The organism is Agrobacterium sp. NPDC089420 (assembly GCF_044900305.1).
In the GTDB taxonomy this organism is placed as follows: domain Bacteria; phylum Pseudomonadota; class Alphaproteobacteria; order Rhizobiales; family Rhizobiaceae; genus Agrobacterium.
In genome coordinates this window covers 113,654-207,708 of sequence record NZ_JBJDMY010000010.1, presented here as the reverse complement: position 1 = coordinate 207,708, position 94,055 = coordinate 113,654, and the positions used below count along the sequence as shown (strand labels likewise).

Sequence of the window (94,055 nt, the reverse complement as noted above, 5' to 3'; positions counted from 1 at the left end):
CCAGCGGCTGGAACTGCTTGGGCAGCTGGTCACGCGAAACAGGCCACAAACGGGAACCGGCACCGCCGGCCAACAGAACCGGTGTGATCTTTCGAGCGTATGTGTTCAAAGTGGAACCTTTCAAATTTTCTATCGCCCCCTTGTTTTCTTGATATCGGACGTGGCGTGAGGCTTCAAATGCCGGCGGGAGCCTTTCCACAGTGAAAGAACCCGTTCATTGCATGCCCCGGCGGGATTTTGCCGAAGTTTTCACGGGTGACGAGCGCATTTGACAAGGATTGAGGACCACCTGTATAAGCCGCCCATCTCTCCGCCGCTCCCTTGAAAGTTAAGGGTTTAAAGCGGAGCGTGTCCCCCGATGTGGGTGATTTGATAACGCTGCATCGGCGTCAACTGCCATTTGGTGGGGCATGAAGGTATGTCTGCAAGGATGACTGAAGTTTTTTTCGATCTTTCAGAGCTTTTTCTGAATTCCGGCGTCAAATTCAAGTATTACGGCATTTCCCGGACGGTGATGGAAGTCGCTTACGAGCTGACCAAGTTGGATCCTGCCGTCCGCTACGTGATATATTCGCCGTATCATGGTCGGTTTTTCGAGGTCTTTCCGAGGGTTGGAGAAGCGTCCCCAACCGGGGTGCTGGATCACAATCTTCCGCCTTCTGCGACCCCCCTTCGCCTCCGCCAAAGTCTCTTCAATAATAATCCCGTTAAATCTTCGGTTTATTGGGCAATTCGAAAGATCGTCGATTTCAGAAACCGGCGACGTTGGGCGACTGTTCCGGATGGCGCAGCGAAAGACGTCGATCTTTCCGGTCAGGTGCTGGTTTCGCTAGGCAGGCCCAAGATCATGTCCGACTATCTGACGGCCCTTGAAGCCAGTGGAACGAAGGTGACGTTTGTTCCACTTTTGCATGACATGATACCGCTGCACGATTTCACGCACAGGAACCAGTTCTCTTTTCCGAAGAACTTTCTGCATGACAACCAGGTAGCCATCAAGGCATCGTCTCTCATTCTCACGAATTCGGAATTTACGGCGCGGGAAGTGCTGCATTTTTCGCAGAAAGACATATTGCCGCCGGTGCCGAAGGTTGTTGCCGTGCCGCTTTGCAACGAGTTGCGTCCGACGTCGGAGCCGGTGGAGAAGCGCGGGCCGGCGGGGCGTTATCTATTGTGCGTGGGAATCTATAACGGCAGGAAAAATCTGGAATGTGTGGTTGAAGCCATGATGTCCCTCCACGAAAGGGGGCTCGACGTGCCCAATCTCGTGCTGGCGGGCGCAAGACGCAAGCGGGTGGAAAAATTTCTAAGGAACAAGAGATTTCTGCCCCTGGCCGCAAAATTTCATTTCGTACTCAACCCCAACCAGGCCGAACTCGCCGAATTATACAGGAACGCTTTCGCGCTTGTTCTCCCCAGCCGGATGGAGGGATGGGGCCTGCCCATCAGCGAAGCCCTGTGGTGTGGAACCCCGGCATTGGCGGCGGACGTTCCGGCTCTAAGAGAGGCCGGTGGCGATCTGGCTCGCTATTTTGATCCGGAAAAGCCGGAAGAATTGGCGGATATTCTCGGCGAGTTGTTGGGGAACCAAGAGGAATACCTAGCTATGCGCCGCAAGATTGCTGAAAGCAAACCTTCCATGCGAACATGGCGTAATGTTGCCTCTGAAATACTTTCAGGGGTGAAAAATACGCTTTTAGCGGCCTGAGGCGTTTCAGGTATCATTTTGGATGTCTGTACGTTTACAGAAAATGATTCGGTAAATACCGGCGAATATCATAGAAGAGATTGCTGTCTGCGCATTTTTTGGAATTCGTGTCGGCATACAACGCAAGATGACCAGAAAATCTGGGTTGATTAAAGTACAGGTGGAATATGAAAAAGGCGTTGATAACCGGGTTAACTGGTCAAGATGGAGCCTATCTCTCGCAATTCTTGCTGGAGAAGGGGTATGAAGTCTATGGCTTGGTGCGCCGGTCCAGCACTGCAGATGTCAACGATACGCGCCTGAAATGGTTGAATATCGATAGAGATGTTCGTTTTATCGATGGAAATCTCACTGATCTCTCCAGCATAATTCGTATCATGCGTGACGTGCAGCCCGACGAGATATACAATCTTGGAGCGCAGTCATTCGTGAAGTCCTCGTGGAACCAGCCACTGCTTACGGGGCAGGTTACCGGCATCGGTTGTGCAAACGTGCTGGAGGCAATGCGGCTTGAGGCGTCGGGTGCACGTTTTTATCAAGCATCTTCTTCCGAAATGTACGGCCTAATTCAAGAAGCGATGCAAAACGAGACAACGCCGTTTTACCCGCGTTCTCCTTATGCCGTCGCAAAGCTTTATGCGCACTGGATGACGGTCAATTATCGTGAGAGTTTCGGTCTGCACGCCTCCAGCGGTATTCTGTTTAACCACGAATCGCCACTGCGCGGAATTGAGTTCGTGACCCGAAAAGTCACCGATGGTGTGGCCAGAATCAAGTTGGGGCTTCGTGACGAGCTTCGTCTCGGTAACATTGACGCAAAGCGTGACTGGGGTCACTCCAAGGACTATGTGCGCGCAATGTGGCTGATGCTGCAGCAGGAGATTCCGGACGATTATGTCGTCGCAACAGGACGCACGGTTACTGTTCGGGATATGTGCAAAATCGCTTTTGGCCACGTGGGTTTGAATGTCGATGACTATCTCGTCATCGATCCAGAGCTGTTCCGCCCGGCAGAGGTTGATATTCTTCTTGGCAATCCGAAGAAAGCGAAAGAAAAGCTGGGCTGGGAAGCCACGATCACGCTTGAAGAAATGATTTGCGAAATGGTTGACGCGGATATCAGTCGGCTTTCAAAGTGAATATGGCACAGCAGAATTCTGTCTCCAATCCCTGTATCTTGATAACGGGAGCGAATGGATTTGTCGGACGTTGGCTGCGGGAGGAGCTGCAGAACGCCCTTCCGCCGTCCGCTCGAATTATTTCCACTTTCAAAGGAGGTGGGAACAGCGACATTACTCGATCGCAAAGGACTGAAGTTGCGATTGAGCTGGACATCGAAGATGAGCAGGCTGTCGACGAAGTGATAGAAACATGGCGGCCAAATGTGGTTATACATTTGGCTGCGGTTTCTCACGTGTTGGAAGCCTCCGCTTCTCCGAAGCAGACATTTGCCGTCAATCTTAACGGTACAATTGCGCTAGCATGCAGTGTGCGAAAGTTTTGCCCCACGGCTTTATTCATCAATATCGGATCTTCCGAGGTCTACGGGAGCAGCTTTATCGGTGCGAATGCCCCGCTGGACGAAGAGACCCTGCTTGCTCCGACAAACGTATACGCGACATCCAAGGCGGCCGCTGATCTCTTTATTGGTCAGATGGCGAAGAGCGGGCTGCAGTCTGTCAGGTTTCGACCTTTCAATCACACGGGGCCAGGACAAGCCGAGAATTTCGTGGTTTCGGGTTTTGCGGCCCAGATCGCGCGGATCGAAAAGGGTTTGCAACCACCGACTATAAAAGTGGGCAATCTGGAAGCACGCCGTGATTTTACCGACGTGCGGGATATTGTTTCAGCCTATGTTACTGCGGCCCTTTCTCCTCCTGAGAGATTTGCGGGCGGCGTAATATTGAATTTGTCGTCCGGAACAGCGCGTCGAATTGGAGATATTCTTGAGAGTCTGCTTGCGATGTCTCAAGTGAAAATTCAGATCGTCGAGGATCCCGCTAGAATGCGGGCCAGTGAGGTGAGTTACGTTGCGGGAAGTTCGGCAAAGGCTGGTCGTCTTCTGCAATGGTCACCACAAATCCCTTGGGAAACAACGCTGCGTTCAGTTTTGGATTATTGGCGCGCAAGCGTCTGAATTCATGCTGATGACGAGATCGGTTTGATCGAGATCCGCTCCATTTGCCTGTGTTTCGAATGGGAGTGTTGTCATCGTCGATAACGGAATCTGTCTGGATGGTGGGTTCTGTGTTCTATTTAATTTACCGGGAAAGACAGGATTGAGCTTTCCCTAAGAAAAGCGCGGAAGCGACAAAGGGTAAACTTGCCATATGTGCAAATTTACTTTGATTCCAATATGATTTTGGGGACATTATGTCTAGTGGCAATGAAAAAATGCGCGTGTTTTTCGACATATCCAGTTTAGTGGCTTATGTCTCGAAAATAGATCGATACTCCGGAATTCAGCGTGTTCTCGTAAATATAATAACCGAGCTCGGGCATAGGGCTTCAGATGCCGAATTTTATTTATGTTTTCATGAGGGCGTAAGTAAAAAATATGTATGCATATCTTTCAGTGACTTTGATATAGCGAACTTTGATGACCCTCGATCGCTTCGAGGTGCGCTGAAGATCGGGAAAGCACGAAATTCTGCCGAGATTAATGTAATCTCAAAATATAATTCGAGTGTAGCGAAATATTATTTCCATAGGACGAGGCTGGATGTTCTGGCTTTCCTCGGCTCGAAAAGTTCGTTCTTACGCTACAACATAACGCCTGAGCGTTGGCTGGAGATGCGGTTTCCGAAAGACAAAAGAGTTCGAAAGGAGACGGCAAGAAAGAGTTTTCTGGCGATGTGTCGCCCGGGGGATGCGTTGGTCAATCTCGATAGCTCGTGGTTACCTCTGCATGAGAGAACATTTTCCGCTGCTAAGGAAAAAGGCGTCATTTGTTATACGCTCGTCTATGATCTTATTCCCATCCTGCTGCCGCAGACGACACATGGAATGATGCCTCTTATTTTCCATAAGTGGCTCGCAAACAGCGTGGAATACACCTCGAAATACCTTTGTATCAGCAATGCTACCAAGAGGGATCTTCAGGTTTTTTTGGCGAAATACGGTTACGAGCGCGAGGTAGAAGTCTTATCGCTGGTGCAGCAAGGCATAGATAAAAAAATCTCCGCCGAGGCGCTTGGGCCGATGTCCACCCGCGTCAACAAGGATGCATATCCGTGGTTATACGAGGTGGCCGAGATTTCCGACGATGTACGCAATGTGGCGACTGTTCCCTATGTCTTATGTGCCGGAACGATTGAAGCGCGGAAGAATGTGTGGCGTATTGCTCAGAGTTGGCAGCGCTTGCTTCAAGACGGAAACTATGACCTGCCACGGCTTGTATTCGCTGGTAGAAAAGGGTGGCACATTGAGGCGTTTGAAAATTTCCTGAAAGGTACGGGGAATCTCAACGGGTGGATTCAAGTGGTCGAGGCGCCGAGCGATAGCGAATTGGCGTTCCTGTACAGAAACTGCAAGTTTTCGATCATGGCGAGCCTTTACGAGGGTTGGGGGTTGCCGGTCGGGGAGGCGCTTTCCTACGGGAAAACCGCCGTTGTCGCCAATAATAGCTCCCTGCCGGAGGTGGGAGGGGAGTATGTCGAATATTGCGACGCGACTTCGATAGAGAGTATCGCTGCTGCTTGTGGTCGTCTTATCAATGACCCGCAGCGCCTCCATGAATTAGAAAAGAGTATCTCCACCGCTAAAATGCGTAATTGGGAGGAGGTATGCAGCGATTTGCTCCATATTCTTGGCCTTACCGATAAGGTCACGAGCTGAAAAGAGTTGTGCCCTCTTTCAATTTTGCGTTGGCAGTTCGATTTGCATCGGAGGTTTCTGTGGATCTGAGTTCTTATGTAACGGCCTTATATCATGGACTGCTCGGCCGAGCACCGGATGCAGCCGGCCTTGAACATTTTACCGCTGTTGCTCAACAGGAAGGATTGTCTGAAGTCGTTACTGCGTTGGTTGGAAGTGCGGAGTATCAGCATCGCCAAGCGCAGCAGATGCGGCCGAGCCCTATAGAGATGCCGATCGTGGATCGCGAACTCGTAATCGTCGATGTGGGCGCCCAGAAGCTGGTGAGTGAGGACCATATCTATACTCCTCTGCGAAAATCGGGAGTGTCGCATAGATGTATCGGTTTCGAGCCGCTGGAGCATAGACGCGCTGAGATGATGGCGGACGACCCTGATTTGCAGCTTTTCCCTGACTTTATCGGGGATGGAAGCTTGCAGACATTCTACGTCAACAATGATGATGCAACTTCGTCATTATTGCCCCTCAACAGAAACCTCAATGCCCATCTGGAGCACTTGGAAACACTTGAAACGGTCGATACCCAGCCTGTTTCCACTTCAACACTGGACAATGTTTTATCCGATGTCCCCGTTGTCGATTTTCTGAAATTGGATATTCAGGGGATGGAATTGAAGGCCCTGAAGGGCGGTGTGGACGTTTTGAAGCGCACGAATGTCATTCACTGTGAAGTGGAGTTTGCTCCGATCTACGATGGCCAGCCTCTCTTTTCTGATGTTGAGCTCTTCCTAAGGGAGCATGGCTTCATATTTGTGGACTTTACAGCCGAGTGCCGATACGCCTACGTGGGACACGGTTTTAAGGAGCGTCTCGGTTGGGGGGATGCTGTTTTCTTCCGAAGCAATGCAAATGGTAGCGACAAGATTGCGCAGGCCGTGATCGCAACATATGTTTACGGAAAAAATGGCCTGGCGGAGCGTCTTCTCGCCAACCAATTTTTGTAATTATGGCCTTTGTCTTCGGGCAATATATTTTTGGTTTTGTTCTGCTTGTGCGCGACCGGCGTCCTTCGATCTTGGCCGGATTTTTCTGATTCTGTTCGTGATGACGGAGGGGCATCAAGGGGCAGTCGGGATTGTGGTATGCTATGGCCGAATGAGGACTATTGTGTTGACGACAAGTGAGCAGATTGATGTCGTCGTCTTGCCTCTGAAACAATGCTTTCCGCACATCGCCAGACTTTGATGACATCAGCCCTTGGTCGGTTTCCGGCGAGGAAATCAACCCTCAAAATTTCAGCTATCAAAGGTTCAGTTTTAACGGGTCGGAGCAGCGGGACGTGATGCAAACGCCGTTGCATCGGAGCCTCTTACCGGACCGTCGCTGCCTCCACTCCAGTCGTGACGCAAAGTGCATGATGCTGGATTAGTCGCTCAGTTTGGCTGGCAGGATGTTTGAAAGCATTGTTTACGCCGTTCTTGTTCGCCTAGCAGACACAAAATTCACTCCGTCTTTGCGAACGCTTTCAATTGTTTTAAGAACACAGTTGTTCAGGCCATCCAAGGCGATGTCGGCGCTGACTTGCCAATCTTCCCTCCTGCACGAGGAGGGAAGATGATGAATGAAATCAGCCTGGCCAGCGTTTTATATGATTTCGACTTCCGGGAACGGAAAGATGAATTTTCCGCCGTCGGTTAGATACTGTTTCTCACGGCGAAGAATACCGTCTTTGAAATGCCAAGGCAAAACGAGGAAATAATCAGGTTTCATCGCTCTCGCTTCCGCTTCGGAGATGATCGGTATATGGGTTCCAGGGGTGAACTTACCGAATTTCTCCTTGTTCACCTCGGCAATCGCTGGAATTTCCTTGGAAGTGAGGCCGCAGAACTGAAGTACTACGTTTCCTTTCGTGGAGGCTCCGTACCCCAAGACTGTTTTCCCATCGGCGACCAGACTGCGAACAAGACGGCTCAAATCATCCCGATGGCGGAATACACGCTCCTCGAAATCACGATATGGACGTGGTGTAGACAGACCCATCCTGTCTTCTTGTTCAAGCAGCCAATTAATAACCGCATCGTTTCGCTTTAGACTCTGGTTGGAAATCTTGCCAGCTGTCACGGCGAAGCTACCACCGTTTACGCTGTTCATGACGACGTCGATCACTCGAAGACCAGCGGCTGACAGAATCTTTTCAACAACCTGAAGGGAATAATATTCAATATGCTCGTGGCAGATGGTGTCATATGAATTCAACCGCAGCATAGACGGCATATAACTCTGTTCGAAATGCCAGATCCCGTCGTCTGCCAGAACCTGTTCGATTTCACGAGCGAATTTTATGGGGTCTTCCAGATCGTAAAACATCGCGATGGAAGTAATGATCTTGGCCGGACGATCCGTGAGGGTTTTATAAGCTTGCGCGCTAAAAAACTCTGGAACAAAACGGATTTCTTCCGGGTAGAAAGATGCAAATTTGGCTGCGGTTGGATCAATGCCGAAGCGCTTTAGGCCAGGAGTTGAATAGGCTTTCAACGTTGTGCAGTCGTTGCTGCCGATGTCCAGAATTACCTCCCCCGGCGCTGGCGACGCCAGACGTTCAAGATAGGCGACCTTTGCACTCAGATGGTCCACCATCGATTGGTTCAGACCCGAACGATAACCATAATTGTCACCGTACATTTCCGAGGAGTCGTAGGAGTGCTTTAATTGAAGCAGTCCGCTGGAAGGGCTCCACACCAGCTCCAAGGGGCCTTTGGTTACTTCTTCTTCTTTCGTTGCTGGAAAGACGCCTGTCAGAGCTTGCTCGCCGAGGTTTAATACGGATACGAGATCCTTTTGTCCCCCCACTCGGCATTTGTCGATTTCACTATACGCTGTCATTCTAAGCTCCTTCATGCATTTCTGATATTGCGTGCAAATACCGCAGAAACCGGCTTGGATGCACATGGTACATTGTTCAAAGATGCGGTTGTATAGGTTTCGACCAATTCTTCGCGCATTCGTTGGAATTCTTGTAAGTGCTTGAAGCGTCTAATAAAGCGCTGTGGATCGAAATATGCGCCATTGTCAAGCGGATCGTTGGTGAGAATTTCCGTAAAGAAGTGTTTTGCCCCCGGTAGCGTGTGGATTCTCCAACGATCCATTTCGCTGCGGTCAGCGCCTCTCCATTCCGCCACCTCGTAGACTTCCGGAATGCGTTCAAGAATCCACAGGGGCGCGTATTTCATCCAGGAAACGTTAAGGTTGACCACGAGCGCCGGGTTTCCCAACCACACACCCTTGGCTTCCATCATGTGATTGAGGACGTAAAAAGTAGTGGGAATGGCTGTCAGCATGGTTGAAAATGGTCTGCCGTCGGTGTTTTGCGAGTAAGCATTGATCGCGTGATCCCGTCGGAAAACCAGGGTATAGATGGCGGTGAAGAAGTTTTCGTTACGTGTACAGATGTCCTTGATCAGGCCGATCCTGTCTTCCTCTGGTGGGACGATTGGTGTTGAGTTCTGGAAGAACTCCTCAAAATCCGTAATTTTTCGCGCATCTTCGAGATGCGTATAAGCATAGTTCAAATAAACGAGCCCGATATCTGGCTCTTTATCGATTGCTGCGAGAACGCGCTCGACGGCGTCGGGATATATGAGATCGTCGTCGCCGAGAATCCAGATATAGTCGCCATTTGCGTGGTTTGCCGTAACGCGGAGATTGCCAAGCATCCCCACGTTTTCGGGGTTACGGCGATAGGTGAAATCAGTTCGCGACAAATAGGGCTGTACGACCTCGGGTGTATGATCGGTCGAGGTATTGTCGCAGACAAAAAATTCAACGCCCTTGAGAGGTTCAGGGTAAAGTCTTGCCCAGTTTTTCAGGTTGACCGCGAGCCACTCCGCCCGATTATAAGTACTGATGCAAATTGAAAGCTTGGGACGCGGCTTCAAAAGCATAGGGCTGGTGCGCTCTGAAATTTCGTGTGCATCGGGTACGTCGTTCAGGGACGGCGGTGCGCATATGCTCGCGAGCTGGTTTGCGACGTTGAAGGCATAATCTCTCCAACTCGTCACAGGTGAAGAAATTGCTTCGGCCGCAAGTTCGTTCCTCGTCCCCGTGGCACACATCCTAAGGATTGCGTCGGCCATTTTTTGCGGGTCGTTGACATCAACAGTCAAGCATCCTGCATTTGCGACCTCGGCCATTGCACCGGAATTGGCGCATATGCAGGGTTTTCCCAGCCAAAGACTTTCAACGATAGGCAGGCCATAGCCTTCCTCGATCGAGGGATACACTGTGAAGTCACACTCTTTGAAAAGTTGATGCAACTTTTCGTCGTTCGCATCTTCATCCCAGATAATGTCCGCCTGGCCGTTGATGGCGGCTTTAAACTTGTCTCCATAAGCGCTCGTATCCTCTCGTCCGACAATGACAAGTCGAAGAGGGCAAGGGGCATTTGCCCGTGCCAATTTAAAGGCTTCAACAAGTTTGAGATGGTTCTTCCGCGGCTCCACGGTTCCGACACTCAATATGGTCAGACGTCCATCGACGGAGGCTTGGGTGGGCTCAATCTGTTTGACGCGAGGCGTTTCCGTGAACTCGTTTGGCAACAATATTGGACGCACTCGGAAATCTATCCCCGAAGGGCGCTCCATGTCGGTCCCTAAAAATGACAGAAAATCCTGCGCGCTGTGATTTGAAATCGGAAGGATAGCATCATATGCCGCCAGGACCCTCATATAGGCGGCGTGCGCCTGAGCATAATGCTCGGGATAAATCTCGGTCATCTTCCAGGGGATCGCATCATAAAAAATTGCAGCCGCTTTCAGTCCTCCGTCCTGCGCTGCTTTCAGAATCGCCATCTGATCGTCGGGTGAAAAGTTTAAGGGCAGTTCAGGCATGATGAACCAGCCGTATTCTATTCCCTGTGGCTCTTCCCATTCGCCCCAGTCACTGGCCTTGGGACCGTTCCATTCGGCCAGATGTGCAAGATCGTCAGTATTTGCCGGCACAAATTTTCGCGCGGCGACGTCCCATTTGACCGGCACGACATCCGCGCCATTTTCGCAAAGAGCACGCGCAAGCTGTCGGGTAACACGTTGTATCCCGGTGTTCTTGGGAAATGATGCTGTTGAATCGACCCAGAAAAAGACCTTGCCTCTCTGAGACCAGGGCACGGCGAAGCGCGAGATATTCTGAAGAATGCGCGCTGCGTACTGGTCCCAGTTGGAGATTTCCCGGCTAATGGCCTCGTCGATGAGTTTCTGTCGAAGCTCGCGATCGTTAATGAGCTTCGACAGGGCAGCGCCTATCTCCTTGGGATTTGTCACGTCCAGGGTAAGGCAGCCTCCCCCTTGCGCCACCTCGGCCATGGCGCCGAAATCGGCACATATGCAGGGTTTCGCATACCAGAGACTTTCCAGAATAGGCAGGCCGAAACCTTCCTCTTTAGAGGGGAATACTGTGAAAGCGCACTTTGAATAGAGTTCCGAAAGAGCGTCTTCCGATACATGTCCGTGGTGCTCGATGATCCCGTCCTTCACAGCCGCGTTGATCTGTTCGGCGCATAGAGGATGCAGATTACCCACGAGAACAAGCTTCCAGTCACTTTCCGGATGCTGATCTTTGTAGGTGCGAAACGCGTCTACGAGTGCGAGCTGGTTCTTTCTAGGTTCGATCGTGCCAATACATGCAATCAGTTGCTCGTCCGAAGGCGTCCGGTCGGATACACGGAGGTGACTTGAAGACGATCCCGGCAAGTCCAGGGGCTCACATACTGGAATCGTATCGGCGTCTGCCTTGTCGTAGCTGTGCCAGAACGCGACGAGATCCTTTCCGGACCAGTTTGAAATCGGCCAAACGGCGTCGGATAAACGCAGGTGCGACATGTATCTTTGATGCGCCGGCGCAATATGTGCCCACTCCGGACTTTTCAACGGTATCGCATCATAGAAGATTGAGCCGACCTTCAGGTTGTTGCGATGCGCCCAGAATGTGACGTTCAGTGCTAAGTCGTCACGCGCATCTAAATGCATCACCTCAGGTATGATGAGCCACCCTTGCTGAAACTCCGTTTTATTCAGGAGCACAATCGACTGGCTGTCGCTTTCATAAAATGTTTCTTCCGAGGGCGTGATTGGCGGCCCTTCCCAGAGCGCAAGGACTTCCCGCTCCTGGCGATCGATGAGGATACATTGCGCTGTTGATTCATCCCACTTGATGAAGCGAACGGTTTTTCCTGATCTGATAAGACCGGACGCAAGGCCGCGAACAACTCGCTGAACGCCCGTATTAATGTTGCAATTTACTGTTTGGCCCACAAACAGGAAGATGACCGGGTCATTTCCTTTTGCCACTGATCGGAGTGTTCTCGAGCGACGGACAGGTGCCACTGGCGTCGATTTTTCGACAATCGGCTTTCGCAGGGACGTCTTGATCGGATCCCATGTGGCGTGGAAGGCACGCTTGACTGGCTTAGGCCAAATTCGGCGGGCGGCAACGAGCATTTCATGCAGCGGCCCCTCGCGCACGAAATCTCTTGCCGGGTCCCACGTTGCGTGGAACGCACGCTTTATTGGGCGTGGCCAGATTTTGCGACTTGAGACGAGAAGGCGGTTGTATTGTCCGTAGCGGATGAAATCCCTTGCAGGATCCCAGGTGGCGTGAAAAGCTTTTTTGAGTGAGGCTGGCCAGATTTTACGGCTGGGAATGATTGTTCCCTTGCGGACGAAATCTCGCAGGGGGTCCCATGTCGCATGAACCGCACGTTTAACAGATTTCGGCCAGATATCGCGAAGCTTGAATTTTATTGGCTCGACACCAACTATGCCGCTCTCCCTATGCACGGTGAGATAAAGCTTGGTTTCCCTCTCTCCCTCCATGTCGGGGATCGCTACTTTGAGGCGGATAGTTTTGTCCGGAGCATCGCTTGCGAAATCTTTTCTATGGCTGGAAATCAACCCGTTTAACTGTTCGGATTTTTGGGACAGCCAAGAAATTTGAGTGTTCTGGGCATCCACGCGCGAAATCAGGTCGGCAATTTGATCATTTTTCGATTGCGCGTTCAAAAGCGACTTGCGCAGGGAATTTATCTGGTAATTGTCAAGAACATTTGCCGGCGTCGAGAGAAACCGTTCCAGGTCTGAATGATCTTCGTGTAAATAATAATTATTGAGACCGTCGAAGAAGACTTTCTTATAGCCGCAGGAAAGGACGTTTTCTTCCCATCCCTCGGTTCTCGGGAGATTGTCGATAGGGTCCAGTGCTTCCACGACCAATATCCACGGTTTGAAGCGCTTGAGATCGAGGCCTCGCAGAACCTCGCCTTCGGCTCCTTCCACGTCGATTTTCAGGAAATGAATGTCGCGATCGCCATGGTCCGACAGGATGGAATTCAGCGACTTTTGCGGCAGCGTGATCCGCTCCGCCAGACCCTGCTCGACATATTTTTCGCCAACGTCACTGGCTGAGGTGCCCCAGCCTCTTGTTGTTGTTTCATAAAAGGTCTGCTCACGATCCTCTGCGCCGACGAGACATCGCAGATTGATGTCACGCGGCCGAGCTGAATTCAGGTGGCCGAAAACCTCGGAGGAGGGTTCGATATTTATTCCCGTCCAGCCTTTGTCATAAAAAAGCTTTGTAACGGAATCCTCTTCAGGGTCGTTTGCTCCAACGTCGACATAGAAGCCTGCGGCAATTTGGTTCAATGCTCTCCACAATAGAATATCTTCACCATTTTGCGCATAAGATATCAGCACTAGCCACTCCTTCTAGACTTCACATTCATTCTACTTCGCGTTGAAACGCGTGGGAGCAAGGAAGATTGATCCCCTTGGCCAGGAAACATGCCCCTGTTCTTTTTTCAAAAGAAGCGCCAGCAGCGAATATTTCCATGCGGAAAAACCGCCTTAACATGCTTTCATGTGTTTGGATGTATCTGCTATTTTATCGGTGATTTTTCCCTCAATTTTTCCACAAGCCGTTTGACGTCTTGAGCCTTGTCCTTTGATACCACCAATACCTCGTCTGGCGTTGAAATGGTAATTATGTTCTCAAGGCCTATTATTGCAGTGTGTATTCCCTGTGAATGGACAAGACACCCTGCTGATTCATGTATTGTCGCATTTCCCATTGCCACGTTTCCGCTGTCGTCTTTTGGGGACGCGGCCCAAATTGTGTCCCAGGATCCAATATCAGACCAACGGAATTTGCCGGTAACCACAACGACAGCATTTGAGCGCTCGATCAAAGCAACGTCCAGTGATTTCTTCGGTGATTTCTCAAATTCTACTTTATCCAGCTGGATGAAGGCGCCGTCTAAGTTGGATTTTTGCAAGGAATTCCTGGCGGCGCTCAGGATGTCGGGCGCGTAAATACCGAATTCGGATATTATGATGTCCGACCTGAACATGTAATTGCCGGAATTCCACAAATAGCCCTTCTGCATGTATTCCAAGGCAAGTTCTAAGTTAGGTTTTTCGACAAAAGTCTCTACGGTTGCAATGTCAGGAAACTCTTTGAGTGGCTGTCCGGCTCTTATATACGCATAGCTTGTGCGTGGTTCGGTCGGCTCAAGTCCGAAAACAACGATTTTCCCCGATCTCGCGACCTCGATCCCGGCGCCGACACAATTGGAAAACCCCTCTTCATCCCAGATGATGTGATCCGTCGCCAGCACCAGTGCAATGGAACCGGGGCAGCGATCTTCGGCCACCAATGCTGCAATCGCGACCGCTGCGGCGCTGTCTCTTTGCGAAGGTTCGAGTAGAATGCTGACTTTTTGCTCTAACGCCTCGGCCTGTGTTTCGGCCAGCCTTGCTTGGTTTCCATTGGTGATAACAATCGGCAAGCGATATGTTGTTGGATCGGCCACGAGTTTGAGTGTTTCCTGGTAGGTCGAATGTGACCCGATGAGACGTTGGAATTGTTTAGGCAAATTGTCTCTGGATGCCGGCCAGAGACGAGAGCCAACGCCACCCGCGAGGAGAATGGGAACAACCTTATCTTTCATATAAGCCCTTGATGTATTCCTGGCGCAGAACTCTATGGTTGCTCGGTGATCTCTAACTTATAAGAACGCGGCAAACAGATATCCACGTCTGCACCATTGAAGCAACTGTGCAGACGTCAAATGGTTGCAGGACCTAAGCGCACCGGGGCTGAATATTTCCAGACGTTATTGAATGTTTCCGAACTAGGTCCGCTTATGCGGCCTGATCGACGTTCTCAGTTCCACCAGCCGTTCCAGCGTCTCCAGGCTTCGGTCCGGGCGGGCGCCGGAGAGGGCGAGTGCGAGGGTTTCCATCGCGATCAGGGAAGGGGCGTGCAGCGCCACGCCTTCCGTTTTGGCGCGGGGCAGGAAGAGGCAGGCATTGGCGTGTTTTCTGAGTACGCTGTCTTCCTGGCCGAGCAGCATGATGATGGGGATGTCGAGGCGGCCTGCCTCGGTGATGGCGGTCTGGGCTTCGCGGTGGGCGCGGCCGTGCAGCAGCATGATGAGGACATGGCCGTTTTCAAGGTCGAGCAGCTGTTCGGCGAGGGCGATGCCGGTGGCGTTCAGCGCATAGGAGCGGACGCCGGAACGCTGGAACAGCCGGGCCGCATAGGTGGCGATGATGCCGGAAGCGCCGATGCCGAGCACGCCGATGCCGCGCGCTTGCGAAAGAAGCCGCACGGCGGCGGCCATGGCTTCGCGGTTCTCGGCGTTGGCAAGCATTTCCAGCGTGTTCTTCTGGTTTTCGAGGACGAAATCGATGGCGGCATCCGAATTGCCGGACATCGATTTGGTCGTGGCCGCCATTTTTTCCACCGGTGAGTCGGTCACGCCGAGATAGGCTTCCAGCGTTTCCTTCAGATCGACCAGCCCCTGAAAACCGAGCGCCTGGATGGCGCGGATGACGGTTGCATCGGAGGTTTTGGTCTCGAAACCGATTTCCAGCGCCGATTTGCCGAGAACGGCATGGCGATGGCCGTCAATATATTCGGCAACGGCAAGCAGACCGGGTGACAGCCGGTCGCGGCGCTTGCGCAGCTGATCGCCGAACCGGTCGATGCGCCGAAGCCTTGATGTCTGCGTTTCGCCAGCCGCCATGGATGTATCCGTGAAGATGAGTTTCATACTCTTCTTCACCGATTAGCAGCGCGCCGCGCCCGCAGGCAAGCGCTTTTGTCGGCGCAGGTCGCATCCCCTATTTTTCCGCTGCCGGTCTGGCGGTGAGATGTGACTGGACGGCGGCGATCATGAGGCTGAGTGCGGCATAGGAGTTGGAGATCGCTTCCTCGCGCGGCAGGAGAACGTAACGACCCCTGCGGCAGGCCTCGAGGAAATTGCAAAAGCCTGGCATTACCGCTTCCATCATGTCGATTTCCGCCTGTGGCGACGCGCCTGTATCGGAACGGTAGGGATCGAAGATGATATCGGCGTCGAGTTCCGGCAGCCGTTCCGCGCTGATCTCGATGCGATCGCCTTCCGGTATGGCGTCGATGATGGCCGGGAACCTGAACCCCGCATCGCGCAGCACCCGCCCGAGCGCCCGATAGGTGTGGTAGACGCTGATCTTGCCGTTGAGCGGCTGAAATACCGAAACCGTCGTCGCGCCGGTATCGACCGACGCTTTCAGCGCCTCGATCTGCGCCCGGTAGCGCCGGTCCAGAATGGCAAGGCGCCGTTGCGTGCCGGTGAGGTCGGCAAGCACCTTGTAAATATGCGGCGCGCCGTCCTTGGTATTGTCGATGGCGACGGTCGGGGCGATCTGCTCCAGTTTTGCGATGGGGGTGGGGCGGTCCGGTTCGGTGAGGATCAGGTCGGGCTTGAGGGCGACGATCGCCTCGAGATCGGCATTGATGGAGCCGATATAGGTGATGTCGCTATTGTCGAAGTCGATCCCAGTCAGGATGGCGCTGGAGCGCAGATAGGCCTTGCCATCCGCCCCCATGCGGCCGTGGCTGCCCACCGGCATCACGCCGAGTTCGATCAGCGGTATGGTGAGGTCGATGTCGTGCAGCGTTACGATGCGTTTCGGTTTTGCGGGAATGGAAACATTGCGGCCGAGATCGTCGGTAAAGCTGCGGCGGGCTTCGTCCGCATGGGCCGTGGTTGCGCCGATGAAAAGCCCGGCGGCGGAAAGAAGGGCGAGAAGCGGTTTGCGCATGGAGGACCTATAGGCGATGCCGGTGAAACCAGAGGAGGGCGAGAAGGGTGGGGGCGCCGACGGCGGAAAGAACGATACCGGTCGGCAGCTCCAGCGGTGAAAAGGCGGTGCGGGCAATGGTGTCGGCCGATGCCACAAGCGTTGCTCCCGCCAGGCCCGCGCCGGCGATCCTTCCGAGATGGGAGCCGCCGGGTAACAGAAGCCGGGCGATATGCGGGCCGATCAGGCCGACAAAACCGATACTGCCGGTGAAGGAAATGCAGGATGCGGTGAGAATGACCGCAAGCGCGACATGCAGGGCCGAAAGCCGGCGGTTATGGACGCCCAGCGCCGCCGCGGCACGGTCGCCGAGCGCCTGCGCATCGGCGGCGCGGGAGGTCAGGACGAGAAGACCGATGGCGATGGCGAGGATGACGGAAAGAACGACAACGGCGCTCCAGCTTGCCGCCTGCAGGTTTCCCGCCATCCAGATCATCGCCGTCTGCAGGTTGCGAATATCGAGCGATGCCATCAGGATAAGCAGCAAAGCTGACAGAAACCATGAAAAGCCGATGCCGGTCAGCACGAAACGCAGGCGCGAGGTCGGGCCGGAAAGGCTCAGAATCATCGCAGCGCTTGCCATTCCCCCTGCGATACCGGCGGCGGGACGCAACATCACCGGCAGGGAAGGCAGCAGGAACAGGCAGCCCAGCACGGCAAGCGATGCGCCTTCCCGCACGCCGAGCAGGCCGGGATCGGCAAGGCCGTTGCGGGTTGTGGCCTGCATGATGGCGCCGGCAATGCCGAGCATGGCGCCGGCCACCACCGCAAGCGCGAGACGCGACAGCCGGAAGTCGAGAACCACGGCGGCGTCTGCCAAGGCGGGATCGGCGCCGGCCCCGGTTGCGAGAGACCAAAACGCGGCAGCTGGGATATGCTGGCTGCCGGCGGTCAGCGATCCCACGGCGACAAGCGCGAGGCAGAGGAACAGCGCCAGCAGAATGGCGAGCCGCAACGGCACGAAACGGATGGAGAAATGCGCCAGCCGGACAACGCGGTAACGGTTCATTTCAGCACCCTGCGCACCAGCCAGAGAAAGACCGGCGCGCCGACAAGTCCGGTCATCGCACCTGTCGGCAGTTCCTTCGGCGAAAGGATCAGCCGGGCGGCAAGGTCGGCGGCGATGAGCAGCGCAGCACCGCCAAGCGCCGCGAGCGGAAGCGCCAGCAGAAGCCGTCCTGTCCTCAGGCGCGCGACAAGCGGCGGCACCACAAGCCCGACAAAACCGATCGGGCCGACGATGGCGATGGACGCGCCGCAAAACAGCGAGATCGAGACGAGCGCCAGGACCCGGGTTGCGCCGACGGATACGCCAAGCGTCGCGGCGATGTTGTCGCCCAGCGCCAGAAGATCGAGCCGCGGCGCAACGGCAACGGCGACGATGAGCGCAATGCCGGCTGCCGGCAGGGCGGCGGCCACGGCCGTCATCGAAACGCCGGCAGTGTCGCCCACCAGCCAGAAGCGCATCTGCTGCAATGTTTCTTCGTTGAGAATGAGGATGGCGGAGGTCAGCGTTCCCGCAAGTGTGGAAAGCGCGATGCCGCAAAAGATGAGTTTCGCCGCTGTCAGCCCCTGCCGCCCGGACGAGGCGAGCAGAAGAACGAGCGAAAAGCTGATGCCCGCTCCCGTGGCCGCCAGCAACGGCCGCAGCGCCGGCGTGGCAATCAGCCCGAGCGGCGTGACCGTCGCCGCGACGACGGCCAGGCTCGCGCCGGCATTCAGGCCGAGAATATGCGGTTCGCCGAGCGGGTTTCGCAGCAGCGTCTGCAAAAGAAGCCCGGCCATGCCAAGGCAGGCGCCAGCCTGCAGCGCCGCCAGCAGGCGGGGAAGCCGCAGCCGCAGCAGGACCTGCTGGTCGAAACTGCGGGCATCGTAGGAAAATATCAGCTCATGCAGGACATGGGGTGCGACCGGGCGCGGGCCGGTGGCAATATGCGCCAGTGTCAAAAGCAGGATCGCGAGCAGCAGCAAGAGCGCTGCGGCAGCCGCCCGGCCACAGGCCTGCATCCGCAGGGTCGGCAGGGTATTGCTGGTGGTGCCGGGCATCATGCCGCGCCGGTCCGTCCGGGCAGGGGAAGAAACACCGGCCGGGCCGTGACCGGATGGGTGAGCTGGGCGACAGGCATATCGAACACATCCGCGATAATGCCGGCATCGCAGGCCGCGGCCGTTTCCAGCCGGTGCCGCAGTCGCCCATCCTTCAGGAAGATCAGCTGATCGGCATATTGCAGGGCAAGGTTGATGTCATGCAGCACCGCCACGATCGTGCGGTCATGGTGCGTGACGAGATCGGCCAGCATGTCCAGCACCTCTATCTGATGGTGCAGATCCAGATAGGTGGTGGGTTCGTCCAGCAGAATGATATCGGTCTGCTGCGCCAGCGCCATGGCGATCCAGGCACGCTGGCGCTGGCCGCCGGAAAGACTGTCGACGGCTCTTTCCGCCAGCCCTGACATGCCCGTTACCGACAGCGCCTGCTCCACTGCGCGGGCGTCGTCTTCGCTCCATTGTTTCAGAAAACCCTGATGGGGATAACGGCCGCGGGAGACGAGATCGACAACCGAAAGCCCTTCCGGCGTGTGGTTCTGCTGCGCCAGCATGCCGAGCCTGCGCGCCACGTCCCGTGTCGGATGGCGAAAGATGTCGCGGCCATCGAGAAGGACGTGGCCACGGTTCGGCCGGTGCAGGCGGGCGAGCGCGGAAAGCAGCGTGGATTTTCCCGAGCCGTTCGGGCCGAGCAGAACGGTGAAGCGGTTCGGCGCGATATCGATCGACGTCTCGGCCAGCGCAGGCCGGTCGCCATAGGCAAGCTCGATCGCCTGTGCCGCAAGCCTCGTGTCCGCGCTTATGGATTTGTCGCCGATGCTCAAGATCGTCCCCGTTCGTATGAACCGCCACCAGAATTATTGATGACTGTAGTAGTCAAGTATATGGGCTGCGAAAAAGCGTCTTTGACGTGCAGATTTGCGCCGGAAGCGGCCGCCAGGCACCAGATAGGCGGCGGCAATACATGATTATACGCCCGTGGGCGGCGGCATTTTCCTCACTTTGGCGGAAATAAAAGTTGACTACTACATTCATCAATTGAAAGAGCGGTGCATCGTCGCGATGACGATTTGGGACAGTCGGGGACAAACAGGATGCATGACGGTTCGATGATCATTCGGGTGGGCTCGCGGGCGCTGCTGGCATTTCTTCTGGCGGGCGTCGCCCTGCCGGCCTTTGCGCAGGAGAGCGGATCGCTAAAGAAAAATGCCGACGGAACGACCGTGCTCGAGACCATAACCGTCAATGCCGAGGTCAAGAAAGGCGCGCGCGGTTACCAGCCGGTGACGACGGGCACGGCGACGCGCACCGAAACGCCGATCCTCGATATTCCGCAATCGGTCAATGTGGTGACGAACGAGGTGCTGCGCGACCAGCAGGCCCGCTCGCTGGATGAGGCTCTGGCCAATGTCAGCGGCGTCACGCAGGCAAATACGCTGGGCGGCACGCAGGATGCCGTCATTCGCCGTGGTTTCGGCGATAATCGCGACGGTTCCATTCTCGTCAACGGGCTGAAGACGGCGCTCCCGCATTCCTTCAACGACACGGTCGAAAGGGTGGAAGTGCTGAAGGGGCCGGCCTCGACGCTTTACGGTATTCTCGATCCCGGCGGCATGGTGAATGTTGTGACGAAGAAGCCGGAAGATACCTTTACCGCCGAGGCCTATTCGCGCTTTTCCGCCTATGGGGCGGGCAAATATGGCACGTCCGGCGGTTTTGATGTCACCGGCCCGATTGCCGGAACGGATTTCTCCTATCGCCTGATCGGCGAGGGGGAGAATAGCGATTACTGGCGCAATTTCGGGGAGAAGAAGAACTGGCTGATCGCGCCTTCGCTGAAATGGAGCGGCGAAGACACAGACATCACCGTGTCCTACATGCACGAGGACTACAGCGTGCCCTTCGATCGCGGCACGATCTTCGACCCTGCGACCGGCAGGGCCATCAATGTCAGCCGGCGGCTGAGGCTGGACGAAGCCTATAATATCACCGACGGCAAATCCGATCTGGCGAGCATCGACATCGACCGGCAATTGTCCGATGACTGGAAACTGTCGCTGAATTACGCCTATAGCCGCAACGAATATTCGGATAATCAGGCGCGCGTGATGGGATACAATTCCAGCACGGGGCAGGTGACGCGCCGGGCGGATGCCACACAATATTCCACCATCTACAATCACGCGGTCCGCGCGGATCTGACGGGCGAGGCCGAAATTGGCGGCCTGCGCAACGATCTGCTGTTCGGCGCCTCTTACGACTACAGCGACACGCTGCGCACGGACATGCTGCGCTGCGCGAATTCAACCAATTTCAACATCAACAATCCCGTCTATGGCCGGTTGCCGGCCTGCACCACGGTCCGGGCCGTCGACAGCGACCAGACGGAAGAACTCTCCACCGCCTCGATCTACATGCAGGACGCGTTGCATCTCAACGACCAGTGGATCGTCGTCGGCGGTTTGCGTTACCAGTATTATGACATCTATGCCGGCAAGGGCCGTCCCTTCGTCGTCAATACAGAGAAGCATGGCGGCGAACTCATCCCCAATGCCGGCCTTGTCTACAAGCTGACGCCGGATGCCTCGCTTTACGCCAATGTGGCCAAGACCTTCCGTCCGCAATCCTCGATCGGCGCCTATTATGGCGGGCTTGATCCGGAGGAGGGCATTTCTTACGAGGTCGGCGCGAAGTTCGATCTCTTTGCCGGGCTGAACGCCAATATCGCGCTGTTCAACGCCCGCAAGCGCAATGTCGCCTATTCGGACGATGCTGGCGGCGTCTCGACGGTGAAGGCTGCCGGCCTTGTCCGTTCGCGCGGCGTGGAAGTGGATATTGCCGGCAGCCTTACCGACGATCTCGACCTGATCGCGAGCTATGCCTATACCGATGCGCTCGTGCTCGAGGACTCTCTTTATGCCGGCAAGCGCCTGCCGAACGTGGCCCGCCACACCGGTTCGCTCTTTCTTGCCTATGATGTCGGCGAGGTCGGTCCGAATGGCAATACGCTGCGCATCGGCGGCGGCATCCGCGCGGTGGGGGAGCGCGCCGGCATCAACGACAATTCCTATAATCTGCCGGGTTACGCGGTCTTCGACGCCTTCGCCACCTATACGCTGCAGCTGGAAAAACCTGTGACGCTGCAGCTCAATCTGAAGAACATCTTCGACAAGACCTATTATACCTCGTCGATCGGCTCCACCAGCTATGCCAATGCCGTGGGCGAGCCCTTCAACGTCAGCCTGACGGCCAGCATCAAGTTCTAACGGCAGCGGCAAAGGCCGGGCGTCGTGACGAGGCCTTCACGGGCGCGGGGGGAGCCCCGCTCTCACTTCCACATCGCCCGCATCCGCGCACCCACGTCGATACGGATCTGCTGCGCGCTGCGTTCCGAGGCGGCGGCCGAAACGATCGGCCAGGTGGCGGCTTCGAAAAATTGCAGCAGGGTTGCCGGGATGAAGCGGGTTCTTGCCGCGTAGACGTGCCGGTCGCCCTGCTGGTTCTGGCCGCCGGTGAAGAAACGTTGCGGCGTGATCAGCGACAGGCTGTCCTTGGCGCGCGTCATGGCGACATAAAGCAGCCGGCGCTCCTCCTCGAGTTCCTGGGTGGTGCCGACCCCGAGATCGGAGGGGATGCAGCCGTCCACCACATTCAGGATGAAGACGGCTCGCCATTCCTGACCCTTTGCCGAATGAATGGTCGACAGGCTGAGATAATCCTCGTCAAGAAGCGGCACGCCGGCCTGATCGCTGGTGGCATCGGGCGGATCGAGCGTCAGCTCGGTCAGAAACCGTTCGCGTGAGGCATAACCGCCAGCGATCTGCTCGAGTTGCAGCAAATCCGCCTTGCGGGCATCGGCGTCTTCATGGAGGCGTTCGAGATGGGGCTCGTACCACAGCCGCGCCTGCCCGATCTCGCCCGGCCAGCCGTTTTGCCCCTGCCGCAGCCGCACCAGCAATTGCGTGAAAGCCGTCCAGTCGTCGCCGGTCTTCGGCGGCGGCGGAATTTCGGCAAGGGCAAGCAGCGGCTCCGGATCTGTCGCGATCACATCGAGAAGATTGCCGGCTTTCTTCGGGCCGATGCCGGGCAGCATCTGCAGCAGCCGGAAACCGGCGACGCGGTCGCGCGGGTTCTGCGCGAAGCGCAGCACGGCCAGCATGCCCTTCACATGGGCGCTGTCGAGGAATTTCAGGCCGCCGAATTTGACGAAGGGAATGTTGCGGCGGGTCAGCTCCACCTCAAGCGGGCCGCTGTGGCTGGAGGTGCGGAACAGCACGGCCTGCTGCTTCAGGGTCATGCCCGTCTCGCGATTGGCAAGGATCTGGTCGATGATGAAGTTCGCCTGTTCGGTTTCGTCCTTCACCGTCACGAGTTTCGGGCGCTCCAGCGACTGCCGCTCGGTCCAGAGGTTCTTGGTGAACCGCTCGCGCGCCAGATCGATGACGCCGTTGGCGGCCGCCAGGATCGGCTGCGTCGAGCGATAGTTGCGATCCAGCGTGATGATATCGGCGGCCGGGCTGAAGGAAGCCGGAAAATCGAGGATGTTTCGCACCGTCGCCGCGCGGAACGAATAGATCGACTGCGCATCGTCGCCCACCACGGTCAGGCCGCGGCCGCCGGGCTTGAGCGCCATCAGCACCGAGGCCTGCAGCCGGTTGGTATCCTGATATTCGTCGACCATCACATGGTCGAAACGGTTGCCGATATCCTCCGCCAGGACGGGATCGCTCACCATTTGCGCCCAGTAGAGCAAAAGATCGTCGTAATCGAGCACGTTCTGGACCTGTTTGGCCTCGACATAGGCCGCAAACAGCGCCTTGAGTTCGCTCTCCCAGCTGGCGACCCATGGATAGTGCTGGCGCAGGATGTCCTTCAACGCCGTCTGGGAATTCACCGCGCGCGAATAGATCGCAAGGCATGTTCCCTTCGTCGGAAAGCGGCTTTCGGTCTTGGAGAAACCGAGTTCGTGCCGGGCCAGATTCATCAGGTCGGCGCTGTCTTCGCGGTCGTGGATGGTAAAATCGATATTGAGGCCGATCTGTTCGGCATAGATGCGCAAAAGGCGTGCGCCGATGCCGTGAAATGTGCCGGACCAGGAAAGCGTATCGGCAAGCGCTCCCGAATTGCCGCCGATGACCTGCTTGCAGATCCGCTCGACACGCCGCGCCATTTCCGAGGCGGCACGTCTTGAAAAGGTCATCAGCAGGATGCGGCGGGGATCGGCGCCATTCACGATCAGATGCGCGACGCGATGGGCAAGCGTGTTGGTCTTGCCGGAACCGGCGCCGGCGATGATCAATAACGGCCCGGCCGTCTGCCCTTCCGTCAGCCCGACGCCGTGTTCCACCGCCCTGCGCTGCTGTTCGTTCAACTTGTCCAGATAGGCAACCGCCATGCCTGCAATCCTTGATATGTGGTTGTCCGTCCGACGGGGCCTCGGCAAAAAGGCCGGCGGGCCGTGCTGCGGCTCGCCATGTCTGCCCCGTTGTTGCAATGATTAGCAAAGACTCAAACAGCAATCCAGAACAAATGCCGAACGCATTCTTCGCCCGTCAAAGTACGGGGTGTCGCCCCGGCACATGAGGCGGTGGGGACGCCATCCGGCGCGATTGTCCTCGCGCCAGGTCCTAAGGGGTCACGAGGCGCAATACGCGGCCCACCGCGTCCTAAGACCCGTATCACCAAGTTTTTGCGGGGCGGCGAGGAATGACGGGGCCATCGGGACGCGGTTGCGGGTGCAGACGCTGGCGAGGGGCAAGGCGTCCTCGCCTTTCCGGGTGCAAGGGGATGGCCGTTGCCATCCGCCCAGGCATGTCAGGTTCAGCCTGTGCGTGACAGGCCGGCGCCAAATCATCTTTCCGGCGTTATCACCGTCGCATCGAACAGCATCTGCGAATAGGGGTGATGGGTTTTTCCCTGTTGCAGGTCGTCCTTCGTCAACTCGTCGACGAAGCTGCCATTCTGCATCACCAGCACGCGGTCGCACATATGGGCGATCACCGAAAGATCGTGGCTGACGAGGACATAGGTAAGCCCGCGCTGATCGCGCAGGTCGCACAGAAGGTTGAGAACCTCGGCCTGTACCGAGACATCCAGCGCTGATGTCGGTTCGTCCAGCAGCAGGATTTCCGGTTCAAGCATCAGCGCGCGCGCAATGGCCACACGCTGGCGCTGTCCGCCCGACAGCTGGTGCGGAAAACGCTCGGCGAAACCCGTCGGCAACCCCACCTGCTGCAGCGCGGGGGCGACGCGATCCCAGCCTTCGCCCTTCTTCATCGCCCTCACGGGCTCGGCAAGCACGCGCTCGATACGGTGGCGCGGATGGATGGAGCTGTAGGGATCCTGAAAGACCATCTGCGCCAGCAGCAGTTGCTCCTTGGTGCGCTCGGGATCGACCGGATTGCCGTTGAGCGAGATCGTCCCCTGCCAATGGCGGTCCAGCCCGGCAAGCGAACGCAGGACGGTGGATTTGCCGCAGCCGGATTCGCCGACGATGCCAAGCGTCTCGCCTTTACCGACCGAGAAGGAAACGGATTTGACGACCTGCTTGCGGCCTTCTCCCTGACCGAAGGAAACGGACAGTTCCTTGACGTCGATCATGACAGGCTCCCTGCTTCGTTGATGGCTTTGCGGTCCAGCACCTGCAGCCGGCGGACCGGGTTTTTCGGATCCGGCATCGCCGCGATCAGTCCGCGCGTATAGGGATGTTTGGCCTCATCAAGACGGTTGAGCGTTTCAACGACGCGGCCCTGATACATGACAAGAATTCTTTCGCAAAAGGACGCGACCATGCGGATATCGTGGCTGATGAGCAGAAGGGCCGAGTTGTTTTCGCGAACAAGCTCGTCGAGCAGCCGCAGCACATCGCCCCGCACGCTGACATCAAGGGCCGATGTCGGTTCGTCGGCGATCACGAGGCGCGGTTTTGCCAGAAGCATCATGGCGATCATCACGCGCTGGCCCATGCCGCCCGATATCTGGTGCGGATAAAGCTGCATCGTTCTTTCGACATCGGCGATACGCACCCGCCCGAGCATTTCCGCTGCAAGTTCGAGCGCGCGCGCCTTGCTGATCTTCTGGTGGAGAAGTGCGGCTTCGGCAACCTGCTTGCCAACGGGCAGGACAGGGTTGAGGGAGTAGCGCGGGTCCTGCATGATGAGCGCCAGGCGGTTGCCGCGAAGGCTGCGCATGGCTTTTTCGCTGCGGGTGAGAAGCGGCGCGCCCTCGAAATCGAGTGTCGATGCGTCGACCCGCGCCGAGGGCGGCAGAAGCCGCATGACGGCGCGCCCGAGCGTCGACTTGCCCGAACCGGATTCGCCGACGATGCCAACCCTTTCCGCCCCGAGATCGAGGTTGACATTGTTGACGGCGGGAATGCTGGCGCGGCCGAAACGCACCGAGAGATCCCGTATCTTGAGAATGGGTTCATTACCGGGCATGGCGTGGATCCAGAATATCGCGAAGCGTATCGCCGACGAGGTTGAACGCAAGGCTGGTGACGAGGATGGCGATGCCGGGCATGACGGCGACCCACCAGTTGTCGAGCATGAACTTGCGGCCGTTGGAGATCATGGCGCCCCATTCCGGCGCCGGCGGCTGGGCGCCGAGGCCGAGAAATCCGAGCGCTGCGGCGGTGAGGATGATGCCGGCCATGCTGAGCGTCAGCCGCACGACGACGGAAGGGATGCACATGGGCGCTATGTAGAGAAACAGAAGCCGGGTTTTCGAGGCGCCGTAAAGCCTGGCGGCGGCCACATAATCCGTATTGCGCACGATCAGCGTTTCGGCGCGGGCAAGGCGGGCGATCGGCGGCCAGCCCGTCAGCGAAATGGCGATGATGGCGGTGTTGAGCCCGGCGCCGAGCGCGGCTGCGAAGGCCAGCGCCAGGATGAGCGAGGGAAAGCTGAGCACGATATCGGTGGCGCGCATCAGCAGCGCGTCCGTGCGTCCGCCGACGAAGCCCGCGACGATGCCGATGATCAGGCCGAGGGGGCCGATGATCAGCGACACGGAGAGCACGGTCTGGATCGTTATTCTTGTGCCGTAGATCAGACGCGAAAGAATATCGCGGCCGAATTCGTCCGTGCCCGCCCAATGGGCGGCGCTCGGCGCCTGCAGGGCTTCGGCGAGGTTCTGGCTTGTCGGATCATAGGGTGCGATCCAGGGCGCGAGGATCGCGACGATAACCAGCAGGAGCAGGACGGCGAAGCCGAACATGCCGAGCGGCTCGTCGGCGAGTTTCGCCAAGAAGCTCCTGGAGCTGCCCGCGAAGCGGTGGAGGAAAGAGAGTTTTGCCGACGTTGCGGAGAGGGTTTCTGTGCTCATGTCGTTGCCTCTCTCGTGCGGGGATCGAACACCAGATAGGCGAGATCGGAAAGGAAGTTCAGGATCATGAAGATCAATCCAATGATGAGGGTGCCCGCCAGAACGGCGTTCATGTCGCCTGTCATCAGGGCGTTGGTCATATATTGACCGATGCCGGGCCAGGAAAAGACGATTTCCGTCACCACCGCACCTTCGAGCAGGCCGCCATAGGAGATCGCCAGCACGGTGATGAGCTGCACGGCGATGTTGGGAAGAAGATGGCGGATGACGATGCGCATGCTGGAGGCGCCCTTGGCGCGCGCGGCCGTTACATAGTCCTGATTGAGCTGTTCCAGGGTGAAACTGCGGGTCATGCGGGTAATGTAGGCCATGGCCGAATAGGCGAGGATGCAGGCCGGCAGGATGATGTGGGACACGGCATTCCAGAAAACTTCGGTATCGCCCGCCAAAAGGCTGTCGACGAGAAGAAGCCCGGTGCGCGGTTCGACCAGCCCCTCCAGATAGACGTCGACGCGGCCGGGGCTGCCGACCCACTGAAGGCCGGCGTAAAATATCACCAGGCCGACAATGCCGAACCAGAATACGGGAATGGAATGGCCGACCAGCGAGATGACGCGCGTAAATTTGTCGAACCAGCTGTCGCGGAAGAAGGCCGCGGTCATGCCGAGAGGCACGCCGAGAAGCGTCGAGATGATGACCGCCAGGGTGGCCAGCTCCAGGGTGGCCGGAAAGGCCTGTCCGAGATCCTGCAGGACGGGATTGCCCGTCAGGATCGCATTGCCCAGGTCGCCATGCAGGAGCGAGGTGAGATATAGCCAAAACTGGTGGTAGATCGGCAGGTCGAGGCCAAGCCGCGCGCGCATGGCCGCATAGGCAGCGGGATCGGCAAGTTCACCGACGATCGCGCCAACCGGATCCGTCGGCAGGATGCGACCGATCACGAAGGTGACGACGAGCAGGACGAAGAGGCTGACCAGCAGCTGGCCAAGCCGTTTCCCGAGCTCGATGAGCGTAAACTCTTTCATTGCAATTCGCCTGGGCTGGAGCATCGGGCGGGAAAGCCGTCATGCGATTTCCGGATGTCCGATGCTCGAACAAAAACTGGAGCGGCGTTGACCGCTCCATTTCTTTCCGCCACGTCAGGGGGCATCGGTTTTCGTGACGGCTTCGATGCGCGTCAGGGACCAGGGATGCCCGCTGTAACCCTTGACCCGGCCGCTGACGACGATCGGCTCGAAACGTTCGAACATGGGCAGTACCGCCGGTTTCTGGGCGATGAACTTTTCCTGGATTTCCTTGACGAGTTCCAGACGCTTGGCGTCGTCGCGCTCCTTGTTCGCCTGATCGCGCAGCGCGTTGAGTTCGGGAATGTCCCAGGCCGAGCGCCAGACAAAATTGCCGGCATTGTTGGCTTCTTTCGCATTGTTGGGGTTGGATGCGAAATTGTCGAGCGAGCCGAGCGCGGTCGGCATGAACGAGCCGGTCTGCGGAATGAGCAGGTCGAAATCACGCGCGCGGTGGGCCGCGACGATATCGGCGCCATTGCCCTGCTGGATGTTGACGGTGATGCCGATCTGGGCGAGGTTCGCCTGGATGGCGGTTGCCATATCCACGCGCGGCGTTTGCGAAATGGTTTTCAGCGTCAGCGAGAAACCGTTCGGATAACCGGCATCGGCCAGCAGCTTCTTGGCCTTTTCCGGTTGCAGCGACCAGTCGGGATTGGCGATGGCGCCTGTCCAGTCCTCGGGCACGGGAACGTTGCGGACGCGGCCATAGGAACCGAGAATGGTGTTGGCGATACCCTTGTAGTCGATGCCATAGGCAATCGCCTCGCGCACTTCCGGCTTCGACAGCGGCTCCTTGCCCGCATTCATGGCAAGCACGTAATAACCGCCGGTCTTGACCTGATCGATGACGAAACCGGCCTTGCTTTCGAAGGTCCTGACATCCGCGGCCGTCAGCGCGTTGGCGACGTCGATGTCGCCGCGCTCGAGCATCAGCCGCGCCGCCTGGCTTTCGGGAACATGGCGCATGACGATGCGGCGAATGGTGGGCGCGCCGTCGCGATAATCTTTGTTGGCCTCAAGGAGGACGATGTCGTTCGGTGTCCAGCGGCGCAGCACATAGGGGCCGGAACCGGCCGTGTTGGTGCGCAGCCATTCATTGCCGTAATCACCGTTCTTGACGTGTTTTTCCACTTCCGTGCTGTCCACGACGCTCGAAACGCCCATGGCGAGGCGGTAGAGCAGCACTTCGGGAATGACCTTGTCGGTCAGTTCGATCCGGAAGGTCTTGTCGTCCACCGCAGAGACGTGGGCTTCGATGTTGTCGGCGGTGTAGCCGGCCGTCTTATAGTTGGTGGCGGCGGACTGATCCAGCTTGAGAAGCCGGACGATCGAAAAGACGACGTCCTTGGCCGTCACGGGATTGCCGGAGGCGAATTTCGCGTCGCGCAGCTTGAAGGTGATGCCCTTGTCATCGACGCTCCAGCTTTCCGCAAGCTGCGGCTTGACCTTGTTGCCGTCGTTCTGGTCCGCAAAAACCAGGCGATCATAGGTGTTTGCGAGGATTTCCTGGGTCTTGACTTCCGTTCCCTGTTGCGGATCCAGCGAAAGGACCTGGGCGAGGGAGGTGCCGATGACGAGCTGATCGTTCGGCGTTGCCGCGAAAACGGCGGTCGCACTGGCAAGGGCAATGGAAAACGCCCCAGCCATGATGGTTGAGCAAGTAAATTTCATTGAATTTCCTCCACAAACGCAATGTCAACCTGTCCGAAGGTTGTATGTCGTATTATGATTATGGTCTTTTTGTGGGGATTGCAATAGGGTAATATGATGTATCATGGCCACGATGACAGGGCAGGGTGACGGATGATGAAGATTGCAACGAAACGAAGGCCGCGATTGGCGCAGGTGCTGGTCGATGATTTGCGCGGGCAGATCGAAACGGGCATGTTGGCCGTGGGGGCGCAATTGCCGACCGAGCCGCAGCTGGAAGAGCGGTTTTCGGTCAGCCGCACCGTGGTTCGCGAAGCGATTGCCGAGCTGCGGGCGGCCGGCCTCGTGACGCCCATTCAGGGCAAGGGCATGTTCGTGACCGATCTTCTCGATCTGCCGGCGGTGACGCTGACCCCGGTCGAGTTGCAGAGCGTTCCGCAAACGCTGGAGCTCATCGAGTTTCGCATCGGAGTCGAGGTGGAAGCCGCCGGGATTGCGGCCTACAGGCGGTCCGCCTCGCAGGAAGAGGCTATTCGTATGGCCAATCACGAGATGGCGCTGAAGATCGAGCGCGGCGAGCAGACAGTGGAGGTCGACTTTCTGTTTCATATGGCGATCGCGATGGCCACCAATAACCGCTATTTTTCCGAGGCTCTCAACCGGTTCGGACAGCGCTCCATTCCGCGTGGCCAGTTCCCGACGCTGCCGGATGCAAATGGCCGGCAATATCTGTCCGGCGTCCTGGCCGAGCACGAACGCATTCTCGATGCCATTGCCGATCAGGACCCGGAAGCGGCCCGTATCGCGATGCGCGAGCATCTTGTGGCAAGTCAGAAGCGCTATCGTCGTCTGGCGCGCTGAGAGGTTTGTCTGGTGCGTTTTCCCTGTCCGTAACGGGTGATTGATTCTCCCGATTCCGTCACCTTGCATGCGACTTCCTCGCGCGAAACCGTCGTCAGAGGCTCGACAACCGAAAAAATACATATTATGTCATACGTCATTCAGGAGGACTGACATGTATGTAGGAACGCAACTCGCCGCCCGTGAAGATGACGATTACCGGGTGTGGTCGCAGCTTGGTTTGGAGCATATCTGCGCCGATCCGGCCGGGCCGAAGGACAAATGGGGGCTCGACGATCTCAAGCGCCTGCGGGAAAAAGTGGAAAGTTTCGGCCTCATTCTGGATATGATCCAGCTGCCGCTACCCTCGAGCCCGATAGAATCCGCGACCTATCCGGATATTCTGCTGGCGGGTCCGAACCGGGACCGGCAGATCGACGCGATCTGCAAGCTTATCGAAAATCTGGCTGCGGCGGGCATACCGGCCGCCAAATACAACCTCAATCTCATCGGCATTCCGCGCACGCCCGACGAACGGGGACGCGGCGGCTCGCTCAATGCCTCCTTCCGCTGGGATAAAACCGACCAGAATGCGGCGCCCGGTTTGGCCGGCGTGCTGTCCGAAGAGGAAAACTGGGAGCGTATCGACTATTTCCTCGAGCGTGTGGTGCCGGTGGCCGAATCCAACCGCATTCGCCTTGCCTGCCATCCGCACGATCCCTATACGCCGCCGGGTTACAAGGGCGTCACCCGTGTGCTCGGCACCGTCGAGGGATTGAAGAAATTCGTGACGATGCGCGAAAGCCCCTATCACGGCCTGAATTTCTGCCAGGGGACGGTCGGCGAGATGCTCGACAATCCGCGCGAGGAAATCGAGGATGTCATCCGCTGGTTCGGCAGTCGCGACAAGATATTCAACCTGCACTTCCGCAATATTCGCGGCAGGAAACTCTCCTTCATGGAAACCTTCCCGGACGAGGGCGACATGGACATGGCCCGCTCCCTCAAGGTGTATAAGGAAGTCGGCTATAAATACATGATCATGCCGGACCATGTGCCAACCATTTCCGGCCGTGATCCCGAAGGCGTCGCTTTCGCCTATTGTTATGGTTACACCGCCGCGCTGCTGCAGGCGCTGGACGCATATTCCTCCTGATAACGGCTCACCTGTCTTCCGGCGCGGCGATACTGCAAGGTTTTGTCGCGCCGGTTGCCGGGCGCATGACCTTCAACATATGACTGGCCGCCCGCGGCCTTGGGACTGATCCATGTTTTCTCACAAGCGTAGCGATTTTGGTTCGGATTTCGTATTTGGCGTGGCGATGGCCGCTCACCAGATCGAGGGCGGCCAGACTGACGGCCGCGGGCCGTCGATCTGGGACACGTTCGCCGCCACCCCCGGCAACACGAAAAATGCCGACAACGGCAACATCGCCTGCGATCACTATAACCGCTGGGCGGAGGATCTCGATCTCATCCGTGACGGCGGTTTTGATGCCTATCGTTTTTCCTTCTCATGGTCGCGCCTCATTCCACACGGGACCGGCGCGCTGAACCCCGCGGGCTTTGATTTTTACGACCGGCTGGTGGACGGCATGCTGGAACGCGGCATCAAGCCCTTTGCGACGCTGTATCACTGGGATCTGCCAAGCGCGCTTCAGGATCGCGGCGGCTGGATGAACCGCGACACCGCAAAGGCATTTGCGGATTATTCCGCCGAGGTCGGCCGCCATTTCGGTGACCGGCTGGCCAGCATCGCCACTTTCAACGAGCCATGGTGCGTTACCGTGCTCAGCCATTTTCTCGGCATCCATGCCCCCGGCTATCGCGACGTGCGGGCAACCGCAAGAGCCATGCATCACGTGCTTCTCGCCCATGGTCTCGGCATTGGCGCCATGCGCGGCGAAGGCATCAGGGACAAGCTTGGCATCGTCGTCAACATGGAAAAGGCCGAGCCCTACAGCCAGTCGCCCGAAGATATCGAGGCGGCGGCGCTGGGTGATGACATCTTCAACCGCTTCTTCCTGGATGGAGTCGTCAAGGGAACCTATCCCGAGCGGGTCACGAACATCCTAGAGCCCTATCTGCCTGAAAACTGGCGCGACGACATGCGGTTGCTCAGCCCGCCCATCGACTGGATCGGTATCAACTATTACACCCGCTTCCTTTACCGGCACGATGCCAGCGTTCCGGTCTTCCCCTTCACGCAATCGCGCGGCGATCTCGAGAAAAGCAATGTCGGCTGGGAAATCTATCCTCAGGCGCTGACCGAATTCCTCGTCCGCGCATCGAAGGACTATCCCGGTCTGCCGATCTTCGTCACCGAAAACGGCATTTCCGACACCGACGAAGCAAAAAGGGTGTCTTTCTTCGACCGGCACTTCGCGGCCATCCGCGATGCGCAGCGGCAGGGCGCGGATGTGCGCGGCCACATCGCCTGGACCCTGATCGACAATTTTGAATGGGCGGAAGGCTATCAGCCCAAATTCGGCATCGTCGGCATGGACCCCGTCACGCGCGAGCGTCAGCCCAAGGAGAGCTACCACGCCTTCAGGGAGATGTTGACGCACGGGCGGTGAGTGCCGCGGCGGAAGATATCGAGCAGAGCAGGCAACGGAGAAGCAGCATGCGCGCCACCGGCACAGTTCACAGCGCCTATGCCATAGGCAGGATCGACGGCCGCCTTTACGGCTCGTTCGTCGAGCATCTTGGCCGGGCGGTTTATACCGGCATATACGAGCCGGAACACGCGACCGCCGACGAGAAAGGCATGCGTGGCGACGTCATCGATCTCGTGCGCGAACTCGACGTGCCGATCGTGCGTTATCCCGGCGGCAATTTCGTCTCGGCCTATAATTGGGAAGACGGCATCGGCCCGCTCGCGGAACGTCCCGTGCGGCTCGACCTTGCCTGGCACAGCGCCGAATCCAACCATGTCGGCATTCACGAATTCGCCGACTGGGCCGAGGCCGCCGGCACCGAGATGATGCTTGCCGTCAATCTCGGCTCGCGCGGTCTGGATGCGGCCCGTTCCTTCCTCGAATACGTCAACCATCCGGGCGGCAGCCAATGGTCCGATCTTCGCCGCAGGAATGGCCGCGAAGACCCCTGGGGCGTGAAGATGTGGTGCCTCGGCAACGAAATGGACGGCCCCTGGCAGATCGGCCAGAAGACCGCCGCCGAATATGGCCGTCTGGCTTTCGAGACGGCAAAGGCCATGCGCGCTTTCGATCCGTCGATCGAACTGGTGGTGTGCGGCTCCTCCTCGCCCAGAATGCCGACCTATCCCGACTGGGAGGCGACGGTTCTCGACTATACCTATGATGTGGTGGACTATATCAGCCTGCATCTCTATTTCGACTACGAGACCGGCAATACGGCGGATTTTCTGGCTGAGAGCGCGCGGCTGGACGATTATATCGGCACCATCGCCGGGGTGATCGCCTATATCAAGGCGAAGAAGCGATCGCAGAAAGACGTCTATATCAGCTTCGACGAATGGAATGTCTGGTATCACTCGCGCGAGGCGGACAAGGCGTTGCTGGCAGGGCAAGATGGCTGGCCGCATGCGCCGGCGCTGCTTGAAGACGTCTATACCTTCGAGGATGCGCTTCTGGTCGGTTGCATGATCAATACCTTCATCCGCCGGGCGGACGTGGTGAAGGTCGCCTGCCTGGCGCAGCTCGTCAACGTCATCGCGCCGATCATGACGGTCGCCGATGGGACCGCCTGGCGGCAGACGATATTTTATCCTTTCCTCTTTGCGTCCCGTTACGGGCGTGGGCGGGCGCTGAAACTGCCTGTCGAGGTGCCGGGCTATTCCACGGCCTTCGCCAAGGATGTGCCGTATCTCGACGTTTCGGCCGTCGAGAGCGAGGCCGATGGCGGGCTGACCTTCTTCCTTGTCAATCGTCACCCGGAGGAAGCGATAGAGCTCGACATCGCCGTTGAGGGTTTCGGCGCGCGCAGGGTCACCATGGACAAGGTGATGGCCGGTCACGGGCTGAAGGCGACGAACGGGCCGGACAGTGAAACGGTTGCGCCGCAGGATGGCGCGGGCGCGCTGTTTTCGGAAGGGCGGCTGAAGGCGACCATGGCGCCGCTGAGTTATCGGATGATCCGTCTCGGAGCGTGAGGTGGGGCCGGGTGTGGGGGCAACCCGGTGATTGAAGATTGGCCGGATGCACGACGATGAAATGTGTTCCTCGGCGGAGAAGCATTTGGCAAATGGAGGAGTGATGCAGGTGCGCAGATTGTTTTCCATGTCCACGGCTTGCCTGACGGTTTCGATCGTCCTGCTGGCGACACCCGCCACGGTGCTGGCGAAGACATTCGTTTATGTCTCCGCCGCGACCGATGGAAAAATAAATACCTTCAGCATGGATGAAAAGACCGGTGTTCTGGCGCCGCTCGGCGATGTTTCGGCCGGCAACGCCGTCATGCCGATGACGGTCAGCCCCGACCGGAAACATCTCTATGCCGTCGTCCGCTCGCAGCCTTACCGGGTGGTGACCTATGCGATCGATCCGGCCAATGGCGGCCTTGCCGAACAGGCGGTGGCCGCGCTTCCCGACAGCATGCCCTATGTCTCTGCGGAAAAATCGGGGCGACTGCTGTTCTTTTCGTCCTATGGCGGCAACAAGATCGCGTCTTTGCCGGTGGGGGCGGACGGGCTGGTCAAGGATGGCGCGAAACAGGTGATTTTGACGGGCCGGAACGCCCACTCCATTGTCAGCGACAAAACGGGAAAATACGTGTTTGCCACCAATCTCGGCTCCGACGCGGTGCTGCAATTTGTGCTGAACCCGGAAACCGGCATGCTGGAGCCGAATAGTCCGGCGGCACTGGAGACGCGGGCGGGGCAGGGGCCGCGCCACATCATCGTCGCGCCGGACAATAAATCCGTTTACATCCTGACCGAACTCAGCGGTGAGATCATCCATTACAGGCTCGACCCGGCGAACGGAACCCTCGCCCAGCAGGACGCCGTTGCGATCCTGCCGCCTGGCTCCGGCCTTGAGCCGGGTATCGCACCGCCGCCGCCGCCGGCCTTCAACGTGCCGGTACAGCCCGCCGCTCCGGCCAGCGCCGCCGCTGCCGCCCCGCCGCGCATATGGGCCGCCGATATCGGCGTGACGCCGGACGGCCGTTTCGTCTACGCCACGGAGCGTTCGACGAGTTCGCTGTCCATCTTTACCGTATCGCCGGAAACCGGCGCGCTTTCGCGTGTCGGCACCATCGAGACCGAAAAACAGCCCCGCGGCATCCGCATCGATCCGACGGGTCGTTTCCTGATCGTTTCCGGCGAAAAATCGGATCGTCTCTCGGTCTATTCGATCGACCAGAAAAGCGGTGCGCTGAACAATGTCGGCCGTTATCCCGTCGGCAAGGGGGCGAACTGGGTCGAGATCGTGCAGCTGCCGTAGGAGGCCGCGTATCTTCGGCCTTTCGGGACCCGGCGATTTTGCCGGGCTGATCATCTGCGTCACGGGATGCCGGTCGGTTTTCGGCCGGCATCCCTTAATGTTACCCCAGGCTGGCGTCGGCTCCCCTATGGCTTTTGCCCATCGGCCGCGACCCGGAAGAGGCGAGGCCGTGTCCACCCGCGCCATGGGGAAATGAAACGGCGGAGCCTGGCGAATTTTCCCTCGACCGTGACCAAGCCCGCGCACAAAGACCGATGGATTTCGGCACATTTCCCGTTCCGTGTCAGGCCGGCGCACCATTTATCAATAGTTGCATTAGAGATTTATAAATAAACCACTTCCATAGTGGCATCGTGAGCGGTTCTTCAGAGGCTGGGAGAGTGCATATGTTCACGGTTTTGGAATGCGTCGCGATACAGCATGACCGGGCAATTGTGCTTCTCGCGGCATCGATCTGTCTCCTCGGCATGCTTGCCTTTTTTCACCTGCTGCTGCGCGCGGAAGAAAGTCCGGCCGGCCGCAAACCCTATTGGGTTCTGGTTGCCGCCTTTGCTGCGGGATTGAGCGTCTGGGCCACGCATTTCGTCGCCATGCTCGCCTATAACGGCGCGGTTCCGATCGGCTATGATTTCTCCTTCACGGCCCTTTCGGCGGTTCTTGCCGTTTTTGGCTTCTGGCTGGCGCTCACGGCCCGCTCGCAGGCCGCCTACAGTCCCGTCATCGTTGGAACGCTTGTCACCCTATCGGTCGCCGTCATGCATTTTGTCGGCATGGCGGGGATGGATGTCGCCGCAACGATCAGTTATCGCTGGGGACCGGTGCTGGGCGGTTTTGCGGTGGCCTGGGCGTCTTTTCTTGTCGCCTTTTTTCTGTTTCGCCGCCTCGGCTCGTGGAAGCGCATCGTCGCCCCGGCCGGATCGGCGATTTTCGCGATCTGCGCGCTGCATTTCACCGCCATGTCGGCCACGATCCTGACGCCGGATCCCTCCGTGTCGGGGCCTGATCCCGACAATGTCGCCCGGCTGATCATGATCTGCGCCATTTCCGGCGTTACCTTCCTGATCCTTTCCTCCACCGCCGCGGCCGCTCTGGTGGATCGTTACCTCGTCGATCTCAAGGGGCTTGTGGATGCGACGCTGGATGGCCTCGCCGTCGTTCGCGACGGGCGCATCGTGGAGCTGAACACCCGTTTTGCCGGTCTTCTGGGCCGGGAAGAAGTGTCGCTGATCGGTCAGAACCCTGACGACCTCTTCAAGGCCATCGATGGCCAGCCCGCCTATCTGCCGCGACATGCGCCGGTGGAAGCGATCCGCGAGCGTTCCGGGCAGGCGCAGGTGCTCGAACTCGGCGTGCGCACGATCGAATATCGCGGCCGCCCCTGCGAGGTGATGGCCATTCGCGACCTGACGGAAAAGCGCGAGGCGCAGCGGGAAATCGAATATCTCGCGCGTCATGACGTGCTGACGGGCCTTGCAAACCGCACCATGTTCCAGACCCGCCTGCATCAGCAGATCGGGCATTGCGACGCCGAGGACGAATTCACGCTGCTGGCGCTCGATCTCGACCGGTTCAAGGCGGTCAATGATATTTTCGGCCATGCCGAGGGTGACCGCGTGTTGAAAAAAGTCGCGGCCATTCTGGAGGAATGCGCAAGGGCTGGCGATGTCGTCGCCCGTCTCGGCGGCGACGAGTTCGTCATCCTGACCACCCGGCATACGAAGGCGGAAGAGGCGCGCCTGCTGGCCGAGACGATCCTTGCCATGTTCGGGCTGAAAATGAATGCCGCCGATGATCCGACCGCCGTCGGCGTCAGCATCGGCATCGCCGTCTTCCCGCGGGACGGCCAGGACGATGAAAGCATCATGCATGCCGCCGATCTGGCGCTTTACCGCGCCAAGATGGGCGGGCGCGGCATCCTCGCCTTTTACGATCCGCTGATGGATCAGGAAGCCCGTGAGCGCCGGCAACTGGAAACGGACCTGCGGCTTGCCATCAATCGCAACGAATTGCTGCTGAACTATCAGCCGGTGCTTTCCGTCGAATGTGGTCAGGTCGTCGGCTATGAGGCGCTGGTGCGCTGGCAGCACCCGACAAGGGGTGTGGTGTCGCCGGATGTCTTCATTCCCATCGCCGAAGAAAGCGGCATCATCATCTCGCTTGGCGAATGGGTGCTGCGCGAGGCCTGCCGTCAGGCGAGCACCTGGGCGCCGCATCTGAAAATCGCGGTGAATGTCTCGCCATTACAGTTTTCGCTGGCCAATCTCGGCCATGTCGTCTGCACCGTACTGATGCAGACCGGCCTTTCCCCCGGCCGACTGGAACTGGAAATTACCGAGGCCGCCCTTCTCAAGGACCGCAAGGCGACGCTTGTCATCCTCAACCAGCTGAAGGCGCTCGGCGTCGCCATCGTCATGGACGATTTCGGTACGGGCTATTCCTCGCTCAGCAATCTGCAGAGCTTCCCCTTCGACAAGATAAAGATCGACCGCAGCTTCATCGCCGCGATGAGCGACGACGACAATGCCCGCGCCATCGTGCGTGCGGTGATCGGCCTTGGCCGCAGCCTCGACCTGCCGGTGACGGCCGAGGGCATCGAGACCGATGCGCAATACCGCATGGTCGTCGATGAGGGATGCGCGCAGGCGCAAGGATATCTCTTCGGCAAGCCGGATGTGGCGCCTGCCGAGGCGGCGGGCACCACCAAGCGCAAGAAATATTCCGTTTGACGCAAAACAGCGGCGGACCCCCGGCCTAGGGTTCCGCCGCTGTTTCCCATGAGAGTGGCGTTCGGGTCGAGGAAACCTGTCAGCCGAACAGCGATGTCAGCCCGTAAACGGCGGCGGAGATCAGCGCCGCCGCCGGCATGGTGACGATCCAGGCGATGACGATATTGCCGGCAAGCCCCCAGCGCACCGCGGAGACGCGGCGGGCGGCCCCGACGCCGATGATGGCGCCGGTAATCGTGTGGGTGGTGGAGACCGGAATTCCGAGCCAGGTCGCGCCGAACAATGTCAGCGCACCACCGGTTTCGGCGCAGAAACCCTGCATCGGGTTCAGCCGGGTGATCTTCGAGCCCATGGTGTGCACGATGCGCCAGCCGCCGAACAGCGTGCCGAGCGCCATGGCCGACTGGCAGGAAATCACCACCCAGAAAGGCACGTAGAAGCTCTCACCCAGATGCCCCTGGCTGAACAGCAGCACGGCGATGATGCCCATCGTCTTCTGCGCATCATTGCCGCCATGGCCGAGCGAATAAAGCGAGGCGGAGATGAACTGCATGACGCGGAAGGTGCGGTCCACCGCAAAGGGTGTCTGCCGCACGAACAGCCAGGACACGGCAAGCACCAGAAGCAGGGCAAGGAAGAAGCCGATGGCCGGCGACATGAAGATTGCGCCGACGGTCTTCAGCAGGCCTGACCAGACGATGGAATTGAAGCCCACCTTCGCAAATCCGGCGCCGACGAGACCGCCGATCAGCGCGTGCGACGAGCTGGAGGGAATGCCGAAAATCCAGGTGACGATGTTCCAGACGATCGCGCCCATCAGCGCGGCGAAGATGACCTGCGGCGATACGATGGCCGGATCGATGATGCCGGTGCCGAGCGTTTCCGCCACATGCAGGCCGAAGAACAGGAAGGCGATGAAGTTGAAGAAGGCCGCCCAGGCAACCGCATATTGCGGGCGCAATACGCGGGTGGAGACGATGGTGGCGATGGAATTTGCGGCGTCGTGCAGACCGTTCAGGAAATCGAAGAACAGCGCGATGGCGATGAGGCCGACAAGCAGCGGCAGGGCAAGCGCGACATCCATCAGACGTTCTCGATAACGATGCCGCTGATTTCGTTGGCCACATCCTCGAAGCGGTCAACGACCTTTTCGAGTTCGCCGTAGATCTCGCTGCCGATCATATAGGCCATGGCGTTACCGGCCGCACCGTGGCGGCGGAAAAGGTCCTTCAGGCCCTGATCGTGCAGATCGTCGGAACGGCCCTCGACGCGGGTGACCTCCTCGGCAATCGCCGACAGGCGCTGCGCGTTGGTCCCCACCTTTTCGAGAAGCGGAATGGCTTCGGCGATCAGGTTTGCCGCACGCACGATCTCATGGCCCATCTCTTTCATAAGCGGGTCGAATTCGCTCTGTTCGAAGAGGCGGATGGTCTTTACCGTCTTGTGCATCATGTCGATGGCGTCATCCATGGACTGAATGAGGTCCTTGATGTCGCCACGATCGAAGGGCGTTATGAAGCTGCGCCGTACCGCAAGCAGCACGTCGCGGGTAATGCCGTCCGCCTGGTCTTCGAGGGAAACGATAAGGTCGCAGTTTTTCTCGACGTCGATGCCGCTCAGGAGGTGGTCCAGGGCTGCGGCGGCTTTGACGACGGTTTCCGAATGTTGGCTAAACAGGTCGAAAAAACGGTCCTCGCGCGGCATCAGCTTGCGGAAAATGCTCATCATGCGAATTGGCCCTCAATGGCGCTATTTATGTTGTAGGGGGTAATTGTCATAAAACTGTCATAAATGCAGGCGGGGCATTGATGCAACCCGGAAAATCAGCACTATCAACGGATATGAAATCCTCGAAAAAAAGCCGGAAAACCCGTCCGGCGCGCGCCCTGACATTGCTTCAGCAACTCGCTGCCGTTCCCGAAAAGCTCTTCACCGGCGCTTTCCGGCAGCAATATGCCGCCTTGTGTTTTCGTTATGACGGCGACGGCGAGGATATCGAAATCCTGCTTGTGACGTCGCGCACCAGCAGACGCTGGATCATTCCGCGCGGCTGGCCGATGAAACGCCGGAAACCGCATGAGGCGGCGGCCATCGAGGCGTGGGAGGAAGCCGGCGTGCGCGGCCGGGTGAAAAAGGCAGCCGTCGGCCGCTACACCTATCTCAAGATGCTCGACAATGGCGATGTCGTTCCCTGCGTCGTCGATGTGTTCCAGATCGAGGTGACGGATGCGGAAACGAGTTTCAAGGAGCGCGGCGAGCGCCTGCTGGAATGGGTGCGTCCGGACGAGGCGGCAAGGCGGGTCCGCGATATCGAACTGAAATCGCTGCTGGTCGACTTTCGGCCGAGGGGAAAAAAGAAACGCCAGGGCGGCGATAAGCCCTGACTGCGCCCCCGGGGATGCTGGCCGCACCCTCGACCGGCGCTGTAATGCCACGGCAATCTCCCATGCCCACCCTTGCGCGATGAGTGTCATCAGGTGCAAGCGCATGAAATTTCGTCGACCCGTCCTTCGCTCTCTCGTATGTTATCTCCATCCCGTCATTGTCCTTGCCGCGCTTTTGGCAGGGCCGGTCGCCATTCTTTTCCTGCGGTGAGCCGCTTTGCCTCATCGTGGATGCGGGAAAGGCCGTTCAGGCCGCGGGGCTGCTGGAGGGCTGCGGCGGCTGATCCGAATGTCCGGCCTCATCCGGCGCTTTCGGCAGCGGGCGCGCGAAACGCCGCGTGATGCTGTCGAGATAGGACAGGATGGTCGGCACGACGATCAGGGTGAGGAGCGTGGAGCTGACGAGGCCGCCGACCACCGCATGCGCCATCGGCGCGCGTTGCGCGCCGCCGCCATCGACTGCGAGCCCGAGCGGGATCATGCCGAAGATCATGGCAAGCGTCGTCATGATGATCGGCCGGAAGCGGACGACGCCGGCGCTTGCGAGCGCCGCGTCGAGTGAAAGCCCGCGCTTCCTCTCACGGTTGGCGAAATCCACCAGCAGGATGCCGTTCTTGGTCACGAGCCCCATCAGCATGATGAAGCCGATCAGCGAGAACATGTTGATGGTGCTGCCGGCCACCATCAGCCCCGGAAGGACGCCGGCCAGCGAGAGCGGCAGCGAGGCCATGATGGCGAGCGGCTGCAGGAAGCTGCCGAATTGCGAGGCGAGCACGATGTAGATGAAGACGACCGCCATGCAGAGCGCCCTGACCATGTGGCCGATGGTCTCCTGCATGGTCTCGGCCTCGCCGCCGAAACGGATGGCGTAACCGTCCGGCAGATCACGGGCGGCGGGCAGAGATCGTATGGTCTCCATCACCTCGCCAAGCGTGCGGCCGGCAATATTGGCCGATACCAGCACCTCGCGGCGATTGGCGATGCGGCGGATTTCGGCGGGCGCCGGCACAGCGGCGATGTCGGCGACCTGATCGAGCCGCACCATGACGGGGGCGCCATTCGACGCCGTGCGGCCGGTTGCGATCATCATCTCGCCGAGCGTCGCCGCATCGGAGCGCCGTTCGCGCGGCAGGCGTACCACGATGTCATGGCTGTTGCCGCTGCTGTCGGTCCACGTCGACACGTCCTCGCCGCCGATGAGGGCAGGCAGCGCGGCGGTGAGTTCGGACCGGGAAATGCCGAGATCGGCCGCCGCGTCGCGCTTCAGGCGCACCGAGAGTATGGACGTCACATCCCGGGCGCTCGATGTCACGTCCACCAATCCGGGGACGTCCTTCATGTCCTTGACCACACCGGCGGCGATTTTTTCGAGGATCGTCCGGTCGTCGCCAAGGATGCTGAGCTGCACCGGGCTTTCGTCGCCGCCAAGACCATTCTGCAGGACCGCGACCTCCATGCCCGGTATCGCCGACAGGCGCTTGCGGATCGGTTCGGCCAGCATGGCCGGCGTTCGATCGCGCGCGGTCACGGGCACCAGCCCCGCCAGCACGGTGGCGCGGTGCTTGCCGGCAGAGCCGCCGGTATTGATGGTGGAATAGAGCGTTTCAACCTCGGGAAACTCTCTCAGCGCCTTTTCGACCAGGCGCAACTTCGCCGTCGTATAATCCAGCGAGGAGCCGACCGGGGCCGTGACGTTGATCTGGAGGCGGCCTTCATCGGCACCGGGAACGAATTCCGTTCCGACCAGCGGCATCATGAACAGGCTGCCGATGAAAATGCCGGCCGTGGCGAGCAGGGTGGTGAGCCGGTGGCGTAATGTCCAGCCGATCACCCCGCGATATTGCTCGGCCAGCCATTCGAAGCCGCGGTCGAAACGGGCGACCAGCCGCCCGACCGGTCCGCGTTTTGCGTCCGGCTGCGCATCGGGATCATGCCAGACGCTCGAAAGCATCGGGTCGAGCGTGAAGGCGACGAAGAGCGAGATCAAAACGGCGGCCGACACCGTCACGCCGAACTCGTAGAAGAACCGGCCGACGATGCCGTCCATGAAGGCGACCGGCAGGAAGACGGCCACGATCGTGGCGGTGGTCGCGATCACCGCAAGTCCGATTTCGTTGGTGCCGTCGAGTGCGGCACGGACATGGGATTTGCCCATGTGCAGATGCCGGGTGATGTTTTCCCGCACGACGATCGCGTCATCCACCAGAATGCCGATGGAGAGCGTGAGACCCAGCAGGCTGAGCGTGTTGAGCGTGAATCCCAGAAAATCGATGATCGCGAGCGTGCCGACGATCGCGATCGGCAGGGTCAGGCCGGTAATGACCGTGCTGCGCCAGGAATTCAGGAACAGGAAGACGACCACGATGGCGAGCGCCGCGCCCTCGATCAATGTCGTCTGCACCTGAGCGACGGATTCGCGGATGGGCGTCGACGCATCCGTGACGATGCGCAATTGCACGTTCTGTGGCGCGAGCTCGGCATTGAGCGCGTCGATGTGGCTTTTCACATCCGTCACGACCTGAACCGTATTGGCATCCTGCACCCTGACGATGTCGATCGCCAGTGCCGTCCGGCCATTGTAGAGAGCACGGCTTTCGGCATCCGCGGCCCCATCCGACAGCGTGGCGACATCGCGAAGCCGGATGGCCGCGCCGCCGCGTCTGGCCACGACCATATCGAGCAGCGCCCGGGGTTCCTCGATGCGGCCCTGGACCTGGATCGTGCGTTCGGAAACGCTATCGATGACGCTGCCGGCCGGGCTGTCGCCGTTGCCGCTGCGCAGTGCGTTCACCACCTCGTTGACGCCCACCCCAAGCGCCCGCATGCGCGATTCGTCGATCGCAACATCGATCTGCCGCTTGCGGCCGCCGACCAGGGTTACCTGTCCGACGCCCGCAACCGTCGTCAGCTGGCGCACCACCTTCTGATCGGCAAGGGCGGTGAGCGCCGGCACATCCAGCGCCGGCGAGCTGATGGCGAGCGACAGGATCGGCTCGGCGGCGGGATCGAAGCGGGACACGGCCGGCTTTTTGACGTCCTCCGGGAAATTCGTCTCGATGGCGGCGACCTTGTCACGCACCTCCTGGGTTGCGGCTGCACCCTGAACCTGGAGCTTGAATTTCACGACGACGACGGAGCGCCCTTCGTAGGAGGTCGAGGTGATCTCATCCAGTCCGCCGATGGCGTTCAGCGCCTCTTCCACCGGGCGTGTCACTTCGGCCTCCACCGTCTCCGGCGTTGCGCCGGGATAGGCGGTGACCACCGCCACGACGGGAACGTCGACATCGGGATATTGGTCCAGCCCCAGCCGTTGCAACGAGAAGGCGCCCATGACCAGAAGCGCCACCATCATCATGGTGGCGAAGACGGGATGGGAAACGGATATGCGGGTCAAAACCATCTCACCCTGCCCTGTCTATGGTCACGGCCATATCCGGCTGCAATTCGGGAAAGGGTGCGGTCAGGATCGTTTCGCCATCCTTCAGCCCCGTGGCGATCTCGATCAGGCCGCCGTCGTTCCAGCGGGATCCGAGCGTCACCGTCTGGCGGCGAAGATGGCCGTCCAGCACTTTCAGAACGTGATAACCGGTTGCATCCCTGCGAAGGGCCATGGCGGGAACCACGAACGCATCGTCCTTTTCGCGCAGGAGGATCGACCCGCTGGCGAACATCCCGCCCCACAGCCGCCCGTCGCGATTGGCAAGCCGCAGATAGACGGCGACGAAACGCGTACCCTCCTCGGCAACCGGGCTGATGCGGTCGACGATGCCCGGCACGCTCCGGCCGCTGAGGCCGTCTATCTCCAGTTCCGCCGTCAGGCCCAGTGCAACATGCGGGATGTCGCGGGTGGCGACAAGGACCTTCGCTTCCAGAACACCTGTATCGACCAGCGTCAGAAGCTCGCCGTCGGTGCCGACGCGCGCGCCAGCCTCGGCCAGCCGGCGCGTGATGGTGCCGCTGAAAGGCGCGCGGATTTCCGCATTGCGCAGGGCGAGGCGGGCGATATCGGCCTGTGCCGAAAGGCTCTGGACCCTTGCGGTTTTTACCACCACATCGCTTTTTGCCCTGTCGAGCTGTTCCGCCGATGCGACGTTCTTGGCGGCAAGCTGTTCCGTTCTCGTCAGTGCCCGCATCGCCAGCGTCAACTCGGCTTCGGCCGCATCACGGTCGCTTTGCCGTTGCAGCAGTGCCGATTGCAGATCGTCGGTTTCAAAGCGCACCAGCACGTCGCCCGCCTCTACCGCCTGTCCCTCCCGGACGTCCATGTCGAGGATTTTTCCAGCCTCGCGGGCGCGGATCACAACGCGGCTGACGGGTTGAAGCTCGCCGCTGACGCGGAGCTTTTCCGCCATCCGGCGCGCGCCGACCCGTGCGGTTTCCGAAGCTGTCAGTTCGAACGGAATGCCGGCCGGGCTCATGGCGGCGGTTTCGACGATGCCCTTGACGCGCTCATTGGCATCGACGCCGCCACGCGCCGTATCGAGAGCGTTGACGACGACGACGCAGCCCGCAAGCACGATGCCGGCCCTGATGGTTTTCTTTACCCACATAATCAGTCCTTCCAGGCAGAGCTTTCTCTGCGGCCGCTCGCCGAGCGGTCACGTCGCCTGTTTTCAGGCGGATGGCATCTGGATAGGCGGCCATAATTGCAGCAGCATTACCCTGAACCGCCCCTGCCGCCGCAATGCTGCCGCAACCTTTCTGACAGACAACGGATGGCGAAGGGACGGTGACCGATGAGACTTCTGTTGATCGAAGATGAAAAGGAAATGGCGGATGCGCTGTCGGCAACGCTTGGCAGGCAGGGCATCGTCATCGACCACACGATGTGGCTCGGCGACGCGATGGAGCTGACGCGCCAGCATGTCTATGACGCCATCCTGCTTGACCGCCGTCTGCCGGACGGGGAGGGGCTCGCCTTCATTCCGCAATTGCGCCGGGCCGGCATCGATACGCCGATCATATTGCTGACGGCGATGAACGAGCCGGAGGACCGGATCGCCGGTCTCGATGGCGGTGCTGACGACTATCTCGGCAAGCCGTTCCTGGTCGGCGAACTCCTGGCGCGGCTAAGGGCGGTGCTGCGACGGCCGGCAAGCCTTGCGCCGCCCCAGATCGCCGCGGGCCGCATCGTGATCGATCCGCTCCATCTCAGCGTCACCATCAATTCCGCTCCCTTCGATCTGCCCAGGCGTGAGCTTCTGGTCCTGGTCGCCCTCGCCAAGCGAAAAGGCAAATCCGTGCTGCGGTCCACGCTTGAGGCGGCCGTCTATAATTATGAAGAGGAGATCCAGTCGAACGCGCTCGACGCGCATATATCGCGGCTGCGCAAACGCCTGCTCGACGCCTCGGCCGGGGTGAGCGTGCACAATATTCGCGGCATCGGTTATCTTTTGAAGGAAGAGGCATGACGATGCCGGAAAAATCCAATCCGTCCCTGTGGTGGAAACTGAGCTGGCAGCTCAGCATCGTCCTCTCCGCCATGATCGCCGTCGTCATCGTCGGCCTCTGCGTTTATGGGGTGATGCGGCTTTCCCCCCATATCGGCCTCTGGGACGATCTGTCGTCAACGCTTGAGGAATCGCTTTCGCTCGATCCGCACAAGGGGCTGGTCATCACCGAAGGTCCGGCTCTGCGGGCCTTGAAGGCGCAGAATGAGGAGCTGTGGTTTGTCGCCTCGACGCTGGACGGCCAGACGGCGAGCTATGGCGCGGTGCCGGCCGCTTATGCGGAATTGTCGCGTTACGTACATCTCATGGTGGATGCAGACATTCGCGGCGGCAGCGGCACGTCGCAGGTCGCGCTCGCCGAAAGCGTCGAGACGACGGCGGGGACGATCCGTGTCATGTTCGGCGGCACCTCGCATGTCAGCGCGTCGTTTCTGACGCTGCTTGCCGGCACCTATCCTATTTATGTGCCGCTGCTGGCGTTCCTGTTGCCGGCGGTGTTCTTCTCCGTGCCGCGCATCGTGCGCCGGGCGCTTGCCGGCCTCAATTCGGTTGTCAGGAAAGCACCCGAGATCGACCCGCGTCGGCCCGGCTCCAGACTTCCCGTCGAAGACGTACCGCGGGAGGTGGTGCCGCTGATCCATGCCTTCAACAGCATTCTCGAACGGCTTGAAGAGCAGTTCCGGGCACGGCAGCGTTTTCTCATCGATGCCGCGCATGAGCTGAGAACGCCGATTGCGATCATGCAGACCCGGATAGAGGGCTTGCCAGGACCCGAGCAGGAGCGCCTGATGGGGGATGTCGCGCGGCTCGGCCAAACGGCCGAACAGCTTCTGGCGTTCGAACGAAACGACCAGGTGAACGACCGGCGGGAGACGCTGGATCTGGTCGAGATGGTGCGTATGGTCGTTGCCGATCTTGCACCGCTCGCGCTCTCGGCCGGCTACGATATTTCCTTCGAGACGCAGATCGCGCAGCATGAGATGCAGGGCAATCCGATTGCCCTGCCGCGCGCCATCGGCAACATCATCCGCAATGCCATCGACCACGGCGGCAACAGGGGAATGATCCATGTATCGGTTCTTGGCGATGGCGAGATCGCCGTTTCCGACGAGGGGCCGGGAATACCGGAGGATCAGCAGGAGCGGATTTTCGAACCCTTTTATCGCATCACGCCGCGCAGCACCGGGGCGGGGCTGGGGCTCAGCCTCGTAAAACAGATCGTCGCCAATCACCATGGCCGGATCTTTCTCGAAAGCGGTGCTTTCGGAAGCACGTTCCGGGTTCGTTTTTGATTTCGCTCCGGCGCCGGTGCCGATCCCTTGGCCCGTGATTGTAATGTTGCCGCAATTCTCGCCGTCGTAGCGTGCGGGGCACAGGATCAACCATGCCAACCGGAGTACACGCAGTGAAACAACCGCGGAACCTGTTTTTCCAGGCTTGCGGCGGCAGGGCGGCGCGCCGCCGCCATGTCGCTTTGGCCACCTTGCCCTTCGCCATCATCATGTCCGGCTGCGCTTCCGTGCCGCTGAAGGAAGGCGGCACGCTGACCTCCTATGCGCAGCTCGGCCCCGCCAAGGGCAAGTTCACCAAATCACGGACCTTCGTGGATGCCAAGGGTCTGGCCGCCGTCAAGACCGTCACGATCGTGCCCACCGCCTTTTCCTTCACCGCCGCTTCCCGGGTGCCATCAGAAAAGGATCGGGTGCTTGTTTCAAATGCGCTGGACCGTGCGGTCTGCATCGCGCTTAGCGACAAATACCGGATCGCCGCCTTCGGCCAGCCGGCGGACATGACGGTCCGCGCGGTCATTACCGATCTGGTGCCGACCGACAAGACCATGGCCGGGGTGTCGACGGCCGTTTCGCTCGGCACCAATCTCGTCCTGCCTGTCGGGGTGCCACGCCTGCCCGTAGGTCTCGGCGGTCTGGCTGTCGAGGCGGAGGCGGTCGATCATGCCGGCGTCCAGCGTGCCGCTGCAGTCTGGTCGAAGGGCGCCAATTCCCTTGCCGACAATGCCCGTGTTTCGGAAATCGGCGACGCCTATGGGCTTGCCGCCGATTTTGCCAATTATTTCGCCCGGATTGTCGTGACCGGCAAGGTCTCCGACGGTCTCGACATTTCGATCCCGTCAGGGCACCGCATGCGTTCGGCCCTGGGCGGCAAACCGAAATATGCCGAATGCGACGCCTATGGCCGCTCACGCGGTCTGCAGGGCATGGTGGCCGACCAGTTCGGCGCGCCGCCCGAATGGACGGACAGGCAGGCAAGGGCAGCTGCACGATAGGGTCTGTCGTCACCCCTGCGCATCGCATGTTACGATGCGCAGAAGGGGGGCGGCTATGAGGCGAGGCCGAGTTTCTGAAGGCCGCAGTCGCGGACGATTTCCGCGATATGGGTGAACTGGGCCGAAAGCGGATTGCTCTTGCGCCAGACCATGCCGATGGTGCGCGAAGGGCGCGGTTGCGCCAGCCGGAACACCGACACCGTGGATTGCCGCGTTTCCATATCGACCGCCATCTGCGGAATGAGCGTGACGCCGATGCCGGCGCCGACCATCTGCACGAGGGTGGAGAGCGAGCTGCCCTCCATCAAGACGCGCGGCGGCGCATTCGTCGTGCTGCAGAAGGAGAGCGCCTGGTTGCGGAAGCAATGGCCTTCCTCAAGCAGCAGCAGCCGCATCTCGCCCAGCTTGTCGGCGCTCGGCACCGGCATGCCCGCATCCTCCATCGGCCGCACCAGAATGAACTCCTCCGAAAACAGCGGCACTTCCTCAAGCGCCGGTTCCGATACGGGCAGGGCGACGATCGCCATGTCCAGCCGGGCTTCGAGGAGGTCCTCGATCAGCTTCTGCGTCACCGCCTCGCGCGGGCGCGCCTCGAGCCCTGGATAATGCCGGGTGAGCGTCTTGATGACCTGCGGCAGCAGATAGGGCGCGACGGTCGGGATGACGCCGATGCGCAGCCGGCCGCTGAGCGGGCCTTGGCCTGCCCGCGCCAGATCCTGCAGCTCATCCACGGAGCGCAGGATGGAGCGGGTGCGCTCGGCAAATTCCTCGCCGAGCGTCGTCAGTCGGATCTGGCGGCTGCCGCGTTCGACGAGCGGCGCGCCGATCAGTTCCTCGAGCTCGCGGATCTGCAGCGACAGCGCCGGCTGAGAAATGGCGCATGCTTCCGCCGCCCGGCCGAAATGGCCGATCTTGGCGAGCGCGTCGAAATAACGGAGATGTTTCATGGAAAGCGCAATCATAAGCTTAGCATATCGCAGCCTTTAGAATATACAATTGGAAATTATGGAACCCGGCTGTTAGTCATCTTCATGACAGAAAGAAGCTGTAGCTGTGAGAGATCACCAGCGTCGCTGCACGGTTTTCCCAAGACCTGCCGCTGGCGCTGGCCTGGAAGGCTGCACATGTCGAACTGATTATTTCGTTTAATTGCTAAACCCATCGGAGGGCGAAATGGACGCAACTTCAAAACCGGCCGGCAAGTGTCCCGTCATGCATGGAGGCAACACGGCCTCCGGTAAATCGGTGACCGAGTGGTGGCCGAACGCGCTGAACCTCGACATTCTGCATCAGCACGACACCAAGACCAATCCGCTCGGCACCTCCTTCAATTACCGCGAGGCGCTGAAGACGCTCGACGTCGAGGCCCTGAAGGCCGATCTGCGCGCCCTGATGACCGACAGCCAGGACTGGTGGCCGGCCGACTGGGGCAGCTATGTCGGCATGATGGCGCGTGTGACCTGGCATGCGGCCGGTTCCTACCGCGTGACGGACGGTCGCGGCGGCGCCAACACCGGCAACCAGCGTTTTGCGCCGCTCAATTCCTGGCCGGATAACGTCAACACCGACAAGGGCCGGCGCCTGCTGTGGCCGATCAAGAAGAAATACGGCAACAAGATTTCCTGGGCCGACCTCATCGCGCTTGCCGGCACCATCGCCTATGACGTCGCCGGTCTGAAGACCTTCGGTTTCGCCTTTGGCCGCGAAGACATCTGGGCTCCGGAAAAGGATACCTATTGGGGCGACGAGAAGGAATGGCTGGCGCCGAGCGACGGCCGCTACGGCGACGTGACCAAGCCCGAGACCCTGGAAAACCCGCTTGCCGCCGTGCAGATGGGTCTCATCTACGTCAATCCGGAAGGCGTCAACGGCAAGTCCGATCCGCTGGCGACGGCGGCGCAGATGCGCGAAACCTTCGCCCGCATGGGTATGGACGACGAGGAAACCGTGGCTCTCACCGCCGGCGGCCACACCATCGGCAAGTCGCACGGCAATGGCAGCGCGGCCAACCTCAGCCCCGATCCGGAAGCCGCAGGCCCGGAATATCAGGGTCTCGGCTGGATCAATACCAAGGGCCGCGGCATTGGCCGTGACACCGTGGTATCGGGCATCGAAGGCGCCTGGACGAGCCAGCCGACCAAGTGGGACAACGGCTTCTTCGACATGCTGTTCAAGCATGAATGGACCTTGACGCACAGCCCGGCCGGCGCATCGCAATGGGCGCCGATCACCATCGCCGAAGAGGACAAGCCGGTCGATGTCGAGGATGCCTCGATCCGCACCATCCCGATGATGACCGATGCCGATATGGCCCTGAAGGTCGATCCGATCTACCGCGAGATTTCGTTGAAGTTCAAGGATGACCAGGACCACTTCTCGGACGTCTTCGCGCGTGCCTGGTTCAAGCTGACGCATCGCGACATGGGGCCGAAGTCCCGTTATTTCGGTCCGGATGTTCCGGCTGAAGACCTGATCTGGCAGGATCCGGTGCCCGCTGGTTCCACGAACTACGATGTGGCCGCCGTCAAGGCGAAGATCGCTGCTGCCGGCCTGCCTGCTGCCGAGCTGGTTGCGACGGCGTGGGATAGCGCCCGCACCTTCCGCGGTTCGGACAAGCGCGGCGGCGCCAATGGCGCACGCATTCGCCTCGCACCGCAGAAGGATTGGGAAGGCAACGAGCCCGCCCGTCTTTCCCGCGTGCTTTCGGTTCTTGAGCCGATTGCCCGTGAAACCGGCGCAAGCATCGCGGATGTGATCGTTCTGGCCGGCAATTACGGCGTGGAGCAGGCGGCGAAAGCGGCCGGCTTCGATATCGCCGTGCCTTTCGCGGCCGGCCGTGGCGACGCTTCCGCCGAGCAGACGGATGCCGACAGCTTTGCCCCGCTTGAGCCGCTGGCGGATGGTTTCCGCAACTGGATCAAGAAGGACTATGTCGTCAGCCCCGAAGAGCTGCTGCTCGACCGGGCGCAGCTTCTCGGCCTCACAGCGCCGGAACTGACCGTCCTCATCGGCGGCCTGCGCGTCATCGGCGCCAATCATGGCGGCGCGGCGCATGGCGTCTTCACCGACAAGCCGGGCGCGTTGACGACGGACTTCTTCACGACCCTGACGGATATGGCCTATTCCTGGGTTCCGACCGGCAACAATCTCTACGAGATTCGTGACCGCAGGACCGGAGCCGCCAGATATACGGCAACCCGCGTCGACCTCGTGATCGGGTCCAACTCCATCCTGCGCGCCTATGCGGAAGTTTATGCCCAGGACGACAACCGCGAAAAATTCGTCGGCGACTTCATCGCCGCCTGGACGAAGGTGATGAACGCCGACCGTTTCGACCTGCTCTAAGCAGAATGGCGACTATCCGATAAAACGACACCTCCCCGGGCGATCGGGGAGGTGTTTTTTGACGTCGTCGCAGCCGTCCCGATGCCCGTTTACCCTCCGGGGCAAACCGGGGATTACGCCTGTGGATGCGGGTCTGGCGGCTGTCGCAATCGGCGGCGCTGTCAGCGTCGGTCGGACGACGGCGTCGGCTGGTCATGGGCCGGTTTTTCGGCTCCTCCCGACGGGGCTTTGCCGCCTTTTTCGTTCTCATGCGCATCCGGCCCGGCAACGATGACGCCGTGGCCCTGTTCTTCGCGTTTCTTGTCGGCGAAATCGCCTGCTTCCTTCTTGCGATCCATGTTCATCTCCCGTGTTGAGGTCCTGTCAGGGATTCAACGGGCAGTGCGGGCGGAGGTTCCAGAACTGTCGCGCAACTCAATGTTTCTCTTTATAACGATCTTTGCTATTAACATGAATTGATAAGTCATGTTATTGCCGGGGCGCGATGTCTGGCGCGGCGTTGGCCGTTTGCCGCATCTCCAACCTCGGCTCGACAACCGGACGGTAACCACATTGAGTTTCTGGCATTCCATGACCTGGCACACGGAAGGCATCAGCGTCACCGCGCCGGTCAAATGGCGCCAGTTTGACGGGCTGGTCAGCGCCTTCTGGGAGGCCGAAAGCCAGATGGGGGCGAAGGGCTATTATCTGGCTGCCGATCCCCGCATCATGATTTTCTTCAACGATGTCTCGTCGCGGATCCGGATTTCCAACCGCGACGGTGAGCTTTCGCAGCATTCACGGCCAATGACGCGGGCGGTCTATGTGCCGGCCGGCGTGCCGATGTGGACGAGCAGCAACGCCACACATCGCTTTTCCCATCTCAACCTGCATATTCACAAAGACCGGCTTTTGCGTTTTCTGGCGCCGTCGGTGGGCGGTTCGGCCGCCATGACGGCGCTGCGCCGCCCGGTCGAGATACAGGATATAGGTGCGGTGGAAACGCTGGCAGGCCTGCTTGTCGATGAACTGGCCGAGCCTTCGAAACATCCACTTTATGCCGAAAGCCTGGTCGGCGGCATCGTCGCCGGATTGCTGGATATTCCGGGACCCACGCCCGAGCAGGCCAATGGCAGGCTGACGCAGGCGCAGATGAACAGGCTGCTCGCCCGTGTCGAAAAACGCGGCGACGACCGTATGACGGTCGCGGAAATGGCCGATATTGTCGGGCTGTCCGAAAGCTGGTTCGCCACCGTGTTTCGCCAGACCACGGGCAAGACACCGCTGCAATGGCAGCTGGAACGGCGTATCAATGTCGCCCAGAAACTCCTGCTGGAAGGTGATCTCACGGTCGCCGATATCGCCGTGCAACTGGGTTTTTCCGATCAGGCCCATCTGACCAAGGCCTTCCGCCAGTCGGTGGGCAATACGCCGGCCGCCTGGCGGCGCATGCATAGATTGCTATGAACGGGCGCGTCTTGCCGTTTACGCGCAGCGGTTTGGCGCAATTCCACAAACGTTGCTCAACATCATCCTCGGACTTGTCCCGAGGATGACGTTGAGCCTTAGGAAAATTATGCAATATACTGAAAAATATTGCTAATCTTGGCGTTCACCACGTCTTGCGCAGCGTGACGGAGAACGCCCTGCCGGGATTGTAGAAGTCAGCGCCGAACCCGCCATAAGCCACGTGCTTTTCGTTGAAGAGGTTGGAAACGTTGACATCGAGTGAGGCGGTCTCCTGGATCTTGTAGCTGAAGGCCGCATCCACGGTCACGCTGCTGCCGGTTTCCACCTTGTTGGCATTGTCGAAATAATAAGCGCCGGTGTAGCGGCCGCCGAGACCAAAGGTCATGTCGCCGAAATGGTCGTTGCCGGCCAGCGTGTAGTTGACCCACAGCGAAGCCTGGTGCTCGGGCACGAATTGCGGCCGGTTGCCGACATTGCCGCCCGTGCCGTTTTCGGTGATCTCCGCATCGAGATAGGAATAGGCTGCCGTCAGGCTCAGATTGTCCGTCACTTCCGCCTTGGCCTCCAGATCGAGACCGCGCACGCGCACTTCGCCGATCGTGGTCGGCAGGTTGGTGATCGGGCTGGTGACAGTGATGTTGTTTTTCTTCAGGTCGTAGATCGAGGCGGTAAACAGGGCGGGGAAAGCCTCTGGCCGGTATTTGATGCCAAGCTCGATCTGCTCGCCGCGCTCTGGTTCAACGGTGAGGCCCGATGCCGGCACGACCGATTCGGCGTAGCTGATATAGGGCGCGATCTCGCTGGTGACCTTGTAGGACACGCCGATGCGCTTGGTCAGTTCGCTGATGTCGCCGCTCGCCGTGGTGCCGTTCAGGCGGTTGGTCTGGTCGGTGTCGATCCAGTCGTTGCGCAGGCCGGCGCTGACGATCAGCCTGTCGAAGAAGGTCAGGTCCTGTTGCAGGTAGATCGCCTTGCTCTTCTGCTCCGTCAACGAGTTGGCGTAAAGCGGCACCGAGGCGGGCGCGCCGGTATAGACCGGGTTTGTCCAGTCTATGCTGGGGGCTGCGCCGAAGTAGCTTTTGCTGCCGGATGAGTAGTCGTTGTAATAAACGCCGACGAGGCTGCGGCTTTCGACATTTTCCAGACGCGTGTCATATTGCAGCCGGGTGTCGATCAGGAAGTTTTCGGTTTCGGTGTCGTTGCCGAAAAACGCCCGGTCGGCGATGGTCGAACCGTTGGTCGGCGTCGACGAGATATAGGCGTAACCGAAATCGGTATTGGTCTTGCTGTAGCGGGCATTGGAGCTGAGGGTCAGGCCCGAGCCGAAATCGTGATCGAACATCACGCTGACCGAATTGCGGTTTGTGCCGCGATAATTGTAGTCCGGTTCGCCGAAGAAGCGGCTGCGGTCAAAATGCGAGCCGACCGGATGGCCACCGCCGCCGGGAACGCCGTCCTTGTTGAGATGATCGAAAACCACCGTCAGGTTGGTGACGTCGGTGGGGCGCCAGGTCAGGCCGCCCATGAAGAATTTCTCGTCGTCGCGGGAATAGTCATATTCCGCATCGGCATTTCTGAGCTTGCCGGTCAGGCGATAGGACAAGGTGTCGTCGCTGGTGATGTTGTCGCCGAAATCGAAGCCGGTTTCAGCACGGCCATAGGAACCGCCGGTGACATAGGCTTCGCCGAAGCGGCTGCGTTTCGGCACCTTGGTGGAATAATTCACCGAGCCGCCGGGATCCGAGACGCCGAAGGTGGTGGAGTTGCCGCCCTTCAGCACTTCCACGCGCTCATAGGCGTAGGTCTCTTCCCGCAGCGCGCCGAAGGGGCGGCCGAGGGTGAGGCCGTCGCGATAGGTATAGGCGTCGAAGCCGCGAATCTTGAAATAGTCGAAACGGTCGTCGGAGCCGTAGAAATCGGTGGTCACGCCGGCTGTATATTGCAGCGCCTCTTCGACGCTCTGTACGCCGCGCTGCTGCATTTCCTTGGCGGTGATGACGGAGACGGAGGCGGGCGTGTCGAGAATATCGGTCGCCATCTTGCTGCCGCTTGTCGTGCGGGTGGCGACGATCGACTTCTGGTCATTGTCGCCGCTGTCGATGGTGATGCGTTCCAGAACCGTGCTGCCGCTTGTCGTGGCAGCCTCCTGCGCCAAAAGGGGGGCGGGCAGGGTGGCGGCAAGCGCCGTGCAGGCCAGCAGGGCCGCTTGCCGGTAACGACGTCGCGCGGTTGTGCGGTTTCTGCCTTCGATTTCGATGTTCATTGGTACGTCCCAGAAGTTGATGTCCCGATCGCCGCTTCCACGGCCCACTCTCGAAGCGCCCAATAACTTGAGAAAGTTTGTCCGGTATTGTAACTTTTTGCGGTTTTGTACAAAACCCCGGAAATTTCACCGCTGTTGGAGCGGCATCTCCTCCTTAGGCTTGACGGGGGCATGTGAAGCTGAGAGTTCAAGTCCACTTTTGAACCTTTGAGAGCTTCGCCCATGCTTCGCCTGTTTCGCGGTCTCGCGCCGGCCCTTGTGCTTTTCCTGTCGATCATCGTGCCGGATGGTGCAAAGGCGGACGAGACGGCGGCCTATCCGATCGTCATCAGACACGCCTTCGGTACCACGACGATTGCCGGAAAACCGAAGCGCGTCGCCACCGTCGCCTGGGCAAACCATGAGGTGCCGCTGGCGCTTGGCATCGTGCCGGTCGGTTTCGCCGCCGCCAATTTCGGCGATGATGACGGCGATGGCCTGTTGCCGTGGGTGGCAAAGCGGCTTGCCGAACTCAAGGCGGATAAACCGGTTCTGTTTGACGAGGGCGACGGCATCGATTTCGAGGCCGTGGCGGCAACGCAGCCGGATGTCATTCTTGCGGCCTATTCCGGTCTTAGCCAGTCCGACTACGATACGCTGAGCCAGATCGCGCCGGTGGTCGCCTATCCGGTTTCCCCCTGGGCGACGGACTGGCGCGAGATGATCCGGCTGAACAGCGCCGGCCTTGGCATGGTTGCGGAAGGTGAGGCGCTGATCAGACGTATCGAAGGCGAAATTGCCGAGGTGGTCGCCGGCCATCCACAGCTGAAGGGCAAGTCGGCGATGTTCGTCACCCATCTCGATGCCACCAATCTCAGCGTCGTCAATTTTTACACCGCCAATGACAGCCGGGTGAAGTTCTTCGCCGATCTCGGGCTCACCTCGCCAAAAAGCGTCGTGGAAGCGACAAAGCCCGGGCAATTCGCCGCCGGCGTCAGCGCCGAGCGTGTCGATGCCTTCGACGATGTCGATATTGTCGTGACCTATGGCAGCGAGCCGCTGCTGAATGCCATGCGCGCCGATCCGCTTTTGGCCCGCATGCCGGCCGTTTCCCATGATGCCATTGTCATGCTGGGGCGCGATCCGCTCGGAACCGCCTCCAATCCCACACCGCTGTCGATTTCCTGGGTGCTGAAGGACTATGCCGATCTTCTGGCGAAAGCGGCGGACAAATCCGCCGGGAAACCGCAATGACAATGCCTGGGGCCGACAGCGCTCCCACCCTGCCATATGCCGGCCGCTCCGGCCGCAGGCGCATGTTCTGGCTTGGCATCGTGCTGGCGCTTCTCGCCGTCCTTTGCGCACTTTCGGTCGCCATCGGCACGCGTGACGTATCGCTGGCGGATATGACGGCGGCGCTTGCCGGCCGGGTCGAGACGGTTGCGGAAGCGGCGGTTGCGGTCCGACTTCCCCGCACGGCGCTTGCGCTTCTGGCCGGTGCCGCGCTGGGTCTGGCGGGAGCCATCATGCAGGGCGTCACCCGCAATCCGCTGGCCGATCCCGGCATTCTCGGCGTCAATATGGGCGCGTCGCTCGCCGTCGTCATCGCCATCGTCTGGTTCGGCATTGCGTCTTCGCAGGCCTTCATCATTGCCGCCATTATTGGTGCGGGTCTTTCGGCCGTGTTCGTTTATGTCGTCGGTTCGCTGGGACGGGGCGGGGCCACGCCGCTGAAACTGGCGCTTGCCGGTGCCGCCACCTCCGTCGCCTTCTCGTCGCTGGTCATCGCCGTGGTTCTGCCGCGCAGCGACATTGCCGGCGGCATTCGCGCCTGGCAGATCGGCGGCGTCGGCGGCGCGACCTTCGAGCGCATAGAGACCGTTCTGCCGTTTCTGGCGGCCGGTTTCGCCATCAGTCTGCTTTCGGCGCGCAGGCTGAATTCGCTGGCGCTGGGTGACGAGCTCGCTGCTGGCCTCGGTGAAAATGTCGCTGTCGCCCGAGCCGTTGCCTCCTTGGGCGCCATCCTGCTCTGCGGTGCCGCCACGGCCATCTGCGGGCCGATCGGTTTTGTCGGGCTTGTCGTGCCGCATCTGTGCCGCTTGCTTGTCGGTGTCGACAATCGCTGGCTGCTGCCGTTTTCCGCGCTTGGCGGCGCCTGCCTGCTGCTTGCCGCCGATATTGTCGGCCGCATCGTCGCACGGCCGTCCGAACTCGATGTCGGCATCGTCACCGCGCTGGTCGGCGCACCGTTCTTCATCTGGATCGTCAGACGCCAGCGGGTGCGTGACCTATGACCATGCACGCTGCCGTCATCGACACACTGGTCTTGAACCGCCAGACCCGCCAGCGGCGGCGGCGCCTTGTCATTGCCGTCCTGTCGCTCCTTCTGATTGCCGCATTCGCCCTGACGCTGATGCTCGGGCAATCCTTTACGTCGCCCGGTGCGGTGATCCGCGTTCTGTCTGGCGAGGATATTGCCGGCGTCAGCTTCACCGTCGGGCAATTGCGCCTGCCGCGTGCGCTGCTCTCGGTGCTGGCCGGGCTTAGCTTCGGGCTGGGCGGTGTCGCCTTTCAGATCATGCTGCGCAACCCGCTTGCCAGTCCCGACATCATCGGCATCAGCTCCGGCGCAAGTGCGGCCGCCGTCTTCGCCATCGTCGTGCTGCAGCTGAACGGGCCGCTCGTCTCGGTCCTCGCCGTCATCGCCGGTCTTGGCATCGCGCTGCTGGTGTATCTCCTGTCCTTCCGCAACGGGGTGGCGGGAACACGGCTTATCCTTGTCGGCATCGGCGTTTCCGCCATGCTCGAAAGCTTCATCGCCTATATTCTCTCCGTCGCGCCCGCCTGGACGCTGCAGGAGGCGATGCGCTGGCTGACGGGCAGCGTCAACGGCGCCAAACTTGCCCAGACATTGCCGCTCCTCGTCGCGCTTATCCTGTTTGGCGGCCTGCTTTTGAGCCGTGCACGCGATCTCGAGGCGCTTCGGCTCGGTGATGATGCGGCCGCCGCGCTCGGTGTGCGGGTTGGGAAAACGCGCATCATCGTCATCATCGCCGCCGTGGGCATGATTGCCTTTGCCACGGCCGTCTCCGGTCCGATTGCCTTTGTCGCTTTCCTGTCGGGGCCGATTGCCGCGCGTATCGTCGGCAGTAACGGCTCGCTGCTCGTTCCCGCAGCACTTGTCGGTGCCGTGCTGGTGCTGGTGGGGGATTATTGCGGCCAGTTCCTGCTGCCGGGCCGTTACCCGGTCGGCGTCGTGACCGGCGCGCTTGGCGCGCCCTATCTGATTTACCTTATCGTGCGGGTCAACCGCAGCGGAGGCTCGTTATGACCGGTCACTCCCTGTCCGTAAGCGGCCTGTCGGCCGGCTATGGCGAAAACCTTATCATCGAAGGGCTGGACCTCGTCGTGCCGCGCGGGAAAATCACGGTTATCGTCGGCGCCAATGCCTGCGGCAAGTCCACACTTCTCCGCAGTATGTCGCGGCTGATCACGCCGCGCGCCGGGCTAGTCCTGCTCGATGGCAAGTCGATCCACCGGCTTCCTTCGAAGGAACTGGCGCAGCGCATGGGCCTTTTGCCGCAATCGCCGATCGCGCCGGAAGGGATTGTCGTTGCCGATCTCGTCAGCCGCGGCCGGCACCCGCATCACGGCCTGTTCGCCCGCTGGTCGCAGCAGGATGACGAGGCGGTCGCTGCCGCCCTCGTCGCCACCGATACGGTGGACCTAGCCGAGCGGCCGGTGGATGAACTGTCGGGCGGTCAGCGGCAACGCGTCTGGATCGCCATGGCGCTCGCCCAAAAGACCGACATATTGCTGCTGGACGAACCCACGACCTTCCTCGATATCAGCCACCAGGTCGAGGTGCTGGATCTTCTGACCGACCTCAACCACGCCCGAGACACCACCATCGTCATGGTGCTGCACGATCTCAATCTCGCAGCCCGTTATGCCGATCATCTCGTGGCCATGAGGGACGGAAAGCTGCATGTCTGCGGCACGCCGGAAGAGGTGCTGACGGAAGACAATGTGCGCCACGTCTTCGGCATCGAAAGCCGCGTCATCGAAGACCCGACCTCCGGTAAGCCGATGATGCTGCCGATCGGGCGGCACCGGGTGGTGGCGGCGTAAAATAGCGTCAAGGATTGCGGCCGGAGAAGATCAAGGCCAGGCCGCGTAGGATGGCGGCGGCACGGTCTGCATCCGCATTGCGGCCCGGCGGAAACGCCCGGGAGAGGTGCCCTCGTTGCGGGTGAAGAAGCGATTGAAATAGCCGGGGTCCTGAAACCCCAATCGAAAAGCGATTTCAGCCACTTGCAGCGATGAGTTCAAAAGAAGGTCGCGCGCTTCGGACAGCAGTTCGCGGTGAATATAGGCCTGCGGCGAAAGACCCGTGGCCTTGCGCACCGCAAATCCCAGCCTTTCGCGGCTGACGCTCAGATGCCTTGCATAGTCATCCACGCCCCATTGGTCGCGTTTGTGCTGGCTCACCAGCAGAACGAACCGTTCGGTAAGGCTGCCGGGGGTGGAGACGGCTGCGGCGAGATCGGCGATGGCGTGCTGGCAGATGCGGATGAGGGTGACGGAGAGCAGGCTGGCGATGATCGTGTCCGAACCGGTTGTCACGCGGATATTCTCGCCAGCAATGGTCTCGAGATAACCCGCCAGTTCCTGCCGGTCCCTTTCCGCCGGCGCCTGCGTCAGAACACGCTGCAATATGTTGCGCACGGCGCTCGCACTCGCGCCGGTGGGCATCGCATGGGCAAGCCCGATTTCCGTCGTCTTCAGCAGCGATCCACGGCTTCCGGCGTTCAGCCTGATGCGGCCGGCGGGGCCGATGGGCAACCAGATGAGCCCCGGTGCCGAGACAAGCAGCGTCTTTTCGCCCCGGGCGATCTCCGCTTCGCCGGCGGAAAGGAGAAGGAGATGCGCGTTATCCGATTCCAGCCGGAATTCCGATACGCGCAGCGACGAGGCGAGGGCGCGCGCCGTTGTCTCCGCGCGATTGCCGGCTATCTGGCCATGCAGCGGCATTCTTCCTCCAAAAGTACAATAATGCGCTACATTAGTGCATTTTATATGCGACTGTCATTGCTAAACTTTGCTCAGCGCAGGGGGAAGCCTTGAGGAGAACCGCGACCCCGACATGGCGCTTTGGGAGGAACATCATGAATAGTCTGAAGCGCAGAACGCTGTTCTGCCTGCTCTCCGGTGCTGCCCTGTCGGCGGTGTCGCTCGGCCATGCCAACGCGCAGGACCGCACCTCTGTGAAGATCGGTTATGCCGTTTCCAAAAGCGGCGCCAATGCCACGGGTGCTGGCATCACCACCATTCCGAACTACAAATTATGGGTGAAGGAGGTCAACGACGCCGGCGGCCTCACTTTGCCGGATGGCAAGCGCCTGCCGGTGGAAGTGGTCGAATATGACGACCGTTCCTCGGCCGAGGATGCGGTGCGGTTCACCGAGCGCCTGGCCAGCCAGGACAAGGTGGATTTCATCCTGCCGCCCTGGGGCACGGGTTTCAACCTGGCCGTCGCGCCGCTTTATGACCGTTTCGGTTATCCGCAGCTTGCGGTGACCGGCGTGACCGACAAGGCGCCCGAATTTGCCGCGCGCTGGAAAAAGAGCTTCTGGATGCTGGGCGGCGGCCATGATTATGCCAATGCACTGGCCGACGTCTTGAAAGCCGCGCGCGATGCGGGCCAGATCAACGACAAGGTTGCGGTGATTTCCGTGGCTGACGGTTTCGGCATCGATCTCATCAAGGCCGCGCGGCCGGCCCTGAAGGAAGCGGGTTTCACGCTTGCCTACGACAAGACCTATCCGGTCGGCACTTCCGATTTCGCAGCGCTGGTGAACGAGGCGGCGGCGAGCGGCGCGGACAGCTTCATCGCCTTTTCTTATCCGCCCGACAGTTTCGCGGTGACGAAACAGGCGCAGACGGCCCGGTTTAATCCGAAGGTTCTGTATGTCGGCGTCGGTGGTGCTTTCCCGATCTTCCCGAAGGTCTCCGATGGCAAGCAGGAAGGCGTGATCAGCATCGGCGGCGTCGATGGCAGCAGCGAAAAGATCGCGGATTATTTCAAGCGCCACGAAGCCTTCATCGGCGTCAAGCCGGATAGCTGGGCAAGCGCCATCACCTATGCGAGCCTCGAAATGCTGGCCCAGTCCGTCCAGCGCGTCGGTCTCGACAAGGCGGCGGTGGCAAGTGAACTTTCGACGGGAAGCTTCGACACCGTCATCGGCCCGGTCAAGCTTGAGGACAACCAGCTTCGCCAGCTCTGGTGGGCGGGGCAATGGCAGGGCGACCGTTTTGTGGCGATTGCGCCGGCGGACCGTTCAGGCGCCGCAAAACCGGTCGTTCCGAAGCCGCAATGGTGAGCCTTTGCCGGCCGGGGCCACGAACCCCGGCCGGAAGGCTTCGGCCATCTTCCAGACTGGAGACATTCCCTTGTTTTTATCCACCCTCATCTTCGGCTTGATGCTGGGAGGGACCTATGCGCTGATCGCGCTTGGACTTTCGCTGCAATATGGCATCGCCCGCATCATGAACCTCGCTTATGGCGAAGTGCTGATTGCGGCTGCCTTCATCACCTTCGTGCTGTTTTCCGGCTATGGCCTGTCGCCGCTCTGGTCGCTTTTCATCATCGTGCCGCTCGGTTACGCCCTGTCTTTCGTGATCTACCGGGTCATGATGCGGCCGCTGGTGCGCCGTTCGGGCGGGTCCGGCCGTCTGGAAGTCGATTCCATCCTGGCGACCTTCGGGCTGCTTTTCGTTATCCAGGGCATCATGCTCGTGGTATTCGGCGGCAACTACCATTCCTATTCCTATCTCGCCGACGGCGTCGATATCTTCGGCACGACGGTGGCGCTGAACCGGCTCCTGTCCTTCGGCCTGTCGGTCGCGATTGGCGGCGGGCTTTATCTGGCGCTCACCCACAGCCGCTGGGGTCTCAACCTGCGGGCGGTGGCGCTGGCGCCTAAATCCGCGCCGCTGGTCGGTATCGATGTGAACCGCGTGGCCTCGATCGGCTTTGCCCTTGGCGGCGCCCTTGCCGTGGCGGGTGGAGTGATGATCTCGATGTACCAGACCTTTTCCGCCTCTTATGGCGTGGTCTTCACCATGAAGGCGCTTGTCGTTGTCATCATGGGCGGTGTCGGCAATCTGCTCGGCGCGCTGGTGGCCGGCCTGCTGCTCGGTCTCGTGGAAACCTTCGTGCTCGTTTATGTCGATCCCGGTCTTACGCTCGCCGCCACCTATCTGCTCTTCCTCGTGGTGCTGCTCTGGCGTCCGGAAGGCATCTTCGCAAGGAGGGGCAAATGATCCCGCTTCTCATCGGCCTTGCCGCAGCTGCGCTGCTGGCGCTTTCCCCCTTCTTTTTCGATGCTTATGGCGTCGGCGTCATCATCGGCCTGCTGGGCTATGCGACGCTCGCCTCCGCCTGGGCGATGTTTTCCGGTCCGACCCGCTATATTTCGCTCGCCACCGTCGCCTTCTTCGGTGTCGGGGCCTATACGGTTGCGGTGCTGAGCGAGGTTTTGCCATGGCCGCTGGTGCTCCTGTGCGCGGCCCTCGTCGGCGCGGCGCTGGCGCTTGTCGTCGGGCTTTCCACGCTGCGCGTCGCCGGCATCTATTTCGTGATCTTTTCGTTTGGCCTTGCCGAACTCATCCGCCAGCTCATCACCTGGTATGAGGTGAATGTGACCGGCACGCTCGGGCGCTACATCTTCCTGCCGCTGGAGCCGCAGCATGTGCTCTGGCAATTGCTGGCGCTGGCGGTCATCACCCTTCTGCTGTCGACGCTCATCGACCGCAGCAAGCTCGGACTGGCGCTGAAGGCAATCGGCGACGACGAGGTCGTGGCCGCCCATGCGGGCATCAATCTCGCCCGCACCAAGCTGACGCTCTTCGTGCTGTCGGCCACGCTCATCACGCTTGTCGGCGCTATTCAGGCCCCGCGCTGGGTCTATATCGAACCGGCCATCGTGTTTAATCCGCAGGTCTCGTTCCTCACCGTCATCATGGCGCTCCTCGGTGGCGCCAGCCGGCGCTGGGGACCCATCCTCGGTGCTGTGCCGCTGTTCCTGCTGTTCGAATGGCTGGGCGCCAACTTCCCCAACCATTTTTCCATCATTCTCGGCGCTCTCTTCATCCTCATCGTTTTCGTATTGCCGGATGGCGTGCTGGCGGCGCTGGAGAAGCTGCGCAAAAAGGAGAAAGCCGCATGAGCGCCGTTCTCGAAATCACCGATATCCGCAAGACCTTCGGCGGGCTGAAGGCGGTGGATGGGCTTGGCCTCACCATTAAGGCCGGCGAAGTCGTCGGGCTGCTCGGGCCGAACGGCTCCGGCAAGACGACGCTGATGAACCTGATCTCCGGGGCGCTGAAGCCGACCGAAGGGTCGATCCGGCTGAAAGGGCAGGAGATTGCCGGCCGGCGGCCGGATGTGATCGCGCGCGCCGGCGTGGCGCGCACCTTCCAGCTCGTGCGGCTTTTGCCGTCGCTTTCCCTGCTTGAAAACGTGGCCGTATCGGCCATGTTCGGCCCGCAACGACTGTCCCGTCTCGAAGCGGAGAAGGTCGCGCGGTCCTGCCTCGAAAGAATAGGCCTTGCCGGGCGGGAAACCATGCCGGCCGGCGATCTCACCTATATCGACCAGAAACGGCTTGAACTGGCGCGTGCGCTGGCGGGCGAACCGAAGCTTCTGCTTCTCGACGAATGGCTTGCGGGCCTTAACCCCACGGAGCTGCAGGAAGGAATAGCGTTGATCCGGCGGCTGGCATCCGAGGGTACGACGATCCTGCTGGTGGAACATATCATGGCCGCCGTCCGCGCGCTCTGCCCGCGTTCCGTGGTCATGGCGGCCGGTCGCAAGATTGCCGACGGGCCGACGGCCGTGGTGCTCGATGATCCGCAAGTCATTTCCGCCTATCTGGGAGCGGCACATGCTTGAAATAGATGCACTGACAATCCGTTACGGCAAACATCTCGCGGTTGACGGCATATCGCTCAATGTTGCCAAGGGCGAAACGGTGGTGCTGCTCGGCGCCAATGGCGCCGGTAAGTCGTCTCTGCTGAAAGCGGTCGGCGGCATGGTGGCTCCCGCTTCCGGAGACGTGCGCGTCGACGGCGCGTCGCTTGCCGCTGTTCCCGCCCACCAGATCGTGGAGCGGGGCGTGGCGCTGGTGCCGGAGGGGCGCGGAATTTTCGCGGCGCTGACGGTGGAGGACAATCTCCGTCTCGGGGCCAATCCCCGCCATGCCCGTTCAGCGGAAAAGGCGACAAGAGAGCATATTTTCTCGCTGTTTCCGCGCCTTGCGGAGCGGCGGCAGCAGCTTGCCGGCACCATGTCCGGTGGGGAGCAGCAGATGGTCGCCATCGGCCGGGCGCTGATGTCGGCGCCGGATTATCTGCTGCTGGACGAGCCGAGCCTTGGTCTTGCGCCCATTGTCACGCAGGAACTGTTTGCCGCCTTGGCGGAGATCAAGAACAGCGGCCTTTCCATTCTGCTCGTGGAGCAGAATGTGCGCGAAAGCCTTGCGCTTGCCGATCGCGGTTATTTGCTGGAAGCAGGACGGATTGTCGGGGCGGGCACGGCGCAAGACCTGTCCGCCGATCCCGCCGTGCAACGGGCGTTTCTTGGCGGCACCACCGCCGCCATTGTCTGAATTCAGGAGGAAGACCATGCAGACTGTCAATCTTTTCATAGGCGGCGACCATTGCCCGGCCGCAAGCGGCAAACGTTTCGAACGCAGCAACCCCATTACCGGCGACGTGGCGACGAGTGCTGCGGCGGCAACGGTGGAGGACGCCACGCGTGCGGCGGATGCCGCGACGGCCGCTTTCCCGGTCTGGTCGGCAACGCCGCCCGGTGAACGCCGCCGCCTGCTTCTGGCTGCCGCACAGGCGCTTCTCGCCGCCGGGCCTGATATTACCCAGGCGATGAAGGAAGAAATCGGCGCAACCGATGCCTGGGCCGGTTTCAACGTCAAACTGGCGAGCGACATGCTGGTCGAGGCGGCGAGCCTCACCACCCAGATCAAGGGTGAGATCATTCCCTCCAACCGTCCCGGAACCATGGCGATGGCATTGCGCCAGCCGGCAGGTGTTGTCCTATCCATGGCGCCGTGGAACGCGCCGGTCATTCTCGGCGTGCGTTCTATCGCCACGCCGCTTGCCTGCGGCAATACGGTTGTCATGAAGACCTCGGAACTTTGCCCGCGCACCCATGCGCTGATCATCGAGGCGATCGCTTCCGCCGGTCTGCCGAAGGGCGTGCTCAACGCCGTCTCCAATGCGCCGGAAGATGCCGCAAAGATCGTCGATACGCTGATCGCACACCCCGCCGTCAGACGCGTGAACTTCACGGGTTCGACCCGCGTCGGCCGCGTGATTGCCGAAACGGCCGGCCGTTACCTGAAGCCGGCGTTGCTGGAGCTTGGCGGCAAGGCGCCGTTCATCGTGCTTGACGATGCCGATATCGAGGCGGCTGTCGCGGCCGCCGCTTTCGGCGCCTATATGAACCAGGGCCAGATCTGCATGTCGACGGAGCGCATCATCGTGCTCGACAGTGTTGCCGATACCTTCGTGGAGGCCTTCGCCAAAAAAGCGGCGAGCCTCACGGCCGGCGATCCGCGGGAGGGCAAAACACCGCTCGGCTCGCTGGTCAGCGCCGAAGCGACCTCGCGCATCCGGGCGCTGGTGGATGACGCCGTCTCCAAGGGCGCGCGGCTGGTCGCCGGCGGCGGCGGCAATGGCACGATGGTGGATGCGATCGCCATCGATGGCGTCACCCCGGCCATGCGGCTTTATGCGGAGGAAAGTTTTGGTCCCGTCGTCTCCATCATCCGGGCCGGCAGCATCGATGAGGCGGTGAGCATCGCCAATGAAACCGAGTTCGGCCTCTCCGCCGCGATTTTCGGCAGGGATCAGGCAAGGGCGCTTTCGATTGCCGCCCGCATCGAAAGCGGCATCTGCCACATCAACGGCCCGACCGTTCACGATGAGGCGCAGATGCCCTTCGGCGGCGTCAAGGCTTCCGGTTACGGCCGTTTCGGCGGCACGGCGGGCATTGCCGAATTCACCGAGCTGCGCTGGGTGACGCTGCAGGACGGGCCGCTGCATTATCCGATCTGAGTGTGCTCCTTGGACCTCGGCGGGCGGCGTCATCGCCGCTCGTCGATCAGCCAGCCGGTCAGTTTCCTCACCGCGCTGTCGCCGCTTTTCGGCCGTATCAGCCAATAGCCGCGTCCCGGTGCATCGAGGCTCGGCCCTGCCGTCACCAGCACGCCCGCTTCGAGCAGCGGATCGATGAGCCCGGCCCAGCCCAGTGCAAAACCCTGTTCGCCGATGGTTGCCTGCACCACCATGGTGTAATTGTTGAAGCTGATATCGCCGCCATCGTGTTCGGCGCCCCTTTGTACGCCGAAATGCGTGAAATAGGTCGGCCAGTCGAACCAGCGCGCCTGCGAGGTGTTTTCGAGGTGGATGAGCTTGCGCCGCGAAAAATCAGCGGCCGTCGCCGGTGTCGGGGTGTCTGCCAGCAGGGCTGGCGAACAGACCGGCGTGACTTTCTCCGAAAGCAGCAGCACCGCCCCGTCGCCCGCTTCCTGGCGCGTGCCGAAGATGATCATCACGTCGCTATCGTGTTTGCCCTGTCCCAGAGGGTCCTGAGTTGCGACGATCTGGATGTTGATATCCGGATTGAGCGCGCGAAATCCGTGCATGCGCGGGATGAGCCACAAGGACGAGAAGGCATAGTCCGTGTGCAGGCGGATGGTCTGCCGTTCCTCCGTCCGGCGAAGCTGCTGCGCGAGGAGGTCGATGGCGTCGACATTGCGCGAAACGATGTCGAACAGTTTTTGCCCTTCGGCCGTCAGTTCGATGCCGCGATGTTTGCGCCGGATGAGGGTTACGCCCAGCTCATCCTCCAGCCTGCGGATCTGATAGCTGACGGCCGGCTGGGTCAGCCGCAGGGACGCCGCGGCCGCCGTCAGGCTGCCGCGGCGGGCAACCTCGGTGAAAATGCGCATCCATCCCAGATCGAGCGGCCTGTCTGACATTAAAATTCCTTATATCAGTCATCGAAAAATACCCGCTTCACAGGCAAAAACAATGTGGTGTTCAATAAAATGGATTAATAAAAGGGGAGCCGCAATGAAAACCGTTTCTCATCTGCACCGCATCGCCGCCGGTCTCATTCTGTCCGTGGCGGCCTTCTCCACCCCGCTTCAGGCGGCCGATGACGCGGCCTGCAAGACCATTCGTCTCAGCGATCCCGGCTGGACAGACATCACCGCCACCAATGGCGTCGCCTCCGTCCTGCTGGAGGCGCTGGGTTATGAGGCCGACGTCAAGACGCTGTCGGTGCCGATCGGTTATCAGGCGATGAAAAACGGCGAGATCGACGTTTTTCTCGGCAACTGGATGCCGGCGCAGAAATCCTTCGTGGACGATCTGAATGCCGCCAAGGCGGCCGAGGTGCTGACGAAGAACCTTGAGGGCGCCAAGTTCACGCTGGCGGTGCCGGCCTATGTGGCAGAAAAGGGCGTCAAGGATTTTGCCGATCTTTCCAAACATGCCGACGAATTCGAAAGCAAGATTTACGGCATCGAGCCGGGCGCGCCTGCCAACCAGAATATCCAGAAGATCATCGACGCCAATGATTTCGGCCTGAAGGGCTGGCAGCTTGTCGAATCCGGCGAGCAGGCCATGCTGGCGCAGGTGGAGAGGGCGGGCCGCGACAAGAAGGCCGTGGTCTTCCTCGCCTGGGCGCCGCATCCGATGAATGAGAAGATCGATATCGCCTATCTCTCCGGCGGCGACGCCTATTTCGGCCCGAATTTCGGCGGCGCGGAAGTCTATACGCTCGCCCGCACCGGCTGGTCTCAGCAATGCCCGAATGCGGCGACGCTGTTCAAGAACCTGACATTCGATATCGGCATGGAAAACAGCCTGATGGGCTCCATTCTCGGTGGCGAGGATTCCAAAGCGGCGGCAGCGGCGTGGCTGAAGGCCAATCCGCAGGCGCTGGAAGGCTGGCTGCAGGGCGTTACCACGCTGGACGGCAAGCCGGGCGCGGACGCCGTCAAGGGCAAGCTTGGTCTCTAAGCCGGAAAGTGGAAATGCCGCGTCCCAATATCCTGATCCTGATGGCCGACCAGTTCAACGGGACGTTTTTTCCCGATGGCCCGGCCGATTTTCTCCACGCACCCCATCTGAAGGCATTGGCGCAGCGGTCCGTCCGCTTCGCCAATGCCTATACGGCAAGCCCGCTCTGTGCGCCGGCCCGCGCCTCCTTCATGTCCGGGCAATTGCCAAGCCGCACGCGGGTCTACGACAATGCGGCCGAATTCGCCTCCGATATTCCGACCTATGCCCATCATCTGCGGGCGGCGGGTTATTACACCGGCCTTTCTGGCAAGATGCATTTCGTCGGGCCGGACCAGCTGCACGGCTTCGAGGAGCGCCTGACGACGGATATCTATCCGGCGGATTTCGGCTGGACGCCGGACTATACCAAGCCCGGCGAGCGGATCGACTGGTGGTATCACAATCTCGGTTCGGTCACCGGCGCGGGTATTGCCGAAATCACCAACCAGATGGAGTATGATGACGAGGTGGCCTATAACGCCACCCGCAAGCTTTACGACCTGTCGCGTCGTCTCGACGACCGGCCGTGGTGCCTGACGGTCAGCTTCACCCATCCGCACGACCCCTATGTGGCGCGGCGCAAATTCTGGGACCTCTACGAGGATTGCCCGGCGCTCGATCCGCAGTCGCAGGCGATTGCCTTCGAGCAGCAGGACCCGCATTCCAAACGGCTGCTGGAAGCCTGCGATCACGGGGCGTTCGAGATCACAAGCGAGCAGATACGCCGGGCACGGCGCGGTTATTTCGCCAACATTTCCTACATCGACGAGAAGATCGGCGAAATCCTCGACGTCCTGAAGGCGACGCGGATGGAGGAGGACACCATCATTCTCTTCCTGTCCGACCATGGCGACATGCTGGGCGAGCGCGGCCTGTGGTTCAAGATGTGCTTTTTCGAAGGCTCCGCCCGCGTGCCGCTGATGGTGGCCGCGCCCGACTGGCGGCCGGCCCTGATCGACACGCCTGTCTCGACACTCGATGTCACGCCGACGCTCTGCGGTCTGGCGGGTCTCGATATAACGTCGCTCAAACGCTGGACGGATGGCGAAGATCTGGCGGCGCTGGCCAGGGGAACAGGTGGACGCGGTCCGGTGCCGATGGAATATGCCGCCGAAGGCTCCATCGCGCCGCTCGTCGCCATTCGTGACGGCCGCTACAAGCTCTCGGTCTGCGAGGCCGATCCGCCGCTGCTCTATGATCTCGAGGCCGATCCGGACGAGCGCGCCAACCTTGCCGACGATCCGGCTTTCAGCGACGTTCTCTCATCGCTTTCGGCAGAGATTGGCCGGCGTTGGCAATTGCCGGTATTCGACGCCGCCGTCCGCGAAAGCCAGGCGCGGCGCTGGGTGGTCTATAAGGCGCTGCGCAACGGCGCCTATTACCCGTGGGACTACCAGCCCCTGCAGAAGGCTTCGGAACGTTATATGCGCAACCACATGGATCTCAACGTGCTGGAGGAAAACCAGCGTTATCCACGCGGGGAGTGACGGCGCCAGCGTGCTTCAGTGCAGTTTTTTCCGGGCAAGATATCCGAAAGCCGCGCCGGGCCGGCATCGCCATCAATGTCGTGGGGAGGCGGTCATTTCTGCTGCTCCATGACCCTCAGCCGCACCCAGCTCAAGGTCGCCTGCCTGGCGCGCTCGTAAAAAGAGCGTGCGAAGCGCACATAACGCATGATCCATGCGAGCCAGGCATAGGTGAGCAGCTTTTCCCGGCCTGCATGATAGATGCGTTCAACGATCAGGAAGGTCGCGAGATGGGCGAGGATCGTCAGCACCAGCCCAGTCTTGACCGCGCCATGGGCAATCAGGACGAGACCGATGATCTTCATCGGCTCGGCGATGGCGAAAGGCACGGCGAGACAGAGAAGAATGGCGAGACGCGGCAGGTCGCCGATGCGGTTTTCCAACCGCCGGGTGAATGCCAGGCCGGATATGGTCCGGATGATCGGCCGATAAAGCGGCCGGAAGATGCCGTCGAGAATGAGGGCAAAGACGATGATCGCCCGAAGCGGAAAGACGAGAATCGTCCGGATTTTGCTGTTCACCTCAGCCGGTCTCCAAAGAGGTTGTGCTGTTCATTGTTAATCGCCTGAAACGTGGCAAAACCAAGTTATATCTTGCATTCACCCCTGGCGGACGCTGGCATACATGCCCGTGGTGCGGAATTCGCTGGGATTGGTGCCGTAAAGGCGGCGGAAAACCTTTGAAAAATAGTTCGGATCTTCGAAGCCGCACAGCACCGACACTTCCTTGATGGGAATGTTGGCCGCGGTCGTCAGCAGCTTGGCCGCCCGTCTCAACCGCCGTTGCAAAACGAATTCCGCCGGCGGCAGGCCTTCGCTCGCGGTGAAGATGCGGGAAAAATGCGCGCGGCTGAGGCCTGCCACCGCTGCAAGATCGCTGACCGAAAGCCGCTCGCCGAGATGGCTGTCGATGTAGCTCAGCACCTGCTGCAGGGTGCGATATTCACCGCCGAAGGAGGGGTGCGAGCCGAAGACGTCGTCATAAAGCGTCATCGCCGCCTCATAGGCGACGGCGGAGGCGGCCCCCGGCGTCTCCGCGCCATTGACGAGGCGGAAGCAGCATTCGGCAAGGTGATCGACGGTTTCGGGCTGGAGCTTGAGGATCGGGCCGGTGACGGAGAGGATATTACGGTGGATGCGCAAAGCCTCCTCGCCATTCATGGAGATCCAGAAGAACTCCCATTCCTTGCCGTCTTCCAGCCAGTAGCGGTGATTGTGGGGGATGAGCAGCAGCAGGGTTTCGCCCGGCCTCACCACATAATGCCGGTTTTCGTACCGCAGGTTGCCCTGTCCGCCGATGCAATATTGCAGCACGGTGAAGGGTGTCTGGCCGCGCTTGCGCCCATCCCAGTCGTAATTGCCACTGCTGCGGATTTCATAACCGCTGCTGGTCGGCATGGTGTGCAGCGTCTGGCGGCCGCGCGGCAGCGAGACGGTGCGCATGCCTGGTCCCTGATCGATCAAATCACGCAGCACAAAATTACCCATGAAAGCATAATCCTTCTCTGGTTCTCATCCTCTTTATACGCATAATCCCGATCCGAGGAGACAGCCAGCGGGATATTGCGGCGGAAAATTTGGGAGGAGTGCCGGTTTTCCGGGATTCTTGCGGGTATTTTTCTGCAGCGCCAATTCATCATCCTTCGGCCCGTTTCACCCGTTCGATTTGCAACAGAGGTGGCGTTATGAGTTTCAAAATCGCTATTATTGGCGCAGGCAGCGTCGGTTTCACGAAAAAACTGTTCACCGATCTGCTGTGCGTGCCGGAATTTCGCGATATCGAAGTCGCGCTCACGGATATCAGCCAGCACAATCTCGATATGATCAAGGCGATCCTGGAAAAGATCGTCGAGGCCAATGGTTATCCGGTCAAGGTGACGGCCGATACCAATCGCCGCCGGGCGCTGGAGGGCGCGAAATATATCATCAGCTGCGTGCGGGTCGGCGGTCTGGAAGCCTATGCCGACGATATCCGCATTCCGCTGAAATATGGCATCGATCAATGCGTGGGCGATACGATCTGCGCCGGCGGCATTCTCTATGGCCAGCGCAACATTCCGGTCATTCTGGATTTCTGCAAGGATATCCGCGAGGTCGCGGCACCGGGCGCGAAGTTCCTGAACTATGCCAACCCGATGGCCATGAACACCTGGGCGGCCATCGAATATGGCAAGGTGGATACGGTCGGTCTCTGCCACGGTGTTCAGCATGGCGCGGAACAGATCGCTGAAATTCTCGGCGCCAAAAACGTGGCCGAGCTGGATTACATCTGCTCCGGCATCAACCACCAGACATGGTTCATCGATCTTAGGCTCAATGGCCGCAAGATCGGCAAGGAAGAGCTGGTCGCCGCCTTCGAGGCGCATCCGGTCTTCTCGCAGCAGGAGAAGCTGCGCATTGATGTGCTGAAGCGCTTCGGCGTCTATTCGACCGAAAGCAACGGCCACCTCTCCGAATATCTGCCGTGGTATCGCAAGCGGCCGGAGGAAATCGCCCGCTGGATCGACATGTCCGACTGGATTCACGGCGAAACCGGTGGGTATCTGCGCCACTCCACCGAAACGCGCAACTGGTTCGAAACCGAATTTCCGCAATTCCTCGCCTCGGCCGCCAAGCCGATCGATCCGGCCAAACGCTCCAACGAACATGCGAGCCATATTCTGGAAGCGCTAGAGACGGGGCGTGTCTATCGCGGCCATTTCAATGTCAAGAACAATGGCGTCATCAGCAACCTGCCGGCTGACGCCATCATCGAGTCGCCCGGTTTCGTCGACCGTTTCGGCATCAACATGGTATCCGGTATCACGCTGCCGGAAGCCTGTGCGGCCACCTGCATGGCGTCCATCAACGTGCAGCGCATGTCGGTGCATGCGGCGGTCAGCGGCGATATCGATCTCCTGAAGCTCGCCGTGCTGCATGACCCGCTGGTGGGCGCCGTCGCAACGCCTGAGGAGGTCTGGCAGATGGTGGACGAGATGGTGGTCGCTCAGGCGCGCTGGCTGCCGCAATATGCCGATGCCGTGCCGGCGGCCAAAGAGCGGCTTGCGAAATCCACCGTCAAGACGCGTGACTGGGCGGGGGCTGCGCGCCGCAACGTGCGCTCCATCGAGGAGTTGCGGGCCGAAAAATCGGCGCTGAAAAAGGCTGTCTGAGGAAAGCATGGACACAGGCCGGCGGCGGAAGGGAGTTCGCCGCCCGGTCGCAACGATCACAGAGGGTGGGCGGTCGAAGAGCTGCCATTTGGGAGGAAGAACGATGTTACTTCAACGCAGGATCGGTATCATCTCGGCACTGGGTCTCGGTGTTTCGATGATCGCACTCAATGCGCATGCTTTCGAGACCACCACGCCGCCTGAGCCGCCGCAATTTCCGGCCGAAGGCAAGATCAATTACGTGGCGCGCGATTCGATCCTCGAATTCAAGGCGCTGCCGAGCTACAGCGAACCCGACTGGATCACCGAAAAATTCGAGAAGGCCGGCAAGCTGCCGCCCTTGAAGGAGCGCCTGCCGGAAGAGCCGCTGGTCTACAAGACCGGCAACATGCCCGACGGTGTCGGCGTTTACGGTGACACGATGCGCCATGTGGTCGGCGGCCGGCCCGAGGGCTGGAACTACATTGCCGGCCAGAGCCAGGGCTGGGGCGGCATCGATATCGCCCTTTCCGAATGCCTGACACGCACCGCGCCGCTCTTCCAGGTGGATGCCAAGGACACCGAACCGCTGCCCAATCTCGCCAAAAGCTGGGAATGGTCCGAAGACGGCCACAAGCTGACGATGCATCTGGTCAAGGGCGCCAAGTGGTCGGACGGCGAACCCTTCAACGCCGACGACGTGATATTCTATTGGGAGGACGCCGTCATCGATCCCAATGTGTCGCCGCTCGGCGGCGGTGCATCGCCAGAGGCCTTTGGTGAGGGAACGACACTCAAGAAGATCGATGACTACACCGTCGAATGGACCTTCAAGGCCGCTTTTCCCAAGCAATATCTCTACACCATGGCCTATCCGAGCTTCTGCCCCGGGCCGTCGCATATTCTGAAACCGCAGCATCCGAAATATTCCAAGAACACCTATAACCAGTTCAAGAACGCTTTCCCGCCGGAATATATGAACATGCCGGTGATGGGCGCCTGGGTGCCGGTCGCCTATCGGCCCGATGACATCATCGTGCTGAGGCGCAATCCCTATTACTGGAAGGTCGATGAAAAGGGCCAGCAGCTGCCCTACCTCAACGAGGTCCATTACAAGCTTTCCACCTGGGCGGACCGCGATGTGCAGGCCGTGGCGGGATCGGGCGATTTCTCCAATCTCGAGCAGCCGGAGAATTTCGTCGCCTCGCTGAAACGTGCGGCAGATCCCAATGCGCCGGCGCGCCTTGCCTTCGGGCCGCGGCTTATCGGTTATAATCTGCAGATGAACTTCTCCGCCAATGGCTGGGGCAATCCGGATGAGCGCGGACAGGCGATCCGTGAGCTGAACCGCAACGAGGTGTTCCGTCAGGCCGTGACATCGGCCCTCGACCGCAAGGCGATCGGCGACTCGCTGGTGAAGGGGCCGTTCACGGCGATCTATCCGGGCGGCATTTCGTCGGGCACCAGCTTTTATGATCGCGCCTCGACAGTTTATTACCCCTTCAACCTCGAGGCCGCCAAGGCAGCACTGGCCTCGATCGGCCTGAAGGACACCGATGGCGATGGCTTCCTGAATTTCCCCAAGGAAACGCTTGGTGGCCGCAATGTCGAAATTACCCTTCTCGTCAATAATGGCTATGCGACGGACAAGAGCCTTGCGGAAGGCCTCGTCGGCCAGATGGCGAAACTCGGCCTGCGCGTCGTCATCAACAGCCTCGATTCCAACCAGCGCGATGCCGCCCATTATGGCGGGCAGTTCGACTGGCTGGTGCGGCGCAACTCCACCGAGCTTTCCTCGGTGGTGCAGAATACCGAGCAGCTTGCCCCCGTCGGCCCGCGCACCAGCTGGAACCACCGCTCGCCCGAAGGCAAGGAGCTGGATCTGATGCCGTTCGAGAAGGAGATGGCCGATCTGGTGCGGAAATTCATCTCCTCGCAGGACAATGCCGAGCGGGCAGACCTGATGAAGCAGTATCAGAAGGTCTACACGCAGAACCTCTACACGATCGGTCTTACCGAATATCCCGGCGCGCTGATCGTCAACAAGCGCTTCTCGAATGTGCCGCAGGGCACGCCGATCTTCATGTTCAACTGGGCTGAAGATGCCATCATCCGCGAACGCCTGTGGGTCGCGGCCGACAAGCAGGGCAAATACGAACTTTTCCCTGAGCAGCTGCCCGGCAAGCCGGGTGAGGGCGGGCCGATCAACTGAGCATTCCAGTAAAAGTGCGTCGCGGTTTTCCGTCCGGAAAATGCGAAACTTGAAGAACTCCTCCCGGAGAACACCCGGTACCGGTCGCGCGTGAAGCGCGGCCGGAGACACACGGCCCATCCAAACCGAGGAAGACCGTTCGATGCTGAGATTTCTGACGATACGCGTTGCATCCGCCATTCCGGTGCTGTTGATCCTGAGCGTGGTGACCTTCGCCATCATCCAGGCGCCGCCCGGCGATTATGCCGACTACATCCGCTCGCAGCTGATGAACCAGGGCGGAGCGTCCTTCGAACAGGCGGAAGCGCAGGCGCAGGCCTATCGTATCGAACACGGCCTCGATAAGCCGCTCGTCATCCAATATTTCAACTGGATCGGTGGCATCGTCACCCGCGGCGATTTCGGCTACAGCTTCTATTACAACAAGCCGGTCGCCGATGTGGTTGGCGAACGCCTGCCGCGCACCATTGCGCTGGCGCTGGTCTGCCACATCTTCGCATCCGTCCTCGGCATCGCTTTCGGCATCTGGGCGGCCACGCGGCAATATTCCTGGGTCGACAATCTGCTCTCCACCATCGCCTTTCTCGGCATGACGATCCCGCGCTTCCTGATGGCGCTGATCCTCGTTTATCTCATGGTGTTCCATTTCGACGTGTCGGAGATCGGCAGCTTCTTCTCGCCGCAATATGGCGGTGCACCGTGGTCGTGGGGCAAATTCGTCGATCTCGTCAGCCATGTCTGGCCGGTGGTCGCCATCGCCGTCTTCGGTGGGCTTGCCTACAATATGCGGGTGATGCGCGGCAATCTGCTCGATACGCTGAATGCGCAATATGTCGAGACGGCGCGCGCCAAGGGTCTTTCGGAAGGCGCGGTCATCCTGCGCCATGCCGTGCCAAATGCCGTGCACCCGCTCGTCATGTATCAGGGTGTGGTGCTACCCTACATGCTGAGCGGCGAGATCGAGACCGCCATCATCTTCGCGCTGCCGACCGTCGGCCCGGCCATTGTCGGCTCCATGGCGGTGGGTGATGTCTATGTCACCGCGACCTTCATGATGGTGCTGGCCGCGACGCTGATCGTCGGCAACATCATCGCCGACATGCTGCTCGCCATGCTTGACCCACGCGTTCGCGAATTCGGGAGGGCCTGAGATGATGGCGTTTGACGAGATGAAAACCGAACCCGCCGCCGCAGCAAAACCCGACCGCTCCGCCCATGGCAACGAGACCTATCTCGCGCTTGTCTGGCGGCGTCTCAGACGCTCCTTTACCGGCATGGTCGGGCTGGTGCTGGTGGTCCTGCTGATCCTGATCGCCGTCTTTGCGGATTTCTTCGCGCCGATGAACCCGCTTGAAACCCATGGCAGCTTTTCGCCGCCGCAGGTGGTTCGGTTTACGGACAAGGACGGCAATATCAGCCTCGCACCGCGCGTCTATGCCATTGCGGAGACGGAAGAACTCGACCCTGTCACCTTTCAGCCCATCGTCGGGCCGGATTACGACAATCCCGTCTATCTCGGCTTCTTCGTCAAAGGCGCGGAATACAGGATTCTGGGTCTCATTCCGATGAGCCGGCATTTCTTCGGCTCGACGGATGGCCAGCCGGTGCATTTTCTCGGCACCGATAAATTCGGACGCGACGTGCTGTCGCGCGCCATCTATGGCTCGCGCATCTCGCTTGCGATTGCGCTCAGCGTCGTCGCCATCGTCACCGTCATCGGCACCAGCGTCGGGCTGATTTCCGGTTATTTCGGCGGCCCGCTGGATGCCTGGGTGCAGCGTTTCGTGGAGGTGGTGCTCGCTTTCCCGCAATTGCCGCTCTACCTCGCGCTGACCTCGCTCATTCCCGTCACCGCACCGACCACCGTGTTCCTCGTCTTCGTCGTGGGCGTCATGTCGGCGCTCGGCTGGGCGCAGATGTCCCGCGAGGTGCGCGGCAAGACGCTGGCGCTGGCGCGTATCGATTATGTGCGGGCGGCGATTGCCGTCGGCGCCACCGACCGGCGCATCATCTTCCAGCATATCCTGCCGAATGTGATGAGCCATGTGATCGTTGCCGTGACGCTGCATATTCCGAGCGTCGTGCTGCTCGAATCTTTCCTCGGTTTCCTCGGCTTTGCGGTGAAACCGCCGCTCATTTCCTGGGGGCTGATGCTGCAGGATACCGCGACCTATTCCGTCATCGGTTCCTATCCCTGGATTCTCGCACCGGTCGGTTTTGTGCTGGTCACCGTCTTTGCCTTCAACGCGCTCGGCGATGGCTTGCGCGATGCCGTCGACCCCTATTGAGAGGAGCGTAAAATGGTAGCTAGCCAGAACAACGCCTACGCCCCCGCGATCCGCTTCGATGCTGATGCCCGTCAGGATAACGCCATCATCGATGCCCGCAACATTGCCGTGAGCTTCAAGGTGGAGCACGGCACGGTAGAGGCGGTGAAGGACATCTCCTTTCAGCTCTATCGCGGAGAGACGATCGCCATCGTCGGCGAATCCGGTTCGGGAAAATCGGTCACGGCCCGCACCGTGATGGGTCTTCTGACGAAGCGGGCTTCCGTCGCGAAATCCGCGACCGTGCGGTTTAACGGCGATGACATCCTGAAGTTCTCGAGCCGCCAGCGCCGGGCGCTGCGTGGCAACCGCATCTCGATGATCTTTCAGGAGCCGATGAGTTCGCTGAACCCGATCTATACGATCGGCAGTCAGATCGTCGAGGCGATCCGGGTTCATTCGAAACTCAGCCGGAAGGAGGCCGAGGCGAGGGCGCTCGATCTTCTGCGGCAGGTGCAGATACCGGAACCGGAAGCGCGGCTGAAGCAATATCCGCACCAGCTTTCCGGCGGTCAGCGGCAGCGTGTGATGATCGCCATGGCGCTCTCCAACGATCCGGACGTGCTGATTGCCGACGAGCCGACCACGGCGCTCGATGTGACGGTGCAGGCGCAAATTCTCAACCTCATCCGCGACCTGCAGAAGAAACGCGGCATGGCCGTGGTTCTCATCACCCATGACCTGACGATCGTGAAGCAGTTTTCCGATTACGTTTACGTCATGCAGCATGGCGAGATGCGCGAGCACAATACCACGGACAAACTTTTCGCAGCGCCGCAGCACCCCTATACGAAAAGGCTGCTTGGCTCCGAACCGCATGGCACGGCGAAGCCGCTGCCGGAAAATTCCGGCGTGCTGCTGACGGCGAGCGGCGTGCGCGTGTCCTTCATGATGCGTTACGGCGGCCTGTTCAAACCGGAGCTGAAAGAGCTGATCGCCGTCGACAGCCTCGGCCTCACCCTCAGGCGGCACGAGACGCTGGGGCTTGTCGGTGAATCCGGTTCCGGCAAGACCACCTTCGGTCAATCGCTGCTGCGGCTGAACGAGCCGGTGGGCGGCGAGGTGGTCTTTGATGGCGAGAGGGTGGATGGCCGCTCCCGCACCGAAATGCGGCCGTTGCGTTCGCGCATGCAGATCGTGTTTCAGGACCCTTTCGCGTCGCTCAATCCGCGCATGACCATCGGCCAGATCATCGAGGAAGGTCTGATCATCAACGGTCTTGGCAAAACCAAGGCCGAAAGGCTGGACCGCGTGCGTGATGCGCTGGAGGCGGCGGGCATGCCCGGCAACATCCTCTCGCGTTTCCCGCATGAATTTTCCGGCGGCCAGCGCCAGCGCATCGCCATTGCCCGCGCCGTGGCGCTGGAGCCGGAATTCATTCTGCTCGATGAGCCTACCTCGGCGCTCGATCTTTCCGTGCAGGCGCAGATCATCGACCTCCTGCGCAAGCTGCAGGACGAGCGGGGGCTGAGCTACCTGTTCATTTCGCATGACCTGAAGGTGGTGCGCGCGCTCTGCCACCGCGTCATCGTCATGCAACGCGGCAGGATCGTCGAGGAAGGGTCCGTCGAGGACGTTCTCACTCACCCAAAAACCGAATATACGCAGCGGCTTGTGCGAGCCGCCTTCGAAATCGCTTGAATTCCAATGCCGGAGGTAGACATGGCAAGAGATCCCAAGATCACATTCATCGGCGCAGGTTCGACAGTGTTCATGAAGAACATCATCGGCGACGTGCTGCAGCGTCCGGCCCTTTCCGGCGCCACCATCGCGCTGATGGATATCAACCGCGAAAGGCTGGAAGAAAGCGCCGTCGTCGTCAACAAGCTGATTTCGACATTGGGCGCAAAGGCGAAGGCCGAGACCTATACCGACCAGAAAAAGGCGCTTGCCGGTGCCGATTTCGTCGTCGTCGCTTTCCAGATCGGCGGATATGAGCCCTGCACGGTCACCGATTTCGAGGTGCCGCGCAAATATGGCCTTCGCCAGACCATTGCCGATACGCTCGGCGTCGGCGGCATCATGCGCGGTCTTCGCACCGTGCCGCATCTGTGGAAAATCTGCGAGGACATGCTGGCCGTCTGCCCCAACGCCATCATGCTGCAATATGTCAACCCGATGGCGATCAACACCTGGGCGATTGCCGAGAAATATCCGACGATCCGCCAGGTGGGCCTTTGCCATTCCGTGCAGGGCACCGCCATGGAGCTCGCCCATGATCTCGACATTCCCTATGAGGAAATCCGCTACCGTTCGGCCGGCATCAACCACATGGCGTTTTTCCTGGAGTTCGAGCATCGCCAGCCCGACGGCAGCTACAGGAACCTTTATCCCGATCTCGTGCGCGGCTACCGCGAAGGCCGTGCGCCAAAACCCGGCTGGAACCCGCGCTGCCCCAACAAGGTGCGTTACGAGATGCTGACGCGGCTCGGTTATTTCGTCACCGAAAGTTCGGAACATTTCGCCGAATATACGCCCTATTTCATCAAGGAAGGGCGCGAGGACCTGATCGAGAAATTCGGCATCCCGCTCGATGAATATCCCAAGCGCTGCATCGAGCAGATCGAGCGCTGGAAGGGGCAGGCGGCGGCCTATCGCTCGGCCGAGACGATCGAGGTCAAGCAATCCAAGGAATATGCCTCCTCCATCATCAACTCGGTCTGGACCGGCGAACCCTCCGTCATCTACGGCAACCAGCGCAACAATGGCTGCATCACCTCGCTGCCCTTCGATTGCGCGGCGGAAGTGCCGTGCCTTGTCGACCATAACGGCGTGCAGCCCACCTTCATCGGCGAATTGCCGCCGCAGCTCACCGCCCTGATGCGCACCAACATCAACGTGCAGGAACTGACGGTGCGGGCGCTGATCACCGAAAACCGCGAGCACATCTTCCACGCGGCGATGATGGACCCGCATACGGCTGCCGAACTCGACCTCGACCAGATCTGGTCGCTGGTGGATGACCTTCTGCTCGCCCATCGCGACTGGCTGCCGGAGTGGACGCAAGCGGAGGTGAAGCGGGCGCGGGCGGTGTAAGGCTTGACAGTCACGGGCACGTGCGAAGCCGCGGGTTCAGTCTGCGGCCTCGCTGCCTGGGGTGCCGTGCAGGTCTTCGCCTTCGTCATGCCGGACTTGATCCGGCATCCAGTCACGGCGCGTCTGCGACGTAAAAGGACTCTCTCGTGATCAAAGACTTGATCACGCTGGACCCCGGATCAAGTCCGGGGTGACGAATACTGATTGCGCGGTCTCGCCATACCCAACGGTTCCGGAGGTTTCGCAAATTCCAGCGATACCTACCTTCATCATATATCTCAGGCATTGTCTGCTCTACGGTTCACTTGACGTGTGTCAAAGCATTGAGGCGCTCCCTCACCTAAACAAGCCCCAGCAACCGGTATTTTCCCACTGAGTGCGGGAAATATCAGGCGCAAATTATGAACGTAATGGTGGCTGGCTTCTTCGGTTTCATCGTATTACGGTTGAAATTCGAAGGGTTCATGGGGAAGACGGATGTCTAGAAAAGGCTTGCTCATTGGTCTGGCGGTTGTGGTTCTTGCCGTTGCCGCTTATTTCGCCTGGTCGAAGCTGGCCGCAGATGGGCTGCCTTCCGGTTTCGTGGCCAGCAACGGCCGCATCGAGGCGGTCGAGATCGATATTTCCACCAAGACCGCTGGCCGTCTTCAGGATATCATGGTGCGCGAGGGCGATTTCGTGAAGGCCGGGCAGGTGCTTGCCCGGATGGACACCGCCCAGCTGGAGGCGGGCAGGCGCCAGGCCGAAGCGCAGCTTCGCCGCGCAAAGATCGCCATCGACACGGCCCATAGCCTCGTTGCCCAGCGGGAAGCGGAAAAGACCTCGGCGCAGGCGGTGGTGGAACAGCGCAAGGCGCAGCTCGATTCCGCCTCCAAGACCTTTGCCCGTTCGAAACAGCTGCTGACCGGCAATGCCGTGTCGCAGCAGATTGTCGATGACAGTGAAGCCGCCGAGCAGTCGGCCCGCGCCACGCTTGCCTCGGCGCAAGCCTCGCTTGCCGCCTCCGATGCGGCAATCAACGCCGCCAGGGCGCAAATCGTCGATGCGGAAGCCGCAGTGGATGCCGCGCAGGCCGATATTGAGAGCATCGAGACCGACATAGCCGATGCGACGCTGAAGTCGCCGCGCGACGGCCGGGTGCAATATCGTATCGCCCAGCCCGGCGAAGTGCTTTCCGCCGGCGGGCGGGTTCTCAACCTCGTTGATCTCGGCGATGTCTATATGACGTTCTTCCTGCCGACGGCCGAGGCCGGCCGCACATCCATGGGTTCCGATGTCCGCCTGATACTGGACGCCGCGCCGCAATATACAATTCCGGCCAAGGTTTCCTTCGTGGCCGATGTCGCGCAGTTCACGCCCAAGACGGTGGAGACCGAAGAAGAGCGCCAGAAGCTCACCTTCCGGGTCAGGGCGCAAATCCCGCAGGAGCTTCTGCAGAAATATATCCAATATGTCAAAACCGGTCTGCCCGGCATGGCCTATGTCAGGCTTGATCCGCAGGCCGCCTGGCCGGAAAACCTCGAACGCAATCTTGTGAAGTGACGGTGGCCGCCATGGTCCCGCCCTCCGCGATGAACACTAGAAACGATCCCGGTGCGCCGGTCGCGCGCTTGGCGGATGTACGGCTGGCTTTTGGCAGCACGGTGGCGCTGGCCGACATATCGGTTGAAATTCCAGCCGGGCGGATGATCGGCCTTATCGGGCCTGACGGTGTCGGCAAATCCAGTCTGCTCTCACTCGTCTCCGGCGCCCGCGCCATCCAGAAGGGCAAGGTGGAGGTTCTGGGCGGCGATATGTCCGATCCGCGCCACCGTGAGGATACCTGCCCGCGCATCGCCTATATGCCGCAGGGCCTTGGCAAGAACCTTTATCCAACCCTGTCCGTCTTCGAGAACATCGATTTCTTCGGAAGGCTGTTCGGGCAGGGCGGCAAGGAGCGGCGGGCGCGTATTGCCGAATTGCTCAAGAGCACGGGTCTCGAACCTTTCGCCGACCGCCCGGCGATGAAGCTTTCCGGCGGTATGAAACAGAAGCTCGGGCTCTGCTGCGCGCTCATCCACGATCCCGACCTGCTCATTCTCGATGAACCGACCACCGGCGTCGATCCGCTGTCGCGCCGGCAGTTCTGGGAGCTGATCGATACGATCCGGGCCGGGCGTCCGGGCATGAGCGTCATCGTCGCGACGGCCTATATGGAAGAGGCCGCCGGTTTCGACTGGCTGGTCGCGATGGATGGCGGCAAGATCCTCGCCACGGGGTCGCCCGCCGAGCTGCTGCAACGCACCGCCGCCGCCAATCTCGATGCGGCCTTCATCGCGCTTCTGCCGGAAGAAAAGCGCAAGGGTTACCGGGAAGTGCATATCGCGCCGCGCAAGGTGGCGGGTGAGGGCGACTATGCCATCGAGGCCTCGCATCTCAGCATGCGCTTCGGTGATTTTACCGCCGTCGACAATGTCAGCTTCAAGATACCGCGCGGCGAGATTTTCGGCTTTCTCGGCTCGAACGGCTGCGGAAAATCCACCACCATGAAAATGCTGACCGGGCTTCTGGCCGCCAGCGAGGGCGAGGCGAAGCTCTTCGGGCACAAGGTGGATGCCAGCGACATGGCGATCCGTCATCGCGTCGGTTACATGAGCCAGGCTTTCTCGCTCTATTCCGAACTGACGGTGCGCCAGAACCTTGATCTTCACGCGCGCCTGTTCAAGCTGCCGGAACAAACCATCCAGCCGCGTATCGCCGAAATGGCCGAGCGCTTCGATCTTGGCGCCGTCATGGAGACGCTGCCGGACGACCTGCCGCTCGGCATCCGGCAGAGGCTGTCGCTGGCGGTGGCGATGATCCATTCGCCGGACATTCTCATCCTCGACGAGCCGACCTCGGGTGTCGACCCGGTGGCGCGGGACGGTTTCTGGCAAATCCTCGCCGATCTCTCCCGCAACGACAATGTCACCATCTTCATCTCCACCCATTTCATGAATGAGGCGGAGCGCTGCGACCGGGTTTCGCTGATGCATGCCGGCAAGGTGCTGATCAGCGATACGCCTGACGCGATCACCAGGAGCCGAGATGCCGCAACGCTGGAGGAGGCATTCGTCGCCTATCTCGAGGATGCCTCTGGTGTCAAAAAGGCGGAGCCTGGAATAGCGCCCACTCCGGCAGCGCAAGGACCGGTGACACAACATGCTGCACCGGCCCGCAAGCGGTTTTTCGATGTCCGGCGCATGTTCAGCTATACGCGGCGCGAAGCGCTGGAGCTGCAGCGCGATCCCATTCGCGGCACGCTTGCGGTACTCGGCAGCGTCATCCTGATGTTCGTGATCGGATACGGCATCAATCTCGATGTCGAGGACCTGACCTTCGCGGTGCTGGATCGCGACGATTCCACCATCAGCCGCGATTATGTGCTCGACATTGCCGGCTCGCGTTATTTCATCGAGAAGGAGCCGATCCGCGATTATGCCGACATGGACCGGCGCATGCGTGACGGCGAACTCAGCCTTGCCATTGAAATTCCCCCCGGTTTCGGCCGCGACGTGCTGCGCGGCAAGACGGTGGAGGTGGGCGCCTGGATCGACGGCGCCATGCCGCAGCGGGCGGAAACCGTGCGCGGTTACGTGCAGGGCATGCACCAGACGTGGCTGGCGCGCAAGGCGAGCGAAATCTACGGCAGCGCGGCGACGCAAAGCACATTCAGCATCGAGACGCGCTATCGTTACAATCCCGATGTCAAAAGCCTCGTCGCCATGGTGCCGGCGGTCATTCCGCTGCTGCTGATGCTCATCCCGGCCATGCTGGCGGCGCTGAGCGTCGTCCGGGAGAAGGAACTCGGCTCGATCGTCAATCTCTATGTGACGCCAACCACGCGGCTGGAATTCCTGATCGGCAAGCAGCTGCCTTACGTCGCGCTCGGCATGCTCAATTTCCTGCTGCTGACGGCGTTTGCGATCTTCATCTTCCAGGTGCCGTTTACCGGCAGTTATCTCGCTTACGCAACGGGCGCTTTGCTCTTTGTCATCATCGCCACATCCATCGGTCTCGTCATGTCGTCCTTCATGAAGAGCCAGATCGCGGCGATCTTCGGCACGGCGCTGCTGACGCTCATTCCGGCCACGCAATATTCGGGCATGATCGATCCGGTTTCGTCGCTGCAGGGGGCAGGCGCCTTCATCGGCAACATCTATCCCGCCACCTATTTCATGACCATTTCGCGCGGCACCTTCTCCAAGGGGCTGGATTTCGCCGGGCTTTCCGGTTCCTTCCTGCCGCTCCTCATCGCCATTCCGCTGCTCCTCATCGCCGGTGCCGCCCTTTTGAGGAAACAGGCATCATGACGTTGTTGTCGTCCAACATCTTCCAGCTCGGCATCAAGGAACTGCGCGGGCTCGTGCGTGACGGCATGTTGCTGCTGCTCATCGTCTATGCCTTCACGCTGCAGATCTACGCCGGTTCCAGCGCGCTGCCGGAAACGCTCAACAATGCCGCCATCGCGATTGTCGACGAGGACCAGTCGCCGCTTTCCGGCCGCATCAGCACGGCGTTTTATCCGCCCTATTTCGCCCCGCCGAAGCAGATTTCGATTGCGGAAATGGACAAGCGCATGGATGCCGGGCTCGATACCTTCGCGCTCAACATCCCGCCGGATTTCCAGCGGCGGCTGATGGCCGGCCAGCAACCCGCCATCCAGCTCAATATCGATGCCACCCGCATGAGCCAGGCCTTCAGCGGCGGCGGTTATGTGCAGACCATCGTCACGAGTGAAATCCAGGAATATATCAACCGCTACCGCGGCGCGACTTCGGTGCCGGTGGACCTGACGCTGCGCTCGCGTTTCAACCCGGAACTGGACAAGTCCTGGTTCGGTTCGATCAATAACATCATCACCGCCATCACCATGCTGTCGATCGTGCTGACGGGGGCGGCGCTCATTCGCGAGCGCGAGCATGGCACGGTCGAGCATCTGCTGGTCATGCCGGTCACGCCGCTGGAAATCATGCTCAGCAAGGTCTGGTCCATGGGTCTCGTCGTGCTGGTGGCCTCGGCATTTTCCCTGTTCGTCGTCGTCAGGGGGCTGCTTGCGATCCCCATCGAAGGTTCGCTCTCGCTTTTCCTGCTCGGCACTGCGCTGCAGCTCTTCGCCATGACGTCGATGGGCATATTCCTTGCGACGGTTGCCGGTTCCATGCCGCAATTCGGCATGTTGCTAATCCTGTTCCTTTTGCCGTTGCAGGTGCTTTCGGGCGCCATGACGCCGCGGGAGAGCATGCCGGATATCATCCAGTATCTGATGCTTCTCGCACCCAACACCCATTTCGTCATATTGGCGCAATCGGTGCTTTTCAGGGGTGCGGGGCTCGATGTGGTCTGGCCGCAATTGCTGTCGCTGCTGGCCATTGGCTCTGCGCTTTTCGTCTTTGCGCTTCGCCGCTTCCGGCGGTTCCTGCGCTGACGCTATGAAAAACGCCGGTTTTTAGGTCATTTCCAAACGAGTTGAATTAATTGTGTTCGGTAACGGTATGTTCGCCTTCCGGGAATATGCCTATGAGGACGGCTGGGTAAAAGCGGGCTTTGTTCAGGAGTAGCAACATGAATATTGCAGCACGTCTGTCTTTGACGGCCATGATCGCATTGGCCGCGACATCATCTTTCGCGTCGGAAGATATTGCTTCGGAGACGAACGAGGCGATCTTCGGTTTCGCTGGCGCCATGACGAAGGAAGACATGCTGAAAAGCGCAGCGCTCATTCCCGTGGAATATGAAAGTAAAGCGGTTCTGGGCGGCGGTTACCAGTTCTACCCCTACCGCATCGGGAATGTAAGGCTGGGTGGCGAGATCGGCATTGCCGCCAGATTTGGCAAGGGTTTTTCCGGCGAGGTCTGGGCCGGTCCGGTCGCCCGTTATGAACAGATCAGGCTCGGAGAGCGGTTGTTCGTCACGCCGAGCTTTACCGCCGGCCTCAGCCTGGTCACGGATGCGCAGCCGGGCCGCGAGCGCGAGCAGGAAATCAAGGACGACGGCAACGCCAATGTCCTGTTTTATCTCGGGCCGGAAATCAACGTGTCCTTCAGCGAGGATTCCTCGACGGAATTCTTCTGGCGCCTTCACCACCGGTCCGGCGGTGGCAAAACATTAGGCAATATGAAGGGCGCCACAAACGCCAACGTCTTCGGCGTCCGCTACAAGTTCTGAGGCGGCAAGGCGGGCGATTCCAGCGCGAACCGGCTTATTTTCAGGCGCGTTCCTTTTTCTCCGCAAACCGCCATCCGTAACCCGTGCATGCAGCGCATGGGTGGCTTGCCTTATTCTGCCTGTTCATTGGGCATGAGAAAGCGCATATAGAGGGCATCGAAGGACGCCGGAACGAAACGTTGCTGACGTCACCTTAAACCTCAGAAAGGGTCATGTCATGAACGTAGCACGCAGCTTCAACAATTGGCGCAAATATCGTCAGACCATCAACGAACTGGGCCGCATGAGCACCCGTGAACTTCACGATCTCGGTATTGATCGCAGCCAGATCACCAGTGTCGCACGCGCAGCCGTCGGCAAGTAATCAAGGCGATACAGCCTCTTGTGAATGCTTCAACGCCCGCTTCGCGGGCGTTTTTGTTTTTGGAGCGCATTGTCCGCCGGTTGCCGGCGCAACGATGCCGGCGGTTGCTCGTGCAGGGTCGTCGCGCCGCGGATGAAGATCTTGCCGCCTCCCGGCGTCACGCCGCCGCAGCCCTTTGCGGCCGTTCTCCCGGAGTTTGCCGCCGCGATATTGCCATGCACTCAGCGCATATCAGTGCTGCAAGCTTGTGCCTGTGAAATGCGCAGAAAAATGCTATCTTCCAATCATCGAAACGGATGTACCTCCTCCCACATCCTTTCGGTAATGCGGGTGATCCTACTCCTCCTCCCAAAGGATTGCCCCGGGGACAGCGGTTTTCCTCCTCCCATATCGCTGTTCATTTTTTCAGAAAGCCTGCCGCACCTCCTCCCGCGGCGGGCTTTTCTGTTTTTAGGGTTTTTCCGTCTTGATGAAATATCTCAGTCGAACGCCATCATGCCGATGGGCGTGACGGCACGTGTTCCCGCCCGCTTGGCGAGCGCATAGGACAGGCATTGCTCCACGGCGTCCTGCGGCACGGGCTTTGCGATCACGCCGGCGCCGATACCGAGATTGACGACCACTTCCGGGTTCGCCGTCATGAAGATCACCACCACGCCATGCTCCTGCGAAAGCCGCCGGCCGATCTCGGGGCCGGTCTGGCCGTCCGCCAGATTGACGTCGACAAAGGCGATATCGGCGCGGCTGCCAAGCGCCACGGCCTCATCCAGCCGGTTGGCAATGCCGATGACATTGGCCTCTTCATCCGCCTGCAGTATGGAATCTTCAATATCCATGGCGATGAGGAACTCGTCTTCCACGATCAGCACCCGCGGCTGTTGCGTGCGGAAACCCGGTTCGCTCTGCAAGACGTCTGCCAACATGTGCCTGCCTCCATTTGTGCGCTGAAGCGCTATCGGCAAGCAAACACTTGTCGGCACAACTCGTTCCAAACTGAGATAAACATGGTGAATGGAGTGTAAACCCTGTGCCTTTTCGGCTATCACCATTCAATAGCGAAGCAGTTGATTCGGTTTGGTTTTCATCCGGGGGAAGGGTGGGAGAACGTTGCCGTAGCGCATCTCTCGCCGCTGGAGCGCAAGTCTTTTGGCCGCAATCGGTCATTAAGGCTGGCATGCAAATTCAAGGCCTTAAAGCCTTCTTCCCGCATCGGGCAGGAAGGCCGGAACGCCGCCGATCATTCGCGTGCCGCGGTTAAAACGGCGCGGGACCCTATGAGTTTAGAAAGAGAATAACACGATGACCCAGTCTCCGCGCGCTTCGATCGCCCGCAACACTCCCAATATCGCTGTCGTCGGCGTTGGCGGCGGTGGCGGCAATGCGATCAACAACATGATCGCCGAGGGCATCGGCGGGGTGGATTTCATCGCCGCCAATACTGATGCGCAGGCGCTGAAGAAGACCAATGCGCCAAGGCTCGTGCAGTTGAGTTCCGAACTGACCGGCGGCCTGGGTGCCGGGGCGGACCCGGAAGTCGGCCGCCAGGCGGCGATCGATTCGCTTGACGAAATCATGGATCACCTGAGCGGTTACGACATGTGCTTCATCACCGCCGGCATGGGCGGCGGCACCGGCACGGGCGCTGCCCCGGTGATTGCGGAGGCCTGCCGTGCGAAGAACATTCTCACCGTCGGCGTCGTCACGCTGCCCTTCAGCTTCGAAGGTGCGCGCCGCATGCGGGCCGCCGAATATGGTTTTGCCAACCTGCTCAATACGGCCGATACCGTCATCGTCATTCCCAACCAGAACCTGCTGCGGATCGCCGATGCCGGCACAACCTTCGAAAATGCGCTGAAGACGGCCGATAAGGTCCTGTCGCTCGGCGTGCGCTGCATCACCGATCTCATCCTGCGCGAGGGTCTCGTCAATCTCGATTTCGCCGATGTGCGTTATGTCATGAAGAATGGCGGCCGGGCACTGATGGGCACGGCCCAGGCCAAGGGCGAAAAACGCGCCTCGGAAGCGGCGGCCGCAGCGATTGCCAATCCGCTGCTTGGCGAACCGTCGCTGAAGGAAGCGCGCGGCGCGCTCGTGTCCATTTCCGGCGGCAACGATCTGACGCTTTACGAGATCGACGAGGCGATGACGCTGGTGCGCGAGGCGGTCAGCGAAGAGACCGACGTGGTGATGGGGGCTTCCTTCGATCCCACGCTGGACGGCGCCTTCAAGATTTCCGTCGTGGCCACCGGCCTGCGCAACTGAGGGCGCAGTTGCAGGGCCATGGAACCACGGGACAGCACCAGGGTGCGGCATGTTTCTTCTCCCGCTGGGCAGATGAAACAACGGGTGTGCTTTTCGTTCTCCGGATAAATCGAAGCTCCTTGAGCGGCGGCGCGTAACAAACAGCGCCTGCGCCACAAACCGAACGATAAAAAGCCGTCGCGGGTAATTTCCGCGACGGCTTTTGGTTGTTTTTGAACAATTATTCCGCCATTCGAAGATGCGGTGCCGCCATGCGGCGTTGATCGGCAAAAAATATAATAGTACTCTTTATGTCGACAAGAGGGATTTGGCTATGACGGATATAATTGCTTCTGCCGAGCGCAAGCGCGGTTCCGGCGTGAAGATGGTCTACGATCTGCTGCGCGACGAGATTCTCGATCTGGTGCTGCCGCCCGGCAGTCCCATCGATGAGGTGCAGCTTGCCGAAAGGTTCAAGATGTCGCGCACGCCGATCCGCGAGGCGCTGGTGCGGCTTTCGGGCGAGGGGCTGATCGATACGCTGCCGAACCGCTCGACCATGGTGTCGAATATCGATTTCCTCAACATGCACACCTATTTCGATGCGCTGGTGCTGATGTACCGGGTAACGACGCAGCTTGCCGCGCAACATCACCGGCCGGAAGATCTCGTGGGTATCCGCGCCCACAATGCCGAATTCGCCATTGCGGTGGAAGAGCAGAATGCGCTGGCGATGATTTCCACCAACGCCGACTTTCACCTTGCCATCGCCGAAGCGGGACGAAACCCCTATTTCATCAGCCTGTTCAAGCGCCTGCTGGATGAGGGGCGGCGTATTCTCAGGCTTTATTACCAGTCTTACGAGGACCGTCTGCCCAAACGTTTTGTCGATGATCATGACGAGATGATCGCTGCCATCGCCGCGCGCGATACCGTTCTTTCCGAAAAACTGGCGCACGAACATGCCGAACAGATCGTGCGGCAGGTGCAGAAATTGCTGGTGCGCGAGGACCGGCTGGAAATAAATCTGTAGCTTGTCGATTTCTTGTCGACAAATAAAATACAAGATAGTAATGTCCCTGTCGAAAAGGGTGGCGCATTGCTGCGTCCATTCCTGAGAACCATGTGCCTTAGGAGCTAATAATGACGGCCAGCATTTTTTCCGGCGTAATCCCCGCCTTGATGACCCCGTGCAAGGAAGATCGCACCCCTGATTTCGATGCGCTTGTGCGCAAGGGCAAGGAGCTGATCGCCGATGGCATGTCCGCCGTCGTTTATTGCGGTTCGATGGGCGACTGGCCGCTGCTGACCGATGCGCAGCGCATGGAAGGCGTGGAGCGCCTCGTTAAGGCCGGCATCCCTGTTATCGTCGGCACCGGCGCGGTCAATACGGCGTCCGCCGTGGCGCATGCCGCCCACGCCCAGAAGGTTGGCGCCAAGGGCCTGATGGTCATTCCCCGTGTCCTGTCGCGCGGTTCGGTCATCGCCGCCCAGAAGGCGCATTTCAAGGCCATCCTCTCGGCCGCGCCGGACATTCCGGCCGTCATCTACAACAGCCCCTATTACGGTTTCGCCACCCGCGCCGACCTGTTCTTTGCCCTGCGCGCCGAGCACAGCAACCTTGTCGGTTTCAAGGAGTTCGGCGGTCCGGCCGACATGCGTTATGCGGCTGAGAACATCACCAGCCGTGATGATGAAGTCACCCTGATGATCGGTGTCGATACCGCCGTTTTCCACGGCTTCGTCAATTGCGGCGCAACGGGCGCCATCACCGGCATCGGCAATGTCCTGCCGAAGGAAGTCATTCATCTCTGCAAGCTGTCGCAGGCGGCCGCCAAGGGTGACGCGGATGCCCGCGCCCGCGCGCTGGAACTGGAGCAGGCGCTTGCCGTGCTCTCCTCCTTCGATGAAGGCCCGGACCTGGTTCTTTATTTCAAGCACATGATGGTGCTGAAGGGCGACAGTGAATATACGCTGCACTTCAACGAAACCGATGCCCTGACGGACAGCCAGCGCGGTTATGTCGAGGCACAGTTCAAGCTGTTCAACAGCTGGTATGCCGACTGGAGCAAGCTGCCCGGCGCGGTACAGGCCTGCAAGGCCGCCTGAGTAACCGCTTAGATGAAGGCCCGGATTCCGGGCCTTCATCTGCTCAGGCGTTCACCTCATACACAACATTGATCGCAACGGGTTGTGGATCCTCGGGTCAAGCCCGAGGGTGACGTTGTGCATGTGGGATGATGTCGAGCGTCAGAACGTATTTTTAGTAGATAAAAGGCCCGCATTCGCGGGCCTTTTTCATTTCCACATCCAGACCCGGTCAGGAGACCGCGTCCAGCCCCTTTTCCAGCAGCCGGTCGAGGCCGGCCATTTCTGCTGCGCTCAGCGTGATGCCCTGGCTTTCGGATCTGGCGCGCGCCGCAAAGCGGCGGCCCGAGGGCAGGCGGGCGCCCTGGCCAATGATGGCGTCGAACAGCACTTCCGCACGCTGGAAAGGGTCGCCCTGGCGGCCTTTGGCGAAGGCTTCGGGAGAGAAGGCGACGATCAACTCGCCATGGGTGGGGGCAAGCGTCGTAGTGCCGAGAAATTCGAGCGCCTCGGGACTGGTCAGGTCGCCGATCATGATGCCCGCGAGAAGTTCGATCATGGTGCCGATCGCCGATCCCTTGTGGCCGCCAAAGGGCAGCATGGAACCGGCAAGCGCGGCTTCCGGGTCGGTCGTCGGCTTGCCGTCGGCGTCCAGCGCCCAGCCTTCCGGCAGGGATTTGCCCGCCCGCCGGTGCAGTTCGATTTCGCCGCGCGCGGCAACCGATGTGGCGAAATCGAAGACGTAAGGGGAGGTGTCCCGGCGTGGCCAGCCGAAGGCGAAGGGATTGGTGCCCAGCAGCGGCTTGCTGCCGCCCGTGGGAGCGACGGTCGAATAGCTCGGGCACATTACCAGCCCCGCCAGGCCATTCGACGTCAGCCCTTCGACTTCAGGCCAGAGCGCCGAAAAATGGGTGCAGTCGTTGATGACGAGCGCGGCGATGCCGGACCGCTTCGCCCGCTCCACCAGAACCGGCAGGCCGAGCTCGAAGGCGGGATTGGCGAAGCCGCCATGGGCGTTGACCTTGACGATCGCCGTCCCGTCGTCTTCCGCCACTTCCGGTATCGCGTCGGGCTTCACCTTGCCGGCCTTGACGGTGCGAAGGGCACCTTCGATGCGGTAAATGCCATGCGATTTGCAGGCGTCGCGTTCGCCGGCGGTGATGACGCGCGCCAGGGCGCCAGACTGAACATCATTCAGCCCGGCTCTCAAGAAAATCGACTCGACCCGCTGGAAAAGTGCCTCGATGGTCAAGGTGGTCGTGTCGCTCATCATAGTCCTCCGATACAGGCTCGCACATTTTGAATACATAAAGTATACAAAGGCGAGCGTATTGCAACGTGTCTTTTCGGATGACCGGGCCAGCATGTGCAAATCCGCGTCCGACGGACAGGGAGATCGTAAGATCAAAGTCCCTCATTCCGGTGCCTGTCACAGCAATCCATCCAGCCCAAGTCCTTGTGGTGAAAAAGACTCTGGCCGTCACGCCCACTGGATTCCGGTGACGAGCACAGGAATGGAAGAGCGTCGATGCCCGACTTTGTTGCGAGGCCGTTTCCCCGTTCAGTCTGCTCGACAATCCTTACCTCTTCGCATGTTAAAAAAATTCTTTTTGTATACTACTTGTATTTTTATGTTGATTTATCGGCCCCATGGGGAAATAGTGGCCGCGCCTTCAAGGGCAGACCAATTCTGGGAGCAAATCAAGAATGAAAAAATCGGTCATCTTCGCCGGCCTTCTGGCCGCCACTTCCGCTATCACGCCGGCCAAGGCCGACAAGCTCGACGACATCATTTCCGCCGGTACGCTGCGCTGCGCCGTCGTGCTTGATTTCCCGCCCATGGGTTCGCGTGACGACG

General features: G+C 60.1%; 73 protein-coding genes (1 of these 73 cut by a window edge). 45 read left to right on the top strand and 28 right to left on the bottom strand.

Annotation, left to right across the window (positions count from 1 at the left end):
* Nucleotides 1–109: sugar phosphate nucleotidyltransferase (locus ACI2KA_RS17000; RefSeq protein WP_404503642.1), on the bottom strand; the 109-nt coding region annotated here is incomplete at its 3' end.
* A 321-nt stretch (nucleotides 110–430) separates the two neighbouring features.
* Between ACI2KA_RS17000 and ACI2KA_RS16995 the strand changes: the two genes are divergently transcribed.
* From ACI2KA_RS16995 to ACI2KA_RS16975, 5 genes are all read left to right on the top strand, one after another.
* The gene (locus ACI2KA_RS16995) at nucleotides 431–1,708 is read left to right on the top strand and encodes a glycosyltransferase family 4 protein (RefSeq protein WP_404503636.1); all 1,278 of its coding nucleotides are present in this window, start codon (nucleotides 431–433) and stop codon (nucleotides 1,706–1,708) included.
* Between the two features lie 167 nt (nucleotides 1,709–1,875).
* Nucleotides 1,876–2,847 (top strand): GDP-mannose 4,6-dehydratase, encoded by a 972-nt coding sequence (gmd, locus tag ACI2KA_RS16990; RefSeq protein ID WP_404503635.1) that lies wholly within the window; start codon nucleotides 1,876–1,878, stop codon nucleotides 2,845–2,847.
* Between the two features lie 2 nt (nucleotides 2,848–2,849).
* Entirely contained in the window at nucleotides 2,850–3,845 is a 996-nt protein-coding gene (locus ACI2KA_RS16985) for a GDP-mannose 4,6-dehydratase (RefSeq protein WP_404503634.1), read from the top strand.
* A gap of 236 nt (nucleotides 3,846–4,081) precedes the next feature.
* Nucleotides 4,082–5,545 (top strand): glycosyltransferase family 4 protein, encoded by a 1,464-nt coding sequence (locus ACI2KA_RS16980; protein ID WP_404503633.1) that lies wholly within the window; start codon nucleotides 4,082–4,084, stop codon nucleotides 5,543–5,545.
* 59 nt (nucleotides 5,546–5,604) lie between these two features.
* A complete protein-coding gene (locus tag ACI2KA_RS16975; RefSeq protein WP_404503632.1) occupies nucleotides 5,605–6,528 on the top strand; it encodes an FkbM family methyltransferase in 924 nt (307 codons plus the stop codon).
* 640 nt (nucleotides 6,529–7,168) lie between these two features.
* Here the strand turns inward: ACI2KA_RS16975 and ACI2KA_RS16970 are convergent.
* From ACI2KA_RS16970 to ACI2KA_RS16935, 8 genes are all read right to left on the bottom strand, one after another.
* Entirely contained in the window at nucleotides 7,169–8,407 is a 1,239-nt protein-coding gene (locus tag ACI2KA_RS16970; protein ID WP_404503631.1) for a class I SAM-dependent methyltransferase, read from the bottom strand.
* Between the two features lie 11 nt (nucleotides 8,408–8,418).
* A complete protein-coding gene (locus tag ACI2KA_RS16965) occupies nucleotides 8,419–13,266 on the bottom strand; it encodes an FkbM family methyltransferase (protein ID WP_404503630.1) in 4,848 nt (1,615 codons plus the stop codon).
* Between the two features lie 182 nt (nucleotides 13,267–13,448).
* On the bottom strand, nucleotides 13,449–14,519 hold the full coding sequence (locus tag ACI2KA_RS16960; protein WP_404503629.1) for a mannose-1-phosphate guanylyltransferase/mannose-6-phosphate isomerase: 1,071 nt from the start codon (nucleotides 14,517–14,519) through the stop codon (nucleotides 13,449–13,451).
* Nucleotides 14,520–14,702: 183 nt separating this feature from the next.
* Nucleotides 14,703–15,599 (bottom strand): MurR/RpiR family transcriptional regulator, encoded by an 897-nt coding sequence (locus ACI2KA_RS16955; protein ID WP_404503641.1) that lies wholly within the window; start codon nucleotides 15,597–15,599, stop codon nucleotides 14,703–14,705.
* 97 nt (nucleotides 15,600–15,696) lie between these two features.
* Nucleotides 15,697–16,659 carry an ABC transporter substrate-binding protein gene (locus tag ACI2KA_RS16950; RefSeq protein ID WP_404503628.1) on the bottom strand — a complete coding sequence of 321 codons (963 nt, stop codon included), beginning with the start codon at nucleotides 16,657–16,659 and terminating at the stop codon, nucleotides 15,697–15,699.
* A gap of 7 nt (nucleotides 16,660–16,666) precedes the next feature.
* Nucleotides 16,667–17,707, bottom strand: a complete 1,041-nt coding sequence (locus ACI2KA_RS16945; protein ID WP_404503627.1) for a FecCD family ABC transporter permease — start codon at nucleotides 17,705–17,707, stop codon at nucleotides 16,667–16,669.
* On the bottom strand, nucleotides 17,704–18,747 hold the full coding sequence (locus tag ACI2KA_RS16940) for a FecCD family ABC transporter permease (RefSeq protein ID WP_404503626.1): 1,044 nt from the start codon (nucleotides 18,745–18,747) through the stop codon (nucleotides 17,704–17,706). The genes ACI2KA_RS16945 and ACI2KA_RS16940 overlap by 4 nt, the downstream gene beginning before the upstream one ends.
* Entirely contained in the window at nucleotides 18,744–19,568 is an 825-nt protein-coding gene (locus ACI2KA_RS16935) for an ABC transporter ATP-binding protein (RefSeq protein ID WP_404503625.1), read from the bottom strand. The genes ACI2KA_RS16940 and ACI2KA_RS16935 overlap by 4 nt, the downstream gene beginning before the upstream one ends.
* Nucleotides 19,569–19,838: 270 nt before the next feature.
* On the opposite strand from ACI2KA_RS16935, the gene ACI2KA_RS16930 reads away from it, so the two are divergent.
* Entirely contained in the window at nucleotides 19,839–22,010 is a 2,172-nt protein-coding gene (locus tag ACI2KA_RS16930; protein WP_404503624.1) for a TonB-dependent siderophore receptor, read from the top strand.
* A gap of 62 nt (nucleotides 22,011–22,072) precedes the next feature.
* Here the strand turns inward: ACI2KA_RS16930 and ACI2KA_RS16925 are convergent, their stop codons facing one another.
* The 6 genes from ACI2KA_RS16925 to ACI2KA_RS16900 form a co-directional block, all read right to left on the bottom strand.
* Nucleotides 22,073–24,139, bottom strand: coding sequence for an ATP-dependent helicase (locus tag ACI2KA_RS16925; protein ID WP_404503623.1), 2,067 nt, complete (start codon nucleotides 24,137–24,139; stop codon nucleotides 22,073–22,075).
* 455 nt (nucleotides 24,140–24,594) lie between these two features.
* Nucleotides 24,595–25,344, bottom strand: a complete 750-nt coding sequence (locus ACI2KA_RS16920; protein WP_404503622.1) for an ABC transporter ATP-binding protein — start codon at nucleotides 25,342–25,344, stop codon at nucleotides 24,595–24,597.
* Nucleotides 25,341–26,183, bottom strand: coding sequence for an ABC transporter ATP-binding protein (locus ACI2KA_RS16915; RefSeq protein WP_404503621.1), 843 nt, complete (start codon nucleotides 26,181–26,183; stop codon nucleotides 25,341–25,343). The genes ACI2KA_RS16920 and ACI2KA_RS16915 overlap by 4 nt, the downstream gene beginning before the upstream one ends.
* On the bottom strand, nucleotides 26,173–27,069 hold the full coding sequence (locus ACI2KA_RS16910) for an ABC transporter permease (RefSeq protein WP_404503620.1): 897 nt from the start codon (nucleotides 27,067–27,069) through the stop codon (nucleotides 26,173–26,175). The genes ACI2KA_RS16915 and ACI2KA_RS16910 overlap by 11 nt, the downstream gene beginning before the upstream one ends.
* Complete coding sequence (locus tag ACI2KA_RS16905) at nucleotides 27,066–28,094, bottom strand: ABC transporter permease (RefSeq protein ID WP_404503619.1); 1,029 nt, start codon at nucleotides 28,092–28,094, stop codon at nucleotides 27,066–27,068. The genes ACI2KA_RS16910 and ACI2KA_RS16905 overlap by 4 nt, the downstream gene beginning before the upstream one ends.
* A gap of 114 nt (nucleotides 28,095–28,208) precedes the next feature.
* A complete protein-coding gene (locus ACI2KA_RS16900; RefSeq protein ID WP_404503618.1) occupies nucleotides 28,209–29,807 on the bottom strand; it encodes an ABC transporter substrate-binding protein in 1,599 nt (532 codons plus the stop codon).
* Nucleotides 29,808–29,942: 135 nt separating this feature from the next.
* Here ACI2KA_RS16900 and ACI2KA_RS16895 point away from each other — a divergent pair, with 135 nt between their 5' ends.
* From ACI2KA_RS16895 to ACI2KA_RS16870, 6 genes are all read left to right on the top strand, one after another.
* On the top strand, nucleotides 29,943–30,647 hold the full coding sequence (locus tag ACI2KA_RS16895; protein ID WP_404503617.1) for a FadR/GntR family transcriptional regulator: 705 nt from the start codon (nucleotides 29,943–29,945) through the stop codon (nucleotides 30,645–30,647).
* A gap of 154 nt (nucleotides 30,648–30,801) precedes the next feature.
* Nucleotides 30,802–31,782 carry a mannonate dehydratase gene (locus ACI2KA_RS16890; RefSeq protein ID WP_404503616.1) on the top strand — a complete coding sequence of 327 codons (981 nt, stop codon included), beginning with the start codon at nucleotides 30,802–30,804 and terminating at the stop codon, nucleotides 31,780–31,782.
* A 112-nt stretch (nucleotides 31,783–31,894) separates the two neighbouring features.
* Complete coding sequence (locus ACI2KA_RS16885; protein WP_404503615.1) at nucleotides 31,895–33,205, top strand: GH1 family beta-glucosidase; 1,311 nt, start codon at nucleotides 31,895–31,897, stop codon at nucleotides 33,203–33,205.
* A 47-nt stretch (nucleotides 33,206–33,252) separates the two neighbouring features.
* Nucleotides 33,253–34,761: an alpha-N-arabinofuranosidase gene (locus ACI2KA_RS16880; protein ID WP_404503614.1), complete on the top strand. Its 1,509-nt coding sequence runs from the start codon at nucleotides 33,253–33,255 to the stop codon at nucleotides 34,759–34,761.
* A gap of 85 nt (nucleotides 34,762–34,846) precedes the next feature.
* Nucleotides 34,847–36,052, top strand: coding sequence for a lactonase family protein (locus ACI2KA_RS16875; RefSeq protein ID WP_404503613.1), 1,206 nt, complete (start codon nucleotides 34,847–34,849; stop codon nucleotides 36,050–36,052).
* Nucleotides 36,053–36,438: 386 nt separating this feature from the next.
* On the top strand, nucleotides 36,439–38,778 hold the full coding sequence (locus ACI2KA_RS16870) for an EAL domain-containing protein (RefSeq protein ID WP_404503612.1): 2,340 nt from the start codon (nucleotides 36,439–36,441) through the stop codon (nucleotides 38,776–38,778).
* Between the two features lie 79 nt (nucleotides 38,779–38,857).
* Here ACI2KA_RS16870 and ACI2KA_RS16865 read toward each other — a convergent pair whose 3' ends face one another.
* Nucleotides 38,858–39,862, bottom strand: a complete 1,005-nt coding sequence (locus tag ACI2KA_RS16865) for an anion permease (protein WP_404503611.1) — start codon at nucleotides 39,860–39,862, stop codon at nucleotides 38,858–38,860.
* Complete coding sequence (locus ACI2KA_RS16860) at nucleotides 39,862–40,506, bottom strand: DUF47 family protein (RefSeq protein WP_404503610.1); 645 nt, start codon at nucleotides 40,504–40,506, stop codon at nucleotides 39,862–39,864. The genes ACI2KA_RS16865 and ACI2KA_RS16860 overlap by 1 nt, the downstream gene beginning before the upstream one ends.
* A 113-nt stretch (nucleotides 40,507–40,619) precedes the next feature.
* Here ACI2KA_RS16860 and ACI2KA_RS16855 point away from each other — a divergent pair, with 113 nt between their 5' ends.
* Nucleotides 40,620–41,162, top strand: a complete 543-nt coding sequence (locus ACI2KA_RS16855; protein WP_404503609.1) for an NUDIX hydrolase — start codon at nucleotides 40,620–40,622, stop codon at nucleotides 41,160–41,162.
* A gap of 247 nt (nucleotides 41,163–41,409) precedes the next feature.
* Here the strand turns inward: ACI2KA_RS16855 and ACI2KA_RS16850 are convergent, their stop codons facing one another.
* Both ACI2KA_RS16850 and ACI2KA_RS16845 read right to left on the bottom strand, forming a co-directional pair.
* Nucleotides 41,410–44,562 carry an efflux RND transporter permease subunit gene (locus ACI2KA_RS16850; RefSeq protein WP_404503608.1) on the bottom strand — a complete coding sequence of 1,051 codons (3,153 nt, stop codon included), beginning with the start codon at nucleotides 44,560–44,562 and terminating at the stop codon, nucleotides 41,410–41,412.
* Between the two features lies 1 nt (nucleotide 44,563).
* Nucleotides 44,564–45,712: an efflux RND transporter periplasmic adaptor subunit gene (locus ACI2KA_RS16845; RefSeq protein ID WP_404503607.1), complete on the bottom strand. Its 1,149-nt coding sequence runs from the start codon at nucleotides 45,710–45,712 to the stop codon at nucleotides 44,564–44,566.
* A 186-nt stretch (nucleotides 45,713–45,898) separates the two neighbouring features.
* On the opposite strand from ACI2KA_RS16845, the gene ACI2KA_RS16840 reads away from it, so the two are divergent.
* From ACI2KA_RS16840 to ACI2KA_RS16830, 3 genes are all read left to right on the top strand, one after another.
* A complete protein-coding gene (locus tag ACI2KA_RS16840; protein WP_404503606.1) occupies nucleotides 45,899–46,573 on the top strand; it encodes a response regulator transcription factor in 675 nt (224 codons plus the stop codon).
* Nucleotides 46,570–47,904 carry a sensor histidine kinase gene (locus tag ACI2KA_RS16835; protein ID WP_404503605.1) on the top strand — a complete coding sequence of 445 codons (1,335 nt, stop codon included), beginning with the start codon at nucleotides 46,570–46,572 and terminating at the stop codon, nucleotides 47,902–47,904. The genes ACI2KA_RS16840 and ACI2KA_RS16835 overlap by 4 nt, the downstream gene beginning before the upstream one ends.
* Nucleotides 47,905–47,996: 92 nt before the next feature.
* Nucleotides 47,997–48,896 carry a DUF3313 domain-containing protein gene (locus ACI2KA_RS16830; RefSeq protein WP_404503604.1) on the top strand — a complete coding sequence of 300 codons (900 nt, stop codon included), beginning with the start codon at nucleotides 47,997–47,999 and terminating at the stop codon, nucleotides 48,894–48,896.
* A gap of 53 nt (nucleotides 48,897–48,949) precedes the next feature.
* Here the strand turns inward: ACI2KA_RS16830 and ACI2KA_RS16825 are convergent, their stop codons facing one another.
* Nucleotides 48,950–49,858: a LysR substrate-binding domain-containing protein gene (locus ACI2KA_RS16825; protein WP_404503603.1), complete on the bottom strand. Its 909-nt coding sequence runs from the start codon at nucleotides 49,856–49,858 to the stop codon at nucleotides 48,950–48,952.
* 211 nt (nucleotides 49,859–50,069) lie between these two features.
* Here ACI2KA_RS16825 and katG point away from each other — a divergent pair, with 211 nt between their 5' ends.
* On the top strand, nucleotides 50,070–52,241 hold the full coding sequence (gene katG, locus ACI2KA_RS16820; protein WP_404503602.1) for a catalase/peroxidase HPI: 2,172 nt from the start codon (nucleotides 50,070–50,072) through the stop codon (nucleotides 52,239–52,241).
* 161 nt (nucleotides 52,242–52,402) lie between these two features.
* Here the strand turns inward: katG and ACI2KA_RS16815 are convergent, their stop codons facing one another.
* Nucleotides 52,403–52,579 (bottom strand): hypothetical protein, encoded by a 177-nt coding sequence (locus tag ACI2KA_RS16815; protein ID WP_404503601.1) that lies wholly within the window; start codon nucleotides 52,577–52,579, stop codon nucleotides 52,403–52,405.
* Between the two features lie 214 nt (nucleotides 52,580–52,793).
* On the opposite strand from ACI2KA_RS16815, the gene ACI2KA_RS16810 reads away from it, so the two are divergent.
* Entirely contained in the window at nucleotides 52,794–53,687 is an 894-nt protein-coding gene (locus ACI2KA_RS16810; protein WP_404503640.1) for a helix-turn-helix domain-containing protein, read from the top strand.
* Between the two features lie 145 nt (nucleotides 53,688–53,832).
* On the opposite strand, the gene ACI2KA_RS16805 is transcribed toward ACI2KA_RS16810, so the two are convergent.
* A complete protein-coding gene (locus ACI2KA_RS16805; protein ID WP_404503600.1) occupies nucleotides 53,833–55,953 on the bottom strand; it encodes a TonB-dependent siderophore receptor in 2,121 nt (706 codons plus the stop codon).
* Nucleotides 55,954–56,175: 222 nt separating this feature from the next.
* Between ACI2KA_RS16805 and ACI2KA_RS16800 the strand changes: the two genes are divergently transcribed.
* Genes ACI2KA_RS16800 through ACI2KA_RS16785 form a run of 4 tightly spaced genes read left to right on the top strand, consistent with a single transcriptional unit; the run spans nucleotide 56,176 to nucleotide 60,063 of the window.
* Nucleotides 56,176–57,186: an iron-siderophore ABC transporter substrate-binding protein gene (locus ACI2KA_RS16800; protein WP_404503599.1), complete on the top strand. Its 1,011-nt coding sequence runs from the start codon at nucleotides 56,176–56,178 to the stop codon at nucleotides 57,184–57,186.
* A gap of 2 nt (nucleotides 57,187–57,188) precedes the next feature.
* Nucleotides 57,189–58,226, top strand: coding sequence for a FecCD family ABC transporter permease (locus ACI2KA_RS16795; RefSeq protein WP_404503639.1), 1,038 nt, complete (start codon nucleotides 57,189–57,191; stop codon nucleotides 58,224–58,226).
* A complete protein-coding gene (locus tag ACI2KA_RS16790; protein ID WP_404503598.1) occupies nucleotides 58,223–59,263 on the top strand; it encodes a FecCD family ABC transporter permease in 1,041 nt (346 codons plus the stop codon). The genes ACI2KA_RS16795 and ACI2KA_RS16790 overlap by 4 nt, the downstream gene beginning before the upstream one ends.
* Nucleotides 59,260–60,063 (top strand): ABC transporter ATP-binding protein, encoded by an 804-nt coding sequence (locus tag ACI2KA_RS16785; protein ID WP_404503597.1) that lies wholly within the window; start codon nucleotides 59,260–59,262, stop codon nucleotides 60,061–60,063. Before ACI2KA_RS16790 ends, ACI2KA_RS16785 begins: the two co-directional genes overlap by 4 nt.
* Nucleotides 60,064–60,093: 30 nt before the next feature.
* On the opposite strand, the gene ACI2KA_RS16780 is transcribed toward ACI2KA_RS16785, so the two are convergent.
* Nucleotides 60,094–60,966 carry a helix-turn-helix transcriptional regulator gene (locus tag ACI2KA_RS16780; RefSeq protein ID WP_404503596.1) on the bottom strand — a complete coding sequence of 291 codons (873 nt, stop codon included), beginning with the start codon at nucleotides 60,964–60,966 and terminating at the stop codon, nucleotides 60,094–60,096.
* A 134-nt stretch (nucleotides 60,967–61,100) separates the two neighbouring features.
* Between ACI2KA_RS16780 and ACI2KA_RS16775 the strand changes: the two genes are divergently transcribed.
* From ACI2KA_RS16775 to ACI2KA_RS16750, 6 genes are all read left to right on the top strand, one after another.
* A complete protein-coding gene (locus tag ACI2KA_RS16775) occupies nucleotides 61,101–62,315 on the top strand; it encodes an amino acid ABC transporter substrate-binding protein (RefSeq protein WP_404503595.1) in 1,215 nt (404 codons plus the stop codon).
* 70 nt (nucleotides 62,316–62,385) lie between these two features.
* Nucleotides 62,386–63,258, top strand: a complete 873-nt coding sequence (locus ACI2KA_RS16770; protein WP_404503594.1) for a branched-chain amino acid ABC transporter permease — start codon at nucleotides 62,386–62,388, stop codon at nucleotides 63,256–63,258.
* Nucleotides 63,255–64,163 carry a branched-chain amino acid ABC transporter permease gene (locus tag ACI2KA_RS16765; protein WP_404503593.1) on the top strand — a complete coding sequence of 303 codons (909 nt, stop codon included), beginning with the start codon at nucleotides 63,255–63,257 and terminating at the stop codon, nucleotides 64,161–64,163. Before ACI2KA_RS16770 ends, ACI2KA_RS16765 begins: the two co-directional genes overlap by 4 nt.
* Nucleotides 64,160–64,888 carry an ABC transporter ATP-binding protein gene (locus ACI2KA_RS16760; protein ID WP_404503592.1) on the top strand — a complete coding sequence of 243 codons (729 nt, stop codon included), beginning with the start codon at nucleotides 64,160–64,162 and terminating at the stop codon, nucleotides 64,886–64,888. Before ACI2KA_RS16765 ends, ACI2KA_RS16760 begins: the two co-directional genes overlap by 4 nt.
* Nucleotides 64,881–65,603, top strand: a complete 723-nt coding sequence (locus ACI2KA_RS16755) for an ABC transporter ATP-binding protein (RefSeq protein ID WP_404503591.1) — start codon at nucleotides 64,881–64,883, stop codon at nucleotides 65,601–65,603. Before ACI2KA_RS16760 ends, ACI2KA_RS16755 begins: the two co-directional genes overlap by 8 nt.
* A gap of 16 nt (nucleotides 65,604–65,619) precedes the next feature.
* Nucleotides 65,620–67,071, top strand: a complete 1,452-nt coding sequence (locus ACI2KA_RS16750) for an aldehyde dehydrogenase (protein WP_404503590.1) — start codon at nucleotides 65,620–65,622, stop codon at nucleotides 67,069–67,071.
* Between the two features lie 29 nt (nucleotides 67,072–67,100).
* Here ACI2KA_RS16750 and ACI2KA_RS16745 read toward each other — a convergent pair whose 3' ends face one another.
* Nucleotides 67,101–67,997: a choline sulfate utilization transcriptional regulator gene (locus ACI2KA_RS16745; RefSeq protein ID WP_404503589.1), complete on the bottom strand. Its 897-nt coding sequence runs from the start codon at nucleotides 67,995–67,997 to the stop codon at nucleotides 67,101–67,103.
* Between the two features lie 94 nt (nucleotides 67,998–68,091).
* Between ACI2KA_RS16745 and ACI2KA_RS16740 the strand changes: the two genes are divergently transcribed.
* Both ACI2KA_RS16740 and betC read left to right on the top strand, forming a co-directional pair.
* Nucleotides 68,092–69,045: a choline ABC transporter substrate-binding protein gene (locus ACI2KA_RS16740; RefSeq protein WP_404503588.1), complete on the top strand. Its 954-nt coding sequence runs from the start codon at nucleotides 68,092–68,094 to the stop codon at nucleotides 69,043–69,045.
* Nucleotides 69,046–69,059: 14 nt separating this feature from the next.
* Nucleotides 69,060–70,574: a choline-sulfatase gene (gene betC, locus ACI2KA_RS16735; protein ID WP_404503587.1), complete on the top strand. Its 1,515-nt coding sequence runs from the start codon at nucleotides 69,060–69,062 to the stop codon at nucleotides 70,572–70,574.
* A gap of 92 nt (nucleotides 70,575–70,666) precedes the next feature.
* Here betC and ACI2KA_RS16730 read toward each other — a convergent pair whose 3' ends face one another.
* Nucleotides 70,667–71,134 (bottom strand): hypothetical protein, encoded by a 468-nt coding sequence (locus ACI2KA_RS16730; RefSeq protein ID WP_404503586.1) that lies wholly within the window; start codon nucleotides 71,132–71,134, stop codon nucleotides 70,667–70,669.
* A 78-nt stretch (nucleotides 71,135–71,212) separates the two neighbouring features.
* Nucleotides 71,213–72,100 carry an AraC family ligand binding domain-containing protein gene (locus ACI2KA_RS16725; protein WP_404503585.1) on the bottom strand — a complete coding sequence of 296 codons (888 nt, stop codon included), beginning with the start codon at nucleotides 72,098–72,100 and terminating at the stop codon, nucleotides 71,213–71,215.
* A 197-nt stretch (nucleotides 72,101–72,297) separates the two neighbouring features.
* On the opposite strand from ACI2KA_RS16725, the gene ACI2KA_RS16720 reads away from it, so the two are divergent.
* The 11 genes from ACI2KA_RS16720 to ACI2KA_RS16670 all read left to right on the top strand — a co-directional run bounded on the left by ACI2KA_RS16720 (nucleotide 72,298) and on the right by ACI2KA_RS16670 (nucleotide 87,868).
* Nucleotides 72,298–73,764, top strand: a complete 1,467-nt coding sequence (locus ACI2KA_RS16720) for an alpha-glucosidase/alpha-galactosidase (protein WP_404503584.1) — start codon at nucleotides 72,298–72,300, stop codon at nucleotides 73,762–73,764.
* A 103-nt stretch (nucleotides 73,765–73,867) separates the two neighbouring features.
* A complete protein-coding gene (locus ACI2KA_RS16715) occupies nucleotides 73,868–75,955 on the top strand; it encodes an ABC transporter substrate-binding protein (protein ID WP_404503583.1) in 2,088 nt (695 codons plus the stop codon).
* Between the two features lie 142 nt (nucleotides 75,956–76,097).
* Nucleotides 76,098–77,105, top strand: a complete 1,008-nt coding sequence (locus tag ACI2KA_RS16710) for an ABC transporter permease (protein WP_404503582.1) — start codon at nucleotides 76,098–76,100, stop codon at nucleotides 77,103–77,105.
* Between the two features lies 1 nt (nucleotide 77,106).
* Nucleotides 77,107–78,243: an ABC transporter permease gene (locus ACI2KA_RS16705; protein ID WP_404503581.1), complete on the top strand. Its 1,137-nt coding sequence runs from the start codon at nucleotides 77,107–77,109 to the stop codon at nucleotides 78,241–78,243.
* Nucleotides 78,244–78,255: 12 nt separating this feature from the next.
* Entirely contained in the window at nucleotides 78,256–79,923 is a 1,668-nt protein-coding gene (locus ACI2KA_RS16700; protein ID WP_404503580.1) for an ABC transporter ATP-binding protein, read from the top strand.
* 21 nt (nucleotides 79,924–79,944) lie between these two features.
* Nucleotides 79,945–81,318, top strand: a complete 1,374-nt coding sequence (locus ACI2KA_RS16695; RefSeq protein ID WP_404503579.1) for an alpha-glucosidase/alpha-galactosidase — start codon at nucleotides 79,945–79,947, stop codon at nucleotides 81,316–81,318.
* Nucleotides 81,319–81,795: 477 nt separating this feature from the next.
* Nucleotides 81,796–82,860: an HlyD family secretion protein gene (locus ACI2KA_RS16690; RefSeq protein WP_404503578.1), complete on the top strand. Its 1,065-nt coding sequence runs from the start codon at nucleotides 81,796–81,798 to the stop codon at nucleotides 82,858–82,860.
* A gap of 11 nt (nucleotides 82,861–82,871) precedes the next feature.
* Nucleotides 82,872–85,649, top strand: a complete 2,778-nt coding sequence (gene rbbA / locus ACI2KA_RS16685) for a ribosome-associated ATPase/putative transporter RbbA (protein ID WP_404503577.1) — start codon at nucleotides 82,872–82,874, stop codon at nucleotides 85,647–85,649.
* Between the two features lie 2 nt (nucleotides 85,650–85,651).
* A complete protein-coding gene (locus ACI2KA_RS16680; RefSeq protein ID WP_404503638.1) occupies nucleotides 85,652–86,764 on the top strand; it encodes an ABC transporter permease in 1,113 nt (370 codons plus the stop codon).
* A 137-nt stretch (nucleotides 86,765–86,901) separates the two neighbouring features.
* The gene (locus ACI2KA_RS16675; protein WP_404503576.1) at nucleotides 86,902–87,504 is read left to right on the top strand and encodes a hypothetical protein; all 603 of its coding nucleotides are present in this window, start codon (nucleotides 86,902–86,904) and stop codon (nucleotides 87,502–87,504) included.
* Nucleotides 87,505–87,721: 217 nt separating this feature from the next.
* Complete coding sequence (locus ACI2KA_RS16670; protein ID WP_077983920.1) at nucleotides 87,722–87,868, top strand: DUF1127 domain-containing protein; 147 nt, start codon at nucleotides 87,722–87,724, stop codon at nucleotides 87,866–87,868.
* Between the two features lie 479 nt (nucleotides 87,869–88,347).
* On the opposite strand, the gene ACI2KA_RS16665 is transcribed toward ACI2KA_RS16670, so the two are convergent.
* Nucleotides 88,348–88,791 (bottom strand): response regulator, encoded by a 444-nt coding sequence (locus ACI2KA_RS16665; protein WP_404503575.1) that lies wholly within the window; start codon nucleotides 88,789–88,791, stop codon nucleotides 88,348–88,350.
* A gap of 376 nt (nucleotides 88,792–89,167) precedes the next feature.
* On the opposite strand from ACI2KA_RS16665, the gene ftsZ reads away from it, so the two are divergent.
* The 3 genes from ftsZ (at nucleotide 89,168) to ACI2KA_RS16650 (ending at nucleotide 92,218) form a co-directional block, all read left to right on the top strand.
* Nucleotides 89,168–90,130, top strand: a complete 963-nt coding sequence (gene ftsZ / locus ACI2KA_RS16660; protein ID WP_404503574.1) for a cell division protein FtsZ — start codon at nucleotides 89,168–89,170, stop codon at nucleotides 90,128–90,130.
* Between the two features lie 313 nt (nucleotides 90,131–90,443).
* Entirely contained in the window at nucleotides 90,444–91,142 is a 699-nt protein-coding gene (locus ACI2KA_RS16655; protein ID WP_404503573.1) for a GntR family transcriptional regulator, read from the top strand.
* Nucleotides 91,143–91,252: 110 nt separating this feature from the next.
* A complete protein-coding gene (locus tag ACI2KA_RS16650) occupies nucleotides 91,253–92,218 on the top strand; it encodes a dihydrodipicolinate synthase family protein (protein ID WP_404503572.1) in 966 nt (321 codons plus the stop codon).
* A gap of 211 nt (nucleotides 92,219–92,429) precedes the next feature.
* Here the strand turns inward: ACI2KA_RS16650 and ACI2KA_RS16645 are convergent, their stop codons facing one another.
* On the bottom strand, nucleotides 92,430–93,467 hold the full coding sequence (locus ACI2KA_RS16645) for an Ldh family oxidoreductase (protein ID WP_404503571.1): 1,038 nt from the start codon (nucleotides 93,465–93,467) through the stop codon (nucleotides 92,430–92,432).
* A 437-nt stretch (nucleotides 93,468–93,904) separates the two neighbouring features.
* Between ACI2KA_RS16645 and ACI2KA_RS16640 the strand changes: the two genes are divergently transcribed.
* Nucleotides 93,905–94,055 carry the 5' end (the start) of a transporter substrate-binding domain-containing protein gene (locus ACI2KA_RS16640; protein ID WP_404503570.1) on the top strand. It continues 656 nt past the right edge of the window, so 151 of the gene's 807 nt are visible here — the first part of the coding sequence; its start codon is at nucleotides 93,905–93,907; its stop codon lies beyond the right edge, outside the window.

What these genes read in the sequence shown, in the direction of transcription:
- ACI2KA_RS16995 (WP_404503636.1), top strand. Translation starts at nt 431, where the DNA reads ATGACTGAAGTTTTTTTCGATCTTTCAGAGCTTTTTCTGAATTCCGGC.
- gmd (WP_404503635.1), top strand. Translation starts at nt 1,876, where the DNA reads ATGAAAAAGGCGTTGATAACCGGGTTAACTGGTCAAGATGGAGCCTAT.
- ACI2KA_RS16985 (WP_404503634.1), top strand. Translation starts at nt 2,850, where the DNA reads ATGGCACAGCAGAATTCTGTCTCCAATCCCTGTATCTTGATAACGGGA.
- ACI2KA_RS16980 (WP_404503633.1), top strand. Translation starts at nt 4,082, where the DNA reads ATGTCTAGTGGCAATGAAAAAATGCGCGTGTTTTTCGACATATCCAGT.
- ACI2KA_RS16970 (WP_404503631.1), bottom strand. Translation starts at nt 8,407, where the DNA reads ATGACAGCGTATAGTGAAATCGACAAATGCCGAGTGGGGGGACAAAAG.
- ACI2KA_RS16960 (WP_404503629.1), bottom strand. Translation starts at nt 14,519, where the DNA reads ATGAAAGATAAGGTTGTTCCCATTCTCCTCGCGGGTGGCGTTGGCTCT.
- ACI2KA_RS16955 (WP_404503641.1), bottom strand. Translation starts at nt 15,599, where the DNA reads ATGGCGGCTGGCGAAACGCAGACATCAAGGCTTCGGCGCATCGACCGG.
- ACI2KA_RS16950 (WP_404503628.1), bottom strand. Translation starts at nt 16,659, where the DNA reads ATGCGCAAACCGCTTCTCGCCCTTCTTTCCGCCGCCGGGCTTTTCATC.
- ACI2KA_RS16945 (WP_404503627.1), bottom strand. Translation starts at nt 17,707, where the DNA reads ATGAACCGTTACCGCGTTGTCCGGCTGGCGCATTTCTCCATCCGTTTC.
- ACI2KA_RS16940 (WP_404503626.1), bottom strand. Translation starts at nt 18,747, where the DNA reads ATGATGCCCGGCACCACCAGCAATACCCTGCCGACCCTGCGGATGCAG.
- ACI2KA_RS16930 (WP_404503624.1), top strand. Translation starts at nt 19,839, where the DNA reads ATGCATGACGGTTCGATGATCATTCGGGTGGGCTCGCGGGCGCTGCTG.
- ACI2KA_RS16925 (WP_404503623.1), bottom strand. Translation starts at nt 24,139, where the DNA reads ATGGCGGTTGCCTATCTGGACAAGTTGAACGAACAGCAGCGCAGGGCG.
- ACI2KA_RS16920 (WP_404503622.1), bottom strand. Translation starts at nt 25,344, where the DNA reads ATGATCGACGTCAAGGAACTGTCCGTTTCCTTCGGTCAGGGAGAAGGC.
- ACI2KA_RS16915 (WP_404503621.1), bottom strand. Translation starts at nt 26,183, where the DNA reads ATGCCCGGTAATGAACCCATTCTCAAGATACGGGATCTCTCGGTGCGT.
- ACI2KA_RS16910 (WP_404503620.1), bottom strand. Translation starts at nt 27,069, where the DNA reads ATGAGCACAGAAACCCTCTCCGCAACGTCGGCAAAACTCTCTTTCCTC.
- ACI2KA_RS16905 (WP_404503619.1), bottom strand. Translation starts at nt 28,094, where the DNA reads ATGAAAGAGTTTACGCTCATCGAGCTCGGGAAACGGCTTGGCCAGCTG.
- ACI2KA_RS16900 (WP_404503618.1), bottom strand. Translation starts at nt 29,807, where the DNA reads ATGAAATTTACTTGCTCAACCATCATGGCTGGGGCGTTTTCCATTGCC.
- ACI2KA_RS16895 (WP_404503617.1), top strand. Translation starts at nt 29,943, where the DNA reads ATGAAGATTGCAACGAAACGAAGGCCGCGATTGGCGCAGGTGCTGGTC.
- ACI2KA_RS16890 (WP_404503616.1), top strand. Translation starts at nt 30,802, where the DNA reads ATGTATGTAGGAACGCAACTCGCCGCCCGTGAAGATGACGATTACCGG.
- ACI2KA_RS16885 (WP_404503615.1), top strand. Translation starts at nt 31,895, where the DNA reads ATGTTTTCTCACAAGCGTAGCGATTTTGGTTCGGATTTCGTATTTGGC.
- ACI2KA_RS16880 (WP_404503614.1), top strand. Translation starts at nt 33,253, where the DNA reads ATGCGCGCCACCGGCACAGTTCACAGCGCCTATGCCATAGGCAGGATC.
- ACI2KA_RS16870 (WP_404503612.1), top strand. Translation starts at nt 36,439, where the DNA reads ATGTTCACGGTTTTGGAATGCGTCGCGATACAGCATGACCGGGCAATT.
- ACI2KA_RS16865 (WP_404503611.1), bottom strand. Translation starts at nt 39,862, where the DNA reads ATGGATGTCGCGCTTGCCCTGCCGCTGCTTGTCGGCCTCATCGCCATC.
- ACI2KA_RS16860 (WP_404503610.1), bottom strand. Translation starts at nt 40,506, where the DNA reads ATGATGAGCATTTTCCGCAAGCTGATGCCGCGCGAGGACCGTTTTTTC.
- ACI2KA_RS16855 (WP_404503609.1), top strand. Translation starts at nt 40,620, where the DNA reads ATGAAATCCTCGAAAAAAAGCCGGAAAACCCGTCCGGCGCGCGCCCTG.
- ACI2KA_RS16850 (WP_404503608.1), bottom strand. Translation starts at nt 44,562, where the DNA reads ATGGTTTTGACCCGCATATCCGTTTCCCATCCCGTCTTCGCCACCATG.
- ACI2KA_RS16845 (WP_404503607.1), bottom strand. Translation starts at nt 45,712, where the DNA reads ATGTGGGTAAAGAAAACCATCAGGGCCGGCATCGTGCTTGCGGGCTGC.
- ACI2KA_RS16840 (WP_404503606.1), top strand. Translation starts at nt 45,899, where the DNA reads ATGAGACTTCTGTTGATCGAAGATGAAAAGGAAATGGCGGATGCGCTG.
- ACI2KA_RS16835 (WP_404503605.1), top strand. Translation starts at nt 46,570, where the DNA reads ATGACGATGCCGGAAAAATCCAATCCGTCCCTGTGGTGGAAACTGAGC.
- ACI2KA_RS16830 (WP_404503604.1), top strand. Translation starts at nt 47,997, where the DNA reads ATGCCAACCGGAGTACACGCAGTGAAACAACCGCGGAACCTGTTTTTC.
- ACI2KA_RS16825 (WP_404503603.1), bottom strand. Translation starts at nt 49,858, where the DNA reads ATGATTGCGCTTTCCATGAAACATCTCCGTTATTTCGACGCGCTCGCC.
- katG (WP_404503602.1), top strand. Translation starts at nt 50,070, where the DNA reads ATGGACGCAACTTCAAAACCGGCCGGCAAGTGTCCCGTCATGCATGGA.
- ACI2KA_RS16815 (WP_404503601.1), bottom strand. Translation starts at nt 52,579, where the DNA reads ATGGATCGCAAGAAGGAAGCAGGCGATTTCGCCGACAAGAAACGCGAA.
- ACI2KA_RS16805 (WP_404503600.1), bottom strand. Translation starts at nt 55,953, where the DNA reads ATGAACATCGAAATCGAAGGCAGAAACCGCACAACCGCGCGACGTCGT.
- ACI2KA_RS16800 (WP_404503599.1), top strand. Translation starts at nt 56,176, where the DNA reads ATGCTTCGCCTGTTTCGCGGTCTCGCGCCGGCCCTTGTGCTTTTCCTG.
- ACI2KA_RS16795 (WP_404503639.1), top strand. Translation starts at nt 57,189, where the DNA reads ATGCCTGGGGCCGACAGCGCTCCCACCCTGCCATATGCCGGCCGCTCC.
- ACI2KA_RS16790 (WP_404503598.1), top strand. Translation starts at nt 58,223, where the DNA reads ATGACCATGCACGCTGCCGTCATCGACACACTGGTCTTGAACCGCCAG.
- ACI2KA_RS16785 (WP_404503597.1), top strand. Translation starts at nt 59,260, where the DNA reads ATGACCGGTCACTCCCTGTCCGTAAGCGGCCTGTCGGCCGGCTATGGC.
- ACI2KA_RS16780 (WP_404503596.1), bottom strand. Translation starts at nt 60,966, where the DNA reads ATGCCGCTGCATGGCCAGATAGCCGGCAATCGCGCGGAGACAACGGCG.
- ACI2KA_RS16775 (WP_404503595.1), top strand. Translation starts at nt 61,101, where the DNA reads ATGAATAGTCTGAAGCGCAGAACGCTGTTCTGCCTGCTCTCCGGTGCT.
- ACI2KA_RS16765 (WP_404503593.1), top strand. Translation starts at nt 63,255, where the DNA reads ATGATCCCGCTTCTCATCGGCCTTGCCGCAGCTGCGCTGCTGGCGCTT.
- ACI2KA_RS16760 (WP_404503592.1), top strand. Translation starts at nt 64,160, where the DNA reads ATGAGCGCCGTTCTCGAAATCACCGATATCCGCAAGACCTTCGGCGGG.
- ACI2KA_RS16755 (WP_404503591.1), top strand. Translation starts at nt 64,881, where the DNA reads ATGCTTGAAATAGATGCACTGACAATCCGTTACGGCAAACATCTCGCG.
- ACI2KA_RS16750 (WP_404503590.1), top strand. Translation starts at nt 65,620, where the DNA reads ATGCAGACTGTCAATCTTTTCATAGGCGGCGACCATTGCCCGGCCGCA.
- ACI2KA_RS16745 (WP_404503589.1), bottom strand. Translation starts at nt 67,997, where the DNA reads ATGTCAGACAGGCCGCTCGATCTGGGATGGATGCGCATTTTCACCGAG.
- ACI2KA_RS16740 (WP_404503588.1), top strand. Translation starts at nt 68,092, where the DNA reads ATGAAAACCGTTTCTCATCTGCACCGCATCGCCGCCGGTCTCATTCTG.
- betC (WP_404503587.1), top strand. Translation starts at nt 69,060, where the DNA reads ATGCCGCGTCCCAATATCCTGATCCTGATGGCCGACCAGTTCAACGGG.
- ACI2KA_RS16725 (WP_404503585.1), bottom strand. Translation starts at nt 72,100, where the DNA reads ATGGGTAATTTTGTGCTGCGTGATTTGATCGATCAGGGACCAGGCATG.
- ACI2KA_RS16720 (WP_404503584.1), top strand. Translation starts at nt 72,298, where the DNA reads ATGAGTTTCAAAATCGCTATTATTGGCGCAGGCAGCGTCGGTTTCACG.
- ACI2KA_RS16715 (WP_404503583.1), top strand. Translation starts at nt 73,868, where the DNA reads ATGTTACTTCAACGCAGGATCGGTATCATCTCGGCACTGGGTCTCGGT.
- ACI2KA_RS16710 (WP_404503582.1), top strand. Translation starts at nt 76,098, where the DNA reads ATGCTGAGATTTCTGACGATACGCGTTGCATCCGCCATTCCGGTGCTG.
- ACI2KA_RS16705 (WP_404503581.1), top strand. Translation starts at nt 77,107, where the DNA reads ATGATGGCGTTTGACGAGATGAAAACCGAACCCGCCGCCGCAGCAAAA.
- ACI2KA_RS16700 (WP_404503580.1), top strand. Translation starts at nt 78,256, where the DNA reads ATGGTAGCTAGCCAGAACAACGCCTACGCCCCCGCGATCCGCTTCGAT.
- ACI2KA_RS16695 (WP_404503579.1), top strand. Translation starts at nt 79,945, where the DNA reads ATGGCAAGAGATCCCAAGATCACATTCATCGGCGCAGGTTCGACAGTG.
- ACI2KA_RS16690 (WP_404503578.1), top strand. Translation starts at nt 81,796, where the DNA reads ATGTCTAGAAAAGGCTTGCTCATTGGTCTGGCGGTTGTGGTTCTTGCC.
- rbbA (WP_404503577.1), top strand. Translation starts at nt 82,872, where the DNA reads ATGGTCCCGCCCTCCGCGATGAACACTAGAAACGATCCCGGTGCGCCG.
- ACI2KA_RS16675 (WP_404503576.1), top strand. Translation starts at nt 86,902, where the DNA reads ATGAATATTGCAGCACGTCTGTCTTTGACGGCCATGATCGCATTGGCC.
- ACI2KA_RS16670 (WP_077983920.1), top strand. Translation starts at nt 87,722, where the DNA reads ATGAACGTAGCACGCAGCTTCAACAATTGGCGCAAATATCGTCAGACC.
- ACI2KA_RS16665 (WP_404503575.1), bottom strand. Translation starts at nt 88,791, where the DNA reads ATGTTGGCAGACGTCTTGCAGAGCGAACCGGGTTTCCGCACGCAACAG.
- ftsZ (WP_404503574.1), top strand. Translation starts at nt 89,168, where the DNA reads ATGACCCAGTCTCCGCGCGCTTCGATCGCCCGCAACACTCCCAATATC.
- ACI2KA_RS16655 (WP_404503573.1), top strand. Translation starts at nt 90,444, where the DNA reads ATGACGGATATAATTGCTTCTGCCGAGCGCAAGCGCGGTTCCGGCGTG.
- ACI2KA_RS16650 (WP_404503572.1), top strand. Translation starts at nt 91,253, where the DNA reads ATGACGGCCAGCATTTTTTCCGGCGTAATCCCCGCCTTGATGACCCCG.
- ACI2KA_RS16645 (WP_404503571.1), bottom strand. Translation starts at nt 93,467, where the DNA reads ATGAGCGACACGACCACCTTGACCATCGAGGCACTTTTCCAGCGGGTC.